The organism is Pleomorphomonas oryzae DSM 16300, assembly GCF_000422965.1.
GTDB classification, from domain to species: Bacteria; Pseudomonadota; Alphaproteobacteria; order Rhizobiales; family Pleomorphomonadaceae; genus Pleomorphomonas; species Pleomorphomonas oryzae.
In genome coordinates, this window is the sequence record NZ_AUHB01000007.1 from 113,942 (window position 1) to 227,212 (window position 113,271).

General features: G+C 64.1%; 106 protein-coding genes, 1 tRNA gene and 1 riboswitch (2 of these 108 only partly in view). Of the genes, 58 read left to right on the plus strand and 49 right to left on the minus strand.

Annotated elements, in window-relative coordinates; all coding sequences use genetic code 11:
- From pstB to G522_RS26755, 5 genes are all read right to left on the minus strand, one after another.
- Positions 1-87 carry the 5' portion of a phosphate ABC transporter ATP-binding protein PstB gene (gene pstB / locus G522_RS0113355; protein ID WP_026791479.1) on the minus strand. The gene continues 732 nt to the left of window position 1, outside the view, so 87 of the gene's 819 nt are visible here — the first part of the coding sequence; it begins with the start codon at positions 85-87; the stop codon falls past the left edge of the window.
- A 19-nt stretch (positions 88-106) separates the two neighbouring features.
- Entirely contained in the window at positions 107-1,444 is a 1,338-nt protein-coding gene (pstA, locus tag G522_RS0113360; RefSeq protein ID WP_026791480.1) for a phosphate ABC transporter permease PstA, read from the minus strand.
- Positions 1,441-2,898 (minus strand): phosphate ABC transporter permease subunit PstC, encoded by a 1,458-nt coding sequence (gene pstC / locus G522_RS0113365; RefSeq protein ID WP_026791481.1) that lies wholly within the window; start codon positions 2,896-2,898, stop codon positions 1,441-1,443. Before pstC ends, pstA begins: the two co-directional genes overlap by 4 nt.
- Before the next feature lie 86 nt (positions 2,899-2,984).
- Entirely contained in the window at positions 2,985-4,019 is a 1,035-nt protein-coding gene (locus tag G522_RS0113370) for a substrate-binding domain-containing protein (RefSeq protein ID WP_026791482.1), read from the minus strand.
- Between the two features lie 163 nt (positions 4,020-4,182).
- Positions 4,183-5,565 (minus strand): ATP-binding protein, encoded by a 1,383-nt coding sequence (locus G522_RS26755; protein ID WP_051228606.1) that lies wholly within the window; start codon positions 5,563-5,565, stop codon positions 4,183-4,185.
- Positions 5,566-5,691: 126 nt separating this feature from the next.
- On the opposite strand from G522_RS26755, the gene ppk2 reads away from it, so the two are divergent.
- On the plus strand, positions 5,692-6,678 hold the full coding sequence (ppk2, locus tag G522_RS0113380) for a polyphosphate kinase 2 (protein WP_245586653.1): 987 nt from the start codon (positions 5,692-5,694) through the stop codon (positions 6,676-6,678).
- Between the two features lie 95 nt (positions 6,679-6,773).
- Here ppk2 and G522_RS0113385 read toward each other — a convergent pair whose 3' ends face one another.
- Positions 6,774-8,147, minus strand: coding sequence for a glutamine synthetase family protein (locus G522_RS0113385; protein ID WP_026791484.1), 1,374 nt, complete (start codon positions 8,145-8,147; stop codon positions 6,774-6,776).
- A 167-nt stretch (positions 8,148-8,314) separates the two neighbouring features.
- On the opposite strand from G522_RS0113385, the gene G522_RS26760 reads away from it, so the two are divergent.
- Positions 8,315-9,484: an alpha/beta hydrolase gene (locus G522_RS26760; protein WP_036839248.1), complete on the plus strand. Its 1,170-nt coding sequence runs from the start codon at positions 8,315-8,317 to the stop codon at positions 9,482-9,484.
- Between the two features lie 14 nt (positions 9,485-9,498).
- Here the strand turns inward: G522_RS26760 and G522_RS0113395 are convergent, their stop codons facing one another.
- From G522_RS0113395 to G522_RS0113410, 4 genes are read right to left on the minus strand one after another with little or no spacing between them, the layout of a single operon-like run.
- Positions 9,499-9,852: a helix-turn-helix domain-containing protein gene (locus G522_RS0113395; protein WP_026791485.1), complete on the minus strand. Its 354-nt coding sequence runs from the start codon at positions 9,850-9,852 to the stop codon at positions 9,499-9,501.
- A 1-nt stretch (position 9,853) separates the two neighbouring features.
- Positions 9,854-10,414, minus strand: a complete 561-nt coding sequence (locus G522_RS30050; protein WP_026791486.1) for a Smr/MutS family protein — start codon at positions 10,412-10,414, stop codon at positions 9,854-9,856.
- A 3-nt stretch (positions 10,415-10,417) separates the two neighbouring features.
- Positions 10,418-11,512 carry a murein transglycosylase A gene (gene mltA, locus G522_RS0113405; protein ID WP_026791487.1) on the minus strand — a complete coding sequence of 365 codons (1,095 nt, stop codon included), beginning with the start codon at positions 11,510-11,512 and terminating at the stop codon, positions 10,418-10,420.
- A 7-nt stretch (positions 11,513-11,519) separates the two neighbouring features.
- Positions 11,520-12,221: a Tim44/TimA family putative adaptor protein gene (locus G522_RS0113410; protein ID WP_026791488.1), complete on the minus strand. Its 702-nt coding sequence runs from the start codon at positions 12,219-12,221 to the stop codon at positions 11,520-11,522.
- Positions 12,222-12,463: 242 nt separating this feature from the next.
- Between G522_RS0113410 and G522_RS26765 the strand changes: the two genes are divergently transcribed.
- Positions 12,464-12,970 (plus strand): FxsA family protein, encoded by a 507-nt coding sequence (locus G522_RS26765; protein ID WP_051228608.1) that lies wholly within the window; start codon positions 12,464-12,466, stop codon positions 12,968-12,970.
- A 131-nt stretch (positions 12,971-13,101) separates the two neighbouring features.
- Complete coding sequence (gene secB, locus G522_RS0113420) at positions 13,102-13,590, plus strand: protein-export chaperone SecB (RefSeq protein ID WP_026791489.1); 489 nt, start codon at positions 13,102-13,104, stop codon at positions 13,588-13,590.
- A 61-nt stretch (positions 13,591-13,651) separates the two neighbouring features.
- On the opposite strand, the gene G522_RS0113425 is transcribed toward secB, so the two are convergent.
- Complete coding sequence (locus G522_RS0113425; protein ID WP_026791490.1) at positions 13,652-14,422, minus strand: carbon-nitrogen hydrolase family protein; 771 nt, start codon at positions 14,420-14,422, stop codon at positions 13,652-13,654.
- A gap of 198 nt (positions 14,423-14,620) precedes the next feature.
- Here G522_RS0113425 and G522_RS0113430 point away from each other — a divergent pair, with 198 nt between their 5' ends.
- Entirely contained in the window at positions 14,621-15,949 is a 1,329-nt protein-coding gene (locus tag G522_RS0113430; protein ID WP_026791491.1) for an NAD(P)/FAD-dependent oxidoreductase, read from the plus strand.
- A gap of 8 nt (positions 15,950-15,957) precedes the next feature.
- Here the strand turns inward: G522_RS0113430 and hemW are convergent, their stop codons facing one another.
- Genes hemW through rph form a run of 3 tightly spaced genes read right to left on the minus strand, consistent with a single transcriptional unit; the run spans position 15,958 to position 18,564 of the window.
- Positions 15,958-17,160 (minus strand): radical SAM family heme chaperone HemW, encoded by a 1,203-nt coding sequence (hemW, locus tag G522_RS0113435; RefSeq protein WP_051228625.1) that lies wholly within the window; start codon positions 17,158-17,160, stop codon positions 15,958-15,960.
- A gap of 4 nt (positions 17,161-17,164) precedes the next feature.
- Positions 17,165-17,830: a non-canonical purine NTP pyrophosphatase gene (locus G522_RS0113440; protein WP_026791493.1), complete on the minus strand. Its 666-nt coding sequence runs from the start codon at positions 17,828-17,830 to the stop codon at positions 17,165-17,167.
- A gap of 11 nt (positions 17,831-17,841) precedes the next feature.
- Positions 17,842-18,564, minus strand: coding sequence for a ribonuclease PH (rph, locus tag G522_RS0113445; RefSeq protein ID WP_026791494.1), 723 nt, complete (start codon positions 18,562-18,564; stop codon positions 17,842-17,844).
- Between the two features lie 334 nt (positions 18,565-18,898).
- On the opposite strand from rph, the gene G522_RS26770 reads away from it, so the two are divergent.
- Together G522_RS26770 and G522_RS0113455 are read left to right on the plus strand one after the other, a co-directional pair.
- Entirely contained in the window at positions 18,899-19,834 is a 936-nt protein-coding gene (locus G522_RS26770; RefSeq protein WP_156886932.1) for a class I SAM-dependent methyltransferase, read from the plus strand.
- A 3-nt stretch (positions 19,835-19,837) separates the two neighbouring features.
- The gene (locus G522_RS0113455; RefSeq protein ID WP_026791495.1) at positions 19,838-20,662 is read left to right on the plus strand and encodes a TrmH family RNA methyltransferase; all 825 of its coding nucleotides are present in this window, start codon (positions 19,838-19,840) and stop codon (positions 20,660-20,662) included.
- Positions 20,663-20,701: 39 nt separating this feature from the next.
- Here G522_RS0113455 and G522_RS0113460 read toward each other — a convergent pair whose 3' ends face one another.
- The 4 genes from G522_RS0113460 to G522_RS0113475 form a co-directional block, all read right to left on the minus strand.
- The gene (locus tag G522_RS0113460) at positions 20,702-20,977 is read right to left on the minus strand and encodes a YegP family protein (protein ID WP_342663900.1); all 276 of its coding nucleotides are present in this window, start codon (positions 20,975-20,977) and stop codon (positions 20,702-20,704) included.
- A gap of 395 nt (positions 20,978-21,372) precedes the next feature.
- Entirely contained in the window at positions 21,373-21,888 is a 516-nt protein-coding gene (locus tag G522_RS0113465) for a GNAT family N-acetyltransferase (RefSeq protein ID WP_026791497.1), read from the minus strand.
- Between the two features lies 1 nt (position 21,889).
- Positions 21,890-22,456, minus strand: coding sequence for a helix-turn-helix domain-containing protein (locus G522_RS0113470; RefSeq protein WP_026791498.1), 567 nt, complete (start codon positions 22,454-22,456; stop codon positions 21,890-21,892).
- Between the two features lie 87 nt (positions 22,457-22,543).
- Positions 22,544-23,899, minus strand: a complete 1,356-nt coding sequence (locus G522_RS0113475; RefSeq protein ID WP_026791499.1) for an MFS transporter — start codon at positions 23,897-23,899, stop codon at positions 22,544-22,546.
- Positions 23,900-24,308: 409 nt separating this feature from the next.
- On the opposite strand from G522_RS0113475, the gene G522_RS0113480 reads away from it, so the two are divergent.
- Positions 24,309-25,844, plus strand: a complete 1,536-nt coding sequence (locus G522_RS0113480) for a YifB family Mg chelatase-like AAA ATPase (RefSeq protein ID WP_026791500.1) — start codon at positions 24,309-24,311, stop codon at positions 25,842-25,844.
- Between the two features lie 212 nt (positions 25,845-26,056).
- A complete protein-coding gene (locus G522_RS26775; RefSeq protein ID WP_051228610.1) occupies positions 26,057-28,516 on the plus strand; it encodes an ATP-binding protein in 2,460 nt (819 codons plus the stop codon).
- Between the two features lie 81 nt (positions 28,517-28,597).
- On the opposite strand, the gene G522_RS0113490 is transcribed toward G522_RS26775, so the two are convergent.
- The 3 genes from G522_RS0113490 to G522_RS0113500 all read right to left on the minus strand — a co-directional run bounded on the left by G522_RS0113490 (position 28,598) and on the right by G522_RS0113500 (position 32,292).
- Complete coding sequence (locus G522_RS0113490) at positions 28,598-29,566, minus strand: ABC transporter permease (protein ID WP_026791501.1); 969 nt, start codon at positions 29,564-29,566, stop codon at positions 28,598-28,600.
- Positions 29,567-29,593: 27 nt separating this feature from the next.
- Entirely contained in the window at positions 29,594-31,126 is a 1,533-nt protein-coding gene (locus G522_RS0113495; protein ID WP_026791502.1) for a sugar ABC transporter ATP-binding protein, read from the minus strand.
- Between the two features lie 179 nt (positions 31,127-31,305).
- Entirely contained in the window at positions 31,306-32,292 is a 987-nt protein-coding gene (locus tag G522_RS0113500) for an ABC transporter substrate-binding protein (protein ID WP_026791503.1), read from the minus strand.
- Between the two features lie 789 nt (positions 32,293-33,081).
- Between G522_RS0113500 and G522_RS0113505 the strand changes: the two genes are divergently transcribed.
- Positions 33,082-33,993: a GntR family transcriptional regulator gene (locus G522_RS0113505; RefSeq protein ID WP_026791504.1), complete on the plus strand. Its 912-nt coding sequence runs from the start codon at positions 33,082-33,084 to the stop codon at positions 33,991-33,993.
- On the opposite strand, the gene G522_RS0113510 is transcribed toward G522_RS0113505, so the two are convergent.
- Positions 33,987-34,829 carry a fumarylacetoacetate hydrolase family protein gene (locus G522_RS0113510; protein WP_026791505.1) on the minus strand — a complete coding sequence of 281 codons (843 nt, stop codon included), beginning with the start codon at positions 34,827-34,829 and terminating at the stop codon, positions 33,987-33,989. The two genes, G522_RS0113505 and G522_RS0113510, sit on opposite strands and share 7 nt — an antisense overlap.
- A 185-nt stretch (positions 34,830-35,014) precedes the next feature.
- Between G522_RS0113510 and G522_RS0113515 the strand changes: the two genes are divergently transcribed.
- A complete protein-coding gene (locus G522_RS0113515; RefSeq protein WP_026791506.1) occupies positions 35,015-35,872 on the plus strand; it encodes an amidohydrolase family protein in 858 nt (285 codons plus the stop codon).
- 49 nt (positions 35,873-35,921) lie between these two features.
- Entirely contained in the window at positions 35,922-36,284 is a 363-nt protein-coding gene (locus G522_RS0113520) for a cupin domain-containing protein (RefSeq protein WP_036839254.1), read from the plus strand.
- A 145-nt stretch (positions 36,285-36,429) separates the two neighbouring features.
- Here G522_RS0113520 and G522_RS30635 read toward each other — a convergent pair whose 3' ends face one another.
- Complete coding sequence (locus G522_RS30635; protein WP_026791508.1) at positions 36,430-37,200, minus strand: cold-shock protein; 771 nt, start codon at positions 37,198-37,200, stop codon at positions 36,430-36,432.
- A gap of 537 nt (positions 37,201-37,737) precedes the next feature.
- Between G522_RS30635 and G522_RS0113530 the strand changes: the two genes are divergently transcribed.
- Both G522_RS0113530 and G522_RS0113535 read left to right on the plus strand, forming a co-directional pair.
- Entirely contained in the window at positions 37,738-38,121 is a 384-nt protein-coding gene (locus G522_RS0113530) for a DUF2852 domain-containing protein (RefSeq protein WP_245586663.1), read from the plus strand.
- 189 nt (positions 38,122-38,310) lie between these two features.
- Positions 38,311-38,976 carry a M48 family metallopeptidase gene (locus G522_RS0113535; RefSeq protein WP_245586654.1) on the plus strand — a complete coding sequence of 222 codons (666 nt, stop codon included), beginning with the start codon at positions 38,311-38,313 and terminating at the stop codon, positions 38,974-38,976.
- Between the two features lie 15 nt (positions 38,977-38,991).
- On the opposite strand, the gene G522_RS26780 is transcribed toward G522_RS0113535, so the two are convergent.
- Positions 38,992-41,220: a transglycosylase domain-containing protein gene (locus G522_RS26780; protein WP_245586655.1), complete on the minus strand. Its 2,229-nt coding sequence runs from the start codon at positions 41,218-41,220 to the stop codon at positions 38,992-38,994.
- A gap of 133 nt (positions 41,221-41,353) precedes the next feature.
- Positions 41,354-41,557, plus strand: a riboswitch (cobalamin riboswitch).
- Between the two features lie 90 nt (positions 41,558-41,647).
- Between G522_RS26780 and G522_RS0113545 the strand changes: the two genes are divergently transcribed.
- From G522_RS0113545 to cobJ, 7 genes are read left to right on the plus strand one after another with little or no spacing between them, the layout of a single operon-like run.
- Positions 41,648-42,013 (plus strand): DUF1636 family protein, encoded by a 366-nt coding sequence (locus G522_RS0113545; RefSeq protein ID WP_026791511.1) that lies wholly within the window; start codon positions 41,648-41,650, stop codon positions 42,011-42,013.
- Positions 42,010-43,038, plus strand: a complete 1,029-nt coding sequence (gene cobW / locus G522_RS0113550) for a cobalamin biosynthesis protein CobW (protein ID WP_026791512.1) — start codon at positions 42,010-42,012, stop codon at positions 43,036-43,038. Before G522_RS0113545 ends, cobW begins: the two co-directional genes overlap by 4 nt.
- A gap of 24 nt (positions 43,039-43,062) precedes the next feature.
- Positions 43,063-46,389, plus strand: a complete 3,327-nt coding sequence (cobN, locus tag G522_RS0113555; protein ID WP_026791513.1) for a cobaltochelatase subunit CobN — start codon at positions 43,063-43,065, stop codon at positions 46,387-46,389.
- Entirely contained in the window at positions 46,386-47,606 is a 1,221-nt protein-coding gene (gene cobG / locus G522_RS0113560; RefSeq protein ID WP_026791514.1) for a precorrin-3B synthase, read from the plus strand. The genes cobN and cobG overlap by 4 nt, the downstream gene beginning before the upstream one ends.
- The gene (locus G522_RS0113565) at positions 47,603-48,229 is read left to right on the plus strand and encodes a precorrin-8X methylmutase (RefSeq protein WP_026791515.1); all 627 of its coding nucleotides are present in this window, start codon (positions 47,603-47,605) and stop codon (positions 48,227-48,229) included. The genes cobG and G522_RS0113565 overlap by 4 nt, the downstream gene beginning before the upstream one ends.
- Entirely contained in the window at positions 48,226-48,957 is a 732-nt protein-coding gene (locus G522_RS0113570; RefSeq protein ID WP_026791516.1) for a precorrin-2 C(20)-methyltransferase, read from the plus strand. The genes G522_RS0113565 and G522_RS0113570 overlap by 4 nt, the downstream gene beginning before the upstream one ends.
- The gene (cobJ, locus tag G522_RS0113575) at positions 48,954-49,721 is read left to right on the plus strand and encodes a precorrin-3B C(17)-methyltransferase (protein WP_026791517.1); all 768 of its coding nucleotides are present in this window, start codon (positions 48,954-48,956) and stop codon (positions 49,719-49,721) included. The genes G522_RS0113570 and cobJ overlap by 4 nt, the downstream gene beginning before the upstream one ends.
- Here the strand turns inward: cobJ and G522_RS0113580 are convergent.
- Positions 49,697-50,476 carry a cobalt-precorrin-6A reductase gene (locus G522_RS0113580; protein ID WP_245586656.1) on the minus strand — a complete coding sequence of 260 codons (780 nt, stop codon included), beginning with the start codon at positions 50,474-50,476 and terminating at the stop codon, positions 49,697-49,699. The genes cobJ and G522_RS0113580 overlap by 25 nt on opposite strands.
- Between G522_RS0113580 and cbiE the strand changes: the two genes are divergently transcribed.
- Genes cbiE through cobM form a run of 3 tightly spaced genes read left to right on the plus strand, consistent with a single transcriptional unit; the run spans position 50,475 to position 52,851 of the window.
- Positions 50,475-51,695 (plus strand): precorrin-6y C5,15-methyltransferase (decarboxylating) subunit CbiE, encoded by a 1,221-nt coding sequence (gene cbiE, locus G522_RS0113585; protein ID WP_026791519.1) that lies wholly within the window; start codon positions 50,475-50,477, stop codon positions 51,693-51,695. The two genes, G522_RS0113580 and cbiE, sit on opposite strands and share 2 nt — an antisense overlap.
- A complete protein-coding gene (locus G522_RS0113590) occupies positions 51,692-52,072 on the plus strand; it encodes a cobalamin biosynthesis protein (RefSeq protein ID WP_026791520.1) in 381 nt (126 codons plus the stop codon). Before cbiE ends, G522_RS0113590 begins: the two co-directional genes overlap by 4 nt.
- Complete coding sequence (cobM, locus tag G522_RS0113595; RefSeq protein WP_026791521.1) at positions 52,069-52,851, plus strand: precorrin-4 C(11)-methyltransferase; 783 nt, start codon at positions 52,069-52,071, stop codon at positions 52,849-52,851. Before G522_RS0113590 ends, cobM begins: the two co-directional genes overlap by 4 nt.
- Before the next feature lie 69 nt (positions 52,852-52,920).
- On the opposite strand, the gene G522_RS0113600 is transcribed toward cobM, so the two are convergent.
- Entirely contained in the window at positions 52,921-54,036 is a 1,116-nt protein-coding gene (locus tag G522_RS0113600) for a cobalt-precorrin-5B (C(1))-methyltransferase (protein ID WP_026791522.1), read from the minus strand.
- 74 nt (positions 54,037-54,110) lie between these two features.
- On the opposite strand from G522_RS0113600, the gene G522_RS0113605 reads away from it, so the two are divergent.
- The gene (locus G522_RS0113605) at positions 54,111-55,424 is read left to right on the plus strand and encodes a cobyrinic acid a,c-diamide synthase CobB (RefSeq protein ID WP_026791523.1); all 1,314 of its coding nucleotides are present in this window, start codon (positions 54,111-54,113) and stop codon (positions 55,422-55,424) included.
- Between the two features lie 3 nt (positions 55,425-55,427).
- Here the strand turns inward: G522_RS0113605 and G522_RS0113610 are convergent, their stop codons facing one another.
- Complete coding sequence (locus tag G522_RS0113610; RefSeq protein WP_036839258.1) at positions 55,428-56,006, minus strand: NADPH-dependent FMN reductase; 579 nt, start codon at positions 56,004-56,006, stop codon at positions 55,428-55,430.
- Positions 56,003-56,671 (minus strand): peptide-methionine (S)-S-oxide reductase MsrA, encoded by a 669-nt coding sequence (gene msrA / locus G522_RS0113615; RefSeq protein ID WP_026791525.1) that lies wholly within the window; start codon positions 56,669-56,671, stop codon positions 56,003-56,005. The genes G522_RS0113610 and msrA overlap by 4 nt, the downstream gene beginning before the upstream one ends.
- A 143-nt stretch (positions 56,672-56,814) precedes the next feature.
- Between msrA and G522_RS0113620 the strand changes: the two genes are divergently transcribed.
- Positions 56,815-57,513, plus strand: a complete 699-nt coding sequence (locus G522_RS0113620) for a Crp/Fnr family transcriptional regulator (RefSeq protein WP_026791526.1) — start codon at positions 56,815-56,817, stop codon at positions 57,511-57,513.
- Positions 57,514-57,516: 3 nt separating this feature from the next.
- On the opposite strand, the gene ubiB is transcribed toward G522_RS0113620, so the two are convergent.
- On the minus strand, positions 57,517-59,049 hold the full coding sequence (gene ubiB / locus G522_RS0113625; protein ID WP_036839260.1) for a 2-polyprenylphenol 6-hydroxylase: 1,533 nt from the start codon (positions 59,047-59,049) through the stop codon (positions 57,517-57,519).
- 140 nt (positions 59,050-59,189) lie between these two features.
- Entirely contained in the window at positions 59,190-59,945 is a 756-nt protein-coding gene (gene ubiE / locus G522_RS0113630; protein WP_026791528.1) for a bifunctional demethylmenaquinone methyltransferase/2-methoxy-6-polyprenyl-1,4-benzoquinol methylase UbiE, read from the minus strand.
- Between the two features lie 118 nt (positions 59,946-60,063).
- On the opposite strand from ubiE, the gene mutM reads away from it, so the two are divergent.
- The 7 genes from mutM to gyrB all read left to right on the plus strand — a co-directional run bounded on the left by mutM (position 60,064) and on the right by gyrB (position 69,358).
- Positions 60,064-60,933 (plus strand): bifunctional DNA-formamidopyrimidine glycosylase/DNA-(apurinic or apyrimidinic site) lyase, encoded by an 870-nt coding sequence (gene mutM, locus G522_RS0113635; protein ID WP_026791529.1) that lies wholly within the window; start codon positions 60,064-60,066, stop codon positions 60,931-60,933.
- A 165-nt stretch (positions 60,934-61,098) separates the two neighbouring features.
- A complete protein-coding gene (rpsT, locus tag G522_RS0113640; protein WP_026791530.1) occupies positions 61,099-61,365 on the plus strand; it encodes a 30S ribosomal protein S20 in 267 nt (88 codons plus the stop codon).
- A gap of 665 nt (positions 61,366-62,030) precedes the next feature.
- The gene (locus G522_RS0113645; protein ID WP_245586657.1) at positions 62,031-62,435 is read left to right on the plus strand and encodes a rhodanese-like domain-containing protein; all 405 of its coding nucleotides are present in this window, start codon (positions 62,031-62,033) and stop codon (positions 62,433-62,435) included.
- Between the two features lie 331 nt (positions 62,436-62,766).
- Positions 62,767-64,230, plus strand: coding sequence for a chromosomal replication initiator protein DnaA (gene dnaA / locus G522_RS26785; RefSeq protein WP_051228612.1), 1,464 nt, complete (start codon positions 62,767-62,769; stop codon positions 64,228-64,230).
- A 216-nt stretch (positions 64,231-64,446) separates the two neighbouring features.
- Entirely contained in the window at positions 64,447-65,565 is a 1,119-nt protein-coding gene (gene dnaN / locus G522_RS0113655) for a DNA polymerase III subunit beta (protein WP_026791532.1), read from the plus strand.
- A 20-nt stretch (positions 65,566-65,585) separates the two neighbouring features.
- Complete coding sequence (recF, locus tag G522_RS26790; RefSeq protein WP_051228627.1) at positions 65,586-66,734, plus strand: DNA replication/repair protein RecF; 1,149 nt, start codon at positions 65,586-65,588, stop codon at positions 66,732-66,734.
- A gap of 194 nt (positions 66,735-66,928) precedes the next feature.
- Entirely contained in the window at positions 66,929-69,358 is a 2,430-nt protein-coding gene (gene gyrB, locus G522_RS0113665; protein ID WP_026791533.1) for a DNA topoisomerase (ATP-hydrolyzing) subunit B, read from the plus strand.
- 104 nt (positions 69,359-69,462) lie between these two features.
- Here the strand turns inward: gyrB and G522_RS0113670 are convergent, their stop codons facing one another.
- Entirely contained in the window at positions 69,463-70,260 is a 798-nt protein-coding gene (locus tag G522_RS0113670) for a DUF429 domain-containing protein (RefSeq protein ID WP_026791534.1), read from the minus strand.
- Complete coding sequence (locus tag G522_RS30285) at positions 70,241-70,573, minus strand: hypothetical protein (RefSeq protein WP_036839264.1); 333 nt, start codon at positions 70,571-70,573, stop codon at positions 70,241-70,243. Before G522_RS30285 ends, G522_RS0113670 begins: the two co-directional genes overlap by 20 nt.
- Positions 70,574-70,784: 211 nt before the next feature.
- Here G522_RS30285 and G522_RS30290 point away from each other — a divergent pair, with 211 nt between their 5' ends.
- The 9 genes from G522_RS30290 (at position 70,785) to lpdA (ending at position 82,394) form a co-directional block, all read left to right on the plus strand.
- A complete protein-coding gene (locus G522_RS30290) occupies positions 70,785-71,297 on the plus strand; it encodes a protease inhibitor Inh/omp19 family protein (protein ID WP_051228613.1) in 513 nt (170 codons plus the stop codon).
- Between the two features lie 8 nt (positions 71,298-71,305).
- The gene (gene zapE / locus G522_RS26805; protein ID WP_036839266.1) at positions 71,306-72,454 is read left to right on the plus strand and encodes a cell division protein ZapE; all 1,149 of its coding nucleotides are present in this window, start codon (positions 71,306-71,308) and stop codon (positions 72,452-72,454) included.
- Positions 72,455-72,624: 170 nt separating this feature from the next.
- Positions 72,625-73,587, plus strand: a complete 963-nt coding sequence (gene mdh / locus G522_RS0113690; RefSeq protein ID WP_026791535.1) for a malate dehydrogenase — start codon at positions 72,625-72,627, stop codon at positions 73,585-73,587.
- Between the two features lie 120 nt (positions 73,588-73,707).
- A complete protein-coding gene (sucC, locus tag G522_RS0113695) occupies positions 73,708-74,904 on the plus strand; it encodes an ADP-forming succinate--CoA ligase subunit beta (protein WP_026791536.1) in 1,197 nt (398 codons plus the stop codon).
- A 4-nt stretch (positions 74,905-74,908) separates the two neighbouring features.
- Positions 74,909-75,823, plus strand: coding sequence for a succinate--CoA ligase subunit alpha (gene sucD, locus G522_RS0113700; protein WP_026791537.1), 915 nt, complete (start codon positions 74,909-74,911; stop codon positions 75,821-75,823).
- Positions 75,824-75,942: 119 nt separating this feature from the next.
- On the plus strand, positions 75,943-78,912 hold the full coding sequence (locus G522_RS0113705; RefSeq protein WP_026791538.1) for a 2-oxoglutarate dehydrogenase E1 component: 2,970 nt from the start codon (positions 75,943-75,945) through the stop codon (positions 78,910-78,912).
- Between the two features lie 61 nt (positions 78,913-78,973).
- The gene (gene odhB / locus G522_RS0113710; protein ID WP_026791539.1) at positions 78,974-80,209 is read left to right on the plus strand and encodes a 2-oxoglutarate dehydrogenase complex dihydrolipoyllysine-residue succinyltransferase; all 1,236 of its coding nucleotides are present in this window, start codon (positions 78,974-78,976) and stop codon (positions 80,207-80,209) included.
- Between the two features lie 110 nt (positions 80,210-80,319).
- On the plus strand, positions 80,320-80,955 hold the full coding sequence (locus G522_RS0113715; protein WP_026791540.1) for a LysE family transporter: 636 nt from the start codon (positions 80,320-80,322) through the stop codon (positions 80,953-80,955).
- Positions 80,956-81,005: 50 nt separating this feature from the next.
- Positions 81,006-82,394 carry a dihydrolipoyl dehydrogenase gene (gene lpdA / locus G522_RS0113720; RefSeq protein ID WP_026791541.1) on the plus strand — a complete coding sequence of 463 codons (1,389 nt, stop codon included), beginning with the start codon at positions 81,006-81,008 and terminating at the stop codon, positions 82,392-82,394.
- Positions 82,395-82,491: 97 nt separating this feature from the next.
- Here lpdA and G522_RS0113725 read toward each other — a convergent pair whose 3' ends face one another.
- Positions 82,492-83,412 (minus strand): DMT family transporter, encoded by a 921-nt coding sequence (locus G522_RS0113725; RefSeq protein WP_084633169.1) that lies wholly within the window; start codon positions 83,410-83,412, stop codon positions 82,492-82,494.
- A 99-nt stretch (positions 83,413-83,511) separates the two neighbouring features.
- Entirely contained in the window at positions 83,512-84,456 is a 945-nt protein-coding gene (locus G522_RS0113730; RefSeq protein ID WP_026791543.1) for a tyrosine recombinase XerC, read from the minus strand.
- Positions 84,457-84,611: 155 nt separating this feature from the next.
- On the opposite strand from G522_RS0113730, the gene G522_RS26810 reads away from it, so the two are divergent.
- Positions 84,612-84,974 (plus strand): hypothetical protein, encoded by a 363-nt coding sequence (locus G522_RS26810; RefSeq protein WP_156886934.1) that lies wholly within the window; start codon positions 84,612-84,614, stop codon positions 84,972-84,974.
- 15 nt (positions 84,975-84,989) lie between these two features.
- On the opposite strand, the gene G522_RS29000 is transcribed toward G522_RS26810, so the two are convergent.
- The 3 genes from G522_RS29000 to G522_RS0113750 form a co-directional block, all read right to left on the minus strand.
- Complete coding sequence (locus tag G522_RS29000) at positions 84,990-86,477, minus strand: glucosamine inositolphosphorylceramide transferase family protein (protein ID WP_051228614.1); 1,488 nt, start codon at positions 86,475-86,477, stop codon at positions 84,990-84,992.
- On the minus strand, positions 86,446-87,582 hold the full coding sequence (locus G522_RS26820) for a LacI family DNA-binding transcriptional regulator (RefSeq protein WP_051228615.1): 1,137 nt from the start codon (positions 87,580-87,582) through the stop codon (positions 86,446-86,448). The genes G522_RS29000 and G522_RS26820 overlap by 32 nt, the downstream gene beginning before the upstream one ends.
- A 262-nt stretch (positions 87,583-87,844) precedes the next feature.
- Positions 87,845-88,309, minus strand: a complete 465-nt coding sequence (locus tag G522_RS0113750; protein WP_026791544.1) for an L-2-amino-thiazoline-4-carboxylic acid hydrolase — start codon at positions 88,307-88,309, stop codon at positions 87,845-87,847.
- Between the two features lie 243 nt (positions 88,310-88,552).
- Between G522_RS0113750 and accD the strand changes: the two genes are divergently transcribed.
- Positions 88,553-89,428 carry an acetyl-CoA carboxylase, carboxyltransferase subunit beta gene (accD, locus tag G522_RS26825; RefSeq protein WP_036839272.1) on the plus strand — a complete coding sequence of 292 codons (876 nt, stop codon included), beginning with the start codon at positions 88,553-88,555 and terminating at the stop codon, positions 89,426-89,428.
- 92 nt (positions 89,429-89,520) lie between these two features.
- The gene (locus tag G522_RS0113760; protein ID WP_026791545.1) at positions 89,521-90,843 is read left to right on the plus strand and encodes a bifunctional folylpolyglutamate synthase/dihydrofolate synthase; all 1,323 of its coding nucleotides are present in this window, start codon (positions 89,521-89,523) and stop codon (positions 90,841-90,843) included.
- Here the strand turns inward: G522_RS0113760 and G522_RS0113765 are convergent, their stop codons facing one another.
- Positions 90,844-91,512 carry a sulfate transporter family protein gene (locus G522_RS0113765; protein ID WP_026791546.1) on the minus strand — a complete coding sequence of 223 codons (669 nt, stop codon included), beginning with the start codon at positions 91,510-91,512 and terminating at the stop codon, positions 90,844-90,846.
- A 114-nt stretch (positions 91,513-91,626) separates the two neighbouring features.
- On the opposite strand from G522_RS0113765, the gene G522_RS0113770 reads away from it, so the two are divergent.
- Positions 91,627-92,631: an adenosine kinase gene (locus tag G522_RS0113770; RefSeq protein ID WP_026791547.1), complete on the plus strand. Its 1,005-nt coding sequence runs from the start codon at positions 91,627-91,629 to the stop codon at positions 92,629-92,631.
- A gap of 120 nt (positions 92,632-92,751) precedes the next feature.
- Here the strand turns inward: G522_RS0113770 and G522_RS0113775 are convergent, their stop codons facing one another.
- A complete protein-coding gene (locus tag G522_RS0113775; protein WP_026791548.1) occupies positions 92,752-93,738 on the minus strand; it encodes a 2-hydroxyacid dehydrogenase in 987 nt (328 codons plus the stop codon).
- A 216-nt stretch (positions 93,739-93,954) separates the two neighbouring features.
- On the opposite strand from G522_RS0113775, the gene G522_RS0113780 reads away from it, so the two are divergent.
- Positions 93,955-94,473 (plus strand): SH3 domain-containing protein, encoded by a 519-nt coding sequence (locus G522_RS0113780; protein ID WP_026791549.1) that lies wholly within the window; start codon positions 93,955-93,957, stop codon positions 94,471-94,473.
- 4 nt (positions 94,474-94,477) lie between these two features.
- On the opposite strand, the gene gshB is transcribed toward G522_RS0113780, so the two are convergent.
- The 4 genes from gshB to G522_RS0113800 form a co-directional block, all read right to left on the minus strand.
- On the minus strand, positions 94,478-95,416 hold the full coding sequence (gene gshB, locus G522_RS0113785) for a glutathione synthase (RefSeq protein WP_026791550.1): 939 nt from the start codon (positions 95,414-95,416) through the stop codon (positions 94,478-94,480).
- Positions 95,417-95,491: 75 nt separating this feature from the next.
- Positions 95,492-95,848 carry a YraN family protein gene (locus tag G522_RS0113790; RefSeq protein ID WP_026791551.1) on the minus strand — a complete coding sequence of 119 codons (357 nt, stop codon included), beginning with the start codon at positions 95,846-95,848 and terminating at the stop codon, positions 95,492-95,494.
- On the minus strand, positions 95,845-96,771 hold the full coding sequence (gene rsmI, locus G522_RS0113795) for a 16S rRNA (cytidine(1402)-2'-O)-methyltransferase (RefSeq protein ID WP_026791552.1): 927 nt from the start codon (positions 96,769-96,771) through the stop codon (positions 95,845-95,847). The genes G522_RS0113790 and rsmI overlap by 4 nt, the downstream gene beginning before the upstream one ends.
- Positions 96,768-97,073, minus strand: a complete 306-nt coding sequence (locus G522_RS0113800; RefSeq protein WP_026791553.1) for a Dabb family protein — start codon at positions 97,071-97,073, stop codon at positions 96,768-96,770. The genes rsmI and G522_RS0113800 overlap by 4 nt, the downstream gene beginning before the upstream one ends.
- 186 nt (positions 97,074-97,259) lie before the next feature.
- On the opposite strand from G522_RS0113800, the gene G522_RS0113805 reads away from it, so the two are divergent.
- From G522_RS0113805 to trpA, 4 genes are all read left to right on the plus strand, one after another.
- Entirely contained in the window at positions 97,260-98,516 is a 1,257-nt protein-coding gene (locus G522_RS0113805) for a penicillin-binding protein activator (RefSeq protein WP_051228616.1), read from the plus strand.
- Between the two features lie 65 nt (positions 98,517-98,581).
- The gene (locus G522_RS0113810) at positions 98,582-99,238 is read left to right on the plus strand and encodes a phosphoribosylanthranilate isomerase (protein WP_026791555.1); all 657 of its coding nucleotides are present in this window, start codon (positions 98,582-98,584) and stop codon (positions 99,236-99,238) included.
- Positions 99,235-100,455 (plus strand): tryptophan synthase subunit beta, encoded by a 1,221-nt coding sequence (gene trpB, locus G522_RS0113815; protein ID WP_026791556.1) that lies wholly within the window; start codon positions 99,235-99,237, stop codon positions 100,453-100,455. Before G522_RS0113810 ends, trpB begins: the two co-directional genes overlap by 4 nt.
- A complete protein-coding gene (trpA, locus tag G522_RS0113820) occupies positions 100,452-101,288 on the plus strand; it encodes a tryptophan synthase subunit alpha (RefSeq protein WP_026791557.1) in 837 nt (278 codons plus the stop codon). Before trpB ends, trpA begins: the two co-directional genes overlap by 4 nt.
- A 46-nt stretch (positions 101,289-101,334) precedes the next feature.
- Here the strand turns inward: trpA and G522_RS0113825 are convergent, their stop codons facing one another.
- The 3 genes from G522_RS0113825 to G522_RS0113835 all read right to left on the minus strand — a co-directional run bounded on the left by G522_RS0113825 (position 101,335) and on the right by G522_RS0113835 (position 103,353).
- Positions 101,335-102,393 (minus strand): FUSC family protein, encoded by a 1,059-nt coding sequence (locus G522_RS0113825; RefSeq protein ID WP_026791558.1) that lies wholly within the window; start codon positions 102,391-102,393, stop codon positions 101,335-101,337.
- 230 nt (positions 102,394-102,623) lie between these two features.
- A tRNA-Ala gene (locus tag G522_RS0113830) sits at positions 102,624-102,699 on the minus strand.
- Between the two features lie 273 nt (positions 102,700-102,972).
- Positions 102,973-103,353, minus strand: coding sequence for a TIGR02300 family protein (locus tag G522_RS0113835; protein ID WP_026791559.1), 381 nt, complete (start codon positions 103,351-103,353; stop codon positions 102,973-102,975).
- Positions 103,354-103,690: 337 nt separating this feature from the next.
- Here G522_RS0113835 and aroA point away from each other — a divergent pair, with 337 nt between their 5' ends.
- The 7 genes from aroA (at position 103,691) to G522_RS26835 (ending at position 110,247) form a co-directional block, all read left to right on the plus strand.
- Positions 103,691-105,043 carry a 3-phosphoshikimate 1-carboxyvinyltransferase gene (gene aroA, locus G522_RS0113840; protein WP_026791560.1) on the plus strand — a complete coding sequence of 451 codons (1,353 nt, stop codon included), beginning with the start codon at positions 103,691-103,693 and terminating at the stop codon, positions 105,041-105,043.
- Positions 105,036-105,701 carry a (d)CMP kinase gene (gene cmk / locus G522_RS0113845; protein WP_245586658.1) on the plus strand — a complete coding sequence of 222 codons (666 nt, stop codon included), beginning with the start codon at positions 105,036-105,038 and terminating at the stop codon, positions 105,699-105,701. The genes aroA and cmk overlap by 8 nt, the downstream gene beginning before the upstream one ends.
- Positions 105,702-105,957: 256 nt before the next feature.
- Complete coding sequence (rpsA, locus tag G522_RS0113850) at positions 105,958-107,652, plus strand: 30S ribosomal protein S1 (RefSeq protein WP_026791562.1); 1,695 nt, start codon at positions 105,958-105,960, stop codon at positions 107,650-107,652.
- 410 nt (positions 107,653-108,062) lie between these two features.
- Complete coding sequence (sppA, locus tag G522_RS0113855; RefSeq protein WP_026791563.1) at positions 108,063-109,001, plus strand: signal peptide peptidase SppA; 939 nt, start codon at positions 108,063-108,065, stop codon at positions 108,999-109,001.
- Positions 109,002-109,058: 57 nt separating this feature from the next.
- Entirely contained in the window at positions 109,059-109,349 is a 291-nt protein-coding gene (locus G522_RS0113860) for an integration host factor subunit beta (protein ID WP_026791564.1), read from the plus strand.
- Between the two features lie 26 nt (positions 109,350-109,375).
- Complete coding sequence (locus tag G522_RS26830; protein WP_036839276.1) at positions 109,376-109,714, plus strand: LapA family protein; 339 nt, start codon at positions 109,376-109,378, stop codon at positions 109,712-109,714.
- 50 nt (positions 109,715-109,764) lie between these two features.
- Entirely contained in the window at positions 109,765-110,247 is a 483-nt protein-coding gene (locus G522_RS26835; RefSeq protein ID WP_051228617.1) for an NUDIX hydrolase, read from the plus strand.
- A gap of 21 nt (positions 110,248-110,268) precedes the next feature.
- Here G522_RS26835 and G522_RS0113875 read toward each other — a convergent pair whose 3' ends face one another.
- The 3 genes in view from G522_RS0113875 to G522_RS0113885 are tightly spaced (at most 14 nt apart) and all read right to left on the minus strand, a layout consistent with a single transcriptional unit that may run on beyond the window.
- Positions 110,269-111,258 carry an Hsp33 family molecular chaperone gene (locus tag G522_RS0113875; RefSeq protein WP_026791565.1) on the minus strand — a complete coding sequence of 330 codons (990 nt, stop codon included), beginning with the start codon at positions 111,256-111,258 and terminating at the stop codon, positions 110,269-110,271.
- The gene (gene argF / locus G522_RS0113880) at positions 111,258-112,193 is read right to left on the minus strand and encodes an ornithine carbamoyltransferase (RefSeq protein ID WP_026791566.1); all 936 of its coding nucleotides are present in this window, start codon (positions 112,191-112,193) and stop codon (positions 111,258-111,260) included. The genes G522_RS0113875 and argF overlap by 1 nt, the downstream gene beginning before the upstream one ends.
- 14 nt (positions 112,194-112,207) lie before the next feature.
- Positions 112,208-113,271 carry the 3' portion of an aspartate aminotransferase family protein gene (locus G522_RS0113885; RefSeq protein WP_026791567.1) on the minus strand. Its footprint extends 160 nt past the window's final position, so only the last 1,064 of its 1,224 coding nucleotides appear in the window; its start codon lies beyond the right edge, outside the window; it ends in the stop codon at positions 112,208-112,210.

Here is a 113,271-nt window from a genome sequence, read left to right on the forward strand (position 1 = left end):
GTTGGCCGTATGGATCTTGGTCGGCCGGCTGGCCGGATCCGGTGTGCGGACGGTCTCGAAAGGCGTCACGGATTGAACTGCGGACATGCGAAACTCCGAGGAACGGTTACCAGCGGCGCTCAAAGGCACGGCGGAGAATGATGGCGATACTGTTCATGGCGAGCAGGAAGACGAGCAGGATGATGATCGCCGCCGAGGTACGCTCGGTGAACGCCCGCTCTGGCTCGGTCGCCCACATGTAGATCTGGGTGGGCAGCGCCGTTGCCGGATCGAAAGGCGTCGCCGGATATTCGACGATGAAGGCCTTCATGCCGATCATCAGAAGAGGTGCGGTTTCACCGAGCGCATGGGCGAGACCGATGATGGTGCCCGTCAGCACGCCCGGCATGGCCAGCGGCAGCACGTGATGGAAAACGGTCTGCATCTTCGAGGCGCCGATGCCGAGACCGGCCTCGCGGATCGATGGCGGCACTGCTTTTAGCGCGGCCCGCGTGGTGATGATGATGGTCGGCAAAGTGGTGAGTGTCAGCACCAACCCGCCGACAAGGCTCGCCGAACGCGGCAGGTGGGCAAAGTTGATGAACACCGCAAGACCGAGAAGGCCGTAGACGATTGATGGCACGGCCGCCAAATTGTTGATGTTGACCTCGATCAGGTCGGTCCAACGATTCTTGGGAGCGAATTCCTCAAGATAGATCGATCCCGCGACGCCGAGCGGCAGCGAAAGCACCAGCACCACCAGCATCATGTAGAGCGAGCCGACGAGCGCCACCCCGACGCCGGCCATCTCCGGGCGCGTCGAGGCACCGTTGGTGAACAGACCGGTGTTGAAAGCCAGATGCAGGGAACCTTCCTGTTTCAGCTTATCGATGAGAACAATATGCTTGTCCTTGATAAGGCGCTGGCTTTCGGGAACATCGGCTCGGATTGTACCCTTGATGAAGGCGTCGACATCGCCGGTGGCGTAGAAATCGACGGTTCTCTTCGTGCCGATCAGCGACGGATCGTTGGCGATCATCGACCTCAGCATCGGCGCCGACCCCTTGGACAGAAGGTCGAGCGCATCGTAAAGGCCGTCCTCGTCGTTGGGATCGATTTCCAGGGTCTTCTGAAGCGATGCCGCGATCAAATCGTCGAAGCGGAAGGCATTGCCCGACATGACGGCGGCAGCCGAACGATCGCCATCAGGCGCGACGATGGCTGGGTCGAAATCCACCATCATCGTAATGCGCGTCTGCAGGAACGCCGTGTAGCCCTTGCTGACGATCGAGCCGAACAGCACGAGGAGGAAGCAGATGGCGATGGTAACCGCTGCCAGGCCGTAGGCACGGAAGCGGCGTTCTGCAGCATAGCGGCGGCGGAGGCCGATATCGGCCTTGGAAAGGGCCCGGACTTCAGGGTTGCCGAGCCGCGAAGCGGGGAGGCGGGACGCGGTTTCGGTCATTCATACTGCTCCCGATACTTACGGACGATGGTCAGCGCCAGAACGTTGAGGCCGAGCGTGATGACGAACAGTGTGATGCCCAGAGCGAAGGCGACCAGAGTCTGGGGACTGGTGAACTCGAGGTCACCGGTCAGCTGATTGACGATCTTCACGGTGATGGTGGTCATTTCCGCGAAGGGATTGAGCGACGCGTTGGCCGCGACACCGGCAGCCAGCACGACGATCATCGTCTCGCCGATGGCACGCGACATGGCGAGCAGAACCGCGCCGACCACGCCCGGCAGCGCTGCCGGCAGGATAACCTGACGCATCGTCTCCGAGCGCGTGGCACCAAGCGCCAGCGAACCATCACGGAGCGAGCGGGGAACGGCAGTAAAGATGTCATCCGAGAGCGAGGAGACATAGGGGATGATCATGATGCCCATCACCAGACCGGCGGTGATCACATTGTTGCCGGAGTTACCCAGGCCGAGCGGCACGGCGACGAAATCGCGGACAAGCGGACCGACGGTGGTCAGAGCAAAGAATCCGTAGACGATGGTCGGAATGCCGGCCAGGATTTCGATCAGCGGCTTGGCCACAGAACGCACCCGGGAGGTCGCGTATTCTGCCATGTAGACGGCGGAGAAAAGACCAATCGGCACCGCCACTAGCATGGCAAAGAAGGAAATGTAGATCGTGCCCCAGAACAGCGGCAGGAAGCCGAACTGACCGCTCTCCGACGAACCGGCCGCTGCAAAGCGCGGATCCCATACGGTGCCGAAATAAAAGCTGATCGGCGACACCATCGAGAAGAATTGCAGGGCTTGGAACAGCAAGCTGAGAACAATGCCGATGGTGGTGAGGATGGCCACCGAAGAGGCCCCGATCAGCAACGCTAGAATGGTGTTCTCGACGAGATTGCGAGCCCTGAGCCTCGGCTTGATCCGCACGAAGGCGAAAATCAGCCCAAAGGCGAGAGCCGCGACAACGGCGATATCGACCGCAGTATCGAGACCATCGGCGACGAGGTTAAGCGCGCTGGCCGCGATCAGCTGATAAGGCTTGACGTCCTCACCGAGCGGCAACCCATGGCGAGCGAACACCGAACGCGCCGTCACGACGCCGATCCGAATATTCTCGAGCTCCTCGGCACTTGCGAGCTTCAGACCCGCCGCCACCTGTTCCACGCCGGAAACTTCAAGCGACAGCTGGGTGGGATTGGCGAGTACCTGCTCGGGCAGATTGGCGCGCACCGTGTGCTCGACCAGAAGCGGCTTGGCGATGGAGAGAGCGACGAGGATGAGAAGCGCCGGCAGGGCCGTCCAGATCAGGACATAGGCGCCGTAGTAGCCCGGCCGGGCCGCAAGCGTGCTGCGGCCTTTTCCCGAAAGGACGACTGATTTCCAGTGTCCCAGTACGAAGCCGAAAAAGGAAAGACCCGCGATTAGCGCGAGTAGCCAGAGCGGACCCATGCGGCCTCCGATATTTGCCACCCGTCGTGGCGGCAGAAGAGGGAAGGGCCTCCGGTCAGAGGCCCTTCCTGTCGTCAATCACTCGATCAAAGGGTCTTGCCGGCCTGGAAGTCGGCGAGCACCTTCTGACGCTCGGCCTTCGGCGCCGGCACGAGGCCCTTGGCGACGGCCGGCGAACGCGGACCGATCATCTGGTCGGCGAGGAAGAACTCGACATAGTCCTTGAGGCCCGGAACGACGCCGAGGTGCGCCTTCTTCACGTAGAAGAACAGCGGACGCGACACCGGATAATCGCCCTTGGCGATGGTGTCGACCGTCGGGGCAATGCCGGAGACGGTGCCGACCTTCAGCTTGTCCTTGTTGTTCTGGTAGAAATCGAGGCCGAACACGCCGATGCCGGTCTTGTTCGAGTCGATGCGAGCGAGCGTCTCGTTATACTCGCCGTCGATGTCGACAGCCTTGCCGTCCTTGCGAACCTTGACGCAGGCCTTCTCAGCGTCGGCCTTGGCGAGACCGGAGGCAACGAAGGCGTCATAGGCCTTGCTGTCCTTGCAGCCGGCGAGCAGCAGCTTCTGCTCGAACACTTCGCGCGTACCGTGCTTTTCGCCCGGGATGTAGGCGGCAATTTCCCAATCGGGGAAGCCGGCCTTGACGTCGGACCACTTGGCGTTGGGATTGTCGACGAGCTGGCCGTCCTTCAGCACCTTGGCGCCGATGGCATTGAACCAGTCGGCCGGCACGAAGGCGAAGTCCGGACCCTTGATGTCGGAGGCGAAGACGATGCCATCGTAGCCGATGCGGATTTCCTGCACCTCGGTCACGCCGGCCGCCTTGCAAGCGTCGAGTTCTTCGGCCTTGATCGGGCGGGAAGCGTCGGCGATATCGATGGTGTCATCGCCAACGCCCTTGCAGAACTCCTTGAGGCCGGCACCAGTGCCGCCGCCCTCGACGATCGGAGCCTTGAAGTTCGGGTTGGCTTCACCAAAAGCCTCGGCGACGATGGTCGCATAGGGCAGAACGGTGGAGGAGCCGGCGATGTGAATCTGCTCGGCAGCGAAGGCGGCCGTACCGGTCACGGAAAGGCCGAGCACGAAGGCGCTGGCGGCGGTGGAGAATTTCACGGGAGCACTCCTAACTTTAGGATCGTGACGGTCGGAGCTCTTGAAGCCCGCTGGCTGTCTCTTACCCGTCACAGCCGCGGACCCTAGCGGCCTGACGCTACCCTTCTATGACGGATTGCCCACAAAATTATGACAGTATAATATATTGATATTAAAATAGAAATTATGCCTGCAAGCGTTCGGAGGTCGCGACTTCCGCCTCCTTTGTCACATCGGCGTTCGTGAGAGACGGACGGCGGGGTAGCCAGACGTTGACGGTGGTACCAACGCCCACTTCCGACCGGATGATAAGGCGCCCCTGGTGACGGTTGACGATATGCTTGACGATGGCGAGCCCAAGGCCGGTTCCGCGCTGCTCGCGACTCCGCGCCGCATCGACGCGATAGAAGCGCTCGGTCAGGCGCGGCAGATGTTCGGCCGCAATGCCGGGACCGTCGTCGATCACGCTGATCCGGAAGCCCTGGCGTCCATCGTCACCGACCTCATCGGTGAGACTGAGCGTGATATGGCCGCCGTCGCGGCCGTATTTCACGGCATTCTCAATGAGATTGGCAAATACCTGCGTCAGTTCGTCCCGATCACCGGCGATGGAGGCCATCGGAAGATCTTCCCCCATCGCGACGACCGCCTGCCGCGTCGCGGCGACGGGCGTCAGCATATCGACGACGGCCGGCAGTATCTCCGCGAGATCGACGGCTTCGGTCGGGCGAACATGCGCCTTCATTTCGAGCCGGGAGAGCGACATCAGATCATCAATCAACCGGCTCATGCGCCTAGCCTGCTCAAGCATGATGGTCAGGAAGCGCTCGCGATTGGCCTCATCTCGCCGGGCCGGCCCCAGCAGCGTTTCGATGAACCCGGTGAGCGAGGCGAGCGGCGTCCTGAGTTCATGACTGGCATTGGCGATGAAATCGGTCCGCATGCGGTCAAGCCGAATGGCCTCGCTCTCGTCACGAAAGCGCAGCAGCACAAAATCCGGCCGCCGCCGCGGTTCGGGGCGTGGCAAACGCAAGGGCGAGCAACGTGCGACAAAGTGCCGTTCGCTGGCGCCGCGCTCCACAAAGCGCACCGGTGGTAGGCTTTCGCCATTTCCGGCGCGCTGGACTGCGTCAAGGATTTCCGGGATACGCAACCGAAAGGCAAGCGGATCCCCCATCCGTGCCGGGCCGAATTCGGCGGCAGCGGCAGCATTCTGATAACGTAGCGTACCCTCGGCGTCGGTAATGAAGGCCGGTTCCTCCATGCCGTCGAGCAACAGCTTCATGCCGGTATCCGGCCAGCGTTTGGCAGGAAGCCGATCGGCCGTTTTAGGCGTCGCAATCTTTCCGCCGGTCGGTAGGGCAAAGAAGACGGCGGCGGCGGTGGCGAGGAACCCCAACAGCGCCACGGCCGGTGAAAGATCCGCGGCAAACAACATGACCGCCCAGAAGATGGCCGTGGCAACGAAGACCGTTTGCAGGCGTCCCTCGGCGATCGCTTCGCCCAGGCGTCCCCTTGCCTCCCGCAACGTGTCGTTGTTTTCCGGTCTGTCCGGCGTCGGGCTCATTGTGTTCATCTGTCCTTAAGCGAAGACGCAGATTCTGTCATATTGATAAACGTCTTTTATGACGCTTGTAGCGCGGTTCGCCGCGCCTGCACCGACCGCAGGCAAGCGGATTCTGGGGGAAAGCCGATGGGAAAGAAAGACAAATCGACGAACGACATGACGCGTCGCTTCGTGTCGAGCGTCGAGCTGATTGCCGCCCGCGAAGGTGCCGCCGTGTTGGCGACACAGGCGCCTGATGCGCCGCCGATCACCCTCGGCAAGCTCACTTTCGATCTCGATAATCCTTATCTCCCGGAGGAGATCGAGATGGAGGCTCTCGGCTCCGGTGGCTACCCCTACAAGGAGAGCCTCAAGGACAAGGCTTATCTCGAAGAGTTGCGGGTCCTGCAGATCGAACTGGTGAAGTTGCAGAAGTGGGCCAACGACACCGGTCAGCGCATCGTCTTGCTGCTGGAAGGGCGTGATGCCGCCGGCAAGGGCGGCACCATCGCCACCTTCCTGGAATACATGAACCCGCGCTCAGCCCGCCACGTGGCGTTGACCAAACCGTCAGACGTCGAACGGGGCCAGTGGTATTTCCAGCGCTACGCCAAGGAGTTGCCAACCCGCGGCGAAATCGTCTTCTTTGACCGGTCCTGGTACAACCGAGCCGTCGTCGAGCCGGTGATGGGTTTCTGCACCCCCGAAGAGGCGACGCTCTTCCTTGAGGAAGTGCCGCATTTCGAGCGTATGCTGATCCACGACGGCATCGTGCTGATCAAGATCTGGCTCGACATCGGCCGTGAGATGCAGCTGAAGCGCTTCCATGACCGCCGTCACGATCCCCTGCGCATCTGGAAGCTGTCGCCGGTCGATCTCAAGGCGCTCGCCATGTGGGATGAATATACCGCTGCCCGCGATCGCATGCTGAAAGCCAGCCATTCCGATCTCAGCCCTTGGGTCGTGGTTCGCTCCAACGACAAGAAGCGGGCTCGCCTCAACGCGATCCGCTACCTCTTGTCGCAGATCGACTATGATCGCAAGAATCTGGCGGCTATCGGCGAGATTGACGACAAGATCCTCGGCAAGGGCCCGAAGTTTCTGAAGGTCAAGGACGACAAAAAGAAGGACTGAGGTGGCCTTGCGTCAGGCTGCCCAAAGCCGCGCTACCCATCACGCAAGAATTCTCGGCTGCCGATGAAGCCGAGAATTCTCCAAGGCGAGCGGCATCAAGCCAGCCTCAGATACCAGTGAATGTCGCGGTCGCTGATCTCCGCGAAGAAGCGGTCGCATTCCGCTTCCTTGATGGTGAGGTAGATGTCGGTGAAGCGCGCGCCGAGCCGTCGCTTCAGGAAATCGGAAGCCCGCGCCGCCCTGAGGGCTTCCGGCCAGAAACGCGGTAGCGACGGTGCCACTTGCGCGTAACCATTGCCGACGATCGGCTCCGATGGCTCGCGTTTTCCCTCGATCCCCTCCAGCATACCGGCAATAACCGTGGCGAGCGCGATATACGGATTGGCATCGGCGCCGGCAACGCGTTGCTCAAGATGCCGCGTCTGTGGCGGACCGCCGGTGACTCGGATGGGGACCGAGCGATTGTCGACCGACCAGGCCGGGCCGAGCGGCGCGTAGGAGTTTGGCTTGAAACGCCTGAAGCTGTTGGCGTTGGGCGCAAAGATCGCCATGCTCTCGGCCATGGTGGCCTCAAGGCCGGCAATGGCGTGGCGGAGAAGCGCGTTGCCTTCGGGCTCGCTACCGGCGAACAGGTTATTGCCCGCTTCATCGCAGAGACTGACGTGGAAGTGGGCACCGGAGCCGGCAAACTCGGCATAAGGCTTGGCCATGAAGGTGGCGACAAAGCCGTGGCGTTCGGCAACCGCCTTGACGAGACGCTTCCAGACAATGGCATCATCAGCGGCGCGAAGAGCGTCGTCGCGGTGTTCCAGCACGATCTCGAACTGGCCGGGCGAGTATTCCGAAATCAGCGTCCGGGCCGGCAGACCCGCTGCGTCGGCAGCGGCATACACGGCCTCCAGGAAGCCGGAAAAATCTGAGAGATCCTGCACGAGATAGGCCTGAAGATCGACCTGACGGAAGCCATTGGGCGCCATGGGCGGCGTTAGCCTGCCCTCGGCTGCCGCTCGGCCATCGAGGAGATAGAACTCCAGCTCGACGGCGGCGACTGGCCGCAAGCCGAGAGCTAGAGCCGCCTCGACGACGCGGACGAGCGCATGGCGTGGGTCGCTGGCCGAACCCGATCCGTCGCCCTCGAAGGACGTCATGATGAATTGGGCAGTTGGCGTCTGTCGCCAGGATGAACGAACGAGTGTGCCGGCAACCGGCCGGCACATGCGGTCCGCGTCGCCTTGCTCCCAGAGGAGACCTGTCTCCTCAACGTCGGCCCCCTTGATATCAAGCGACAATACCGAGCAGGGCAGCGGTCTTCCGACGCGGTAGGCACCGAGGAGCTCGGACCGGCGCAGCAGCTTGCCTCGCTGCACCCCCGAGCAATCGGTCAGAAAACACTCGAACTGGACGACGTCGGGATTGGCGGCGAGGAAGGCCTCGGCCTCCGCGACATCGGCGATCTTGACGGCGAACATAGATAACGGTCCCGGCATGTCGGCGCCCGGTACGAACCCTAGGCGGTGGAATGGAAATCCTCGCTGTCATGACATTTTGCGCCTGCCGTTGTCCAGCGAAGCTAGCTTGGGGTTGGCCTCGGTACTCTCGCTCGGATAGAAGAGACTGTCATCTTTGCCAGGTCGCCATGCGTTTCCGTTTTATCCTTGTCCCGGTCGTCGTCTTTCTCGCCGCCTGTGCCGGGTCCCGTCCCGATGGCGGCGCGCTGGAAGTGACGGCAGTGACGGCGCCGGGAGCCACCGAGCACGAGCTATTGGTGGCCGCCACGCGCGAACGAGTAAAGACGGGGCCGGCGATGTTCAACGGCGAGCGGACAAGCGGGCTCGACTTTGCCGATCTATCGATTTCGGTGCCGCCAAGCCATCATTCCGGCGACATCGAGTGGCCGTCGCCGCTGCCCGGCGATCCGAAGACGGAGTTCGTGGCGCGCTCCCTCGCCTATATCGATGGTGCCGAAGCCTTCAAGAAGCGCCTTACCCAAAGAGTAGCCGCGTTGCCAAAGGGACGGCGTTCGGTGGCGGTGATCGTCCACGGCTTCAACAATGATTTCGACGAGGCGGTTTTCCGCTCCACGCAGATCGTCCACGACACCGGCTTTGACGGTGTGCCGGTGCTGTTCACCTGGGCATCGCGCGGCTCGGTGTTCGATTACGTTTACGATCGCGACAGTGCCACCATCGCCCGTGATGGTCTGGAAGAATTGCTGCGGGTCGCCTCCGAGAGCGGCGTCGAAGACCTCTATGTGTTTGCCCATTCCATGGGAACCTGGGCGACGATCGAAGCGTTGCGCCAGGCCAAGATCGGGGGACATGGCGATTTCAACGGCAAGCTCCGCACGGTGGTGCTGGCCGCCCCCGATATCGACGTCGATGTTTTCAAGTCGGAAATGCGGGTGATTGGTCGGCCGAAATATCCCTTTGTGCTGTTTTCATCCTCCGATGATCAGGCGCTTTGGATGTCCGGTCTGATCGCCGGCGAAAAGCCGCGCCTCGGCGCCTATACCGAAGATGTCAAAGCGATCGCCGACCTCGGCGTCATCGTGATCGATCTCTCCGCTACCGAAGCCAACGATTCGCTCGCCCACAACAAGTTCGCCGTCGTGTTGCCCGACTTCGTGAACCGGCTCGGCGACCGCCTGAAACACGGCGATCGGCTGGCAGCCGCGCACGGTAGCCTTTCGGAGACGGCTCGCGGATTGACCGGATCGTTTGGCAGCCTGGTCGGGAATACGGCCGGTGCGGTGGTAACCCTGCCCGCCTATCTGCTGACGCTGCCGGCCCGGGCGGCGGCGCGCTGATTACCTGGCGCGTGTCAGCGCTTGCCGACGAGGTCGATCAGCCGGTCGAGTGTTCCGTCGTCAAAGCTGCGAATACGTTCGGCAAGACGATTGGCAAGCTCGGTAGCCTTGGGTGACAGCCCCTCGGTGTCGATGACGATACGCGGGTGCGACAGGTCGGCCAGCCGCTCGAGCTCCTCGGCCTCGTCCCAGATGATGTTGAGATGGCCGATGATCCGCTGCAGGAGATCCCAGGTTGGACGGCCGCGTCGACCGTGCTCCAGCGCCGACAGATAGGCCGGCGAAACGCCGATCGCCGCTGCCATCGACTTCAGCGTCATGCCACGCGCCTCGCGGATCTCTCGCAAACGAGCGCCGAACGGGGTCATGCTACTTCCTCTTGCGGATGCGTATATAGAGCGCTCCGCTCCCGCCATGCACCGGTCCGGCATCCTCATAGCCGAGCACGACGCGCCGAAATTCCGGCAGGCTCAGCCAAAGTGGCACGACACGCTTCAGCACGCCACGCTCATGATCGTGCAGGCTTTGGAAATCGCCTCCCAGTCGTCCCTTGCCGGTAATGACCAAGACCACTTTCCAACCCATGCTCTGCGCATGGGACAGAAAGCCCGACAGCCGGGCATGCGCTTCGTCCTGCCGGTAGCCGTGTAGATCCAGCCGTCCGTCGATGGCCGTGCGGCCGCGATTGACCGCCTGGCGCTCGCGTTTGCCGAAGGGATGCAGCTTGGGCAGGGCAGGCTTGGTGGCCTGAGAGGGCACAACAGCCGGCGGCAGATGAACGAGAGGCCGCTCTGGCTCGGGCTCGGCGGCGGCAATTGCCGCTGGAGGCGCCACCATCTTTTCCGGACGAAGCGGCGTGACGCTTTTCCGCACCGCCCGCCAGAGTTCTTCCTCCTCGGGGGCGAGTGGCCGGCCTTTGCGGCGGGACATCGGTCAGTCCTCCCGCGGCACGAGCAGGGTGAAGCGGGCGGGATCGCGGACCCGCGCGGCCAGCGCGAAGGCAGCGTCCCCCGAGCCGAAGAAGATGTCGCCACGCGCCGGTCCGACAATGGCCGAGCCGGTATCCTGGGCTACCATCAGATGGTTGAAGGGGCCGGCCGTGAGATCGGCTTCGACGAACACCGGGGCATGGAAGGTGATGAGCGATCGATCGACGGCAAGCGATCGTCCGGGCGTCAGCGGAACGCCGGCCGCCGCAATCGGTCCAAGGGCGGGGTCATTCACCGGCGCTTCGCGGAAGAAGATGTAGGAGCGGTTGCGGGCGAGCGCCGCCCGCCGTTCCTGCGGGGCGAGGCCTTCCAGCCAGGCTCGAAGCGCGTCAGCCGTGGCTTCCGCCGGGCTGGTTACGACGCCGCGTTCGACCATCAGACGCGCCACCGAATAATAAGGGTGGCCGCTTTTGGCCGCGAAGGTAACCCGCATCAGCCGGCCATCCGGCAGTTGGAGCCGGGCCGCACCCTGCACGTGAATGAAAAAGGCCTCGACCTGGCTCTTCACATAAGCGATCGGCCGCGCCCGTCCATCGAGGGCGCCGGCCATGATCGCGCCCCGTTCGGGACAAGCGGCGAGGCGTCCCTGCCCGTCTTCAAAAGCCCAGGTCAACGCCGGATCGAGGTTGCGTCGGTCGTCATGGTCGCGGATCTCGCGCAGGCCATCGGGCGGCGCGAGGAGGGGCACCGGGAAGGCGAGCGATGGCTGAAGGCGTGCCTCCACCTCCGGCTCGAAAAAGCCGGTGACGAAACCCGTCCCGGAAACCGGCTCGATGCGGAACGGCCTGAAATGCGCTTCGAAGAAGGCACGGGCGGCAGCGGGGACGACATTGTCGCCAAGCGCGACTGCCAGTTTTCCCTGGCGGGCCAGAGCTGCGCCATCCGGCCCGAGCGTTTTGGAAGTCGGAATTTTCTCGATGAGCCGAGCTGCCGAATGACGAAAGGCTGCAAAGGCGGCAGCGTGATCGTCCTCGGCCCATCCCGGAAGGTCAGTGAAGGCGATTGGAACAAGGTGGGCGGAAGGAAGGGAGTCGGCCAAGATGCTGTCAGCCCCCGGCATCCGTGGCGACCAGTTTCCAGTTGGGATCCGATGACCTGACTTCGCGGGCGAATGTCCAGACGTCGGTCACCTCGGCCACTTTCTGGGGATCCCCCTCGACCACCGAACCATCGCGGCCGCGGGTTACCGAGATCAGCTGCGAGGAAAAGCGCACCGTCACCTGTGCCATCACACCCTCGATCCCGGCGTCGACCACATCCGCCTTGTCGATGCCGACGAAGGTGAAGTCTATTTTCTCGCCGCGCCCCTCGCGCTCGGCGATCACGCCGGAAAAGCCATCGAAGACTTCGCGCGACAACAGTGGCTTCAGGGTCGCCCGGTCGCCGGCAGCAAAAGCCGAGACGATCATTTCATAAGCGGCGCGGGCGCCGCCCATGAAGCCGTCGAAGTCGAAGTTGCGGTCGGCCGAGGCGACCGCTTTGAGACCGGTGTTGGCATTGCCGGCAGGGACCGCCTCGTCGATGCGGGCGAGAGCCGCCTCGCGCGGATCGATCCGGCCTTCGCGTGGCAGGGTCACCACGTTGTCACCGGCCGGTGGCGGTTCGATTTCCGCCTTGCGGCCGGCGAACGGATCGAACGGTGGCTTCTCGTTGCCGGTGCGGGTGCCGAGGACGCTTCGGAGACGCCAGAAAATGACAACGGCGATCACGAGGAAGATGAGGCTGGTGAGATCGAGGAAGGCGTTCATCCGAGCATCGTTTCCCTCAGTTGGCGCCACCAGGGCGGTGGCATCTCGTATTGGTCGTCTGCCTATGTAGGCGACCACGGCGGCAAGGGAAAGACGGACAAGCGGCGAATCTGGAGTGATTTCGCTGCCACGGCCGCCGCTTGCCCCCGCCGGCGCTGCGACCATATGGGGGCGATGGCTACCTTGCGCCCGGCTGGCCGGCCGGCGCATCATGCCAAACACGCCATCGAACCGGAACCGCCATGCGCCTTTCGCCCTACCTGCCCTTTCTTCTCATCGCTTGGCCGATTGCCGAGATCGCGACTCTCATCTGGGTTGGAGGCCATCTCGGCGTCATCAATACGGTTGGCCTTGTGTTGCTCGCAGCTTTCGGCGGTCTGGCGTTGTTCCGCTACATCGGCTTTGGCCTGCTGCGTCGGGTGCAGACCGAACTTTCCGCCGGTCGTATGCCGACCGGCACCCTGCTGGAAGGCCTGATCGTCCTGATCGCCGGTGTGTTGCTGATTCTGCCGGGCTTTCTGTCCGACGTGCTCGCCCTCCTTCTGCTGTTCGCTCCGGTACGGCGGCTGATCATTGCGGCGATTGCCGCGCGCCTCACCGTATCGACCGCTTCGTCCGGCAGGCGTCCGTCCACAGATGGTGTCGTCGACCTCGATGACGATGAATGGGAACGGCGAAACGACGGCGATTCCCCATGGTCGGATCGGCGGCCGATCCTTCCGCCCGACCGCGACGGCGATCGGTCTTGATCTCACTCGCCAAGCCTGATAGCGCTCGGACCCGCGGAAAAATCGGGAAACGGCCTGTGTTGCCGGTTCCACCAAAACATAGGGTCACCCTTGCGGGCGGTGTCGCCCCGGCTGGCCGGAGGAGTTCGAGAATGAGTTCGGTTCAGCCCGAGAATGGCGCCGCTGAAGCCCAGCCGTCGATGAGCGTCGTCGCCCAGTATGTCAAGGATCTGTCCTTCGAAAACCCGAAGGCGCCTGACAGCTTGCGGGCTCGTGAAGCTTCGCCGCAGATTTCCATTGGCGTCAACGTCAACTCGCGCCAGCGTAGCCAGAGCGAGTATGAGATCGATCTGCACCTCGAAGCCAAGGCGGCGATCGGCGAGGAAGTGTTCTTCAACGTCGAGCTGACCTACGGTGGTCTCGTCACCGTGCAGAACGTGCCGGCCCAGCATCTGCACCCCTTCGTCAACATCGAAGGCCCGCGCCTGCTGTTCCCCTTCGCGCGCCAGATCATCGCTGACGCCGTCATCCGCGGCGGCTTCCCGCCGCTGTTGATCGATCCGATCGATTTCGTCGCTCTTTATCAGCAGTATCTCGCCCGCCTGCAGCAGATGCAGCAGCAGCAGGGCGCCGCCAACTGAGGCGGACGCTTCGACAGGTAGCAACGGCGCGTCTCTGCAAGGAGGCGCGCCGTTTGTCTTTTCAGGCCTTGAGATCGGAAAGATAGGTGTTCTCGGCGCGAGAGCGGGCATAGGCTTCCGGCGCGATTTCCGCGAAAAGCAACGCCTCGCTCCGGTCGTGGGGCGCGGCGAGAATGGCGCCGTTGGGCGCAGCGATGCGGGAAAGACCCGCATAGGCAAAGTCACCGTTCCAGCCGCAGTTGTCGACATAGGCCACGAAGATCTGGTTTTCGAAGGCGCGCACCGCAATCATATGGGCCGCGATGAAGTCAGCCGACCCGCCAACCGGCAAGGCCGTCGGGACCAGCACCGCGTCGGCGCCCGCCTGAGCGAGGCGGCGGACATTCTCGGGAAATTCCACGTCGTAGCAGATGAGGAGGCCGAGGCTCAGTCCCTGATGGCGGACGAGCACGACCGACGGTGGCGCTGCGCGGAACCAGCGCTTCTCGTAGGGGCCATAGAGGTGGCTCTTGCGATAGACCGCCCGGCTGTCGCCGGAAACGAAGAGAGCGCTGTTGTAGATTGCGTCGCCATCGCGTTCGGCAAAGCCGGTGACAATACCCAGGGAGTGGCGGTGAGCGATCGCCGCGACAGCATCGACAAGCGGACCATCGGCCCGCTCCGCGAGCAGCGGCAGGTCGGGGCCGGCGCCATAGCCGACGAGGCAAAGCTCCGGCGTCACCAGAAGATGAGCGCCTTTTGCCGCGGCGTCCGAGGCCGCCCGATCCAGCCGGTCGAGGTTGGCAGCGACGTCGGACGGGCGGGACTGCATCTGCAAGGCAGCGAGAAGCATCGGCGGCTCCACAATGATGTGCCCGCGAGGCATACAGGCCAGAGGCCCCTCGCTCAAGCGGCCCCCGTCGTGTAGCAAAAAATGCCCCAATTATAGGCGCGCTTCGGAAGCTGACGGACTGGATCGGCTGAAGTTTTGGCTTAAAACGATAGCCACGCAGCCGGAAGAAGAGCCGGCGTCTTCCGGGGAGTTTGTGAGATGGGTCCGCAGGTCGATCCCGTTGCGTCCGATATTGCCATGCCAGCGGAAGCCGATGTCGTCATTATCGGCGGCGGTATCATTGGCACCAGTTCGGCGCTTTATCTGGCCGAGCGGGGCCTCAAGGTGGTGCTGCTCGAAAAGGGCCATGTTGGCGGTGAACAGTCGAGCCGCAATTGGGGCTGGGTTCGTCAGGCCGATCGCGATCCCCGAGAGTTCGACCTCATCCGTGAAGCGTTGCGCCTCTGGCGAGAGATGGGCGCTCATGGCGTTGGCAACACCGGGTTCCGGGAAACCGGTATCTTCTTCGCGGCCCGCAAGTCAGGCGATGTCGACGGCTACCGCGCTTGGGTCAAGGCAGCGGCCGATCACGGCATCGGCGCCGAAGTGATCGAGGGTGACGCGGTTCGAGCCGTCATGAAGGACGATCTCTCGCCGCCGCCGGCTGGTCTCTGGTGCCCCAGCGACGGCTGCGCCGAACCGCAGAAGGCGGCGCCGGCCATTGCGCTTGCCGCCCGGGCCAAGGGCGCCGTCATCGTCACCGACTGTGCGGTGCGCGGCCTCGAAACGGCTGTCGGCGAAATCGTGTCGGTGGTTACCGAGCGCGGCGCCATCAAGACGAAGCGCGTGGTGCTGGCCGCCGGTGCCTGGTCACGCCGTTTCCTGAAGGATCTGGGCGTCACGTTGCCACAGCTCAAGATGCGTTCGACGGTGTCGCGCACCAATCCAGTGTCCGGCGGTCCCGATGCCGGCATCTGGGACGATGTCATCGGTATCCGCAAACGCGCCGACGGCGGTCTCACGGTGGCAAACGGCGTTGCCAATGTCGCCGATCTCACACCCGACCATGTCCGCTTTACGCTGGACTTCCTGCCGGCGCTCTTGGCCGACTGGCAACACGTATCGCTTTCTTTCGGTTCACGTTTCTTCCGTGAGATCGACGACTGGCCGACAAAGCCGCTCGACAAGACGTCTCCTTACGAGAGGACGCGTGTCCTCGATCCGAAGCCGGATGTCCGCTTCCTGCGTCGGACCATGACCGAGCTGAAGCGGCGCTTTCCATCCTTCCAGGACACGCGCATCGTCCAGGCCTGGGCCGGCTACATCGACGTGACGCCGGACGTGGTTCCGGTGATCTCGGAGGTGGATAGCCTTTCCGGCCTCGTCGTTGCCACCGGCTTCTCCGGCCACGGCTTCGGCATCGGGCCTGGCGCGGGCTGGCTGGTGGCCGATCTCGTTACGGGAACGACGCCCTTTGTCGACCCGACGCATTTCCGCCTGTCGCGTTTCTCCGACGGATCGAAGCCGAAACCGGCATCAAGGCTCTGAACTCAGCTTCAGGCGGCGAGATCGGCAACCACGGCGTCGAGCACGAAGGCACCAGCTGGCGTGGTGCGGATGCGGCCATCGGGCAGCACCTCCACCATGCCGTGAGTGACGAGGTCGGAAATTCGCGCCGGATCGAAACGTCGGCCGGAGAGCCGCTGGTAGCGGGCGGCGTCGATGCCTTCGACCAGGCGAAGGCCCATCAGCAGCATTTCGTCGCCGGCCGTCTCGCCGAAGATTTCCTCGGTTTCGATCACGCCGTTGCCAGTCTCGCCTACCCGCTTCATCCAGGCTTCGGGATTGCGCTCGGCAATGGTGGCCAGGCGACCGCGATCGTCGCCATTGACGATACGGCCGTGGGCGCCCGGTCCAAGGCCGATATATTCGCCATAGCGCCAGTAGAGCAGGTTGTGCCGGCTCTCGCCGCCTGGTGTTGCGTGGTTGGAGATCTCATAGGCCAGCAGACCGGCCGCACCAGCAATAGTCTGCGTCAGCTCGTAGAGATCGGCAGCGGCGTCGGCATCGGGCACCACCAGCTTGCCGGCAGCGTAGAGCTTCTCGAAGGCGGTGTCCGGTTCGATGGTGAGCTGGTAGAGCGACAGATGATCGGCGGCAAAGCCTATGGCCCGTCGCAGCTCGGCCTCCCAGGCTTCCAGGCTCTGATCGGGACGGGCATAGATGAGATCGAAGGACAGGCGCGGAAACGTTTCGCGGGCCAGCTCGAGCGCCCGGAGCGCCTCATCGACGTTATGCAGCCGGCCGAGGAATTTGAGATCGGCATCGTTCAGCGCCTGCACGCCGAGCGACAGGCGATTGACGCCAGCCGCCCGATAGCCGCGGAAGCGTTCGGCTTCCACCGACGACGGGTTGGCTTCCAGCGTGATTTCGGCATCGGCCGACACCTGCCAATGATGGCCGATCAGATCGAGAAGGCGACCAACGCTCTCCGGCTTCATCAGCGACGGCGTGCCGCCGCCCAGGAACACCGACGTCACCGTGCGGTTCGGAGTCAGGCGGGCATGGGCGGCAATCTCCTGCTCCATGGCCGTGAGATAGCCGGCCTCGTCGATGCCCTTGGGACGGACGTGGCTGTTGAAGTCGCAATAGGGACACTTGCGGGCACAGAAGGGCCAATGGATGTAGACGCCGAAACCGATGTCCGGCGTGCCTTCAGCCGTTGCTTCCACGCCCGAAAGAAGATCCCGCTCGTTCATCGGCTCACCCACGCGGTCCGAAACCAATCGGGAAAGCACCCTCGACCAGCAGCTTCAGCGACCGAGAACGGTGTGACAGCGGCCCCGGTGCGCCCCAGATCGAGCCATGCTTTTCAGCCTCGGTCATTTCGCCGAAGGTCCTGGTTTCGCCGTCCGGCATGAAAACGGGATCATAGCCATGGCCGAAATCGCCCGAGCGCGGCGGCCAGACCAGCGTACCGTCGCGCTGGCCGAGATATTCCTGGGTGTGTCCGTCCGGCCAGGCAAGGCAGAGAAGCGATACGAAGGTTCCCCGTCGTTTGTCTGGCGTCGTCGCGCCGGCCTTGTAGAGCTCTTCCTCGACGAGGCGCATGGCCATCGACCAGTCGCGGTTCGGACCCGCCCAGTCGGCGGTGTAGACGCCCGGGCGCCCGTCGAGAGCTTCGACGCACAGGCCGGAATCATCGGCAAGCGCCACCTCGCCAGCCGCGCGAGCGGCGGCCAGCGCCTTGATACGAGCGTTTTCGACGAAGGTCTGGCCGTCTTCGACCGGCACCGGCAGGCCGAGATCGCCGGCCGAGACGAGCTCGATGGAAAGACCGCCCAGCAGGAAATAGAATTCCCGGAGCTTGCCATTGTTATGGGTCGCGACGATGAGACGCTTGCCGTCGATGCGGCGCTGTTCGGTCATATCAAGCCCTTTCAGGACGCGATGGCCGCTTTCTGCAGCTCGATCAGCTTGGCAATACCGCCCTTGGCGAGGCCAAGCAGCTGCTGCAGCTCGGCTTCCGAGAACGGAGCGCCTTCGGCGGTACCCTGGATCTCGACGAGGCCGCCGGAGCCGGTGATCACGAAATTGGCGTCGGTCTCGGCCGAGGAATCCTCGATATAGTCGAGATCGAGCACCGGCACACCATCGGAAATGCCGCAGGAGATGGCGGCGACATGGTCGCGCAGCACCTTGGCGTTGGCGGGCACCAGATTACGCCGGCGCATCCACTCGATGGCATCGTAGAGCGCCACAAAGGCGCCGGTGATCGAGGCGGTGCGGGTGCCGCCATCGGCCTGGATGACGTCGCAGTCGATGACGATCTGCCGCTCGCCGAGGGCGATCAGGTCGACGACGGCGCGCAACGAGCGGCCGATCAGCCGCTGGATTTCCTGGGTGCGGCCCGATTGCTTGCCGGCCGCCGCCTCGCGCTTCATGCGCTCGCCGGTGGCGCGCGGCAGCATGCCGTATTCGGCGGTCACCCAGCCCTTGCCGCCACCCCTCAGCCACGGTGGCACCTTCTCGTCGACCGAGGCGGTGACGAGAACGTGGGTGTCGCCGAATTTCACCAGGCACGAGCCTTCGGCGTGGCGCGACACGCCCCGCTCCAGGCTGACGGGACGCAACTCGTCGGGAGCACGACGGGACGGGCGCATGACTTCTCCATAAATCTCGGATGCCGGGCGGCAGCCCAGCAGAGTGCGCCCTTGTAGCCCTGTCGGGGAAGTCCCGTAAAGGGTGGCGATCAACGAACAGGCGGGAAAGCGCGCTTCAATCCGAGCGGGGGGCGTGTATAAGGGGCCAAAGACCCCTTCTTGCCGGACCTTCACCTTGGCCAAGCTGCCCTCCCCCCCGAAGCCCGCTTTTCGCGCAGGCCGCCCTTCTGCCCGTAAACCTGAGAGATCTGGCGAGACGGGCAAGGCAGAAGCGCGCTCTCACGAACCTCGCGGCCCGGCCCGTCCGTCGGGGGCTGCCACGCTCAAGCGGCCGATGCCGGCTGTGCTCGGTCCGCGTGTGGCGAGCGAAGAGGTGGGAACGCTGCTGGTTACCGAAGGGTGGGACGACTATCGCCTGCTCGACATGGGCGAGGGCGAAAAGCTCGAGCGCTATGGCGCGCTGACCGTCATCCGGCCGGAGCCGCAGGCCATGGGACCGCGTCGGTTGGCGCCATCCGTCTGGGCGGCGGCCGGCGCCGCCTTCACCGGTGATGTCGAGGAAGATGGTCCGGGCCGCTGGCGGACGGAGCCCGGCATCGGCACGGCCTGGGAAATGCGGGTGATGGACCTGCCCGTGGTCTGTCAGCTGACCTCCTTCCGTCATGTCGGCATCTTCGCCGAGCAGATCGCTCACTGGACCTGGATGGCCGAACGCCTCAAGACTCATCGCGGCCCGGAAAAGCCGAAGCTGCTCAATCTCTTCGGCTACACCGGCATCGCCTCGCTGATCGCCGCCCAGGCTGGCGCCGAGGTGACGCATGTCGATGCGTCCAAGAAGTCGGTGGCCTGGGGCCGGGAAAACCAGGCGCTGGCCGGTCTCGACGCCGCGCCGATCCGCTGGATCGTCGATGATGCCGTCAAGTTTGCCGAACGCGAGGTGCGGCGCGGCAAACGCTATGACGGTATCCTGCTCGATCCGCCCCGCTTCGGCCGTGGTCCGGACGGCGAGGTGTGGTCGCTGGAAGCCGACCTGCCCTATCTTCTCGACCTGACGCGTCAGATCCTGGCCCCGGGACCGGCCTTCGCCGTGCTGACGGCCTACGCCATCCGGGCCTCTTTCCTGTCCATCCACGAGATCACTGCCGATCTTCTCGGCCATCGCCCCGGCACGATTGCTTCGGGCGAGCTCGCCGTGCGGGAGACCGGCGATCCCACAAGGCCGGGACGGTTGCTCGCCACCTCGATGTTTTCACGTTTTCTCGGAGCCTGAGCCATGGCCGACAGGGAAAAGGCGCCGGGCGCCGTCCGGCAGATCACCTCGCTGACCAACCCGCTGGTCAAGGATATCCGGGCACTCGCCATGAAGAAGGTGCGCGAGGAAACGGGCCGCTTCATCGGCGAAGGGCTAAAGCTGGTCACCGACGCACTAGAAGAGAACTGGCCGATTGCCGCCATCGCCTATGCGCCGGCGGTGCGCGACCAGCCACATGTCGCCAAGGCTGCCGCCGCCGTGCGGGCGCGCGGTGGCGACGTGCTCGAGATGGGCGAAGCTGTCCTGGCCAAGATCACCCATCGCGACAATCCGCAGATGGTGGTCGGCGTATTCGGCCAGCGATTGAAGCCGCTTGCCGAGGTCAAGGTCGGCGAAGGCGAGGTTTGGGTGGCGCTCGAACAGGTGCGCGATCCCGGCAACCTCGGCACCATCATTCGCACGGTGGATTCAGTGGGCGCCAAGGGCGTCATTCTCATCGGCGAGACCTGCGACCCCTTTTCCTTCGAGACGGTGCGCGCCACCATGGGGTCGCTGTTCCATGTGCCGTTGGCGAAAACCAACCGTGATGCGTTCCTCGCCTGGGCGAAGACGACGGGCATCCGTCTCGTCGGTACCCATCTCAAGGCGACGCACGACTATCGCAAGGTCGAAAGCCGGGCGCCAACGGTGCTGGTGATGGGCAACGAACAGGCCGGCATGACCGAGGAGATGACGGCGGCCTGCGACGTCCGGGTCAAGATCCCGATGGCCGGCCAGGCCGACAGCCTCAATCTGGCAGTGGCGACCGGTGTCATGCTCTATGAACTGCGGCGCGGGTTATTATAAATTCGGGACTCCGTTTGGTAGCGAAGTCCCGAATCTTATTTAGTACGCGGAAGCGAGCTCAGTGGGGAACCAAACAGGGCTACTGTGAGAGCTCTTCATGATCTCAATGCTGCGTTCGCAATCAGATCTCTTCTGATAGCCTTCGCTACTTACGGCGATCGTCTTGGCATTGGATGCCTCGTAAGACCAGCGCCATTCGCCTCTGGCGTCCTTATACATCCAATAGGAGGGGTAAGTGCGTACTGCCATGATCAGCTCCTTGGCTTTATGGCACAATGCCGAGCTTGACCACGGACTCCATTTCTGATTCAACATCAGTGCGTAAAGTCGCGTCCTGCGCCCGGCATCACCGTTGCAGGATTTATCAGAATCGCCGCAATTCCTTGGTCGGGGTGCGGCGATTCTTTTTAGTCAATACTAAGTGAAATCAAAGCGAACTATAGAGTCAAGCCTGTCGCGCCTGTGCGTCAAGATATTGAGGCTATAAGTCGATTATTTTCGTGTTTTTATCTTTTATTATCAATGTATTATTAGTGCTTGTGCATAAGTTGGTTGCAGGAGCGCGCATACGATATGTAGCGGCTCTAACCCTAAGGACGGCGTCGCTTTATGAGCGAATCGAAGAGGTCAAGAACCGGCGCTCTCTTTTTCAATTTAGGCGTTACTTCCATTCTTGGCTACGACCTCAAAAATTGCAAAACATCTTCATATTAAAGCTCCTTGTAATAATAGAGCGTGCCGGTGTAGCCGCCATGCGGCTTCAGCGCGTAGTTGGGAATCTCGCCGGCAAGGCGGAAGCCGCAGCGCTCGTAAAGCGGCCCGGCGCCGCCATCACTCGCCGTGTCCAGCACGATCAACGTCCGTCCCTTGGCGCGGGCGATCTGCTCGGCGGCACCGATCAGCGCCGTGGCAATGCCCCGGCCTCGATAGCTCGGCCGGGTCATCATCTTGGCAAATTCCGCCCGATGCGGCTGGTTGGGCGGGCAGTCAAGAAGCAGCGTCAGCGTACCGACCAGCATCTCGCCGTCAAAGGCACCCAACACAATGCGCTGACCACCGTCGGCAGCGCCAAGCGATCCTCGCCAGAACGAGCGGGCATCGTCCAAGGCGAACGGATGCATGAAGCTGACCGAGCCGCCGCCCGCCACCGTTTCGACGATCAGGGCGGCAAGCGCATCGACGGTAGCAGCATTGAGGCCGAGCGGATGAATGGTGATGTCCGACATGTCAGCTCCTCGTCAGCGCCACCACATAGCGGGCGGGCGCGGCGCTCTCGTTTGAAATGGTGACCTCGGCTGGCGGTCCGAAGCCGAGGCAATCGCCGACCGAAAGCAGATGGCTGCCGTCCGGATCAGTGACGACGAGCTCACCCTCCATCAGCCAAACCACCTGACGAATGAAGGCGTAGGACGCCGCCGGCAGTACGGCGCTTTTCCCGGGCGGCATGGTGACCTCGACGATCTCCAGCGGGTGATCGGGACGGATGAACACCTGCCGCCGTAGGTAGCCGGTATCGGGGTCGCGCCAGACCGACTGATCGGCCGCTCGCACCAGGCGGTCGGCGCCGGCTTCCGCCCGCACCAACAGGCTGGCGAGTGTCAGGTCAAAAGCGGCGGCGAGGCGGACCAATATGCCCGCGGTCGGCGAAGCATCGCCGCGCTCGATCTTGGAAATGGTGGCCTTGCCAACGCCAGAGCGTGCAGCAAGGTCGGCTAGTGACCAGCCGCGTCTCTCCCGCTCAAGGCGGATGCGGGCGGCAAGTCGGGCGCTGGTGTCGTCTTCAAAAGTGCTCATACGTCTCTTATAGGAGACGATAGGCAGGGATGGCAACAAAAAAGCGGCCGCCTAGGCGACCGCTTTCAGGAGGGATTCTAGCTTTGTTCAGGCGTCGATGTCGACGCCGCGGGTCTCCTTGCCGAGAGCGAGCGCCACGAAGGTAAGGCCGGCCATGACCGTCAGGTAGACACCGACCCAGAATGGGCTGCCGGCGCCGTAGGTCCAGAGCGCTACGGCAATGAACGGCGCCACGGCGGCACCGAGAATCGACGAGACATTGTAGGAAATTCCCGAGCCGGTGTAGCGCACGTTGGCCGGAAACAGCTCGGGCAACAGGGCGCCCATCGGGCCGAAGGTCATGCCCATCAGCGTGAAGCCGACGATCAGGAAGGCCATCACGCCAAAGCTGCCGAGCGACAGGATCGGCACCCAGAGAAGACCGAACAGCATGATGGCGGCGGTGACCCACAGCAGCGTGCGCCGGCGGCCCCAACGATCGGCCCAAGGGCCGGACACCATGGTGAAGATGCCGAAGAACACCACGCCGACGATCATCATCATGACGAAGGTGCGGTAGTCGTAGCCGAGGCCCGGCACCGGTGCCGTGGTGGCGGCGCGGCCATAGCTCAGCGAGAAGGTGGTCATCAGATAGAACAGCACGTAGGTCGCCAGCATGTAGAAGGTGCCGAGGATCAGCGCCCGCCAGTGGTGGCGCACGGCATCGGCCATCGGCAGCTTGCGCACCTTGCCGGATTTGACCGTGTTCTCGAAGGCAGCGCTTTCCACCAGGCTGAAGCGCACCCACAGCCCGACGATCACCATGACCGACGAGAACAGGAACGGAATGCGCCAGCCCCAATCGAGGAAGGCGATCGACGGCCGCGTCGGATCATCGGACGGCAGCGCTGCCGAGATGATCAGGAACAGGCCATTGGCGATGATGAAGCCGATTGGCGCGCCGAGCTGCGGGAAGGTGCCGTAGAAGGCGCGCTTCCCGACCGGTGCATTCTCAGTGGCCACCAACGCCGCGCCGCTCCACTCGCCACCGATGGCAAAGCCTTGCGTCAGGCGCATCAACACAAGGAGAAGCGGCGCAAACCAGCCGACTGAGGCGTAGGTCGGCAGGCAGCCGATCAGGAAGGTGGCGATGCCCATGGTCAAGAGGGCAGCGACCAGCGTCACCTTGCGGCCGCGCTTATCGCCGAGATGTCCGAAGAACACCGCGCCGAGTGGCCGGGCAACCATGGCAGCGCCAAAGATGGCGAAAGAGGAAAGCAGCGCCGTAGTGTCGTTGCCGGCCGGAAAGAACAGATGTGGGAACACCAGCACGGCTGCCGTAGCGTAAACGTAGAAGTCGTAGAATTCGACGGTGGTACCGACGAGGCTGGCGAGAATGACGCGGGCGCGCGAGTTGCCGGTGCGGATAGCGCCGGACGAGCCGGCGAGGGTGGTACTGGACATGGCTTTCCGTTCGTCTGTGGCATCCCTCCGAAAGGCAAAACCCTCGGCGACAGCGGATGAAAAACAAGGATACGGAGCAAAAGCCTCCTTTCGGGCCGGTCGGCTTCTGCTCTTCGTGGTGATCCGGCAGAACGCGGAACACGACGCGAAGCGAACCTATTAGCCGAAGGTCGTATTCATGTTAAGCGACGCCAAGCGTTTTCGGAAATTTTGTTGCGCATGGCTGCCATGTTGAGACCGAACCGTTCGTCAATGCCGGTGGTTTTGAAAGAAAGCAGACAATGTCCTCGCGGGCCAGTGTCCAGCTTATAGCTGATGACAAGAACAGACGAGCCCTCTTTGTTCCCTTCTCGTTCTTGACAGACAGGCGGGCATCCGCTTAGGTTGTGTTGGTTCGAGGGGACGAATAATGGTCGCGCACGTCAGGACCGTTTGCTTTCAGGGCGTCGAGGCGACGCCTGTGGATGTTCAGGTCCACATGGGACCGGGTAGGGTCCTGTTCAATATTGTCGGTCTCGGCGACAAGGCTGTCACTGAAAGTCGCGAGCGGGTTCGTGCGGCGTTGGCCGCCTCCGGCCTCGCCTTGCCAGCCAAGCGCATCACCGTCAACCTGGCGCCGGCCGACTTACCCAAAGAGGGCAGCCATTATGATCTGCCCATCGCGCTCGCCATCATGGCCGCCATGGGCGCTCTGCCGGCTGACGCTCTTGCCGACTGTATCGTGCTCGGCGAGCTTTCCCTCGACGGGACCATCGCGCCGGTGGCCGGCGTGCTACCCGCCGCGATCGCCGCCAACGCCGAGGGGCTGGGCTTGATGTGTCCGCGTTCGTCCGGCCCCGAGGCGGCGTGGGCTGATGGCGAAATGCCGATTCTCGCACCGATCAGCCTGATCGCCGTCGTCAATCACTTCAAAGGTACGCAGGTATTGTCGCGGCCCGAGCCGAAGGTGGCCGACGCCAGCGCATCGTTGCCAGATCTTGCTGACGTCAAGGGTCAGGAAAGTGCCCGTCGAGCCCTCGAAGTTGCCGCCGCTGGTGGTCATAACCTTTTGATGATTGGTCCGCCGGGGTCTGGCAAGTCGATGCTGGCGAGCCGCCTGCCCTCCATCTTGCCGGCATTGACGCCGCAGGAACTGCTCGAAATCTCGATGATCGCCTCGATCGCCGGCACGCTGGCCGATGGGCGGCTGTCCGACCGCCGGCCGTTCCGCGCGCCGCACCATTCGGCCTCGATGGCCGCGCTGGTGGGCGGTGGCGTGCGGGCAAAGCCGGGCGAGATCTCGCTGGCCCATCGCGGCGTGCTGTTTCTCGATGAGTTGCCTGAATTCAACCCGGCGGTGCTCGACAGCCTGCGCCAGCCGCTGGAAACCGGCGACGTGGTGATCGCCCGCGCCAACAACCGCGTCACCTATCCGGCCCGCTTCCAGCTGATTGCCGCCATGAATCCCTGCCGCTGCGGCCTCGCCGGCACGCCGGGTCATACCTGCCGGCGCGGTCCGGCCTGTGCCGCCGAATATCAGGAACGCATCTCCGGCCCACTCCTTGATCGCTTCGATCTCACAGTCGAAGTGCCGGCGGTGTCGGCATCCGATCTGATCGGTGCCCGTCGAAGCGGTGAACCGTCGTCGGCGGTCGCCGCCCGGGTCGCGGCGGCGCGGGCGGTCCAGTCCGAACGCTACGCCTCGCTCGGACTCGGCACGTCGGTCACCAACGCTACGGCGCCGGCGGCGGTGATCGACGGCGTAGCCGAGCCTGACAACGCTGGCCTGGCGTTGTTGCGGCAGGCCGCCGAACGGTTGTCCCTGTCGGCGCGCGGCTATCATCGGGTGCTGAAGGTAGCCCGCACACTGGCCGATCTCGATGGTTCGGAGGATGTCGGCCGCCTGCATATCGGCGAGGCGCTCGCCTATCGCACCGGACCCGACCGTCGGGCGCGAGCCGCGTGATGGACGGCTGATAAATAGGTCGGATCGGCAGCACAAATGGGCCTAGTTGACAGCCCGGCGTTGTATCTCGCGCCGGAAATCTCACAATTTCACCGGACCATCAACTGATTGGCAACCTTGCCGGCCTAGCCTTCTCGTGCCCTGTCGAGATCGGCGGAGCCGGTGCCGTCCTCTCAGGAGCGCCGCATGACCGCGCCGCACCCGGGACGGATATGACCGGCCAACAGCACACTTCGCCCGAGGATACCTCGTCGCCGCGTCTGTTTTTCGGACGGCTGAGCCTGCCGCGCGCGCGTTGGCGCCGCCTGCTGTTCGTGACCGCCGCGGGGCTGGCGCTCACCGCCGCCGCCATAACAGTCCTTTGGTCGCTTTTCGCTTCGCCGCTGCTGCTCGCCGCCATCGGGGTTCTTGCCATTGGTGGCGGGTTGTTCGAAGCCGGCCGTCGTTCGGCACGGCGCGATCTTGGCCGTCTCTACGATGCCGCAGTGGGTTCCGTTGACGAGGGCGACGCCGTCGGCGATCTGGTCATCCGCCGCGATGCGGCCGGCCGGATCATGTCGACCAATACGGCGACGACGGCCCGGCTCGGCCAGCCCCCGGGCGCTTTCATCGGTCTCGACTTTTCCACTTTCGCCGCCGATCTCGCCGCCGGCGAGCTGTTCGCCGCCTCAGATGTGGTCGCGCATGACGCTCGACAGCTGCGTGCCGATCCTTGGCAGCAACTACGCCGCCGCCTGACGGCGCTCGCCGCATTGTCAGGCCATGGCGTCGGACGACAGGGCCCCAGCCATTTGTCCGGCGATATCTCGATTGAAACGGTCGATGGTCCCCGCTGGTTTTCCTTTTCGGAAACACCGATCGTCGAGGATGGCAGGGTGATGGGGACCCGTACGCTCGGTCGCGATATCACCGAGCGCAAGGCGATCGAGGCGGCGCTTGAGAAGACCCGCGATGAGGCGGAGGCGGCAAGCGCTGCCAAGAGCCGCTTCCTCGCCGTGGTCAGTCACGAAATCCGGACGCCGCTCAACGGCATCCTCGGCATGACCGCTCTGATGCAGAAGACGTCGCTGTCGGCCGAGCAACGCACCTACGCGCGTGCCATCGAAACATCCGGTGAAGCACTGCTCACGCTGATTGAAGACCTTCTGGATTTCTCCAAGATCGAGGCCGGCCGGCTGAGCTTGCAGCCCGAGCCAACCTCGCTCGCTACCATCGTCGAGGACCTCGTCGAACTGATGGCGCCACGCGCCGAAATGAAGGGCATTGAGCTGGCAGCCTATATCGATCCGCGGCTGGACCGGCTTGTTCTGGCCGACCCGATCCGGGTCCGGCAGGTGCTTTTCAACCTGGCTGGCAATGGCATCAAGTTCACGGCCGAGGGTGGCGTCGCTATCGAATTGCAGATGATGGACGAGGGGGAGGGCGCGGTCGGCGTGTCCTTCCTGGTGCGCGACACGGGTATCGGAATTGCCGAAGCCGACCAGCAGCGCATCTTCGGCGAGTTCGAACAAGCCGATCCCGGTCCGGCTCGCGCCCATGGCGGCACCGGCCTTGGCCTTGCCATCGCCCGCGAGCTGACCCGGCTGATGGGCAGCGATATTCGTCTGGTGTCGGCGCCCGGTGAGGGCGCAAGCTTCAGCTTCACGCTGCGCTTCCCCCTGGCCGAGGCGAGCGCGCCCGTGGGTGCCGCAACCTTGCCAACGACTGCCCCCATGAAAGTGCCTGATGACAACGAGGGGCAGCTTTCGGGCGGTGCCGTCGGCGCTCGTGCCGCCCTGGCGCTCCTGGCAGCCAGCTTTGCAACCAAAGATCATCCGACGGAGCCAACTGCGGCTGAGCCGGCCGATCGCCGCTTCGCCGGCCGCCGCATCCTTGTCGTCTCGCATGCCCTTATTGAAGGGCCGTTCCTGATCCGTAGGCTATTCGATGCCGGTGCCGACGTGACGCTGGCCACGCAGAAGGACATCGAACAGGAGGTTGTGGGGTCCTGGCAGCCGGATGCCGTTCTCATCGATGCGGCCGCCGGCGATCCGCTCGCCGTGATCGAGCGTATCCGCGCCTTCTCGGCGACGCCGGTCGGTGTGCTGATCACCGCGGCCGAGCGGCCGATGCTGCCCGAACTGCAGGCCGCCGGCTATGGTGCCTATCTGGTCAAGCCTGTCAGGGCTCGCTCTCTTTCCGCCGTTATCGATACGCTGCTCGGCCATGGCCAGTTTGCGGCCGCCGCCGAGCCGGTGCTCACGGAGCCGACAGCGCCAGCCCATCGGCTTTCAGTCCTGCTCTGCGATGACAATGAGATCAATCTTCTACTCGGCCGTGCCCTGGTCGAGCGAGCCGGCCACGCCGTCACGCTTGGGACCGACGGTCAAAAGGCACTGACCGCTACCGCTGCCATGCTCTCCTCCGGCGGCAGCTTCGACGTGGTGCTGATGGATCTGCACATGCCGGAGATGGATGGAATTGAGGCGGCGCGTCGCATGCGGGCGATGATCGCCGACCGCGGCGGCCATCAGCCGGTCATTGCTGCGCTGACCGCCGACGCGCTTCCCGAAACGAAGGCCCGCTGCGAAGAGGGCCTGTTCGACGCCTGGCTGTCAAAGCCGTTGAGGCCGGCCGATCTTGAGGCGCTGCTGGAGGCGAGTGCCAGAGGCGACGTCGCCCACGCTTCCTGAGAGATCGATCGTAGAAATGAAAAAGGGAGGCGGGACCGTCGGGTCTCGCCTCCCTTTTTTGTTCGCACTTGCGGCCCGGTGTTATCCGCGACGGCGGCGCAACTGGTCGAAGTAGACGATCAGGATGATCAGCAAACCGGTGATGATGCGCTGCCAGAACGAGTTGACGTTCAGGAGATTGGCGCCGTTGTTGATTGTCGCGAGAATGAAGGCGCCGATCAGCGGACCGTGCACCGAACCGATCGCGCCGAACAGCGAGGTGCCGCCGATCACCGATGATGCAATCGCCTGCAGCTCCCAGCCGTCGGCCTGCATCGCGTTGCCGACGCCGATACGAGCGGCGAGCAGCAGGCCGACGAAGGCCGCGCAGGTCGAGGACAGCGTATAGGCAAGGTAGACGGTCAGCTTGACGTTGACGCCGGAGAGGCGAGCCGCCTCCATGTTGGAGCCGACGGCGAAGATATAGCGACCATAACGGCTGTGATGGAGGAAGATGTAGGCCGGTATGCCGACCAGGATCACCATCCAGAATAAGTTTGGCAGCCCCACGAAGTCGTTGCGCGAGAATTCCGTGAAAGTGTCGTTGACGATGTTGATGGTGGCGCCGTTGGTAACCAGCAGACCGATGCCGCGCAGCGAGGTCAGCGTTGCCAACGTGATGATGAAGGGTGGCAGCCCCATCTGTACAATGCCGAAGCCATGAAACATGCCGATGGCGACGCCGACGGCCAGCGTGACGATGATCGTCGTCGTGATCGAAAAGTCGTGGGTCAACAGCCAGGCAGCGATAACGGTACAGAAGCCGACCACCGCGCCAACCGAAAGGTCGATGCCCGTTGTAATGATGACGAAGGTCTCGCCGACGGCCAGGATGGCGATCATCGAACCCTGACGCATCAGGTTCATGATATTGGCTTCGGTCAAAAAGCTCTTGGTCGTCAGGCTGAGGACGATGCACATGGCAAGTAGAAGCCCGATCAGCGTCAGGCCAAACAACCAGTTAGCGTTGCTTTTGCGGACGACCGTCGCCGTCTTGGTATCCGTGGACATGAATTTCCCCCCGTGAACGTTCCTCGTTCACACACCGATCGCTTCGGACAGAATTTCCTCATGGCTCGCCGTATGATAGGCGTGCCGGGCGATATCCTCGCCACGACGGAAGACATGCAGCTCGTCGGCGAGCTCGTAGACTTCCGGCAGGTAGGACGAAATCAGAATGATGCCGGCCCCTTCGGCAAGCAGACGGGCGAGCAGGCGATAGATCTCCGCCTTGGTACCGACATCGACGCCAACGGTCGGTTCATCGAAGATGAACAGCCGAGCGCCGTGGTTGAGCCACTTGCCGATGACGATCTTCTGCTGGTTGCCGCCCGACAGCGACGATACCAACGCCCCACGACCGGATGTCTTGACCTGAAGGTCGGCGATCTGCCGATCCGCTCTCTGACGGTCGGCCGAGAACGGCACCAGACCGGCCATGGTGATATGGGAAAAGATCGGCAGGTTGAGATTGAAGCCGACAGGCAAATTGATGCAAAGACCTTGATCGCGACGGCTTTCCGGAGCGAGCGCAATGCCAAGGTCCATCGCCTGGCGTTCGGAGCGGATGTCCACTTCCTTGCCCTGCCAGAAAATGCTGCCCCCGGTTTTGCGTTGGCGACCGAACAGCGACATCACGAATTCCGAACGCCCGGCGCCAATCAACCCGTAGAGACCAACGATCTGGCCGGCGCGGACACTGAGCGACACGTCGTGAAAGCCCGGTCCGCTGAGGTTCTTCGCCTCGAGCAGCATCTCGCCAGCCTGGAAGAACTCCTTGTGATAGATCTGCTCCAGCGAGCGGTTGATCATCAGCGAGATCAGCTCGGTTTCGTTGGTTTCGGAGGTCACGCGGGTGCCCACCAGCGTGCCGTCGCGCAGGATGGATACCCGGTCCGACAGCTCGAAGACTTCCTCGAGGCGGTGGCTGATGTAGACGATGGTCACGCCACGCTCTTTGAGGCGACCGATCAGTGCAAACAGTTGCGCCGCTTCGGTGCGGGTGAGGTAGGCGGTCGGTTCATCGAAGATCAAGAAGCGGGTACCGCGGATGGCGGCGCGGGCGGTGGCGATCAGCTGCTGCTGGCCGATGGTGAGGTCGCCGAGCAGGACATGCGCCGGAAGCTGGAAGCCGAGATCATCGAGGATAGCCTGCGCCCTGCGGGTCATCTCGCCCTTGCGGAGGAGGCCAAAGTTAACGTCTTCATCGCCGAGGAACATATTGGCGGCGACCGTCAGGTGACGGCAGAGCACCACTTCCTGATGGACGGCATTGATGCCAAATTCGATGGCTTCGTGGGGTGTGGCGAGCCCTACCGGCTGGCCTTCCCAGAAAACCTCGCCTGAAGTGCGCGTTATCACGCCGGTCAGGAGCTTGATGAGCGTCGATTTGCCTGCACCGTTCTCGCCGACGATGGCGTGAATTTCACCTCGGGCAAAGCTGAGATCGGCGGGTTTCAGCGCGTGGGTGGCACCGTAGCGCTTCTCAAGGCCGCGCAGTTCGAGAATGGGAACGCTGGCGGCGGCGACGGCCGCTTCGGCCATCTGCCCGTGGAGATTGGTTTCGATCATGATCGACCCGCCTCAATTGGAAATGCAAGGCATGCACCGCCGCGGTTCCCGGCCGAGCCGGCAACACTGGCGCGGGCCACGGCCTGGCTCGCATGAGAAGGTGCCGGACATGAAGTCCGGCACAGCGTCTCCAAACATCCGGAGACTCCATTCGGGGTCTCCGGACGCCGGAGCTTTGCTTACTTCACTTTCGGATACAGCAGTTCCTGGGCGCGCGGCTCATTCATATTGGCCGTGGTCACCAAGTTGGCACCGGTGTCGACGAAGGCTTCCACCTTCTCCTTCTTGACGGCGGCGAGCGCCGTCTTGATGCCGTCGTAACCCATGCGATACGGGTCCTGCACGACCAGCGCGTCGATCACGCCGTCCTTCAGGAAGCCGACCAGCTTGTCGTCGTTGTCGAAACCGATCAACCCGACCTTGTCGCCGAGCTTGTTCTCGGCGATCGCCTGACCAGCACCCTGGGCGGCGATCAGGTTGGAGGCAAACACGCCCTTGAGGTTGGGATTGGCGGTCAGAAGGTCGGTCATGATGTTGAGGGCGGTGGTCGCCTGACCGTCGCCGACCTTGTCGGCTACCAGCTTGAGACCGGGATACTTGGCGGCCAGTTCTTCCTTGAAGCCCTTGGCGCGCTGCTCCAGCGAGCCGGCGCCGGGCAGGTTGGTGATGAGAGCAACGTCGCCCTCCACCTTGCCGCCATTGGCGGCGCCGATCGCAGCGGCAAGACCATCGGCGGCAATGCGGCCGCCCTGGACGTTGTCGGTGGTCAAGAACGAAGTGAAGGCCTTGGAGTCGGCGGCCGAGTCGATACCGATAACCGGCACGGACTTGGCGGCTTCATCGATTGGCTTGCCGAGCGCTTTGAATTCGGTCGGCGCTATGACGAGAGCGTTGGCACCCGAAGAAACGGCATTTTCAATGATCGAGATCTGGCCGTTGATGTCGGCTTCGGACTGAGCGCCGAGCTCAGGCACGTTCACGCCAAGATCGGCGCCAGCCTTGCGGGCACCGGCCAGCACGATCTGCCAATAGAAGGAGGTGGTGTCCTTGACGATAATCGGAATCGTGTAGTCTTCCGCCTGGGCGGCAACCGGCGCGACGGCCGACAGCGCGACGGCGCCAGCCAATGCAACAAGCGTGCGACGTGTAATGCCAACTGCTTTCATGGTGCGATCCTCCCGAGATCAACGTCGCTTCGAAAAATACCGATCCAAGCTCCTCAGCCTTCGGTCTTTATCGATAAAAAACAGCGACGGATGACAATTATCCGAAACTCCTCACCGGCGCAAGGCCCGCAGACATGGGGCTACCGACCCTTTGGTCGACATTGCCTGCATTCCTAACCTCACCGGTAAACCAAGCAGGACCAGAGCTTCTTACATCATTTCATGTAAAAACGAAACGAACTTGTTCCACCATCTAGACCATCTTCCGTATTTTCCAATTCTCAGAACATTTCATATCGTTTCAATATGAACCAAACGATTATTTATCAATATGTTATCGATCGACATCGACTTTGGTCCAATATGACGTCTAGAACGTTTATTCTCCAAATGGTTTGAAAGAGGTTGTAGATTTCATTCTGACGGCTCATTGCCGATGTCCGCTATATCTGGAATGCTGTCATTCGAGGATGTTGAGTCGATGAAATGGCAGATGAACAGGCCGAAAGCACCGCGCCTGACCCAGGATAAAGCTCCTCTCCCTTTCCCGTAGGTGACTGCAAAAGATCAATTTCGTTTCATGTTCTTTGTCGATAATGTGCAGGCCTCTATGCGACCCCGAACCAGGGCAGTGTCCCAAGGGCCGGGCTCGAGCGCCGGTCTTTGCGGCGAATCGGCCTGGAAACTTATGGCCTTCCTGCGGGCGGAGACATGAAGCAAGCGATGAGGCGGACAATATAAGTCCGCCCGGGCTTCGCTCTTCGGAGCGCAGCCAAAAAAGAGGTGAACATGCCGAAGCAGAATACCGTCTTCAAAGACGCTTATAACAGGTGCTTACGGTTGCTGGTGGTGGGCGAGAGTCTGCCCTCCGAGCCGGAGCTCTGCACCCTGCTCGGTGTGTCCCGGACGACGGTTCGCTCCATCCTTTCGCAAATGGTCGAAGCTGGACTCATCGAATGGAACAAGCGCTCCAAGGCCGTGCAGCGACCGCCGGCCAAGACCGACTTTTTCCCAGAGCATGAAACCAATCCCCTGTCGGAGGTGATCGAGCGCACCTTCATGAAGCGCATCCTGATGGGAGGCGCCGAACCGGGCTTGCAGATCAATGAGTTGGAGCTTGCTCGCGAAATAGGTGTCGGTACGACCTCCGTGCGCGAGTTTCTGATCCGCTTCAGCCGCTTCGGCCTCATCGAGAAGCGTCCGAACAGTCACTGGGTGCTGAAGGGGTTCACCCGGCAGTTTGCCGAAGAACTGATCGACGTCCGCGAGATGTTTGAACTGAAATCGGCTGCCGCCTTCGTTAACCTGCCGACTGACGATCCCGCCTGGACCGAACTGGAGGTCCTGCGCCGTGCCCACGTCGAGGTGCTGGCCGACATAGACAGTCGTTATCTGGAGTTTTCCGAGCTCGACGACCGCCTGCACCGGCTGATCCAGCAAGCGTCCGGCAACCGCTTCATCGTCGATTTCTACGATATCATCGCCATCGTCTTCCACTATCACTACCAATGGAACAAGTCGAACGCCCGCGAGCGCAATGGCAAGGCGATCCTTGAACATCTGGACTATATCGAAGCATTGAAGACGCGCCGGCCGGAAGCCGTCGAGGCCGCCTGCCGGCTTCATCTTCTATCGGCGCGCATGTCGCTGATGCAGTCGCTGCCGCCTGCCGCCTTGGCGGCGGCCGAGGTCGTTCAATAGGCAGCCACCTTCTGACGCTGCTCGCCGAGCCCTTCCACGGAGAGACGCAAGACGTCGCCGACCTTCAGGAACTCAGGCGGTTTGCGGCCCATGCCGACGCCCGGTGGCGTGCCGGTGGTAATGACGTCGCCCGGATCGAGCTGCACGAAACGCGACACGTAAGATACCAAAGTCCGAACGCCGAACACCATGGTGGCGGTGTTGCCGCGCTGGCGTGGTGCACCGTTGAGATCAAGCTCCATGGCAAGCGCCTGGACGTCGGCAATCTCGTCCGGCGTGACCAGCCAGGGACCGAGCGGACCGAAGGTCGGGGCGCTCTTGCCCTTCAGCCACTGGCCCGTACCCTCCATCTGGAAGGCGCGCTCGGAGACGTCATTGCACAGCACGAAGCCGGCGATGTGGTTGAAGGCGTTGGCCTCTTCTACCTGCCACGCGGTTTCGCCAATGACGATCGCAAGCTCCACCTCCCAGTCAAGCTTGGTGGCACCCGGCGGGATCAGGATGTTGTCATGTGGGCCGACGATGCAGTTGGGCGCCTTGCTGAACAACAGCGGCTCGCGCGGCACCGTGCCGCCCGTTTCCGCGGCGTGGTCGGCGTAGTTCATGCCCACCGCGATGAAATTGCGCGTACCGGCTACCGGCGCGCCGAGACGCGTCCCTTCCGGCACCAGGGGCAGGCTTTCCGGATCGATGGCGGCGAGAGCTGCCAGCGAGGCCTTCGACAGCGCGGCGCCCGAGAAATCGGCGACATGAGCCGAAAGATCGCGGTAACGGCCGGCGGAGTCGACGACGCCGGGCTTTTCGGCGCCGACAGCGCCGTGGCGAATGAACTTCATGAGGATCATCCTGAAAACAAGCGGTTCTCGCTTCTAGCGCAGGACGTCGCCGCCGGGAAGGCGGCAAGCTGCCGATCGCCATGCCGATTGGCGGCGCTTGCAACCTTCGTCGGGCTCCTGAGCCCGCTTTTTTCCTTTACTGTCCCGGCGTAACCGACCGCCATCCTTTGTCTGCCGAGGCCCCAATGAGCGTTCCGACGCGCCTGATCGATACGCATCTGCATCTCATCTACCGCGATCAGTTGACCTACACCTGGCTGGGCAGCGAACCGACGCTGTCCCGGCAAGATTGGACCTACGAGCTTTATGGCGCCGAAGCGCATCCGCTCGGCATCACCGACTGCCTTCACATGGAAGTCGACGTTGCCGAAGCCGACTTCGATCGCGAGACCGAGTTCGTTCGCGGTCTTGCTGAAAACCCCGCTCGCCATATTCGCGCCGCCATCGCCAACGCACGGCCGGAAAATGTCAGCTTCGCCGCAGAGGTCGATCGCGCCCGCGCCGACCCTTTCGTTCGCGGTTTTCGCCGGATTCTGCACGTGGTGCCAGACGCTGTTTCGCGATCGCGCACCTTCAAGGAAAACGTCAGCCGCCTCGCCGGCACCGGCCTCACCTTCGACATCTGCGTTCGTCCCGACCAACTCGGAATTGCTGCTGAACTCGTCGATGCCTGTCCAGGCGTCGCCTTCGTGCTGGATCACTGCGGTGGTGGTTCGGCGTCGCGGCCGGAACTGTTTACGGCCTGGAAAGCCGCCCTTGGTGAGCTTGCCCGCCGGCCGGGCATCGTGGCGAAGGTATCCGGCGTCATTGGCACGGTCGGCGAGGGCTGGACGTTGAGCGACCTTAGGCCCGTGGTGGAAACTACCATCGAGGCCTTCGGCTGGGATCGCGTGGTCTGGGGAAGCGACTGGCCATGGTCAGCTCAACGGGCCACGCTCAGCGACTGGATCGAAGCCACCCACCGTCTAGTCGAAGGGGCAAGTGAGACGGAACGGGAGAAGCTGTTCTACCGTAATGCCGCCCGCGTCTACGGGATCCGCTGACGCTCGCACGCGATCTGGTGTAGCTTTGGGCAGAAGGGGGAGGTTCGCCATGGACGACGATGTGCTTTTCCTCGGCTTCGATCTCACGGCCGTTGAGCCGGAGGATGGCGGTCCCGACCCCGATCGGATCATCAAAGGCAATCCGCGGAGCCGGACCTGGCTGGTCGAAGAGCGTGATGCCGAAAAGCTTTATTCAGGCGTTTGGGAGTCAACCCCCGGTGCCTGGCGCGTCGTTTATGACGAATGGGAGTTTTGTTCCATCCTCTCCGGCATATCCATCATACATGAGGACGGCAAGGAAGCACCCCATGTGCTCAGAGCCGGCGACAGCTTCATTCTGCGGCCGGGCTTCTCAGGCATCTGGGAGGTGGTTGAAACGACGCGCAAGCTTTTCGTGGTGCGCATGCCGTAAACCCGATTTCCGAGGGGATAGCCTGAAATTTTGCCGGCTTCACCTGCGAAGCGGATGGACGCATGGAACGGCGCCTTGCGCACCAAAAGCTTACGGGCGGCGACACAGGATGTCGCCGCCCGCAACTGTAAAAGCCGTGCTGGGATCAGTCGAGAAGACTGATCTCGACCGCCTCACGCCCCTTCGGGGTTTCGACGATCTTCATGGCGACGCGCTGCCCATCGGTCAGCGGCCCCATGCCGGCCGACTGCAGAACGGAGATGTGGACGAACACGTCCTTGCCACCGTCCTCGCCGGCCACGAAGCCGAAGCCCTTCTCAGGGTTGAACCACTTGACGGTACCGTCGAGCGGGATCGCCTGGGAGGTATCGACCGACCGACGCGGCGGGCGCGGGGCACCGAAACCACCGCCGCCGAAGCCACCACGGTCACCACCGAAGCCGCCGCGATCACCGCCGAAGCCACCACGGTCGCCACCGAAGCCGCCCGAGCGCGGACCACGATCACCACCACCGAAGCCACCGGGACGCGGGCCACGCGGTGCCTGCGGCGTCGCGGTCGATTCATCGACCTCGAGCACCTTGACAACCTGCTTGCCCTTGGCGCCCTGGGCCACCTGGACCTTCAGCGTCGCACCCGGCGGTACGCTGTCGCGTCCCAGAGACTGCAGCTGGCCGATATGCAAGAAGGCATCGCCCGAACCGTCAGTCAGCGCGGTAAAGCCGAAACCCTTCTCTGGGTTGAACCAGGATACCGTCGCCTCGACCACCGGGCCGGTCGGCGGGGCGCTGTCATACGGCGACGGGCCGCCGAAACTGCGCGCCGGCCGCTCGGGACGAGCGTCGAACGACGGCATTATGTCGTCATCAAATCCGCCACGCCGCCGCGGCGGGCGGAAATCCTTACCCTTACCCATTCTGTCTTCTCATCTCCGCCAAAACATAGCCCCAGATCGATGCCCGCGGAGAGCTGCACCGAACCAGCTTGTTCAAAAGAGCTATTCCACCGCCGAATTCGTCTTTTACCCGGCACATCGCACCATCGCCTTGGCAATGATACGCCAGACCGCCCGCACTTCAGAACCGCTCCACCCCTAGTCATACCACAGATGTTAGCGTTTTTGCTGCTTGAAAATCGCGCCGATGGGCGTTCGGCGGGTCACTTTTTGCGTTTTTTTACGTGCTTGACGCACCGTGTGCGCCGACCAAAGGCGAGGATGACCACGAATCGCCAATAGTAGCGATGCCCTCAGAACCGAGCTCACGAAGGATGGCTCGCCATCGACTGGTCGAATCGTTCCGTGTGCGGCGGTGCCTTTTCCGCAAGGTCAGAACGGTTCCAGGGTCCGCTTCAAAAAAGTCCTCGTTCACCCTTGAAGGCGGCTTTGACCGAGACCACTTCGTTATCGTTGTTCGGAACGCTCCGAAAGGGAAGAAAAATGAGAAGCTGCGTGATGAGGCCCGGCTTTCATCCGCTATCTATTGCGGCGATGATCGTCGGTTTCGTGATCTTCTGGCCAGTCGGCCTGGCAGTACTTGCCTATATACTTTGGGGGGATCGCATGCGCGCCCGCTGGAACGACCTTCGCCCCGATCTCGAGCGTGCCGCCCGTCGGGCCGGCTTCGAGCGTGGCGGTTTCCATAACTACCGAGCCGGCTCGACCGGCAACACGGCCTTCGACGCCTACCGCGAAGCGGAGTTGAAGCGCCTGGAAGAGGAGCGCGCTGCCCTCGATCGCATGCGCGACGAGTTCGACGAATTTCTCGCCAACCTGCGTCGTGCCAAGGACCAGGAAGAGTTCGATCGCTTCAAGGCGGGCCGCAACCCGGCTGTATGACGCACGTCTGATCCGGATCCCTCCACGACCGGCAGACCGACAGGCCCTCGCGCCGACCAGGCGCGGGGGCTTTTTCATGGATGCCGTCGCCCTTACACTTCGACAATGCCGATTCGTCTCCCTTTCCTTCAATCGCCCGAAAAGAAGCGTTCGGCGCCCGCGAGCTTTCCGATTCTCGCTGGCGAACGCATGGTCGACGTTACGGTGCGGCGGAACGCGCGTGCCCGCCGCTACACGCTACGGCTCGACCGGCGCGGTGATGGCGCGATCGTCACGATCCCGCGTCGCGGAACGCTGATGGAAGCCAAGGCCTTCGTGGCTCGCCATGCCGACTGGATTGCCGAACGGCTGACCGCTCGACCTGACTTGCCAGAAGTGCCGACTGCCGTCCCGATCCGCGGTGTCGTTCATCAAGTCCTCTCCACAGGCTCGCCGCGCGGCGGGATCCGCATAGTCGCGCTTGACGCTGGTCCGGCGATCGAGATTCCCGGCGAGGCGCCGCATGTTCGCCGTCGCCTCACCGATCACCTGAAAAAAGAGGCGCGGGCCGATCTTGTCGCAGCCGTGGCGCGGCACGCCGAAGCGCTCGGTGTCCGACCCACGGCAATCCGCCTTAAGGACACGACCTCGCGCTGGGGGTCGGCATCGGCGCGGGGCGTGCTCGCCTTCTCCTGGCGCCTCGTCATGGTGCCGCCCTTCGTTCTCGACTATGTCGCTGCCCACGAAGTGGCCCATCTCAAGGAAATGAACCACTCCGATCGCTTTTGGGCGATCTGCGAAAGACTTTGCCCAGCCACGGACGCAGCCAAGGCTTGGCTGAAAAAGAATGGGGCCGGCTTGCACCGGCTGCCCTAACGATCTGAGACCAGTTCAGTTTCCAAACAGTCGCTGCAACAGGCCCTTTTCCTCGGGACTCGGCTGAGTGACGGGCACGTTGAGCGGCGGGTTGGGCTGGGCGTTCGGCAGTTGCGGGCCTTGCATCGGCAATCCGTCTGTTTGGGCGAATGTAACGCCGACATTGGTCGGCGGTGGCACCAGCTCGACGCCCGGCAGTGGCCGCACCGGCAGCTCGCGGGTGGCCTCCGTCATGAAGCGGTTCCAGAGCAGAGCGGTCAGCGCGCCGCCAGTGGCTTTCTTGGTCGGCGTGTTGTCGTCATTGCCGAGCCACACACCGGCTGTAAGACCGTTGGTATAACCAATGAACCAGGCGTCGCGGAAATCCTGGCTGGTGCCGGTCTTGCCGGCCACCGGACGGTCTGACAGGAGCGCCTTTTGTCCGGTGCCGTCGGTGACGACCGCTGACAGCATGCGGTTCATGGTGCCGACCGCTACGTCGGATACCACCCGCCCCGGGCCGTCGCCCTGGCGGTGGAACAGCACCTTGCCGTCCTTGGTGCGAATATCCTCGACGAGATAGGGAATGATGCCCCAGCCGCCATTGGCGAACGGCACATAGGCGGCGGTGATCTCGAGCGGCGTCACCTCGCCGGTGCCGAGGGCGATTGACGGATTGTCGTGAAGCTGGCTGACGATGCCGACGCGGCGGGCGGTCTGCACGACATTCTCGGGCCCAAGCGTGGCGGTGAGGCGGGCGGCCACCGTGTTGAGCGAACGGGCCAGCGCCGTCGTCAGCGTCACCGGACCGAGATACTCGTTTTCATAGTTCTTCGGTGACCAGCCGTTGATGGAGACCGGTTCGTCGACCACGATGGAATCGGGCGTGAAGCCATGTTCGATGGCGGTGAGATAGACGAAGGGTTTGAAAGCCGAGCCTGGCTGGCGCCGGGCCTCGATGGCACGATCGAATTGGCTGGCCGCATAATCCTTGCCACCGACCAGTGCCTTGACGGCACCGTCGTTATCGACGGCCACCAGCGCGCCTTGGCTGGCTTTGTATTTGACGCCCTCCTTGTCGAGCGTCGTCCTGACGGCAGTCTCCGCCGCTGCCTGCATGTGAGCGTCGATGGTGGTGGTCACGACGATGTCGGTGCGATAGCGCGCAACGTAGCCGGGCAGCAGGTCCATCACCCAGTCGGCAACATAATTGGCAGCCGACCCGCTCTTGGCCGGCGAGGACGGTGCACCCACCGCGGTCGCCCGCGCCGCTTGGTCGCGGCTGACGTAGCCTTCGTCGACCATGGCGGCGAGCACCACTTTGGCTCGCGCGGCGGCCAGCTCCGGTGAGTTGGTCGGCGCGTAGCGCGACGGCGCCTTGAGAAGACCGGCAATGGTGGCGGCCTCGGCCAGATTGACGTCGCGGGCCGACTTGCCGAAATAACGCTGCGCCGCCGCGTCGACGCCATAGGCGCCGGCGCCGAGATAGACTCGATTGAGATACATCTCCAGGATCTGCTGCTTGGAGAAGCGCCACTCCAGCCAGAGGGCGAGCACCGCCTCCTGCAGCTTGCGCTCCAGCGTACGGTCGGGCTGCAGGAACAGGTTTTTGGCGAGCTGCTGGGTCAGCGTCGAACCACCTTGCACCACCGTGTGGGCAAAAAGATTAGTGACCAGCGCGCGGGAAAGGCCAATCGGATCGACACCGAAGTGATGATAGAAGCGCCGATCTTCAATGGCCACCACAGCCTCGGGCAGGAAGGGCGACATCTCCGACAGCCGCACTTCCTCACCGCCGGTATCGCCGCGATTGGCGATGATGGTACCGGAGGCATCGACGATCTCGACATTGGGCGGCCTCGGCGGCACTTTCCAGTCGTCGATCTGCGGCATCGTGGCGACGGTGTAACCGATGACGCTGCCAACGCCGATCAGGCCCCAGACGCAAAGCACGATGCCCCAGTAAACCAAGCGGCCGAACAACCCCATTCCCGATCGCCGGCCCCGTTTCGCTTTGCGCTTGGGGGACTTGCGGCGGCGCGGCTGCGGTTCGGCCATCTCCGCCTCCTCGCCCTCATAGTCTTCGTCGTCAAAGCGGGGCTCGATCCGCTCGGATCGCGATGATCGACCGCTGTGGGAGTTGGGCAGGCTTTTGGGCGGCGTGAAGCGGTCGCCGTCACGAGCGGAAAAATCGCCCTCGCGGGACGGCGCCTCAAACGTCGGCTCGGCCCGCTCGCGTCGGATATTCCGTTTGTCGCCCCGCATTGTCCGCCGCAACTCCTTCGGTGTGGGCCACGTCGCCCATGGAGCATCCGATTCACCCTAAATGAGGCGGTTTAAGGGGGCGTAAAGGATAACCTCATTTGCCGCTCGGTTGACTTTGGCTCGCAACAAGCCGCAAATGGCCGGGCGCGACGGTCCCTCCTCCCGGAGGAGGGCGAAAGAGGGAACGCGGAATCGGGATCATCCCGAAAGCCGCGGCTGCCCCCGCAACTGTGAGCGGCGAGCCGGATGCTCAGCGTGCCACTGGTCGAATGACCGGGAAGGCCGTGTCCGGCGGTGAACCGCGAGCCAGGAGACCTGCCGCCGCGCATGTGTGTCAGGACCGCCGGTGGGGCGGGAAAGGACTTATCATGGCGCTTGCTTCGGCGGCTTTTGGCCGTCGCATATTGACGTTTTCAGAGTGCCGGTCATGACCGCGCACCCCGTCACACTGCACGTTTGTCTCGCCTGTCGCGCTGCCGATGACGACGACATCAGCCGGGCTGGCGCTCGTCTCCATGCCTTTCTCGCCGACCGGCTCGAAGGACGCGGCGACATCCGGCTTTCCGGCGTCGATTGCCTGTCGGTCTGCAAACGGCCTGTTACCGTCGCCTTCGCTGCCCCCGACAAATGGACCTATGTCGCCGCCGACGCCGCCGATCCCGACGAGGTAATTGCCGCCGCCGAACTCTACGCCGAAAGCGACGATGGCCGCGTGCCCTGGCGCGAGCGGCCGCCGCTTTTGAAATCGGGCCTTGTCGCCCGCATCCCGCCACAGCCGGAGACCCGCCGATGAACGCCCAGCCGAAAATTCCCGTTACCATCGTCACCGGCTTTCTCGGGTCCGGCAAGACGACGCTGATCCGCCATGTCATCGAAAGGGCCGGTGGCCGCCGCCTCGCACTCATCGTCAATGAATTCGGCGACGTCGGCGTCGATGGCGATATTCTGAAGTCCTGTGGCGCCGACGATTGCCCGGAAGACGCCATTGTCGAACTCGCCAATGGCTGCCTCTGCTGCACCGTTGCCGACGACTTCCTGCCGGCCATTGAAGCGCTGACCAAGGGGGACCGTCGGCCCGACCACATCATCGTCGAAACGTCCGGCCTTGCGCTGCCCAAGCCGCTGATCAAGGCCTTCGACTGGCCAGATGTGCGTGCTCGTCTCACCGTCGACGGCGTCATTGCCGTCGTCGACGCTGCCGCCGTGGCGGCCGGCCGTTTTGCCGACGATCCCGAGGCCGTGCTCGCCCAGCGGCAGGATGACCCTTCGGTCGACCACGATAACCCGTTGGAAGAGGTCTACGAGGACCAGTTGCTCGCTGCCGATCTCGTGGTTCTCAACAAGGCCGATCTGCTGTCTTCCGACGAACTGGCTCGTGTTTCCGAAGATATCGCCGCCTCGCTGCCGAAGGCGGTGCGCGTGGTGGCGACGTCCGAAGGCGAGATCGCGCCGGACATTCTGCTCGGCCTTGCCGCCGCCGCCGAAGACGATCTGGCGAGCCGGCCAAGCCATCACGACGGCCTCGGCGAGCACGACCATGATGACTTCTCGACCTTTGCCGTCGAGATCGGCGCCGTTAGCGATCCGGACAGTCTGATCGCCCGGCTGAAAGCGGTGGCCGAGGCGCATGACGTTCTGCGCATCAAGGGCTTTGTCGAGATTGCCGGCAAGCCGATGCGCCTGTTGGTGCAAGGCGTCGGTGGCCGCTTCCGCCACGCGTTCGACCGCCCCTGGCCGGCCGGCCCGCGCCGTAGCGCCTTGGTCGTGATCGGCGAAAAGGACATCGACGAGGCGGCCGTCCGCGCCGCCCTCGCCTGATCTCACGCCGGAGGAGGGCGCGCCTTGCATATTCTGGCCGAACAGATTCGCTCGCTTGACGACAGTGTCGCGGCGGTCGACCTCGGCCAGACCCCGGCTGAGATCGTGGTCCTGTCCCTTTCCGACAGCGACCTCGGCCTCGTCGCCGCCGTGCACGGCCGGCTCGGCCCCGATGCGCCGAGCCTTCGCCTCGCCTCGCTCGCTGCGTTGCGCCATCCCTATTCCGTCGATATCTACCTTGAAAAGGTCGTGTCTAAGGCCCGCTTCGTGTTGGTGCGGCTTTTGGGCGGCGCCGATTACTGGCGCTATGGTGTCGATGAACTCTGCATGCTGGCGCGCTCAAAGGGTATCCAGCTCGCGATGATCCCTGGTGACGATCGGCCCGATCAACGCCTTGTCGAGGCGGCGACGCTGCCGGCGAGCGACCTCGACCTTCTCGAACGCTGGTTCAGCTACGGTGGTCCCGACAATATCGCCGCCGCGCTCGCCTTCATTGCCGCCCGCTTGGGGCGCGACGCCGTCTGGGCCGAGCCGACGCCGCAGCCGGCCTTCGGCCTGTTTCCCCGACTTGGGATGCTTGGCGACAGGCGCGTGCTCGTCGTCGGGTATCGGGCGCTGGTCAATGCCGGCGATGCCGCTCCAATCGAAGCGATAGCCGAGGCGCTGGCGACCGCCGGTTTCGCGGTGCAGCCGGTTTGGGTCACCTCGCTCAAGGATCCAGACGCTGCCAACCCGATGATTGAGACCGTCTCCGCCTTCAAGCCGGATGTCATCGTAAACTGCACCGCCTTCTCGGCTCGCCGCGACGATGGCACGACGCTGCTCGACGTTGCCGATGTGCCGGTCATCCAGGCGCCTCTTTCGACCCTGTCGCGCGAGGCCTGGGCGGCCTCGTCGCGCGGCCTATCGGCCACCGATCTTGCCATGAGCGTCGTCCTGCCGGAGGTCGACGGCCGGCTCGACGGGCCGGTGATCAGCTTCAAGGCGCCGGCCGACCGTGCCGACGCCTTGGAATACACGCCGATCCGTCACCGGCCGGACGACAGTGGCATTGCTCGTCTCGTGTGCCTCGTGGAGGGGTGGATACGGCTGAGGCGGACGCGGCGCGCCGACCGCCGCGTTGGGCTGGTGCTTTCCAACTATTCCGGCAAGGGGGGGCGAACCGCCTATGCCGTCGGTCTCGACGGGCCGGCCTCGCTGATTGCCATTGCCGACGACCTTCGCGCCGCCGGCTATGATGTCGGGTTGCTTCCGGATGAGAAGGCGCTGATCTCAGCGTTGGAAGACGGAAAAGCCATCCTCGACATCCCGCTTGCCGATTATCGTTGCTGGTTTTCCCGTCTGCCGGAGACATTGCGCGCCTCGATGCTGGCCACCTGGGGCGATCCGGAGAGTGATCCATCGGTGCGCGAGGATGCTTTCCGCCTGGCGGCGGTCGTTGCCGGCAACCTCGCCATTGCCGTCCAACCCGATCGCGGCCGGCCGGAGAGCCGGGCCGCCGATCACCACGATCCCAACCTTCCGCCGCGCCACGCCTACGCCGCCTTCTATCTCTGGCTCCGGCATGGCTTCGATGCCCACGCCATGATCCATCTCGGCACCCACGGCACGCTCGAGTGGCTGCCAGGCAAGGCGGCGGGGCTTTCGGACGACTGCGCGCCGGTGGCGCTGACGGACGGTCTGCCAGTCGTCTACCCGTTCATCGTCAACAATCCCGGCGAGGCGGCCCAGGCCAAGCGCCGCATCGCCGCCGTCACGCTTGGTCATCTGACCCCACCGCTGACCCGCGCCGGTGCCCATGGCGATATCGCCGAGATCGAGATGCTGGTCGATGAATTTGCCAACGCGCAGGCGCTCGATCTGCGGCGGGCCAAGCATCTTGCCGCCGTGCTGATCGACAAGGCGGAGGCCGCCGGCATTGCCGAGGCAGCCGGCCTTTCCGCCGATCTCGATCCCGCCGACAAGCTGGCACGCCTCGACGCCTGGATCTGCGACGTCAAGGACATGCGCATCGCCGACGGCCTGCATGTGTTCGGCCGCCCACCGGACGAAACCCGCGTTGCCGCTCACCTGGAGGCGCTCGGCGGTGATATTTCGGCCGCTGGCGCCTTTCTCGCCTCAGCCGACACCGAACGCGAGGGGCTGCTGGCCGCTCTCGATGGCCGGCGTGTCGCGCCGGGGCCTTCCGGCGCACCGGGGCCAAGGCGGCTCGACGTATTGCCCACCGGGCGCAACCTCTATGCGATCGACCCGCGTGCCGTGCCGACGCGTACCGCCATGGAAATCGGAGCCCGCACCGCCGAGGAGGTCGTTGCGCGCTACGCCGAAGACCACGGCGAGTGGCCGAAATCCATCGTACTCGACGTCTGGGCCTCGGCGTCGATGCGCACCGGCGGCGACGATATCGCTCAAGCCCTGGCACTCATGGGCGTGCGGCCAACCTGGGACGCCGCCTCCGGCCGCGTTTCCGGCTTCACGGTGCTCGCGCCCGCCCGCCTCGGCCGGCCGCGCGTCGACGTTACCTTGCGCGTCTCCGGCCTCTTCCGCGACGTCTTCCCTGGGCAGATCGCCCTGTTCGACCAGGCGGTGAAGGCAGTAGCGGCACTCGACGAGGATGGGGAAACCAATCCGCTCGCCGCAAGGCGCGAGCCAGCGCCATCTCGCATCTACGGCGCCGCCCCCGGCGCTTTCGGCAGCGGCCTCGGCGAGATGACGCCCGATGATCTCTCCGCCGACCGAAGCGCACTCGCCGATGCCTATCTCGCCGCCTCCGGCCATGCTTACACGGGTGAGGGAGATGCGGCTGACGCCGAGGGCTTTGCGGCACGCGTTGCCGCTGCCGACGCTTTCGTTCACGTGCAGGATCTCGACGGCCAGGATCTCCTATCCAACGATGCCTTTGCCGCCCATGAGGGTGGTTTTGCGGCAGCGTCAGAATCGCTCGGTAGCCGGGCAGCGCTTTATCATGTCGATACCACCGACGACGCGCCGAAGGCCCGCAGCCTCAGTGAGGAAATCGGCCGTGTCATCCATGGTCGCGCCGCCAATCCGCGCTGGATTGCCGGACAGATGCGTCATGGCCACCGTGGCGCCGCCGAAATCTGCGAGGCGGTGGCCAATCTCTGCGCCTTTGCGACGCTGTCGGATGCCGTCGACTTCAGGCATTTCGACCGGCTGTTCGATGCCACTTTCGGCGACGACCACGTGCGTGACTTCCTGATCGATGCCAATCCGGCCGCCGTTCGTGATGCCCTTCTGCGCCTCAGGAAGGTGATTGATCGTGGCGCCTGGGCGCTGCGGCGCAATTCGGTGGCCGCCCGCCTTGCCGAGACGGAGGCCCGCCTCGGATGAACGCCTCCCTCGTTCGCGGCTGGTGTCCCGGCGCGCGCCGCCCCATGCAGAGCGGCGATGGCTTGATTCTGCGCCTTCGAATTACCGGGGGCCGCCTTGCCTGCGAGACGGCGCGCGCCATTGCCGCCGTGGCCAAGCGCTACGGCAACGGTGAGCTCGATCTCGGTCGGCGGGGCGGTCTGCAGCTCCGAGGAATTCGCGACGACGATTTCGCTGCTGTCGAGGCCGAACTCACAGAACTCGGCCTTCTCGATGTCGACGCTGGCGCTGAGGCAGTACGCAACGTGGTCGCCTCGCCTCTCTCGGATTTCGATGAGACCGCCGAGGGCGATGCCTTCATGCTGGCCAAGCAACTGGAAGCGGCGCTCGTCTCTGACACCTCTCTCCGCGCATTGCCCGGCAAGTTCGGATACTCGGTCGACGATGGCGGTTGTTTCGGCCTCACGGAGGTACCGGCCGACGTGCGCCTGCGACTTGTGAATGACGGCGTGTCAGTCTCGCTCGATGGTGATATCCAGGCGATAAAGATTCAGCCCGAGGAGGCGGTGGCCGTTGCCCTCCGCCTCGCGCACGCCTTTCTCGATCTCGCATCGCGCATCGATCCGCCGCCGCGCCGCATGGCAGCGCTGGTTGCTCAGATCGGCGCTGAAACCATTTTCGCCGCTTCCGGGCTTGTATCGGAACGTGTTGTACCGGTTCGTCGTCCTCGTGCTGTCCAACTGATCGGCGCCTTCCCCGGCCACGTCGGTGTCGGCCTGTCCTTCGGTCGACTCGACGCCGGCCAGCTTCATCTTCTCGCCGATCTCGCCCCGTCCGATCTGCGGCTGACCCCCTTCCGCGCCGTCCTACTGCCCGGCCTTCCGGCCGATCTCCTGCCGCGCCTTGCCGAAGCCGGCTTCGTCACTTCACCCGATGATCCGATTCTCGCCGTCGCTGCCTGCCCCGGTGCGCCCGCCTGCGGTTCGGCCAGCATCGAGACGCGCGGTCTCGCTCGCCGTCTGGCAGCGCTAAGACCCAACGACCACGGCATCTGGCTGCATGTTTCGGGCTGCGAAAAGGGCTGCGCCAGTTCCGCCACCCATGCCGTCACCTTGGTCGGTCGTGACGGCGGCCTCGACCTCGTGCTAGACGGCAGGCCAACCGATCCACCTCATCGCACGGGCGTGTCGCCCGAGGCGGTCGAGGCGCTTTTCCGTTCCGGGACATTTGAAAAATGAGCCACGACTACATCCGCGACGGCGCGGAAATCTACCGCCGCTCCTTCGCCATCATCCGGGCGGAAGCCGATCTCGCCCGCTTTGCTCCGGAAGAGGAAAAGGTCGCCGTCCGTGTCATCCATGCCGCCGGCATGGTGGAGGTGGCCGCCGACCTCGCCTTCGGTCCCGGCGCCGTGGCGGCGGCGAAGGCGGCGCTCGAAGCGGGCGCGCCGGTGATCTGCGATTCCCGCATGGTGGCCAACGGCATCACCCGCGCTCGCCTGCCGGCCAGCAACGATGTGATCTGCACGCTCGACGACCCGAGCGTTCCGACACTGGCGCTCGCCATCGGCAACACGCGCACGGCGGCAGCCATGATGCTCTGGGGCGATCGCCTCAAGGGCGCGGTCGTCGCCATCGGCAATGCGCCGACCGCTCTCTTCCATCTTTTTGAGATGCTCGACGCCGGCGCTCCCCGGCCGGCGGCGGTGATCGGCATGCCGGTCGGTTTCGTCGGCGCCGCCGAGTCCAAGGAAGCGCTGATGGCGGATAGTCGGGTGCCCTATATCGTGGTGCGCGGACGCAAAGGCGGATCGGCCATGGCCGCCGCCACCGTCAACGCGTTGGCGAGCGATCGCGAATGATCAATCCCGGCACGCTTCATGGTGTTGGCGTCGGTCCCGGCGATCCCGAACTGGTCACCGTCAAGGCAGCGAGGCTGATCGGTTCGGCGCCCGTTCTGGCCTATTTTGCCAAGAAAGGCCGGCGCGGCCATGCCCGCACCATCGTTGACACCTATGTTCGGCCGGGCACTGAGGAGCTGCCGCTTCACTATCCGCTCACCACCGAGATGAGCTTTGCCGATCCGCTCTACGTCCGCGAGGTCGGCGGCTTCTACGCCGAGGCGGCCGAGGCGCTGGCGACGCATCTTGCCGCTGGCCGCGACGTGGTGCTGATCGCCGAGGGGGACCCGCTATTCTACGGCTCCTTCATGCACCTCTACATACGCCTGAAGGACCGCTTCCCCGTCAGAATCACACCGGGCGTCACCGGTTTCTCCGGCTGCGCCTCGGCGGCCGGCCTGCCGATGACCTGGGGCGACGACGTCCTGGCCGTACTACCGGGCACACTCGGCGAGGACGACCTTACCGAGCGCCTCGCAGGCGCCGACGCGGCGGTGATCATGAAGCTCGGCACCAATTTCCCGAAGGTCAGGCGGGCGATCGCCCGAGCCGGCCTTGCCCAGCGCGCCATCTATATCGAGCGCGGTTCGATGGAGGGGGAAGTCGTGTTGCCGCTCAACGACAAGACGGACGATGCGTCGCCCTATTTTTCGCTGATTCTGATCGGCGGCGAGGGGCGGCGGCCATGAATGAGACGGGCGAGATTCTGGTGGTCGGCCTCGGCCCCGGCCCGGACCGTTGGCGGACGCCGGAGGTGGAGGCCGCGCTTGAGCGGGCGACCGACCTCGTCGGCTACGAACCCTATCTCGCCCGTTGTCCCGAACGCCCTGGCCAGGCGCGCCACGGCAGCGACAATCGCGTCGAACTCGAACGGGCGCGCTTGGCTATCGATCTTGCCCGCGCCGGTCGTATTGTCGCCGTCGTCTCCGGTGGTGATCCCGGCGTTTTCGCCATGGCGGCGGCCGTCGTCGAGGCAGTGGAGGCCGATGAGGCCGCCCGCGACCTGTCCGTAACGATAATGCCCGGCGTATCTGCGATGCAGGCTGCCGCCGCCCGGCTCGGCGCGCCGCTCGGCCACGATTTCTGCGCCATCTCGCTGTCCGACAATCTCAAGCCGTGGGCGCTCGTCGAGAAACGACTAAGAGCCGCCGCCGATGGCGACTTCGTCATTGCCCTCTACAATCCCGCCTCGAAAGCGCGGCCGACCCGCATCTTCGAAGCTTTCGATCTCCTGAGGAGCTTGAAAGCTGGTTCGACGCCGGTTGCCTTTGCCCGCGCCGTCGGCCGACCGGACGAGCGAATCGTCGTAACGACGCTTGCCGAGGCCGATCCATCCATCGTCGACATGGCGACGATGGTGATTATCGGCTCTTCGGAAAGCCGATTGATCGACCGGCCGGGCGGACTGCCGTGGATTCTCAGCCCGCGTCAGGCGAGGGGAGGGGCGGCATGAACGAGCCGCGCCTCAATGTCCGCCATCACGTCGTCGAGCTCGTGATAGGTGGTGACGGTGACCGGTTCGGGCGGCGCCACCATGATCACCGGCAGGCCCAGGCGTCGAGCGGCCGCCACCTTGCCATAGGTGGCATCGCCGCCGGCATTCTTGGTGACCATGATTTCCACCCGCTCGGCCTGCATCAGCCGGGCCTGCGATTCCTCGTCGAACGGCCCGCGCTCCAGCAGCAATCGATAATCCGGCAGGTTCAGCTCATGCGGCGGGTCGATGGACCGGACGATATAGTGGTGCTGCGGCGCCGCCTCGAAGGCGGAAAGGCCGAGCCGGCCGACGGTCAGGAAGACGCACTTCGGCTCGGGTCCGAGCGCCGCGCAGGCCGTGTCGAGGTCGGGTACCTCCAGCCAGTTATCGCCCGGCACCGGCTTCCAAGGTTCACGCGTGTAGCGAATGAGCGGCACGCCGGTCATCTCGCTGGCCGCCATGGCATTGGCCGAGATGCGGGCGGCGAAGGGATGGGTAGCGTCGATCAGAAGATCGATCTGCTGGTCGCGCAAAAAGGCGGCAAGGCCTTCGATGCCACCAAAGCCGCCGACACGGGTGTTGAGCGCCTGCGCCGCCGGCTCATGGGTGCGGCCGGCCAGCGACAGCAGCGCCCAGATGTCCTGGCGCTTTTGCAGCCGTTCGGAGAGGCGCGAGGCCTCGGTCGTTCCACCCAGGACGAGAATGCGCATCGGTCTAGCGGAGTCCCCCATGGCTGAAACCTCCCTTTCACCCTGGCTGACGATCGTCGGCCTCGGAGAGGACGGTCTCGACGGCCTCTCTCCTGCGGCAGTTTCGGCCATCGCACAAGCGGGTTTCATCGTAGGCGGCCGTCGCCACCTTGATCTGATCAAGGCCAATCCCACGATCTCCATGGCTTGGCCGTCGCCGCTTAAAGACGCTTTTCCGGCGATTCTTGCCCGGCGTGGCAGCCCGGTGGCGGTGCTGGCCTCCGGCGACCCCTTCTTCTATGGAGTCGGTTCGCTCCTCGCTGAAATCGTCGATCCCCGGGAAATGGCGGTCCTGCCGGCACCCTCCGCCTTTGCGCTGGCTGCTGCCAGGCTCGGCTGGCCGGGGCAGGATGTCGTCCGCGTCAGCCTGCACGGCAGGGCGCTCGAACGGGTGCTGCCGCACGTCCAGCCGGGGGCTCGACTGCTCGCGCTGTCCTGGGATGACACGACACCGGCACGGCTTGCGGAGCTTTTGACGACGCGTGGCCTCGGCAAGAGCCGCCTCACCGTGCTCGAAGCGATGGGTGGTCTCCGGGAACGTCGTCGCTCGGCTTTCGCAGACACATTCGATCTCGAAAACATCGATCCGCTCAACCTCATCGCGGTCGAGGTGGAGGGTAAATCGGACGCCCGGGTCATTCCCTTCACACCCGGTCTCCCCGACGATTGGTTCGAGCACGACGGCCAAATCTCCAAGCGCGAGGTCAGGGCACTTACCGTCGCCGCGCTCAGGCCGACCCGCGGCGAAACACTCTGGGACGTTGGTGCCGGCTCCGGGTCGGTTGCCATCGAATGGATGCTCTCAGATCCCTCGCTCCGAGCTTTTGCCATCGAGGAAAATCCGACGCGGGCCGCCCGCATAACCCGCAACGCCCTCAGCTTTGGCGTACCCGATCTGCAAGTGATCGAAAGGAAGGCGCCTGCCGGCCTCGATAGCCTTCCGGATCCCGACGCAATTTTCGTTGGTGGCGGCTCGGGCGATCCCGGGGTGGTGGAGACTTGTCTCGGTCGGCTCAAATCCGGGGGTCGGCTGGTCATCAACGCCGTAACGGTGGAAACGACGGCCGAGGTCTTCGCGCTGCAGGCCCGGTTGGGTGGCGATCTGACACAGATCGCCATCTCACGGCTCGATCATATCGGCGGCTTCCATGCGCTCCGGCCGGCCCTGCCGGTTGTCCAGTGGACCTGGGTGAAGCCGTGAGCGGCCGCCTGGCCATCGGCGTCGGGTGTCGCAAGGGCGCTTCTGCCGAGGCGATCATTCGGCTTGTCGAGGCGACGGCCGCCGGTCTCACACCCGTGGTCGGCCTTTTCACGATCGAGGACAAACGCGGCGAAGCAGGTTTGAACGAGGCGGCCGAAAGCCTTGGCTTGCCGCTCGTCTTTCTTTCACGCGGCGCGCTCGCTGCCGTGGTCGATCGCATAGTCACGCCGTCGCCGCTCGCGCTCGCCCGCTTCGGCGTGCCATCGGTGGCGGAAGCCGCCGCGCTCGCCGCTTTCGCGGGCCACGCCCGCCTGATCATTCCGCGCCGCGCCGAGGAGGGAGTCACCGTTGCGGTGGCCGAGGAGATTCTAGAATGACCGTGCATTTCATTGGCGCCGGCCCCGGCGCCCCCGATCTCCTGACTCTGCGCGGTCGCGACCTGATCGCCGCCTGTCCCGTTTGCCTCTATGCGGGCTCGCTGATCCCGCCGGCCATTCTCTCCCATTGCCCCGAGGGTGCTCGCATCGTCGATACGGCGCCGTTGTCGCTGGAAGAGATCGAGGCGGAGTACCTTCGAGCCCAGCGGGACGGCCATGACGTGGCCCGGCTTCATTCCGGCGATCTTTCGGTCTGGAGCGCTCTCGGCGAGCAGATTCGCCTGTTGGAAAAACACGGCATCGCCTACACGGTGACGCCCGGCGTGCCGGCCTTCGCAGCGGCCGCGGCGGCGCTCGGCCGCGAGCTGACATTGCCGGAAGTCGGCCAGTCCCTGGTACTGACCCGCACGTCCGGCCGCGCCTCCGCCATGCCTGAAAAGGAAAAGCTCGCCGCCTTCGCCGCCACCGGCGCTACGCTCGCGCTGCATCTCTCTATCCACGTCATTGACCGTATCGTCGCGGAACTCATCCCCTATTATGGGGCGGATTGCCCGGTCGCCGTCGTCTATCGGGCGAGCTGGCCGGACGAGCGGATCGTCAAGGGAACATTGGCCACCATTCTCGGCGAGTTCCAGAGCGCGCCGGTGGAACGGACAGCGTTGATCCTGGTGGGATGGGTGCTCGGCGCCGAAAATTTTCGGGCAAGCGCTCTTTATTCGGCGGACTACCAGCGCCGTTTCCGCGGGCGTGAGTCTCGGGCGGGAGAGGGCGAAGACTAGTGGTTCGACCGAGACATTTGCATCCGCCTGATACGAGCTTCGGAGCAAATGTCTCGGTCATAGGAACCACTAGACTTTCCGGAAGCCAGTGCTGGCAAGCAATCCGCCGCTCCGATCGAACAATATGACCTCCAGCTCGATGCCATGGCCGGCGATCAGCGCGGCGGCGGTCGCAAGACCGCGCTCGGCAACCGCTTCGGCAATGGGAATGCCGGCGGCACGGCAGAGCGTGAGCGCTTCCAGGGCGGTGTTGGCGCTGCCGATGGTCCGAGCGAGCTCATCGCTGCCGCCAAGATCGGTGACAATCGCTGAGAGCGCCGCAAGGTCGACCGATCCGCGCTTGGAATGAAGATCGAGAAGGCCCTGGCCAAGCTTCACTCCCTTGGCAAAACCGAGCGCCAGCGTCACGCGGGGCACAGGCGCTTTCTTGAGATATTTCAGCGTGCCGCCGACAAAGTCGCCCATGTCGATCAATTGGACATCGTCGAGATCGTAAAGGGCTTTTGCTGCCTGCTCGGAGGTGTTGCCGGTCGCGGCGGAGACATGGGTAAAGCCGGAGGCACGCGCCACGTCGATGCCGCGCTGGATGGAGGCGATCCAGGCGGCACAGGAGAAGGGTATGACGATGCCGGTGGTGCCGAGAATGGAGAGACCACCGAGAATGCCAAGACGGCCATTGAGCGTCCGCTCCGCGAGCTTTTCGCCGTTCTCGACCGAGATCTCCACCTCGATATCGTCAGGGCCGCCGATGGCAGTACGCGCCTCGTCGAGCGTGCGAGCGATCATGGCGCGCGGCACCGGATTGATTGCCGGCTCGCCGACGGCGAGCGGCAGGCCGGGACGGGTGACGGTGCCGACACCAGCACCGGCCCGGAAGACCAGGCCTGCGCCGATTGCCGCCGGTCGAACCGTCGCCAGAATGAGCGCGCCGTGAGTCACATCGGGATCGTCGCCGGCGTCCTTGACTACGCCGGCCCGCGCCCAGCCGTCGCCGGAGGCTGTGCTCGCCAGTACGAAAGCCGGCGTCTGGCCTCCCGGCAATGTGACCGTGACCGGATCGGGGAAATGGCCGCTGACCAGGCCCTCGAAGGCGGCACGCGTCGCTGCGGTGGCGCAGCTGCCGGTGGTCCAGCCGCGCCTCAAATGCGGCGTGCCGCCGTCCGCTTCCTTGTCTGTGTCCACCATCGATCCGCCTGATCCTTTCGGGCGACAAGGTCGGCGCTGTCTGCTATCGGGTCAAGGGGAAAGGTGAGGCGGCAATGAAGGGCTTTCTGATCGCATCGGTGCGTTCCGGCGCTGGCAAGACGACCGTGTCGCTCGGGCTGATGGCGGCGCTCGCCCGGCGGGGTATGAAGGTCGCGCCGGCCAAATGCGGGCCCGACTACATCGATCCGGCCTTCCACGCGGCAGCCGCCGGCCGGCCGGGCGTCAATCTCGATAGTTGGGCGATGACGCCGGCGCAGGTGGCCGGCCTTGCCGCGCGTCAGGCTGAGGATGCCGATCTGCTGGTGGCCGAGGGATTGATGGGCCTCTTCGACGGCGTCGGCCATCAGGCTGGCCGTACCGGATCATCGGCCGATATTGCCGCGGCGCTCGGCCTCAAGGTCCTGCTGGTCCTCGACGTAACGGGGCAATCGACCTCGGCTGCTGCCGTGGCGCTCGGTGCCAAGCTTCTCGATCCACGACTGACGATTCTCGGCGTCGTTCTCAATCGCGTCGGTTCAGAGCGGCACCGCCGGCTGTGCAGCGAGGCGATTGAAGCACTCGGTCTTCCGGTGCTTGGCGCGCTGCCGCGCAATACGGCGGTCGAGCTACCGGAACGGCATCTCGGCCTCGTCCAGGCCGAGGAGATGGGCGATCTCCGCCGCCGGCTCGACGCGCTTGCCGATTTCGTCGGACAGCATGTCGACATCAACAGGCTGATCGAGCTGTGTAACGACGTGCCCGTGTCGATGGGAGCTACCGCCGCAGAGCCATTGCCGCCGCCGGGTCAGCGCATCGCCTTGGCGCGCGATGCCGCCTTCAGCTTCGTCTACCCGCATCATCTCGCCGCTTGGCGGGCAGCCGGCGCGGAGATCCTGCCTTTCTCGCCGCTGGCCGGTGAACCACCTGACCCCACAGCCGATGTCTGCTGGCTGCCGGGCGGCTATCCCGAACTTCACGCTGGCACCCTCGCGGCGGCAGACCATTTCCTCAGCGGGCTCAGGATGTTCGCTGCGGAAAGGCCGGTGCATGGCGAGTGCGGCGGCTATATGGTGCTTGGGGCAGGGCTGGTCGATGCCGGCGGCACCCGCCACGCCATGGCTGGGCTGTTGGGCCTCGAAACCAGTTACGAAAAGCGCCGCCTCCATCTCGGTTACCGTCGGGCCAGGCTGCTCTCAGACGGACCGCTCGGCCCGGCTGGTGCCGTGCTCTCGGGCCATGAATTCCACTACGCCTCGATTCTGGCGACTGGCAATGACGCGCCGCTCGCCGAAGTCGCCGATGCTCATGGCGGTGCACCGGCGCCGGATGGGTCGCGGCGCGGCTTGGTGACAGGCAGCTTCTTTCATGTAATCGCGCGGATGGACTAAAGGTCAGCTGAAGCGCCCTGCCTCGACAAGCAGCGCGGCGACAACCCGCTCAAGCTGAGCTGCTGCCTTGTCATTGGCAAGGTTGCCGCGCTCATCAAAGGCCTTCTCGGCATAAGGAATCGCCACCTGTTGGGTGAGCACCCGGGCTCCAAGGGCATTTTCGAGAATTTGCCGAAGGTGCATCAGCGAGCGGATGCCGGCAAAGTGGCCTGACGAAGCAGCACCGATGGCGAAGACGCGGCCCGTCCAAAGGCTGCGGTAACGGTCGTCGCGGATGCGGCTCAACCAGTCGATGGTGTTCTTCAAGAGCGGCGTCACCGACTGGTTATATTCCGGCGAGGCGATGAACACGCCATCCGACGCCAGCATGAGCTCTGCGAGCTTCAGCGCCGACTCCGGCACACCGCGCGCGCCCTCGAGATCGCCGTCATAAAGCGGCAGCGGATAATCGGCGAACGACAGAAACCGTACGTCGGCGTCGCGCAAGGCGAGTTCCCGCGCCATGAGCGCCGCAAGGCGGCCGTTGGAACTGCCGCCACGCGTCGAGCCGGACAGCACCAATAAGGCTGGCTGTCCTCTCAAGATAGCGCTCCAGCCCCGGGCATGGGACAGCTGACGCCGGTGCCACCGAGGCCGCAGTAGCCGTTGGGATTCTTGGCGAGATACTGCTGGTGGTAGGGCTCGGCAAAATAATAAGGTCCGGCCGCCTCGACCGTCGTGGTGATCGCTGCCGGCCGTCCCGCTTTGATGAGGGCTTGGCTGTAGGCCTCGCGGGCTGCCTCGCCCACGGCGCGCTGCGCTTCGTCATGCACGAAGATCACCGAGCGATATTGGGTACCGACATCATTGCCCTGGCGCATGCCCTGCGTCGGGTCATGACTTTCGAAGAACAGCCGCACCAGATCGCCATAAGAGATCGCATTCGGGTCGAACACTACCTCCACCGCTTCGGCATGGCCGGTGCGGCCCGAGCAGACCTCCTCATAGGTCGGGTTCTCGGTCAAACCACCAGTGTAGCCGACCGATGTCAGATAGACGCCGGGCAGGCGCCAGAACAAGCGCTCGGCGCCCCAGAAGCACCCGAGCGCAAAGGTGGCAACGGCATACCCTGCCGGTACCGGGCCTTTCAGCGGCCGTCCGTTGACGAAATGGGTTTCGGCGGTGGCAATCGGCTCGGCGCGACCCGGCAGTGCCGTTTCGGGCGTTGGCAGGACGGCTGGCTTTCGGAACGTCTCGAAAAAGGCCATGGCTTTTCCTTGTCTCCCCGTCGCGGTCCTGCCCCCAGAACCGGCCTACCAAGATGGGACGGCCGCTAACGCTTTGCAAGACAGGCTGGCTGGCGCTCGGTGACGGCTTTGCTATAACGGTCCGCGAGAGGAGACCTTCACCTATGGCGTCCCGCAAGCTCGACCGTTCGCTGATCCGCGGCTTCGATCTGTTTCGTGACATGACGGAAGAGAATCTCGATGCCGTGCTGGCCACGGTCCAGGTCAGAACCGTCGAGCCAGGCGAACCGGTATTCAGCCAGGGCGCGCCGGCCGACGAATTTTTCCTTCTGCTGCACGGCCATCTCAAGGTACTTCAGATTACCCCGGCCGGCGAGCAGGTGGTGGTGCGTCACGTGTTGCCGGGCGAGGTGTTCGGCATCGCCAAGGCGATCCGCCGCACCGACTATCCGGCGACCGCTGAGGCGGTGACCGAAAGCATCGTTCTCGCTTGGATGTCCTCGCAGTGGCAGGATTTCGTGGTGCTCAATCCGGTCCTCGCCTTCAATGCCCTCGAGGCGGTGGGCGAGCGTTTGCAGGAAGCGCATACGCGCATTCGCGAGCTGTCGACCGAAGAAGTGGAGCGCCGCGTCGCCCATGCACTCCTACGCCTGGTGCAGCGAGCCGGTCGGAAGGAGCAGGACGGCAGCATTCTCATCGACTTCCCGCTCACCCGGCAGGATATCGCCGAGATGACGGGCACCACGCTGCACACGGTCAGCCGGCTGCTCAGCGCCTGGGAAGGGCAGGGGGTTGTCCGGAGCGCCCGTCGCCGTATCGCCGTGACCGACGAGAACCGACTTGCCGCGCTGGCGCGCGGCTAATTCTCAGAGCCAGCCGAGGCTGGATGCGGCGATCGCCGCGAGCGACAGCGCGCCGACCCAGAGCGGCAGGGCGATGGAGCGACGGCGACGCCGGCTCTCGTCGGCCGCTTCGGTTCGGGCGGCGATCGTCTCGATGGCATCGAACAGCCGCGGCAGGCGCGGAGCGAGGGCGAGAAAATCGCCGGCTGCCGATACCGCCGTCTCGATACGGCCGAGCGGACCGAGGTTGCGCGTAATCCAGGCGCTCACCACGGGCTCGGAAACTTTCCACATATCGAGCTCGGGATCGAGGCTGCGGGCAACGCCCTCGACCACCACCATGGTTTTTTGCAGCAGGATGAGCTCGGGCCGTGTCTGCATGGCGAAGAGCTCGGTGGTCTCGAACAGCTGGTTGAGCAGCCGCGACATGGCGATTTCCGAGGCCGGTACACCATGCAGCGGCTCGCCCACCGCGCGAAGCGCCTGCGCGAAGGTTTCGAGTTCCTGCTCGGGCGGCACATAGCCCGCCTCGAAATGCACCTCGGCGACGCGGCGATAATTGCGGGTAATGAAGCCGTGCAGGATCTCGGCAAGGAAGCGGCGTTCGCGCGGACCGAGCCGGCCGACGATGCCGAAGTCAACGGCAACGATCCGTCCTGCAGCGTCCACGAACAGGTTGCCCTGGTGCATGTCAGCGTGGAAGAAGCCGTCGCGCAGCGCGTGCCTCAGAAAGGATTGCAGCAGCGTGGCAGCGAGCTTGGGCAGATCGTGGCCGGCGGCGCGGATGGCGGCAACGTCGGACAGCTTGATGCCGTCGACCCATTCCATGGTGAGCACCGAACGGCTGGTACGCCGCCAGTCGACGGCCGGGACGCAGAAATCCGCGTCATTGGCCGTGTTCTGGCCCATCTCGGAGAGCGCAGAGGCTTCGAGGCGTAAATCCATCTCGAGCGTCAGCGAGCGGGCGAGCGTGTCGACGATGGCGACTGGCCGAAGGCGGCGGACGCGCGGCACGAGCCGCTCGATCAGCCGGGCGGCCAGGTAGAAGCCGGCGAGATCAGAGGCGATCCGCCGGTCAATGCCGGGGCGTAGCACCTTGACGGCCACCTCGCGGCGAAGGCCGTCCCGGTTGGTCACCGCGGCCTTGTGCACCTGGGCGATCGAGGCGGCGGCGATGGGCGCGCCGAGCTCAGGAAACAGGCGGTCCGCATCCTGGCCGAAACTGTCACCGATGACCGCCCGGGCGCCCGAAAGGCCGAAGTCCGGCATGGCGTCCTGCAATTCGGCGAGATCGGCGGCGAGCGCGGCGCCCACCACGTCCGGCCGCGTGGACAGAAATTGCCCGAGCTTGACGTAGGACGGGCCAAGACGGGAGAAGGCGATGGACAGTCGCTCAGCCCGACTGGCAGAGCCACGCCGGCGAATCGCCCCGGCAATGAGCAATGCGCCGGATACGGCGAATGGACGTGGCTCGGGCAGCGGCAGCGCGTTGATCACCCCCTCGCGGGCGAGCACCCAGGCGGCGCGGACGAGGCGGGCGAGATCGACGGGGAGCATCAGGCTGTTTCCTCGATAGCGTCATGGCGTGAGGCGCGCCTCACGCCATTCCGTTCGTGACTGTTTCACCCATCAAGCGGCATGAACCAGTGGCGATGTTTTTCAACGAGTGGATGCGTCGGCATCTTCGCGGGTTGGTTTCAGATCTTGACACCGACGTGAAGCGCCACGACGCCGAGCGTCATGTTGGTATAGCTGACGCGAGAGAAGCCAGCCGCCTCGATCATCGCCTTGAAGCGTTCCTGATCGGGAAAGCGACGGATCGATTCGACGAGGTAGCGATAGCTGTCCTCATCCTTGGCGACTATGCGCCCGATCTTCGGCACCAGATGGAAGGAATAGAGATCGTAGACCTTGTCGGCAACCGGCGCGTCGACGTGGGAGAATTCGAGGCAGAGGAAACGGCCGCCCGGCTTCAGCACGCGGAAGGCTTCCGACAGCGCCTTGTCGATCTTTGGCACGTTGCGGATGCCGAAGGCAATCGTATAGGCGTCGAAGCTGGCATCCGCCCAAGGCAGCTCCTCGGCATTGGCTTCGACAAACTCCAGCTTGTCGAAGCCGCGCTTCTGGGCACGCTCGCGGCCGACTTCGAGCATCGAGGAATTGATGTCGGCGACGGTGATGTCGGCAGTGCGGTTCGAGCGCTCGGCAATGCGGAAGGCGATGTCGCCGGTTCCGCCGGCCATGTCGAGCACCTTGAACGGCCGCCGCCCGGAACGCGGCGGAGCAAGGCGGGAGACCATAACGTCCTTCCAGAGCCGGTGCAGGCCGCCCGACATCAAGTCATTCATCAGGTCGTAGCGGCCAGCCACCGAGTGAAAGACGCTGTCGACGAGGCCCTGCTTTTCGCTCGCGTTAACCTCGCGAAAGCCGAAGGAAGTGCTGTTGTCCGTCATCGTCCGTCCCGTCCTGCCATGAGCCTTGCGCCATCGGCGCGACCGCGACCATAGCCGAAGAGAACGGCCGGCGCTATGTTGGCCGCAACCTGCGCCGCCATGAGGAGACGATCCGCGTATGCCTGAACTGCCGGAAGTAGAGACGGTGCGCCGCGGCCTTCAGCCGGTGCTGGAAGGTGCCACCCTTGAAAGCGTTAGGCTGGCGCGATCAGCGCTTCGCTATCCCTTCCCGGAGCGCTTTGCCGAGCGCTTGTCGGGGCGGCGCGTCCTTGGCATCGGCCGTCGCTCGAAATATCTTCTCTGGGATATAGAGGGCGGGGAGACATTGCTCGCCCACCTCGGCATGTCCGGTTCCTTCAGAATCGAGGTTGCCGAAGGCGCTGCCGGCGTTGTGCCAGGCGCTTTCGCGCTTGCCCGCTCGCGCGACCCACGTCACGACCACGTCCGTTTCGAACTCCAGGGTGGGACGACCGTCGTCTATAATGACCCGAGGCGCTTCGGTTTCATGGATCTGTTTCCGCGTTCTGAGATGGAGCGGCATCCACGCCTTGCCGGGCTTGGCGTCGAGCCAACCTCCAATCGCTTCTCGGCTGACACGCTGGCCGTTCTGGCCGACCGGCGAACCCCGTTGAAGGCAGCGCTTCTCGATCAGGGGATCGTCACCGGCCTCGGCAATATCTATGTTTGCGAGGCGCTTTGGCGCGCAGAGCTCGATCCGCGCCGGCCGGCCTCCGCACTCGCCGATCCCACGGTGGCTGAAAGGCTCGCTTCAGCAATCCGCGCGGTCATCGCCGAGGCGATCGAGGCCGGTGGCTCGACCTTGCGCGATCATATGCGGACCGACGGCACGCTCGGTTATTTTCAGCATCGCTTCGCGGTCTATGATCGCGAGGGCGAGCCCTGCCAGCGACCGGGCTGCGGCGGAACGGTGACGCGGATCAGGCAGGCGGGGCGCTCGACTTTCTTTTGTCCGTCTTGTCAGCGCTGATGGCGTTGACGGCAGCCCTTCCAACGTCTATAAGCCCGCCCCAAGGACGGTGGCCGATGGTCGTCGGCCGCCTGAGAGTTTTACGTCGTCCGTGTGGCCGGGTTCGGCAGCCGCGGCGGCTCAACAACAAATCCCGGAGCTGCCGGGAGAGAGAAAGGCTTCAGAATGGCCAATACGTCGTCGGCCAAGAAGGCGACCCGCAAGATCGCGGCCCGTACCGAAGTGAACAAGACACGCCGCAGCCGTATGCGGTCCTTCGTGCGCAAGTTCGAGGAAGCTGTGGCTTCCGGCGACAAGACGGCCGCCGCCGAGGCCTTCAAGGCCGTCGAGCCGGAGATCATGCGGGCTGCTACCAAGGGTATCGTTCACAAGAACACGGCCTCGCGCAAGGTGTCGCGTCTGGCTGCCCGCCTGAAGTCTATCAGCGCTTGATATTCGACCTCTGACAGCGTTGGGACGACTCTCATTGGGTCGAGACATGTTCATTAGGGCCTGGCTTTTAGCCAGGCCCTTTTTGCTTTTCCGGCTCGCATGGTCTGGTCTAGGACACCGATGGGCTCAGGACTCGGCTGTCAGATTTTTTTGTTATATAACAAGTAGTTAGAAATACGTCGGTTTCAGGCGGCGAAGATTCGTCGGCGACGGAAACGAAAATGCGGCTAATGAATGCCGGGGCGGCTCGCGTACGACCAAATAGGGTTTGGCCGTATCAGGGCGCGCAAATCTTTGAATCCCCTAGGGTTCGCCTATCGTCCTTCGGGGGGCGCCCGCTCCGGTAAAAACCGGGTTAACGACATAGGAAGATTCGGCTCTTGCTCCCCCCCTAGGCCCTGTGTATGGTCAGCCCAGTTGAACCGAGCGAGCCAAGCACTCGCTTACGAAAGTAAACTAAAGCAGGGGGCTAGCCGTCGGTAATTCTTTAGGTGCGATGGCCGAGGCAAGTAGCCAACTCACTCCAGGAAAGGCAAGTCGGCAATACATGCGCATTTTGCGCATGGATTTGTTTTGCCTTTTCTCGGTGGTCGATTTGAGGTAGCGGGGCGATCTTGGGTACGGGATCATTCAACGAAGATCCAGGCTATGCGGGAGACGTCGGTGTGCGCGAAACTTGGGAAGCGCTTGCCGCTGATCCCTCTGCCGTGCTGATCGATGTCCGGACGGTGGCGGAATGGAACTTCGTGGGGCTTCCTGACCTTGGAAGTGTTGGCAAGCGGGTGCTGCTCGTCGAGTGGCAGCGCTTTCCGGACATGGCCGTCAACCCGGCCTTCGCCGACGAGCTTGGGGAGGCTCTTGCCGACCTCGGAGCTGGTCCGGACGCTCCGCTGTATTTTATCTGCCGGTCGGGAGCGCGCAGTCGATCTGCGGCGACCGTGGCAACGGCCGGCGGCTTTACGCGGGCATTTAATGTGGCAGGCGGTTTCGAGGGGGCACTCGGTCCGGATCGGCACAGAGGCTGTGTCGATGGCTGGAAGGCGAGTGGTCTGCCCTGGATCCAGAGTTGAACCGATGCGTTGGACGGGGCGGCCAGACGGCCGGCAAAGTGCGCGCAGATCGGGAGACCTGTCACACTGATCACAATCCAAGGTCCGGAAGCCGCAGCTCCGGCAAGTGACAGGCTCCCGCCTGTCATGCGTGTTAATGTCGGCTTTGTGCCGACATAATCTAGTGGGTGCCTTCCCATGGGCAGGTGCTCTCTTCCCGTTGCCGTTTGCGGCGGGCAGACAAGAAGGCCGATCCGGGCATAGCGTCCGGCCGGTCATGAAGAGCGCTCCTGGCGGAAGCGCCTTCGAGTGAAAGATGCGTGAGTAGACTTTTTTGAATGGAGGCCGAGATATGTTGGAAGCGGAAGCCTGCGGCGTCGCCGGAGCGGCAGTTAGTCATGCCGATGCGTGGGCGCGCGTTCGTGGCCGCCTCAAAGCCGATCTTGGCGAAGAGGTGTTCTCCTGCTGGTTTGCCGGCATGAATGTCGAGCAGATCGAGGGCGGCACTGTTTGGCTCTCGGTGCCGAGCCGTTTCCTGAAGACCTGGATCTCCACGCACTATCGCGACAAGCTCGCCGCCCTCTGGCAGGCTGAGGGGCCGGCCTACCGTAAGGTTGAAGTATCGGTGCGCACGGCCATGCGGGCCAAGGTCGAGGCTCCGGCCCGTTTCTCGGCACCGGAAGCCGCCCGTCAAGCCAATGCGCCAGCGGCACGCGTCGTCACTCCGATCCGTCCTGCCGCCGATGCCGCCTCCGCCCGACTATTCGACGACATCTCCTCGCCGCTCGACCCGCGCTACACCTTTGACAATTTCGTCGAGGGGGCTTCCAACCGTCTGGCGCTGGCCGCCGCTCGCCAGGTGGCCGATGGTTCGGCCTCCGCCGTCAAGTTCAATCCGCTCTACATCCATTCCTCGGTCGGCCAGGGCAAGACGCATCTCCTGCAGGCGCTTACCCATCACCTCAAGGCTGAACATCCGGAAATGCGGGTGCTCTATCTGACCGCCGAACATTTCATGTACCGCTTCGTGCAGTCGCTGCAGACCCAGTCGGCCATCGCTTTCAAGGAAGCGCTCCGGACCATCGACCTTCTGGTGATCGACGACATGCAGTTCCTGCACGGCAAGCAGATCCAGCAGGAATTCTGTCACACGGTGAATACGCTGATCGACGGCGCCCGGCAGGTGATCGTTGCCGCCGATCGTCCCCCGGTCGAGCTGGAAACCATGGACGAGCGCGTCCGTTCGCGCCTGTCCGGCGGCCTGTTGATAGAGATCGGCGCTCCCGATGCGGCTTTGCGTCGGTCGATTATCGAGCGCCGTATCGCTCTCACGACGCAGCACATGCCCGGCTTCTCCGTTCCCGATGATGTCATCGACTTCATCGTCCGCAACGTCACCACATCGGGGCGCGATCTTGAGGGCGCTGTGACGCGCCTTGCCGGTCACAACCAGCTGACCGGCCTGACGCTGTCGCTCACCATGGCCGAGACGACGCTGAAGGACCTCATTCGGGTGACCGACACGCGCCGCGTCAAGATCGAGGACATCCAGCGGGTCGTTTCCAAGCACTACAACGTCTCCAAGCAGGATCTCCTGTCGTCGCGCCGCACCCGTTCGATCGTTTGGCCGCGCCAGATTGCCATGTATCTGGCCAAGTCTCTGACGCTGCGATCCTTGCCGGAAATCGGCCGGCGTTTCGGCGGCCGCGACCACACCACCGTTCTGCACGCCGTTCGCAAGGTCGAAGAGTTGCTCGGATCCGATGAGGCGCTGACGCAGGAGATCGAAGTCCTGAAGCGCATGCTCGAGGCCTGATCTCAAACCGGAAACGAAAAACGCCAGCGAAAACCCGTTCCGTTAACGGCATGCTGGCTTGCGGAAATCGGCAGTTGCCGTAATGTGCTTTTCCCCGTGGTCGCCGCCTTGGCAGCGACGGGGAGAAATGCCTTAGGCGCCAGATTTTCCGGAGGCCGCGCCGGCCGCGTCCAGTGTGACCGATCCGCGCGGCAGCCATGACAGACGGGTTTTTCCATGCGCGTTACGCTGGAGCGGTCGCACCTCCTCGCCTCCCTTACCCACGTCCATCGCGTCGTCGAGCGTCGGAACACCATTCCGATTCTCTCCAACGTGTTGCTTCGGACCGACGACGGTCAGCTCAAGCTGAAGGCAACCGATCTCGATCTCGAGGCGCAGGAGACGGTGCCGGCGATGGTCGAGCGCCCCGGTGCCACCACGGTGCCAGCGCATATGTTCTATGACATCGTGCGCAAGCTGCCCGAGGGGTCACAAGTCTCCCTCGAAGGGTCGGCCGATGGCGCCACGCTGTCCATTTCCTCCGGCCGCTCGCGCTTCTCGCTGCAGATGCTGCCGGAGAGCGACTTCCCCGATATAACGGTCGGCGAGCTCAGCCATTCATTCACGCTGGAAGCCGGCGATCTCAAGCGTCTGATCGACCGAACGCAATTCGCCATCTCCAATGAGGAGATCCGTTACTATCTGAACGGCATCTTCCTGCACACCGTCGATGGTCCGGACGGCGCGTTGTTCCGCGCCGTCGCGACCGATGGCCATCGTCTTGCCCGCGCCGACATCGCCGCGCCAAAGGGCTCTGAGGGCATGCCCGGCATCATCGTCCCCCGCAAGACGGTGGGCGAGATCCAGCGCCTCATCGAAGACCCGAAGGCCGAACTCAAGGTCGAGCTGTCGGATGCCAAGATTCGCCTGACCGTTGGCAACGTGGTGCTGACCTCCAAGCTGATCGACGGCACCTTCCCCGATTACGGCAGGGTGATCCCGCAGGGCAACGACAAGGAACTTCGGGTCGACAAAGCCGAGTTTGCCGAGGCCGTCGACCGCGTTTCCACCATCTCGTCCGAGCGGGGACGGGCGGTAAAGCTGGCGCTCGGCGAAGGGCGCATGATGCTCACCGTCGTCAACCCGGATTCGGGCACGGCCACTGAGGAAGTGATGGTCGACTACGGCGACACGCCGCTGGAGATCGGCTTCAACGCCCGCTATCTCCTGGATATTGCCAGCCAGCTCACCTCAGAAACCGCCGTGTTCCACCTTGCCGATTCTGGTTCGCCAACGCTGATCCAGGATGCCGGTGATGACGCCACGCTCTATGTGCTGATGCCGATGCGGGTGTGATCGGCCACCGCTGGACTGACATGACAGACTTCCGTCCAGAGGCGAAGGTGCGCGTGAGCCACCTTCGCCTCAGCGATTTCCGCAACCATGCCGACCTCGCGCTCGATTTTTCGGGCCGGTCGGTGGTGCTTGTCGGGCAGAACGGCGTCGGCAAGACCAATGTCCTCGAGGCGCTGTCCTTGCTTGCCCCCGGGCGCGGCTTCCGCCGGGCGACGCTTGCCGAAATGGCCCGGCTCGGTACAGGTGGCTTTTCCGTGCTGGCCGAAGTCGAGGGCGCTTTCGGAGCGGTGCGGATTGGGACCGGATCGGTTCCCGGCGAACCGGGGCGGCGGGTTCTTGTCGATGGCGAGCCGCAGAAGGGCAGCGAGCGCCTGTCCGATCACTTGCGCCTTATCTGGCTCATTCCGGCCATGGACGGCCTCTTCATAGGGTCGGCGGGCGATCGCCGCCGCTTTCTCGACCGTTTGGTGCTGGCCGTCGATCCGGCGCATGGCCGGCGCGTTTCGGCCTATGAACAGGCCGTCGCTTCGCGCAACCGCTTGCTGGAGACGCGAGACGCCGACATGGCCTGGCTCGATGCGATCGAAACCGAGATCGCCACCACCGGCGTTGCCGTCGCCGCCGCCCGCCGCGAGACGGTCCATTGCCTCACTCGACTTATCGAAACGCGCCCGGACGGCGACGGAGCTTTTCCCCGCGCCACCGTTCAACTGGCCGGCGATGTCGATACGGCACTTGATGAAGCGCCGGCCGCCGACGTCGAGGATTGGCTGAGAGCCGATCTCAGGGCCGGTCGTTCGCGCGACCGGGCGGCCGGGCGAACGCTCGTCGGGGCCCATCGCTCCGACCTTTCGGTGCGCCACGCCGAAAAGAACATGCCTGCCTCGGCCTCCTCCACCGGCGAGCAGAAGGCGCTGCTCACCGGTCTGGTGCTGGCCCAGGCGGCGCTCGTCACCGAACTGACGGGCAGTCCGCCCGTCCTGCTACTCGATGAAGTGGCCGCCCACCTCGACGCTCGTCGGCGAAGGGCACTGGTCGATCTCATCGCGGCGCTCGGTGTCCAAGCCTTCATGACCGGCACCGATGCCGCCCCCTTCGAGGGCTTTTCCGGCGAGGCGGAAATCATTGTGATTCCGGATGTTCCTGCCCCGAATTCCGGGGAATTCTGAGATTGATTCGCCGCATTTCCACCCGATTGCGGGGCCATGGTACGGCCGCTCTTGGCCCACGGGGATAAATCCCCAGCAAGCCCATTGAAATATAACGCTTTTCGGCCTGTTGCCGAGGATGGTTGAAGCAGCTCCCGCCAGCCTCTAAAAGAAAATTAGGCGGGATGATCCCGAGACGAGAAACGAAGGCCTCCATGACCGACACCACAGCCTACGACCCCGACGATTACGGCGCCGAATCCATCAAGGTGCTGAAGGGGCTCGACGCGGTGCGCAAGCGCCCCGGCATGTACATCGGTGACACCGACGATGGTTCGGGCCTGCACCACATGGTCTATGAGGTGGTGGACAACGCCATCGACGAGGCGCTGGCCGGCCACGCCGACTTTGTGAAGGTCCGCCTCAATGCCGATGGCTCTTGTACGGTGCGCGACAATGGTCGTGGCATCCCCACCGACATTCACAAGGAAGAGGGCGTGTCGGCGGCCGAGGTCATCATGACCCAGCTGCACGCCGGCGGAAAGTTCGACCAGAATTCCTACAAGGTGTCGGGCGGCCTGCATGGCGTCGGCGTGTCAGTGGTCAATGCGCTGTCGGTCTGGCTGAAGCTCAAGGTTTGGCGGCACGACCAGGTGCACGAGATGAGCTTTTCGAACGGCGTGGCGGATGCTCCGCTCGCTGTGACGGGCACCTCCGTGGGCGAAAAGGGCACCGAAGTGACCTTCATGCCCAGCCACGAGACGTTCAAGGGCGTCACCGATTTCGACTTTGCAACGTTGGAGCGCCGGCTGCGCGAACTGGCGTTCCTGAATTCCGGCGTCCGCATCCTTCTTGAGGATCATCGCGGGGTTGAGCCACGCATTGAGGAGCTGCACTATGAGGGCGGGCTCGAAGCCTTCGTGCGCTATCTCGACCGCTCGAAGAAACCGGCACTGTCGAAGCCGATCATGGTATCGACCGAGAAGGACGGTATCACCGTCGAAGTCGCTCTGTGGTGGAACGACAGCTACCACGAGAACGTGCTCTGCTTCACCAACAACATCCCGCAGCGCGACGGCGGTACCCATCTCGCCGGCTTTCGTGGCGCGCTGACCCGCCAGGTGACCGGCTATGCCGAAACCTCCGGCATCTCCAAGCGCGAGAAGGTGACACTGACCGGCGACGACTGCCGCGAGGGGCTGACCTGCGTCTTGTCGGTGAAGGTGCCCGATCCGAAGTTCTCCAGCCAGACCAAGGACAAGCTCGTGTCGTCGGAGGTTCGCCCGGTGGTCGAGGGCGCTCTCAACGATGCCTTTTCCACTTGGTTTGAGGAACATCCGGCAGAGGCACGCGTCGTGGTCGGCAAGGTGGTCGAGGCCGCCGCGGCCCGCGAGGCGGCCCGCAAGGCCCGCGAGCTGACGCGCCGCAAGGGCGCGCTCGACATGGCTTCGCTTCCCGGCAAGCTTGCCGAGTGCCAGGATCGCGACCCGGCCAACACCGAATTGTTCCTCGTCGAGGGCGACTCGGCCGGTGGTTCCGCCAAGCAGGGTCGCAACCGCGAATTCCAGGCGGTGCTGCCGCTTCGCGGCAAGATCCTCAATGTGGAGCGGGCACGCTTCGACAAGATGCTGTCGTCGGCCGAGATCGGCACCTTGATTACCGCGCTCGGTACCTCGATCGGCGCCGACGAGTTCAATGCCGACAAGCTGCGTTACCACAAGATCATCATCATGACGGACGCCGACGTCGACGGCGCCCACATTCGTACGCTGCTGCTCACCTTCTTCTTCCGGCAGATGCCGGCGCTGATCGAGCGTGGTCACATCTACATCGCCCAGCCGCCACTCTATAAGGTGACGCGCGGCAAGTCCGAGCAGTATCTGAAGGACGAGCGGGCGCTGGAAGACTTCCTGGTGACGCAGGGTCTCGATGAGGCGGTGCTGAAGCTCGCCGATGGCGAAGCGCTGGCAGGACAGGATCTTCGGGCCATCGTCGACCGAGCGCGTATCGTCCGGAACCTCATTGACGGGCTGCATCACCGCTACAGCCATGACGTCGTCGAACAGGCGGCGATTGCCGGGGCTCTCGACGCTCGCCTCCTGGAAAACCACGCGGCGGCGCAAAACGCGGCTGACAGCGTGGCAGCCCGCCTCGATATCATCGCCGATGAGTTCGAGAAGGGGTGGACGGGCGAGGCGATGCCGGACGGAAGCCTTGCCTTCCACCGCGTTGTGCGGGGCGTCACCGAGACCAGCATCATCGATACGGCATTGCTGTCGTCAGCCGACGCGCGCAAGCTCACCGGCCATCGCGAACATCTGGCGGCTATCTATGGCGCGTCGGCCGTGCTCCGACGTCGTGACAACGAGACCGCCGTGCGCGGGCCGCGCACGCTGCTGGACGCTGTCTACGCCGCCGGCCGCAAGGGCATTGCCATGCAGCGCTACAAGGGCCTTGGCGAGATGAATGCCGAACAGCTCTGGGAGACGACGCTCGATCCCAACGCCCGTTCGCTGCTGCGCGTGCAGGTGAACGAGGCGGTCGAGGCCGACGACATCTTCGAGCGGCTGATGGGCGACGAGGTGGAGCCTCGCCGCGAGTTCATCCAGGCCAACGCGCTGTCGGTCGCCAATCTCGACGTCTGAGTCTCCTCTCTACCGGTTCGATGTGCCGGACCGGTAGAGAGCCTGCCAAATCCACGCTCCAAGCCGTCATGGGCGCCCGGCCGTCAATCCGTCGGACGAAGCGCTTACAGGTCGCCTGCGTTCATTGGCACCCATACCGCCGATCCCGCATCGCCAAAGGCACGCGCCCGGCCGTCGAGCGCCATAGCGCCGGCATACGCCGCGACGACAGCGTCGAGACGATCTTCGAACGCCTTGAGGCTCCGGCCGCGCGTATCGGCCGGTGGCAGGGTGAGGAGGTCGGAACTTCCCGCCAGCACGCCGTCAAGGGCGGTGATGACGATTCTCCATACCTCGTAAAGGCGGCGCCGCCTCTCGACGAGCGGCAGGCCTGGCCAGTAACGCCCAGTGCGGCCGATCTTGTATGCAAGACGCATTGCTGCGCCGGTAAGCTCGATCAGCGCTGGGTGCGGATAGATCTCAATGCGGCAGGGCGGCCGAATATCGAGCGTCGCCAGCGGATAGCCCGCCCCAGCAAGCCCGGATTCCAGTGCGCGCCCGACAGCTCCGGGACGGTCGACGGTTGGCGAATGGGTACCGGCGCCGCGGCCTGAATAGGCTCGGTTGACCGCGTTGTCAGCAGCCCGCCTCGCCGAAATGGGCGTATCCATCATCGGCATGTCCACGGCGACGAGGTCGGGAGTTCGGCCGGCCAGACAACTGGCTGCGGCAACCAGCGCGGACGGGCTCGATGAACCCGTTTCGCCCCCCGAAAGGGCAATGAATTCTTCGAACGAGGCGGCAACGGCGGTGAGCTGCCAAACGCCCGACGTTTTCACCGCCAATGCCACGCCGCTCGGGTTGGCCGCCGTCCAGGCAGCATCAATGCCGAGCACGGCCTTGTCAGGTGGGGAAACCGGCATGACGTCTCGCCGGACGAGGCGACCGGCGAGCGCCGGCAAGCATCAGGAATATGCCGATGATGCCGGCGACGGCGAGCGTCGGCCAAGCGAGCACTGCCGTGCCCCACTCGGCCCATCCCGCCTCGCCGATGAGCGGCTTCAGCACGGCTTCGATGCGATCCGCAAAATCCGGAGCTATGAGCGCCAAGCTTCCCGAAAGCGGCGTCATCACCACCCTGTCGGCGGCAATCGAAGAGATACCATCGGAAATGAGAGCCACCACGCCGATGGCAAACAGCCCCAGTCCAAGCACACGCGCTACAAAGGACAACATACGATGTGCCCCCCACCTGAACACGAGGAACATCTTGCGGCCATCGCGTCTTCCGTGCAACGTCGACAAAGAGCATTTTGTCGCGATTTTTAAGTTTCTTCAGCCTTCGGTTCCCCTCCGGGAACGAGGCGGCTATCATTCGAAGCTACGCCTAGAGAGAATCACGCCGAGAGCCACGGCGTGCTCTCTTCGCCCTCTGGGAGCCCTCCTGATGCGCATCATTGCCACCGCCTCCGTTGTTTCCGTCCTCGCGCTCGCCGCCTGTAGCAGCTATGCACCGCCGCCGCCGCGCATCGCTCCGCTGGCGCCGCAACCGGTCAACCCGGTGGCGAGCCAAGCGTTGCCGGCACCGGTGATGACGCAACCGACGACCGACATGGCCATGGGTCAGCCGACGGGCCCGGCAATCGCTCCCGCCAACCCGGGCGTTGCCGCGGATGTGCGCAAGGCCGATCTGATCGGCGGCTGGACGCTCGCCTCGGCCGGCGAGACGTGTCAGCTCTCCATGAATCTTACCACCTGGAGTGGCGGCTTCCGCGCCTCGACGCGCGGCTGCGTATCCGACGAGCTGAAGGCGATCGGCGCCTGGGACGTCGCCGGCAAGGAAATTCTGCTGAAGGACGCTTCCGGGTCGGTCGTCGCCCGCCTCTATGCCGCGGCTCCCAATCGGTATTCCGGCCAGACCGACGTCAGCAAACGCGGCGTGCAGTTCTTCCGCAGCTGATAACCGGCATGACGGCTGAGGCTACGGCCGGCGAGGTCGCCCTCTGGTTCGACGGCGAGATCGCCGCCGGCCGGCTCACGGCTGATGCCGCCCAGCGGCAGGCGGCCGTGGCTTTCGATCGGCTGCTCAAAAGGCTCGCCGCCCCACGTGCGCGCCGCCGTCTCCTCGGTCTCATACCCGTGGGGTCCGTTCCGGCGGCGCGCGGCCTTTACCTCTGGGGTGGCGTCGGTCGCGGCAAGACATTGCTGATGGACCGCTTCTATGCGGCGGCGCCGATCGAAAAGAAACGGCGACAGCATTTCCACGCTTTCATGGGCGACATGCACGAGGCCATTGCTGCGGCGCGCCGGGCCATGGCGGCCGGCGATCCGCGCGACCCCGTTGAAATCGTGGCGCGATCGCTCGCCGATGAGATACGGCTTCTCTGCTTCGACGAGTTTTCGGTGACCGACATTGCCGACGCCATGCTGCTCGGCCGCCTGTTCGGGCGCCTGTTCGACCTCGGTTTGACTCTGGTCGCCACGTCCAATGTCGCGCCCGATCGCCTTTATTGGAACGGCCTCAACAGGGCGAGCTTCCTGCCTTTCATCGGTCTTCTGAAGGAAAGTTGCGAGATCTTGCATCTCAAGGACGGTGCCGACCATCGGTTGGAAGGACTCACGGCGGCTGAGGTTTATCTCTCCCCGCTTGGTCCAGCCACCGATGCTGCCGCCGAGCGTCTATGGGCCTCCCTTTCGGGCGATGGCGAGGAAGCCTGCGACCTTCGCGTCAAGGGGCGCACCGTTCATGTGGCGCGTGCCGCCGGTCGGCGTGCTCGCTTCACCTTCGCAGAGCTCTGCGACCAGCCGCTTGGAGCTGCCGACTACCGAGCAATTGCCCGCCATTTCGACCTTCTGATGGTGACGGGCGTGCCTCGTCTTGCCGCCGGCGAGCGCAACCGGGCGAAACGCTTCATTACGCTGATCGACGTTCTCTATGACGCGGGGCGCGGACTGGTGCTGACGGCCGATGGCGAGCCGGCCGAACTCTATTACGCAACAGAGGGCAACGAGGCCTTCGAGTTCGCCCGGACCGCGTCGCGGCTTATCGAGATGCGGACGGAGGCTTGGCTGCATCGCGCCGCCGATCCATCCCGTTCGCAATCATCGACCACATGACGCACGCGTCACCTACCACATGAAGAAGTGACCTCACAAAGCAGTACCGTCTTCGTGAAAAGTTGACTTTCCCCGATAGTCTCGCTTGCACGCGACTCGCGATCATTGTAATTCCATGCCGATCGATTTCGATCTAACTAACCTTTACGTAAAGGGAAAGGTAATAATCAATGGCGCGGAAAAAGATCGCTCTCGTTGGTGCTGGCCAGATCGGCGGCACGTTGGCCCTCCTGGCCGGTCAGAAGGAACTCGGCGATGTCGTCCTGTTCGACATCATGGACGGCGTGCCTCAGGGCAAGGCCCTGGATCTCGCGGAAACCGCCCCGGTCGAAGGCTTCAACGCCAAGCTTTCCGGCACCAACAGCTATGAAGCGCTCGAAGGCGCAGACGTGGTGATCGTCACCGCCGGCGTGCCGCGCAAGCCCGGCATGAGCCGCGACGACCTCCTCGGCATCAACCTCAAGGTCATGGAACAGGTCGGCGCCGGCATTGCCAAGTATGCCCCGAAGGCCTTCGTGATCTGCATCACCAATCCGCTCGACGCCATGGTCTGGGCGCTGCAGAAGTTCTCCGGTCTGCCGGCCCATATGGTCGTCGGCATGGCCGGCGTGCTCGACTCGGCTCGCTTCCGCTATTTCCTGTCGGATGAGTTCGGCGTTTCGGTCGAAGATGTTCATGCCATGACCCTCGGTGGCCACGGCGACGACATGGTTCCGCTGATCCGCTATTCGACGGTCGGCGGCGTGCCGCTTCCCGAGCTGGTGAAGATGGGCTGGACCACCCAGGAGAAGCTGGACGCCATCGTCGACCGCACCCGCAAGGGCGGCGGCGAGATCGTCGCTCTCCTGAAGACCGGTTCGGCCTTCTACGCTCCGGCCGCTTCCGCCATTTCCATGGCCGAGTCCTACCTCAAGGACAAGAAGCGCATCCTGCCGGTGGCTGCCTGCCTCAAGGGCGAGTTCGGCGTCACCGGCACCTATGTCGGCGTGCCCGCCATGATTGGCGCCGGTGGTGTCGAGAAGATCGTCGATCTCGAGCTTTCGTCCGAGGAAAAGGCCGGCTTCGAGAAGTCGGTGGCCTCGGTCAAGGGTCTGATCGAAGCCTGCAAGACCATCGCTCCGGCGCTGGCCTGATCGTTTGAAAACATGGGCCGGGCCGCCAAACGGCGACCCGGCCTTTTCGTCTCTAGCGAATCCATCCGCATTTTCACTCAGTCCGCCTCTCTTCCCCACTCCCAAGCCAAGGACTTCCGGATGAACATCCACGAATACCAGGCAAAGGCCCTGCTCAAGGGGTTCGGCGCGCCTGTCGCCGCTGGTGTGCCCGTCTTTTCTCCCGACGAGGCTGAGGCGGCTGCCCGGTCGCTCCCTGGCCCGCTCTGGGTCGTGAAAAGTCAGATCCATGCCGGTGGTCGCGGCAAGGGACGGTTCAAGGAAGCCTCCGCTGGTGACAAGGGTGGCGTTCGCCTTGCCCGTTCGGTGGATGAGGTCGCGTCATTCGCACGCGAGATGCTGGGCGCGACGCTTGTCACCAAGCAGACCGGTCCGGCCGGCAAGCAGGTGAACCGCCTCTATATCGAGGATGGCGCCGACATTGCCCGCGAGCTCTACTGTTCGTTACTGGTCGATCGCGCGGTTGGACGCGTCGCCTTCGTGGTGTCCACCGAGGGCGGCATGGACATCGAGACGGTCGCTCACGATACGCCGGAAAAGATCGTCACCGTCGCGATCGACCCGGAAGCGGGCGTCAGCGCCGCTGATGTGGCGGCCATCGTGTCCGCCCTAAAGCTGGACGGTGCCGCGGCAAAGGATGCCGAAACCCTGTTCCCGCTCCTCTATAAGGCCTTCGTCGACAAGGACATGAGCCTTCTCGAGATCAACCCGTTGATCGTGCTGAAAGACGGTCACCTGCGCGTTCTCGACGCCAAGGTGTCCTTCGATGGCAACGCGCTGTTCCGTCATCCGGATGTCGAGGCGCTGCGCGACCTCACCGAGGAGGATGCGAAGGAAATCGAGGCGCACAAGCACGACCTCGCCTATGTGGCGCTCTCCGGCAATATCGGCTGCATGGTCAACGGCGCCGGACTTGCGATGGCCACTATGGACATCATCAAGCTCTACGGCGCCGAACCGGCCAACTTCCTCGATGTCGGCGGCGGCGCTTCCCGCGAGAAAGTGACGGCGGCCTTCAAGATCATTACGGCCGATCCCGCCGTGAAAGGCATCCTGATCAACATCTTCGGCGGCATCATGAAGTGCGACGTCATCGCCGAGGGCGTCATCGCCGCCGTGCGCGAGGTCGGTCTTCAAGTGCCCCTGGTCGTCCGCCTCGAGGGCACCAACGTCGCCCTCGGCAAGAAGATCATCGCCGAAAGCGGTCTCGACGTCATTGCCGCCGATGATCTCGACGACGCTGCCCGCAAGATTGTCGCCGCCGTAAAGGGAGCCTGACGCGATGTCCATTCTCGTCAACAAGGACACCAAGGTCATCGTTCAGGGCCTGACCGGCAAGACCGGTACGTTCCACACCGAGCAGGCGCTCGGTTACCACGGCACCCAGATGGTGGCCGGCGTCACGCCCGGCAAGGGCGGCTCCACCTGGGAGGGCACACTGCCCGACGGCTCGAAGGCAACGCTGCCGGTGTTCGACACCGTCGCCGAAGCGCGCGAGAAGACCGGCGCCAACGCCTCCGTTGTCTATGTGCCGCCCAAGGCCGCCGGCGTGTCGATCATCGAGGCGATCGATGCCGAGATGCCGCTGATCGTCACCATCACCGAAGGCATTCCGGTGCTCGACATGGTGAAGGTGAAGGCCCGGCTCGACCGTTCCAAGTCGCGTCTGCTGGGTCCCAACTGCCCCGGCGTGCTGACCCCCGGCGAATGCAAGATCGGCATCATGCCCGGCTCCATCTTCCGCCGGGGCTCGGTCGGCATTGTATCGCGGTCGGGAACCCTCACCTATGAGGCGGTGTTCCAGACTACGAACGAAGGTCTCGGCCAGACCACCGCCGTCGGTATTGGCGGTGATCCGGTGAAGGGCACCGAGTTCATCGACGTGCTGGAACTGTTCCTGGCCGATCCCGAGACGAAGTCGATTGTCATGATCGGTGAAATCGGTGGCTCGGCCGAGGAGGCGGCGGCGCAGTTCCTCAAGGATGAGGCCAGGCGTGGCCGCGCGAAGCCGATGGTCGGCTTCATCGCCGGTCGCACGGCGCCGCCCGGCCGCACCATGGGTCACGCCGGTGCGGTGATTTCCGGCGGCAAAGGTGGCGCCGAGGACAAGATCGCCGCCATGGAAGCGGCTGGCATTGTCGTATCGCCGTCGCCGGCCCAGCTTGGCAGGACGCTCGCCGAGCGCTTGAAGGCCTAAAGCGGACAACAAAGGCCAAGCATTCGCCCGAATGCGGTTGCTTGGTCATCGATACCCACGGCGAAGCGATCCTGCTATCGCCGGAACGCGAGGACGGAGCGGACGGCTCCGAAACGCACATGGCACGGCAGAACGATAACGACGCTTTCGCCGGGACCTCGTTCCTCTATGGCGGCAACGCCACCTATATCGAGGCGCTCGAGGCCCGCTACCTCGCCGATCCCTCTTCGGTCGACCCTGAGTGGCGGGAGTTCTTCGACGCCCTCTCCGAGCCGGCGACGGCACGTAGCGCGCGCGGCGCCAGCTGGACCCGGCCCGACTGGCCGCCCAAGATCAACGGCGAGCTGGTCTCCGCTCTCGATGGCAACTGGCCCGAGGCCAGCAAGATCCTCGAGAAGAAGATCGAGGCGAAAGCGCAGCCGGCCGGCATCAGTGCCGAGGAGCTTCGGCAGGCGACGCTCGATTCGGTGCGCGCCATCATGATGATCCGCGCCTATCGCATGCGTGGCCATCTTCACGCCGATCTCGATCCGATCGGCGTTGCCAAGAAGCTCGACCACGAGGAACTGCATCCGACGAGCTACGGCTTTACGGAAGCCGACATGGACCGGCCGATCTTCATCGATCACGTCCTCGGTCTCGAATACGCCACCGTGCGGCAGATGATCGACATTCTGAAGCGCACCTACTGCGGCACCATCGGCTACGAGTTCATGCATATCTCCTCACCCGAGGAGAAGGCCTGGATTCAGGAGCGCATCGAGGGGCCGGACAAGCAGATCGAATTCACCGACAATGGCAAGAAGGCCATTCTCAACAAGCTGGTGGAGGCCGAGGGCTTCGAGAAGTTCCTCGACGTCAAGTACACCGGCACCAAGCGTTTCGGTCTCGATGGCGGCGAGAGCCTGATCCCGGCGCTCGAGCAGATCATCAAGCGGGGTGGCAACCTCGGCGTGAAAGAGATCGTGCTCGGCATGCCGCACCGTGGCCGTCTCAACGTGCTGACGCAAGTGATGGCCAAGCCGCACCGGGCGCTGTTCCACGAGTTCAAGGGCGGCTCCTACGCCCCCGACGACGTCGAAGGCTCGGGCGACGTCAAGTACCACCTCGGTGCCTCTTCGGACCGCGAGTTCGATGGCAACAAGGTGCACCTCAGCCTGACACCCAACCCGTCGCACCTCGAAATCGTCAATCCGGTGGTTCTCGGCAAGGTGCGCGCCAAGCAGGACGTTTCCGCCACCGTCTGGGAAGGCGACATCATTCCGCTGCGCGAGCGCGTCAAGGTGCTGCCGCTGCTGCTGCATGGCGACGCGGCCTTTGCCGGCCAGGGCGTCATCGCGGAGTGCTTCGGTCTCAGCCAGCTGCGCGGCCATCGCGTCGGCGGCTCGATCCACTTCATCGTCAACAACCAGATCGGCTTCACCACCAACCCGCACTTCTCGCGCTCGTCGCCCTATCCGTCCGACGTCGCCAAGATGGTCGAGGCGCCGATCCTGCACGTCAACGGCGACGATCCGGAAGCCGTGGTCTATGCCGCCAAGGTGGCCATCGACTATCGGCAGAAGTTCCACAAGCCGGTGGTCATCGACATGATCTGCTATCGCCGCTTCGGCCATAACGAAGGCGACGAGCCGGGCTTCACCCAGCCGATCATGTATTCCAAGATCCGCGGCCATGCGACGACACTGCAGATCTACGCCAAGAAGCTGATCGACGAGGGTACGGTCACCCAGGACGAAGTCATCGGCATGCAGGCTGCCTTCCGCCAGAAGCTCGATCAGGAATACGAGGCTGGTCAGGCCTATAAGCCCAACAAGGCCGATTGGCTGGATGGCGCCTGGGCTGGGCTCAAGGTCGCCGACAGCTTCGACGAACAGCGGCGCGGTCAGTCCGGCGTCAACATCGAGACGCTCAAGGAAATCGGCCTCAAGATCAATACGGTGCCGCCGACCTTCAACGTCCACCGCACCGTCCAGCGCTTCCTCGATGCCCGCAAGAAGGCGATCGAGACTGGCGAGGGCATCGATTGGGCGCTGGGCGAAGCTTTGGCCTTCGGCTCGCTCGCCCTTGGCGGCCACAAGATCCGCCTTTCCGGCCAGGACTGTGAGCGCGGCACCTTCAGCCAGCGTCACAGCGTGCTCTACGATCAGGAGACGGAGGCGCGCTACATCCCGCTCGCCAACCTGTCTCCGGAGCAGGCACCTTTCGAGGTCATCAATTCGATGCTGTCGGAAGAGGCGGTGCTCGGCTTCGAATATGGCTACTCGCTGGCCCGCCCCAACGCGCTCACCCTTTGGGAGGCGCAGTTCGGCGACTTCGCCAACGGCGCGCAGGTGGTGTTCGACCAGTTTATCTCCGGTGGTGAACGCAAGTGGCTCAGGATGTCCGGCCTCGTCTGCCTGCTGCCGCACGGTTATGAGGGCCAGGGGCCGGAGCATTCGTCCGCCCGTCTCGAACGCTGGCTGCAGCTCTGTGCCGAAGACAACATGCAGGTCGCCAACTGCACGACGCCGGCCAACTACTTCCATATCCTCAGGCGCCAGCTGACCCGCGATTTTCGCAAGCCGCTGATCCTGATGACGCCGAAGTCGCTGCTCCGCCACAAGCGGGCGGTGTCGAAACTCGCAAACATGGGGGCGGAAACATCGTTCCACCGCCTGCTCTGGGATCATGCCGAGTCCGACCCCGATACGGTGACCGTGCGCCTGAAGCCCGACGCGGACATTCGCCGGGTCGTGCTGTGCAGCGGCAAGGTCTACTACGACCTGCTCGAGGAGCGCGAGAAGCGCGGCATCGACGACATTTACCTCCTGCGCGTCGAGCAGCTCTATCCGTTCCCGGCCAAGGCGCTGGTCAACGAACTCAGCCGCTTCCCGAACGCCGAGCATGTCTGGTGCCAGGAAGAGCCCAAGAACATGGGCGCCTGGACTTTCATCGACCCCTATCTCGAATGGGTCTTGAAACAGATCGGCGCCAAGGTTCCGCGTGCCCGCTATGCCGGCCGCGCGCCGTCAGCCGCCACCGCCACTGGCCTGATGTCCAAACATCTGGCCCAACTCGCCGCTTTCCTCGACGAGGCACTCGGCTGACCGGCTTTCGAGGCGGCCACTCGGCCGCCTCCATTCCTTTCGCATCTGGAGAGAAGCTCAAATGGGCAACGACATCCGCGTCCCGACGCTCGGCGAATCGGTCACAGAAGCGACCATCGGCCGCTGGTTCAAGAAAATCGGCGATGCCGTTAAGGCCGACGAGCCGCTGGTCGAGCTGGAGACCGACAAGGTGACCATCGAGGTGCCTGCGCCGGTCGACGGTACGCTGTCTGAAATACTGGTCGAAGCCGGCGAGACCGTCGGGGTCGGCGCTATCCTGGGTTCGCTTGGCGCGGCGTCGGCAGGCGCGCAGCCTTCGAAGGTGGCCGAGCCGATCAAGCCCGCCAAAGCGGTCGAGCCTGCTGCTCCGGTCAAGGCGGCTGAGCCCGCCAAGGCCGCCGCGCCGGCATCGGTGCCGCCGTCACCGGCCGCTGCCCGCGTCATGGCCGAAACCGGCACCAGTGTGGAGAGCGGCTCGGGCAAGCGTGGCCAAGTGCTGAAGGAAGACGTGCTGGCGGCCGTCGCCGCCGTTCGCACCGCCGCTCCGGCTCCCGCCGCGCCGTCGGCGCCCCGTGCGCCGGTGGCCGCCGATGATGCCAGCCGCGAAGAGCGGGTCCGGATGAGCAAGCTCCGTCAGACCATCGCCCGTCGCCTGAAGGAAGCGCAGAACGCTGCCGCCATGCTCACCACCTTCAACGAGGTGGACATGACCGGTGTGATGGCGCTCCGGGCGTCCTACAAGGATCTTTTCGAGAAGAAGCACGGCGTCAAACTCGGCTTCATGGGCTTCTTCGTGAAGGCTGTGGTGCAGGCGCTGAAGGAGATTCCGGCCGTCAATGCCGAGATCGACGGCGAAGACCTCGTCTACAAGAATTACTATCACGTTGGCGTCGCCGTCGGCACCGACAAGGGCCTCGTCGTACCGGTTGTGCGCGATGCCGATCAGCTTTCCATTGCCGGCATCGAGAAGAAGATCGGCGAATATGGCAAGCGCGCCCGCGATGGCCTCCTGCGCATCGAGGAGATGCAGGGTGGCACCTTCACCATCTCCAACGGCGGCGTCTACGGTTCGCTGATGTCGACCCCGATCCTCAACGCACCGCAGTCGGGCATCCTGGGTATGCACAAGATCCAGGAGCGACCGATGGTGGTGGGCGGTAAGATCGAGATCCGGCCGATGATGTATCTGGCCCTGTCCTACGATCATCGCGTCATCGATGGCAAGGAAGCCGTGACCTTCCTTGTCCGGGTCAAGGAGAACCTCGAGGAGCCACAGCGGCTCGTTCTAGACCTCTGACATCCATCGCCTCTGCGTTCAGCCCCTTCCCTCAGTTGGAGGGAGGGGGCTGACGCGCTATCTTGCCCCCCCGCTGACGAGAGCGGTCGCGACAACCGAAAGGAAGCCGGATGTCCCCTTATCTTGGCGAACTTGCCAGCCTCATGGCGGTTTTCTCCTTCGCCATCGTGGCGCCCGGGGCCGACACTGCCATGGTGATGCGGCAGAGCCTGGTGCATGGCAGGCGAGCCGGCATTCTCACCGCTTTCGGCGTCGGCACGTCGCTGCTGTTTCACCTGACCTATACGATTCTGGGCCTGGGCCTGATCGTCTCGCAGTCCCTGCTGCTGTTCTCGGCGATCAAGTGGGCGGGTGCCGCCTATCTGATCTATATGGGGGTGATGGCGCTGAGAGCGCCCGCGCCGGTGTTGCCCGAAACCGAAACCAGCGCCCCGGCGACGCCCATGAGTGATCGTCGGGCGTTTGGTCTCGGCTTTGTAACCAACGCCCTCAATCCCAAGCCGATCCTGTTTTTCCTGTCGCTTTTCTCAGTCCTCGTCAGCCACCAGACGCCGGCGCTCGTCAAAGGAGCCTATGGCCTGGTCATGGCGAGCTGCCTCATTCTCTGGTTCTCGGCGGTGTCCTGTTTTCTGACCATGCCCAAGGTGAGGAGCGCCTTTTCGCGCGCTGGCGTATGGATCAACCGCGTGACTGGCGCCGTCTTCATCGCTTTTGGCGTCCGTCTCGCCCTTTCGCGGGCCGAGTGATCCACGACGCATAACTGAACACGCCGCTGCGGCCTCAAAGGAGTGCTTCCATGTCCTTCGATCTCGTTGTCATCGGTACCGGTCCCGGCGGCTATGTGGCAGCCATCCGCGCCGCCCAGCTCGGCATGAGCGTCGCCGTCGTCGAAAAGCGGGCAACCCATGGCGGCACCTGTCTCAATATTGGCTGCATCCCCTCCAAGGCCCTGTTGCACGCCTCCGAAATGTTCCATGAGGCTGGCCATGTGTTCGCCAAGCTGGGCGTCAAGATCGCCGCACCCGAGCTCGATCTGCCGGCGATGATGGGCCACAAGGACGCCACCGTCAAAAGCAACGTCCAGGGCATCGACTTCCTGTTCAAGAAGAACAAGATAACTGTCCATCGCGGCACGGGGCGCATCGTCGCGACCGGCAAGGTGGAGGTCACCTCAGACGGCGGCGACAAAGCGGTCATCGAAGCGAAGAACATCCTGATCGCCACCGGCTCGGATGTGGCCGGCCTGCCCGGCATCACCATCGATGAGAAGACGGTGGTGTCCTCGACCGGCGCGCTGTTGCTCGAAAAGGTGCCCGAGCATCTGGTGGTGATTGGCGCCGGTGTCATCGGTCTCGAGCTCGGCTCGGTATGGCAGCGGCTGGGCGCGCGCGTCACGGTCATCGAATATCTCGACCGCATCCTGCCGGGACTCGATGGCGAGGTTGCCAAGGCTTTCCAGAGGCTCCTCGAACGGCAGGGCTTCACCTTCAAGCTCGGTCGTAAGGTGACCGGTGTAGACGGTGGCAAGGTGAGCTTCGAACCCGCGGCCGGCGGTGAAGCAGAAACGGATACCGCCGACGTCGTGCTCGTGGCGGTGGGCCGCAGGCCCTACACGGACGGTCTGGGTCTTGCCGAGGTCGGCGTGAAGCTTGACGGCAAGGGCCGCGTCGAGATCGACGGCCATTACGCGACAAGCGTGCCGGGCATCTACGCCATCGGCGATGTGGTCACCGGACCGATGCTGGCCCATAAGGCCGAGGATGAGGGCATGGCGGTTGCCGAGCTGCTGGCCGGCAAGGCAGGCCACGTCAACTACGACGTCATTCCTGCGGTGGTCTATACCTCTCCCGAGGTCGCTGCCGTTGGCCGTACCGAGGAAGATCTCAAGGCGGCCGGTGTACCCTACAAGGTCGGCAAGTTCAGCTTCCTCGCCAATGGACGCGCCAAGTCGATCCTCAAGACGGACGGTTTTGTAAAGATTTTGGCGCACGCCGAAACCGACCGGGTGCTTGGCGTCCACATCATTGGGCCCGGTGCTGGCGAAGCCATTGCCGAGGCGGCGGTGCTGATGGAGTTCTCCGGTTCGGCCGAGGATCTCGCCCGGACCTGCCATGCCCATCCGACATTGTCGGAAGCTGTGAAGGAGGCGGCGCTCGCCGTCGACAAGCGGGCGATCCACGCCTAAGGCGCCGGACCGAAAAGTGGCCCCGCTTTTCGAAGAATCCGATGCACAAGCAAAAGATGGGAGCGGTGGCCCATTGGGCCTTCGCCGCTTCCAGGAATTAGCGGCGGCGCCGGTCGGCAATTGTGAACAGGCCGACGCCGCCCACCACCAGCGCTGTTCCCAAAAGGTCAACGCCGCGAAGCGGTTCGCCGAGAATCAACACGGCGAGAAACAGCGTCACCACCGGCGACAGCGTGCCGATGGTGGAATTGGCTGCCGCCGAAATGCGCGATAGCGCCGCACTCATCAGAAAACTCGGCAACACCGTTGCGCCGATCGCCAGCGTTACCGCCAGCGCAAAAGCCCTGCCGGACACCAGGAGTGCCGATAGCGGGTGTGTGGCGAAAAACTGCAAGAGTACCACAACCGCCGCGCCGGTCATGGCGACGGAGGTGAAGAGTGGCGCGCCCAGGATGGCGATGCTGCCGCCCGCCAGCAGTTGGTAGAGCGCAAAGGAAACGGCGGCGCCCAGCACCCAAAGAGTGCCAACGACAATGTCGCTGCCGTCTGTCTCAAAATCGGCAAGAAAAACCACGGCGAGGCCGAGATAGGCGATGCCGAAGGCCATCAGCGACTTCCATCGCAGCGGCATGTGGAACAGCAGGGCACCGAGCAGCAGCACGAACAGCGGATAGGTGAAGAGGATCAACCGCTCGAATTGCGGCGTCAGGGTCTCCAAGCCTTTGAAATCGGCATAGGACGAGAACCAGTAGCCGATCATCCCGATCAGCAGCGCTTTGCCGTAAGCGGGCATCGGAGCCGCCTTCTGGCGGTCTCGAGCGTAAGCGATAAAGCCAACGGCGATATAGATCGGTACGGAAAGCCCCATCCGTAGCGCCAGCAGCGTCAGCGTGTCGACGCCCTCGGCAAAGGCGAGCTTGATCAGAATGCCTTTGGAGGCAAACAGCACCGCGCCGAGAGCGGCGAATCCGTAGCCGAGCCAGTTTGGGCCGGCTTGAGAAGCAGATGAAGCGTTCAAGAGAATGCGGCCCGAAAGGGCTCCCGTCAGATGGGATGGGACGCAAGCCTTAAGCCATCCGATGGAGCAAAGAAAGCCGACTGCCGAGCGATTCTGACCTCAGGCGCGCGGATGCGCGCCCTTCCAGGCAGCCACCAGCCTCTCGGCATCGACCGAGGTGTAGACCTGAGTCGTCGACAGGTTAGCGTGGCCAAGCAGCTCCTGAATGGTACGGAGGTCACCACCCGAGCCAAGAAGATGCGTGGCAAATGAATGCCGGAGCGCATGGGGTGTTGCCGTCTCGGGGAGACCCAGGGCGCCGCGCAGCCGCTGCAGAGCGAGCTGAACGATACGGGGCGACAGCGGCCCGCCTTTCACGCCGCGAAAAAGCGGCTCCTCAGGTGCGAGGCGGAACGGCGCGAGGCGAACATAGGCAGCGACCGCCCGCCCCACCGCCGGCAGCACGGGCACCAGCCGCGTCTTGCCGCCCTTGCCGGTCACGCGAAGAGCGCCACCCACCTCCGGAGGAGCCTCGGCGGCAGTCAAAGCAAGCGCTTCGGAAATGCGCAGACCGGCACCATAGAGTAGCGCCAGCACGGCGCCATCGCGAGCAGCTACCCAGGGCTCGTCCGCGAGAGTTCCAGCATCGGAAACGACTGATAATGCGTCGGCGACGCCGAGCGGTCTTGGCAGGCGGCGCGGCGCCTTGGGCGCTCCAACAGCGGCGATGGCGGCGCTGCTCGCCTCTCCGCGCTTTTCGAGAAAGCGAATCAGCGAACGGACACCCGAGAGGCTGCGGGCAAGGCTCGGTGCCGCGAGACCGTCGCGTCGGCGCCGCGCCAGGAAGGCCCGATAATCTGCTGGCGACAGCCGGCCGAGGTCGGCAACGGTTGGCGGGGCACCGAGGTGTCCGGTCAGGAAGCGGACGAAGTCGTCGACGTCGCGGCTGTAGGCCTCCCCGGTTCGCGGACTGAGGCGGCGAAGATCGGCCAACCAGCGCCGCCACTCGGCGACGGCATCGGCGAGATCGGACGCCATGATGATGAGAAGGGTGGGTTCTGTCATCGGCTACGCTTTCAGGACTGAACTATCGGCTGAAAAGCTGAATGGCCGATGAACGCCGGACTCATGGTTGGTTCAAGGGAAGCGGCGTAGACATATGTTCAAGATGGCCCGGCGGTAGAAAGCCGATGGCCTCGGGCTCCAAGGAGGTCCGTGTCATGCTTCACAGGCGTCTTCTCACCACTCTCACTGCCTCTCTCGTGGTGGCGTTGGTCGCCGCTGCGGGCCTTGCCGGCAGCGCATCCAGCGCCGCCGCCGATGGCTTCTATTTTGGTTATAACGATGGTCCGCGCATGCCGCCACCGCCGCCGCGTTGGGGCTGGGGACCGCCGCCGCCGCCTCATTGGGGAGGCCCTGGTTGGGGGCGGCCGGGCTGGGGCGCGCCGGGTTACGGTTACGGTCCGCCACCGATGTGCCGGCCGCGCTGGGTCGAGAGGCCCGTTGTCGATCCCTGGGGGCGTGTCATTCGCTACGAGCGATTCCAGACCATGGACTGTGGTCCGCGCCATCGGCGCTGGTAACTATCGCGGCTGACATCACGGGGTGACGACGACCGCCTCGCCATCGGCAATCACGTCGATCACCTCAAAGCCGCCGCCTCGATTGTAAGTGTGGAGGCCCGAAAGCGGCGGTGCCGGTCGCAGCGCCATGAGTGTTGTCTCGGCGTAGCCCCCGGCATCGAGCCGGTCAACGCGGGCAAAGCCAAGGCCGGCACCATAGCCGCCGGCACTATCCTGGAAGGGCCGGATCATCGTCGTCCCCACCGGGAACATGCGTCCAGCCGGTCTTGCCGAGGCGACGTCCACCTTGGCCGGGCCGGCGAACAATGGTGCCCATGCTCCAGTCAGCCGCTCGGCCGTAAATATGGCGAGGCCGTCCCAGCTCGAGCCCCAGTTCGGACGCACGGTGCCAAACAGATAACGTCGGTCATCTCTCTGAAAAAGCGTGGCGTCGCCCAGATCGATGTTGTCGATCAGCACCGCCACCTGCTCCCAGCGGTCGGGGAATTCAATGGCCCGCCACAGCTGGACCTGACGTCGGCCGGACGTCTCGGGGATCATGTAAAGAGCCCCGTCCTCTTCAAAGACGAAGGGATAGGACAGGTGGCAGTCCGTCTCGATAATCGGCCGTGGTGTGCCGACAGGGCCGTCAGTGCCGAATTCCACCGCCGAGATCACGCCCTTTTCAGTGGCAAAGGGAAATTCTTCCAGCAGCAGGACGGTGCGGCCCATGCGCCGAACCACGAAGGGGTCGGCGTAAAAGCGTTGGCCGTCATCGGCGAGTCGGCGCCATGGTCGGCCGGTAATCGTCGGTAGGGCCCCATCTCCGGTTTCGTCGGTCCGCCACGCGATCGCCCAGTTGGGCGGGGTGCGCACCAGACGCTCCAGGCGAGCGGCGAGGGAACGCGCGAAGGCAGCCGCCGCGAAGAGAGCCGGCTGGCCCGGACGGTGCGGCGATGGATCGGCTTCCACGCGCGGTAGCGTCAGGTCGCGGAGCGCGGCGCCACCTGCCAACTGGCTGGCGGCCAGCGTCAGCATTTCAATCGCTCGGCTGGCAGCGATCGTCATGCCCGAGCCAAGCTGCCGCCGGTCCTCGACGGCAACATGCCAACGGCCGACCAGGCGCTGTTGGCCATCCACCACGGCAATCAGATCGACGAAGGGTTCCTCGCCGGCCATGATGGCGTCGGCGGCACCGGCGATGACGCCAAATCCTCCCACGGTAATCAGCAGCCGATCACCGGTCGTCTCCGTCGAGGCGGCAAGATCGATGACAAGATCGGCATCCGTGGCGTCCATCGGCAGATTGAGCGCGTCGGGTGAGATTCGGTCGAGCGGTTTGCTGCGCGGCCGGCGGAAGGCGAGAGCTTCGAAGGCAAGACAAAGATCGAGAAGGCCGGCCGGTGGTGGACCGGTCACCGGGATAATGGCGCCGCTGGCTCCCGTGGCGGTCAGCACGCCAACGATCGCCTCCGCTTGCCAACGCCGGAGATCAGTGAAATCGATCAGAAACGAGACGCGCATGCGGCCCTCCCCCGCCGAGGCTGACATGACGATATCGCCTCCCCCGTGGCCGCGCCGCGCTGCCCCCGTCCCGCGAGGTAAGCTGGCCGGGCGGTGGCCCGACGGTGGCGCCGGCGATCAATTCGGCGCCAAACTCCACCAGGATGCAGGAGCGCGCCGGCTTGGGCACCATCAATCGTGACTCGATGATTGCCAGAGCCGATCTGGCAAGATCTTCGTAGCCGACATTGACCGTCGCAAGATCGGCCGGACGGGCTTCCCGAACGCCGTCGCAACCGATCACCGATATGTCGGCCGGCACCTTGAGCCCGGCTGCCGACAATGCTCTGAGCGCGCCTTCCGCCAGCGGATCGGAAAGACAAAAAAATGCGGTTGCGCCATTAAGGCCGAGGGTTTCGCCGAGCCGCAGGGCGACGGCAGCCTCGCCTGCTTCAACATTGTCCTCAGTCGCGACAATGGCCCCCGCAGCCGTGAGACCCAAGGCATCGATGGTATCGAGAAAGCCGGCGCGCCGGGCTGCCAGATGGTCACGGCCGGCCGTACCCAGCATCAGAATGCGCTTGTGCCCTGCTGCCACAAGATGTCGCACGGCGATGCCGGCAGCAAAAGCATTGGCTGGCACCACGGCATCGGCCCGGCGCAGTTGTTCCTCGCCATTCATGATCACCAATGACAGACCGACTTTGACGAGCTCACCGAGATCGAGTTTATTCCCGCTGCTTATCACAATGACGCCGTTGGCCTTTTCTGAGCTGGCAATCTCTTCGACGTCATGTGCGTCGACGCCGTCGCCTTCGGAAATGGACGCGACGATCTTCAGCGACCGGCGCTCGCATTCCCGCTTAAGGCCTTGATAAAGAGCACGGTTACGGAAGGCAGCATCACCCGTGGTCGTGAAGCCGCGGTCGAAGGCCACAACCACTCGCTCCATGGTGGCAATAGTCGCCTTGGCCCGCCGTTGGTCGAGATAGCCAAGCTCGCGCGCCACGGCCAGCACGCGGTCACGCACCTCGCGGCTGATCGAGGCGGTTCCATTCAGGACATGCGACACGGTGCTGACGGCAACGCCCGCTTCCCTGGCGATATCGCGAACCCCGACTTTCATCGCACTCTTTCCGTGCCGCCCGCGTGGCATCGGACGGGCGATCCAAAACTAAAAAAACAAAGCCGACAAAGGCCGGCGACGGCCTCTGTAACCGGACATTTTTGTAACTTTCGTTTCTGACTTTCTTTCATCAACCGATTTGGTCGGCGGATGCAAGACCAGCAGTGGCCGATGGTTGCAAATTCAGCAAACGGCTGTTTTCGAGGTAAACGCCTTGATGCAAATCACTCCGATCGACCTAATCTGCGGCGGACGGTTAGCGCTACGCCTTATCGAGACGATAGCGGAAATTGCAGCGCCGGCCCCCCTCCATGATGGTTTCGGTGCGCTCGAGACGCATGGCCGGATTATATCCTTCGCAGAAGGCGGCATCGCGGTTGCACGAGAGCAGCGCGCCGATCTCGGAAAGCCCCATCTCCTTGTAGGTCTCGGCATACCGGCAGCGGGTGACGTCGTAGGAGAAGCGGTCTGGGCCGACCTCTTTCACCTCGATCGTCAATGCATCCTCGGCCGTCCAGGCCGGCAAAATGGCCTCGAAATCGGTGAAGTCAGGCATATGGCCGAGGTCGGCGCGGCATTTTTCGCCATGGGCAACCGCCGCTTTGCGAATGGCTGCGTCGACGGCCTCACGGGCCGGCCCTTCTCCGAAGCGGGTAACCAGCTCTCGATAGAGATGGCCGACGATCTCCGCCTCTATGCGACGGCGTTCAATGATGGGCATCGGCATGGCTGTCTCCTGGTGCGAACCGAGGCTAACCCGAGCGGCGTTCACGGAAAAGGGGCTTTTCCCGGCGGGCGCGGCTCTTTCGCAGACCTGATGCCCAAGGCAAAACGACTTTGGTCCTCGGGAAGGCTGTGTTATGAGAGCCTCGACGAAGGACCGGCGGCGCCCGAAGTATGGCTGCGGCCGGTTCCGCGCCGGAAACGGCATGGCCGGCCGGCGTTCCGCGAGCAAAGGTCGAAACTCCCCGTGAACTGGATCAACAACGTCGTCCGCCCGAAAATCCGTTCCCTCTGGTCCGCCAAGCGCGACGTGCCGGAGAACCTCTGGGTGAAATGCCCGGAGACCGGCGAGATGGTTTTCCACCGCGACCTCGAAGCCAACCAGTGGGTGATCCCCAACTCCGGCTATCACATGCGCATGCCGCCGAAAGAGCGCTTCGTGCAGCTGTTCGACGGCGGCGACTACGAGGCAATCTCGACGCCAGCTGTCGCACAGGATCCCCTCAAGTTCCGCGATGAGAAGCGCTACGTCGACCGGCTGCGGGACTCTCGCGCCAAGACCGGCAATGACGATGCCATTCTGGTTGGTGCTGGGCGGGTCGAGGGTAACGCCGTGGTCGCCGCCGTGCAGGACTTCGACTTCATGGGCGGCTCGCTCGGTACTGCCGCCGGCGAGGCGATCATTCGCGGCGTCGAAGAGGCAATAGCTCGGTCGGCCGCCTTCGTCATGTTCACGGCGTCCGGCGGTGCCCGCATGCAGGAGGGCATCCTGTCGCTGATGCAGATGCCGCGCACCACGGTGGCAGTCGAAATGCTGCGGGAAGCGGGCCTGCCCTATATCGTCGTACTGACCAACCCGACGCTGGGCGGCGTGACCGCCTCCTATGCCATGCTGGGCGACGTCCACATCGCCGAGCCGGGTGCGCTGATCGGTTTCGCCGGCCCGCGCGTCATCGAGCAGACCATCCGTGAGAAGCTGCCGGAGGGTTTTCAGCGCTCCGAATATCTTCATGAGCACGGCATGGTCGACCTGGTGGTGCATCGCCACCAGATGCGCGCCACCATCGGCCGCCTCGTCCGTCTGCTGACCCACGCCAAGGGTACCGCGCTCATTCCGGCCTGACGGGCAGCAGCCCCGGCTTTGCGATTCCCGCGCCGCCGTCATGGCGGCGTGTTCCTTTTTTTGGGCGACCTTGCCCGTATCCGGACTTTGCCATGGAAACGCCGCTCGACATCATCGACCGCCTTGGCGCGCGCTGGCCGAAAGGTTTCGATCTTTCGCTCGGCCGCATCCGTCGGCTGCTCGGCGCGCTCGGCCATCCGGAGCAGCGCTTGCCGCCGGTCTTTCATGTCGCCGGTACCAACGGCAAGGGATCAACGGTGGCTTTCCTGCGCGCTATCCTGGAGGCCGAAGGCCTCCGGATCCACGCCGATACCTCGCCGCATCTCGTCCGCTACAACGAACGTTTTCGCCTCGCCGACGGGCCGGGCGCATCGAGTTTCGTCGATGACGACACGCTGGCCGACGCGCTCTCCCGCACCGAAAAAGCCAATGGGGATGAGGCGATCACTCTTTTCGAGCTGTTGACCGCCGCCGGCTTTCTGCTGTTTGCCGAACGGCCGGCCGATGCCCTGTTGCTCGAGGTCGGTCTCGGTGGCCGATTCGATTCCACCAATGTCATCGACCAACCGGCCGTGTCGGTGATCACCTCGATCTCCCTCGATCATCAGGCCTATCTCGGCGACACCGTTGAGAAGATCGCCTTCGAGAAGGCCGGGATCATCAAAGCTGGCGCGCCGGTGGTTTTGTCGCCCAATCCGGACGGCGTCGTCGCCGTGATTGAAAGGGTGGCGGCCGAGGTGCGGGCCGGACTGCTGATGATCGGGGGCCAGGATTGGACCGCCTTCGAAGAGCACGGGCGCCTGGTGTTCCAAGACGTCGACGGCCTTCTCGATTTGCCGCGACCACGTCTTCCCGGCGGCCATCAGATCAGCAATGCCGGCACCGCAATCGCCGCTGTTCGCGCAGCGGGCTTCCGCGTCGGGCACGACGCCTTCGAGCGTGGCATGGAGCGCGTCGAATGGCCGGCGCGACTGCAGCGCCTGACGACCGGCACCATCGTCGATGCCGCCCCCGAGGGATCGGAGATTTGGCTTGACGGCGGTCACAATCCGGGCGCCGGCGAGGTGATTGCCTCGGCCATGGCCGATCTCGAGGAGCGCGTCGCCCGGCCATTGGTGCTGGTCGCCGGCATGCTCGTTACCAAGGATCCGGTCGGCTTCTTCGAGGCGTTCGCGGGCCTCGCTCGCCGCGTCTATACAGTTCCCATTCGCGGATCTGATGCGGCGCGCGAGCCGCAGGCGCTGGCTGCTGATGCGCGTGGCGCCGGCGTCACCGCCATGGCCACCGCCAGCGTGACCGCCGCGCTATCTCATCTCCGCGAGACGTGGTCGGGACCGGCGCCACGCATTCTGATCTGCGGCTCGCTTTATCTGGCCGGCGAGGTGTTGGCCGACAACGGCACGCCGCCGGTCTGATCAGGCTCGCTCCTGCCGCTCGGCGAGCTTCACGATGTGCACCATGAGCGCCGTTGCATAAAGCGGTGTCAGCACGTTGGCGATGGGCACGGCGAGCAGGAGGGCGATGGTCAGCCCGCCCAGCATCACCTTGCCGGAATGGGCGCTCCGCAACGCTCGTGCTGCCAGCGGCGGACGAAAGCGCATGGCCACCTGCTCGAAATATTCCCGCCCCAGGAGATAGGCGTTGACGACGAGGAAGATCGGCACGTTGATGCCGGGCAGGAACAGCAGCGGCAGCATGGCGATATTGACCAGCACCACGAAAGCGGTGAAGCGCAACGCCTGAACGAGGCCGGTCATCAATGGCTGTGAAATGCCCGGTCGGTCGGCAGGATAACGTGTTCGTTCGACCACTTCCGCCACCTCGTCGGCATAAAGGCCGGCGAACAGAGCCGTCACCGGCGCGACCAGGAAGCCAAGTCCGACGAACAGAAGAATGCCCACCAGCCACTCGACGGCGGTTCGCCAGCCATCCGGCAGGGCAGCCGAGAAATGGTCGGCCAACGCCCAAGTGCCGATCCAGAGCACGGCGAGCAGGGCGAGGGTCAGGCCGATCGACTTCAAAAGCACGGCCCGAAAGGGTGGTGTCGGTATGTCGCGCAGAGCGGTGAATACAGCATTCAACATTCTTCGGCTTCTCCTTCAAATGCCGTATTCGCGCGGCTTGCCGGTCAGTTAGGAATGGTCTAGGCCAAATGGAAGAGATGTCCGCGTCGATCTCGGACCCAGGAGACGTTTCATATGAGCCTCGACTTCGATGTGCTGACCATCGGCAACGCCATCGTCGATATTCTTTCTCCCGCTGAGGAAGACATGTTGGTGGAGCTGGGCGTCACCAAGAGCATGATGCGGTTGATCGACGCGGAGGAGGCAGGACGTATCTATGACATGATGGGGCCGGCGGTCGAGGCGTCCGGCGGTTCGGCGGCCAACACGGCAGCTGGCGTTGCCTCATTCGGTGGTCGCGCCGCCTATATCGGCAAGGTGGCAACCGACGCCTTCGGCGAAGTGTTCACCCACGACATTCGTTCTCAAGGGGTGCATTTCGAGACGCGGCCGCTTTTTGACGGTGCCCCCACAGCTCGCTGCATGATTCTGATCACGCCCGACAGCGAGCGGACCATGAATACCTATCTCGGCGCCTGCCACCATCTGACGGTGGACGATATCGACGAAAAGACGGTTGCTGCCGCTCGTTATACCTATCTCGAAGGCTTCCTGTGGGATCCGCCGGAGGCCAAGAAAGCCTTCCGCAAGGCTGCGGCCATTGCGCATGCCCACGGCCGCCTCGCTTCGATCACCCTGTCGGACAGCTTCTGTGTCGACCGTTTCCGCGCCGAGTTTCTCGAACTGATGCGCTCCGGCACGGTCGACCTGGTGTTTGCCAACAAGGAAGAGGCCAAGGCGCTTTACGAGACGCATGATCTCGACACGGCTGTCGCCTGCCTCCGGCGCGACTGCAAGGCGGCGGCGGTGACGCTGGGTGGCGAAGGCGCACTGGCCTTTGATGGTGACGAGCTGGTATCGGCGCCGGCATCGGAGGTGGACGAACTGGTCGATATGACCGGCGCGGGCGACCAGTTTGCCGCTGGCTTCCTCTACGCCCGTTCGCGTGGCCTCACGCTTGCCGAGGCGACGCGGCTCGGCTGTCTCGCTGGCGGTGAATGCGTCGGTCACATCGGACCACGCCCGGCGGTCAACCTCGCCCAACTCGCTCGTGATGCGGGCCTGAAGCTGCCAGCCTGAGATCAACCTTTCCAACGTCGACATTAAGCTGAAGCCGCGTTAGCGGCTTCCGGCGCCAATTGGCGCCGCGCGAAGCGAAAAGCCAAGGGCCGGAGGCCCGCCGGCGATTGAGGCTGAAAATCACAACATCGACGGCAGCACGCGGTCGGGCAGGTGATGCTCGTCCATGAAGGCGCGGATGTTGACAATCACCTTCTCGCCCATCTCGATGCGGCTCTCGATGGTTGCCGAACCCATATGCGGCAGCAACAACGCGCGGCCACATTTGACCAGCTTCGGGCTGATCGACGGTTCCTGTTCGTAGACGTCAAGGCCGGCACCGGCCAGCTCGCCGGCCACCAGCATGCGCGTCAAGGCCGCTTCGTCGACGATTTCGCCACGGGCGGTGTTGATCAGGTAGGCATCCGGCCGCATCAACTTCAGTCGCCGTGCCGACAGGAGATGGTAGGTCGCCGGCGTGTGCGGGCAATGGACGGTGACGATGTCCATGCGGTTCAGCATCTGGTCGAGGCTTTCGCACCAGGTGGCGGCAAGCTTGTCCTCGGTCTCGGTCGGCAGGCGGTGCCGGTTATGGTAGAAGACCGACAGGCCGAAGGCGCTGGCGCGGCGGGCGACGGCCTGGCCGATCCGTCCCATGCCGACGATGCCGAGCTTCTTACCACGCAGACGGTTGCCAAGCATGCCGGTCGGCGACCAGCCTTGCCACTCGCCGGCCTGAAGCGCCCGCATGCCATCGGCCATACGACGCGGCACGGCGAGGATCAGCGCCATGGTCATGTCGGCGGTGTCCTCGGTGAGCACGCCCGGCGTGTTGGTTACGGCAATGCCGCGTTCCGTCGCCTTGATGACGTCGATGTTGTCGACGCCATTGCCGAAATTGGCAATCAGTTTCAGGCCCGGACCGGCCTGGGCGATGACACCGCTATCGACACGGTCGGTCACGGTGGGCACCAGCACATCGGCGATGCGACTTGCCTCGACCAGCTCGGCTTGGCTCATCGGCCGATCGGCCGAATTGAGGCGGACGTCGAACAGCTCCTGCATGCGCGCTTCGACGATGTCGGGCAGCTTACGCGTCACCACCACCAGAGGCTTTTTGCCAGCCATATTGCGTTTCGTCCTTCCTCAAGATCGCCGACGGGCGGCGATCTGTGGCAACAAGTGTCGGCCAGCCGCTTACGGGCGTCAATCCGGTGGAGGTCCGATCTCCGATCATTCCTTACGCGACGGCGTTGACGCGACGTTAACTTTGACCGGCAACCATGAGAGCTGGAGCTGCTTTTGAGAGCGGCGCGTGTTTTCGGTACGGAAGGTGGGGCGACGATGAGGGCGGCGAGGCTACGGGCGGCGGCGATTCTGGCCGCGGGGCTGCTGCTCGCGAGTCCCTCGCTGGCTCAGAATGTAACCGTCGGCAGTTCCGGCCTGCCGGTGCCGCGCTTCGTCAGCCTGAAATCAGATTCCGTCAACGTTCGTCAGGGGCCGTCGCGCGATCAGGCCATCGTTTGGCGCTACGTGCGTGCCGGCATGCCGGTGGAGATCACCCAGGAATTTGAGAACTGGCGGCGTATCCGCGACTTCGAGGGCGGCGAGGGATGGGTGTTCCATTCGCTCCTGTCGGGAACGCGCACGGCGATCGTCGCGCCTTGGGCTGCCGATAAGACACTGATCGATCTGCATGCCAGTCCCAACGACACTAGCCGCGTCACCGCCCGTGTCGAGCCGAAGGTTCAGGCACCGGTCGAAAAATGCGACGGCACCTGGTGTCGGCTCGACGGCAAGGGCTTTTCCGGCTGGATTGCCCAGGGGTCACTCTGGGGCGTCTATCCGGACGAGAAATTCTGATCTTTCAGAAGTGGGTTTCGATGGCATCCCATATCAGGGCTGCGACATCGGGACCGCCGAACCGCTTGATGGCGCGGATACCGGTCGGTGACGTCACGTTGATTTCAGTCAGCTTGTCGCCGATCACGTCGATACCGACGAAGATCAGGCCACGATCCTTGAGCTCCGGTCCGATCGCCTCGCAGATCTCGAGATCGCGCTTGCTGACCTCCGTATTGGCCGCTGCGCCGCCCCGCACCATGTTGGAACGGAGATCGCCCTCGGCCGGCACGCGGTTGACGAGGCCGGCAAATTTGCCGTCGACGAGGATGATGCGCTTGTCGCCGGCCCGGACGGCCGGCAGGTAGCGCTGGGCGATGAAGGGATCGCGCGACTGCGTCAGGAACAGTTCGAGGAAGGCACTGAAATTGTCGTCGTCGGGTTTCACGTGGTAAACGCCCTGGCCGCCGGCCCCGTAAAGCGGCTTCAGCACGATGTCGCCGAACTCGGCTCGGAAGGCTTTGATCTCGTCAGGGTCGCGCGTGATGATCGTCTCCGGCATCAGCTCCGGATAGTCCATCACCAACAGCTTTTCCGGCGCGTCACGCACCTCGGCCGGGTCGTTGACCACCAATGTCGAGGGATGGATGCGCTCGAGCATGTAGGTGGTGGAGAGATAGGCCATGTCGAAGGGCGGATCCTGCCGGAGCAGCACCACGTCGAGCGTCGAAAGGTCGGTCTTTTCCGGCGAGCCCAGTGTGAAATGATTACTGGGCTCGTCGCGCACCGCCACCGGCTCGATCGCCGCGGTCACCCGGCCTGAGCGCAGGGTCAGCTTGTCGGGCGTATAGTGGAACAGGCTGTGGCCACGTTTCTGCGCCTCCAGCATCAGCGCGAAGGTGGAGTCGCCGGCGAGGCGGATCGAGGCGATATGGTCCATCTGGACGGCGACGGAAAGGCTCATGGCAACAACTCGTCTTCGGGAAGGGACGCCGCCGTTTATGGGCGGCTTCCGGCTGCCGCGCAACGGGAAAGCACTTCACGAAAAAGCGTTCTCAATATGGTACGGCCAGCGGCGCGGGCGAACCACCACGAGATCGAAGCGCAGCGTAAAGTCCGAAAACTGCGGATGCCGGGCCAGATAAAGATCAGCCGCGGCCTCGATGCGGCGGTAGCCTTCGGCGGCAATTGCTTCCAGGCCAGCTTCTAAGGTTGGCCGCGCCTTCACTTCGACGAAAGCCAGCACATGGCCGCGTCGCGCCACGATGTCGATTTCACCAAGCGACGTCCGGTAACGGGTCGCCAGCACGCGGTAGCCCTTGAAGCGCAGCATCCAGGCGGCAAGCCCTTCGGCCACCAAACCACGGGCATGCCCGGCCCGGCGGTCGGCAGTCATTCCACTTCACCGCCGCCGGCATCGATGATCGCCTTGAGCTTCAGGGCCAACGCATAGACATCCTTGCGCGGCCGACCCGTAGCCTTTGCTACCTCGGCGGCTGCCTGGCCTGTCCCCTTGGTTTCAAGCGCGGCCAAAAGCAAGGCCTCGAGATCGGCATCGGCTGACTGCTCGCCTAAGGGAGCGCCGACCACCAGCACGATCTCGCCGCGTGGCGGGTCCGCTTCGGCGCCGACCGCCAACTCGGCCAGAGAGCCGCGCCGCACCTCCTCGAAGCGCTTGGTCAGTTCGCGACAGAGCGCTGCCGGGCGATCGCGGCCCAGAACTTCGGCCATGTCGGCAAGTGTTTCCGCTGCCCGATGCGGTGATTCGTAGACGACAAGCGTCGCCGGCACGGCGCGAAACTCACCGAGGCGATTGCGGCGGGCACCGGCCTTGTGCGGCAGAAAGCCCAGGAACAGGAATGTATCGGTAGGCAGGCCGGCAGCCACCAGCGCCGATAAGATGGCCGAGGCGCCCGGGATGGGAAAGACTCGAATGCCTTCGGCAAGCGCCTCTTCCACCAACTTGTAGCCGGGATCGGAGATCAAAGGCGTACCGGCATCGGAGACCAGCGCGAGGCGCATGCCGCCTCGCAGCATGGCCAGCAGGCGCGGCCGCTCGCGAGCGGCGTTATGCTCGTGATAGATGGCGAGCGGCTTTCGGATGCCATAACGGTCGAGCAGGACGGCGGTAACGCGGCTATCTTCGCAAATGATGAGGTCGGCGCCACCCAACACATCGAGCGCCCTGAGCGAAATGTCCGAAAGGTTGCCGATCGGTGTCGCCACCGGGTAAAGACCCGGCTCGATCGGCTTGCCGGCGAAGGCTGTGCCGTCAATGGCATAGCCGGTTGTGATGGCCTTGCCGCCCGCCTCGGTCATGATGACTGCTGATCCTCCCTCGCCGCGATGTCGGCGGCCATGCGCAGATCACGGATCGGCCGTACGGCAGCGATCGATGCTTCGTAGCTCGGGTGGGCCTTGAAGGCTTCGAGAGCGGCGACGTCGGTGAATTCGCCGTAAACGACGAAGTCGACGTCGTTGCCGAGGCTATCGAGCTTCAGGTTTTCGCCGACTTCCAGACGCAGGGCATGCGGATTGGCTTCGAGCAGACGGAGACCTTCGAGCACCTGCTGGCGATGAGCGGCTGAACGGACGGAGAAGTAGACGATGTGCCTGATCATGGAATTCCCTTGGTCGGCGCCCCAAGCCGTAGTTTCTAGCTCCCAAAACCACACTTCGGCGGGAAAATCGAGCCACCCAGACCGATTCCTGGCCTCTCCACCGGTAAATGGTACGTAAGGAGTTGCATCTACGGCCGTTTATCATTGAAATGGGACCAGATGCTTTTGCGGCGGAAGGTTAAGACGATGATCCGTGAGGATGGCAGGGTTGCGAACGGCGCGGCCGATACGGCCGTGTCCGCCGAGATGGATGACCCGCGCATGAAGGCGGCCGGGCTGAGCCGGCGACTGGCTTTGCTCCTGATGGGCGGCGCGGCAGTTGCCGCCTGTTCGCCGATGAGCAGGTCGAGCGGTGGCGATACGCTCCTGCCTCCTCCGACCACCGGGCCGGCTGTGTCGGGTGAAGTGCTGGGCACGGGCACGGTGCGTGTGGCGCTTCTCCTGCCGAAAACGGCGCCTGGCAATGGCGCCGCACTGGCAACTGCCATGCAGAATGCCGCATCGCTCGGCCTCAGCGACTTTTCCGGCAACGACCTGACCGTCATGGTCAAGGACACGCGCGGCACCTCCGAGGGCGCCGCCGAAGCGGCGCGGCAGGCAATTTCCGAAGGGGCCGAGTTGATTCTCGGCCCGGTCTTTGCCGCCGAAGTGGCTGGTGTCGGCCCGGTGGCGCGCGCTGCCAACATACCGGTCATTGCCTTCTCCTCCGATCCTTCGGTTGCGGCGGCTGGCGTCTATATCCTGGGCTTTCTCGTCGACGGGCAGGTGCGCCGCGTCGTTGCCGAAGCGGCAAAGTCCGGCCGCAAGTCGATCGCCGCCATCATGTCGCAGAGCGCCTTTGGCAATCTCGCCGAAGCGTCGCTGCGTCAAGAAGCGGGCCGCTATGGCATGCGGGTTGTCGCTGTCGAGCGATACCCAGCTGGCGGGGAGGCGCAGGCGGTCGCGGCCATCGCCGCCGTTGGCACGCAGATCGATTGCATTCTGCTGCCCGAAGGTGTCGGTGTGGCGACGACCATCGCCCGGTCGCTACGGTCGGCCGGCGTCGATCTCGCTCGTATCAAGTTGCTCGGCACCGGTGTCTGGAACGACCCGGCCGTTTACAACGATCCCTCGCTTGTCGGCGGATGGTTCCCGTCGCCGGAAGTGTCCGGCTTCTCCACCTTCGCCAGCCACTATCGCTCGGCATATGGCAGCGAGCCGCCACTCACCGCCTCCCTCGCCTATGATGCGGTGGTGCTGGCAGCGGGCCTTGCCAAGACGGCCGGAGCCCAGCGCTTCCAGCTGTCGGTCATCACCAACCCAGAGGGGTTCCTGTCGGCGGTCAATGGCCTGTTCCGCTTCAATGCGGTTGGCACCAACGATCGCGGTCTTGCCGTCTACGAGGTGACGGGCTCGACACCGTCGCTGGTTTCCGCCGCTCCGCGCGCCTTCACCGGCGCCTGACGACTGGCATTCTCTACCGATCGGAACAGCGGCTGTGGCCGCCGTTGCCGTCAGGCTGTGACATGATGTCCCCATTCCTGGTCAAGATCTGCGGTCTCTCCACGTCGGAAAGCCTGGAATGGGCGCTTTCCGCCGGCGCCGATCTTGTCGGCTTCGTTTACTTTCAGAAGAGCCCACGCCATCTTTCGGCAGAAGCGGCCGCCCTTCTGGCCCGCCAGGTGAAGGGACGGGCAAAGACGGTGGTCTTGACGGTCGACGCCACCGACGACCTTCTCGACCATCTGATGGCAACGATTGCTCCGGATTTCGTTCAGTTGCACGGTCGCGAGAGTCCCGACCGGGTTGCCGAGGTGCGGCGGCGGGTTGGCCGGCCGGTCATCAAGGCACTGGGCATTGGCACTGCCGAGGACGTTGCGACCGCTCGTTCCTATTCCGGCGTTGCCGATCTTCTTCTCTTCGATGCCAAGCCACCCAAGGATTCCAGCCGACCCGGCGGACTGGGTGTCACCTTCGACTGGTCGTTGCTTGAAGGGGCATCGTCGCCCTTCTTGCTTTCCGGCGGGCTTGACCCTACCAACGTCTATGACGCGGTCCGGCAGGTGCGGCCTTCGGGGGTCGACGTGTCTTCCGGCGTCGAGAGTGCACCAGGCCAGAAGGACGAGGCCCGCATTCGCGCCTTCGTGGCAGCGGCGCGGGCGGCGAGTGAAGAGGGGCAACGATGAGCGAGGCGACGCCGAATTCCTTCCGGACCGGACCGGACGAGCGCGGCCATTTCGGCATTTTCGGCGGCCGTTACGTTGCCGAGACTCTGATGCCGCTGATCCTCGAGCTCGACAAGGCTTATGAGGCCGCCAAGGCCGACCCGGCCTTCCACGCCGAGCTCAAGGGGTTGAACGCCACCTATACCGGCCGTCCGAGTCCGCTCTATTTCGCTGAGCGGCTGTCCGCCCATCTCGGCGGCGCCAAGATTTATCTGAAGCGCGAAGAGCTCAATCACACCGGCAGCCACAAGATCAACAACTGCCTTGGGCAGATCTTGCTCGCCCGCCGCATGGGCAAGACTCGGATCATCGCCGAGACCGGTGCCGGCCAGCACGGCGTCGCCTCGGCCACCGTCTGCGCCCGCTTCGGTTATCCGTGCGAAGTCTACATGGGCGCCACCGATGTCGAGCGGCAGAAGCCCAACGTCTTCCGCATGCAGCTGCTGGGCGCTGAGGTGCATCCCGTCACCGCCGGCAACGGCACGCTGAAGGACGCCATGAACGAGGCGTTGCGCGACTGGGTAACCAACGTCGAGACCACCTATTACATGATCGGCACAGCGGCTGGCCCGCATCCCTATCCGGCCATGGTGCGCGATTTCCAGTCGGTGATCGGCAACGAGACGCGCGAGCAGATCCTTGCCGTCGAAGGTCGCCTGCCCGACCTCATCATCGCAGCCGTCGGCGGCGGCTCCAATGCCATCGGCATTTTTCATCCCTTCCTGGACGATCCTGACGTTCGCATCGTCGGCGTCGAGGCGGGTGGCCATGGCATGAACGTCTACAACGGTCATGCTGCGTCGCTGAACGGCGGCAAGCCGGGCGTGCTGCACGGCAACCGCACCTATCTCCTTCAGGACGACGACGGTCAGATCCTTGAAGGGCATTCGATCTCGGCCGGTCTCGACTATCCCGGCATCGGCCCTGAGCATTCCTGGCTGAACGACACCGGGCGCGTCACCTACGTGCCCGCCACCGACCAGGAGGCGCTCGACGCCTTCCAGACCCTTACCAAGGTCGAGGGCATCATCCCGGCGCTGGAAAGCGCCCATGCCGTCGCCGAGGCGATCAAGCGCGCGCCGACAATGGGCAAGGAAGAAATCATCGTCGTCAACCTGTCCGGCCGCGGCGACAAGGACGTCTTCACCGTCGGCAAGATCCTGGGAGTCGATCTGTGAGTTCCCTTCCCGTCACCCGTATCGACGCCCGCGTCGCGAAGCTGAAAGCCGAGGGACGAGCGGCGCTGGTCACCTTCGTCACCGCCGGCGATCCCGACACGGACACCTCGCTAGCCATCCTGAAGGCGCTGCCGGGCGCTGGTGCCGACATCATCGAGTTCGGCATGCCCTTCTCTGATCCCATGGCTGAAGGGCCACCGATCCAGGCCGCCGACATCCGCGCGCTCGCTGCCGGCCAGACCATGGTGAAAACGCTGGAGCAGGTGCGAGCCTTCCGCGCCGGCGATAACGAAACACCGATCGTGCTGATGGGCTACTACAACCCCATCTACATTTACGGCGTCGAGCGCTTCGTTTCCGACGCCAAGGCAGCCGGCGTCGACGGGCTGATCGTCGTTGACCTGCCGCCGGAAGAGGACGAGGAACTGTGCCTGCCGGCGATCCGGGCCGGCATCAGCTTCATCCGCCTGGCAACGCCAACGTCGGATGACAAGCGCCTGCCGGTGCTGCTGAGGAATTCCTCCGGCTTCGTCTATTACGTCTCGGTGCTGGGCGTCACCGGCGTCAAGTCGGCCGCGGCCGGCGACGTTGCCACGGCCGTGTCCCGTATCAAGGCGCATACGCCGCTGCCGGTCATGGTCGGCTTCGGCGTCAAGACCGGCGAGCAGGCGGCAGCCATTGCCGCACATGCAGACGGCGTGGTGGTCGGCTCGGCGCTGGTCAACGCGGTGCGCGATACGCTCGTGGATGGCAAGGCGACCGCCTCCACCGTCAAGGCCGTTACGAATCTTGTCGCCGATCTGGCAGCCGGCGTACGGCGCGGGCGCAAATGATCAGGTGAGGAGCAGCGAAGTCTGCTCCTCTTCTAGCAAGGAAGATCTAGGCTTTCGGAAGCTGTCCGAGACGGTCCGGTTCGGTCGTAGCTGGCCGCCGGTGCGGCAGCGGTGCCGACACGAGAAGGGCGGCGAGGCCACCGATGACTGTCGCGAGCAGCCGGTGCTCGGCGTTGCCGATGGCATCGCCCTGGCCGAGCGACACGAGAAAGACAACCGTTATGGTGACTGCGGCGGAGAAAACCTCGTAGCTCGCCTTTTGCACCGAGTAGGTAAAGGCGACGACGACAATGGCGCTGATCGTCAGACCGAGGTGTCCGATGGCAAAGCCTCCGGCCCACAGCGAGGCCAGCAGGCAGCCGCCCGCCGTACCCAGCAGTCGCGACCATCCACGCGCCCGGGTGTCGTGAAGGCCGGGCTTCAGGACGATGAGGGCGGTGATCGGCGCCCAATAGTCAAAGGCAAGACCGATCCCGCTGGCAACCGATAGGCTGAGCAGCACCGCCAACGCTGCGCGGATCGCATGCGCAACGGCCAGTGATTGCTGGAAGTCTCGGCGCGCCATCGTCAGCGGCAGGCGTCGGAGCGGCGTCGGAAGGAGGGCGGCGATCGCCGCCACCGTGGCGATTTCCACCATTCCGCCGGCCGTCATGGCAAGCGCGCGCTCCCCGGCGGCTTCCAGCCCACCAGGGAAATATCCGGCCATCATGAAGGCGATCACGACCTGCAGCGTCACCCACCAGAAATCTTCATTGGACAGGGCGAACACGGCACAGAGCGCCGCCAGACCGGCCGAGACGATTGCCAAGATTGGAAACCAGGCTCCCGCAACGGTGCCCAGGGCTCCTGCCAGCGCCATTCCAGTCATGGCAGCGGCCATCGCTCCCCATCGCTGTCCGAGGAGGTCGCGAGATAGGCCGAATCCCACCGAAAAGGCCGCGCCGGCGGCGATGGCCGCATGAAGCGGATCGGTGATGAGCCGTCCGGCAAGCAGGACGATCGCGACGCCCGGAATCCCGACCAGCCCGAGCCGCCAGTGAAACGGGCGGATCAGCCCGAAGAGCTTTTCGGGTTGGCCTGTGAGGAGGGAAGGGTCCGTTCGCATAGTTCGGCTCAGTGCTATGATGCGTCGCATAAGGCGATACTGGACTGAGCCGCATTGGTTCCGCGCTTTCCGCCATCGACTGCTATGGCAGCGTCACCGGGGCCGATGTTCGGGAGAGATGCGCTTCCGAAGCCAAAAAAACGAGAGGCCTCTCTGGAGCCTGCCTAACGCAGACAAAGCCGAATGGGTAAATTCCCAATTCTCTTCGCTGCAATGCTCTAGAGAAATTTTGGTGGAGCTAAGCGGGATCGAACCGCTGACCTCCTGCATGCCATGCAGGCGCTCTCCCAGCTGAGCTATAGCCCCATCGGTGTCGTTTCCGGTTTCGGAAGAAGCCATCATGCTTTCGCTTTCAGGCGTCGCCGGTGTGGGTGCCGGCTCGACGAGGCGGGATATACTCAGCATTCCCTCGCCGATCAAGAGGTTTTTCAGGCTGGGACGATTTTTCCGTCATCTTTTTGAAGAATTGGCGGATTTCCGAGAAATTTTAAGGGGTTGTCGCCAGGCGCGATGCGTCGTCCTCAGAAAAGAAAGGCCGGCTGAGAGCCGGCCTCGATCGTTTCTGGATGGAGGTAGAGCTCAGTGCTCTTCCTCGTCGCCGACGTCGCCGATCAGATCGGACATGTCGCCGCCATCCTCGTCCTCTTCCTCGAGGAACACGTCATCTTCCGGCGTCTCGTCCTCGATCTCGGGATCCTCGATATCGGGCACGTCATCGCCGTCGGCATCCTCGGCGTCCTCAAGGCTGACGAACTCTGGAGTGAGCGCGCCGACCTCGACGACCTCCTCCTCGGCGTCCTCTTCGTCGTCAATCGCAGTTGCCGGCCGCGCCCGTGCGGCTAGTCCGGCGTCGAACTGGGTGCCGCATTTCGGGCAGAGAATCGGAGAGCGATTGAGGTCATAATACTTCGCGCCACAGTTGGGGCAAAGACGCTTCAGCCCAAGTTCAGGTTTCGCCACAGTCGGCCTCGCGTTTGTCTAGGGAATCGGGCAGGCACATATAGGCAAACTGGGGGCTCTGTCAAAGGTGAATTGGTGGGACGGCCAGCCGATCCGGACACGCGCCGGTCGTTGCCAGCCATGTGGGGCAAGTGACGTGGCCCTTTGGCTGTGCTAGAGCGGCCCAGCACCGGCGGCAATCTGTCGCGGGCAAAGATGTCGTGCCGGAGAGTCGTTGGGAAAATGGCTACCGGTATTCCGTTGCGGGTTGCTCATGCCGTCGCGGCAGTGTGAAATCCGTCAGTGTTGAGCGGATGCGCCAGCATCTTCGTCAAGTTCGTATCAGGTGTCCTGCTCCATGGCTTCTCACGCGACCGTCCGTCCGCTGACATCCATCAAGTCTGGCCCGCTTCGGGGGCACGTTCGGGTTCCCGGCGACAAGTCGATCTCGCATCGCGCGCTGATGCTCGGCGCGCTTTCGGTCGGCGAGACGGTCATCACCGGCCTCCTCGAAGCCGAAGACGTGATGAATACGGCGGCGGCCATGCGCGTCTTCGGTGCCACGGTCGTCCGTGACGACGCCGGCGTCTGGCGAGTGCACGGTCTCGGCGTCGGCGGTCTTCTCGAGCCGGCTGGCATTGTCGATTTCGGAAATGCCGGCACCGGCGTGCGCCTCACCATGGGTCTGGCCGCCGCCCAGCCGATCGCGGTCACTTTCACCGGCGACGCCTCCCTGATCAAACGGCCGATGGGCCGGGTGCTGGAGCCGCTTTCGGAAATGGGCGTCGAAGTGATTGCTCGCTCCGGCGGTCGCCTGCCGCTCACCATGCGTGGCCCGCGCCTGCCGCTGCCGATCACCTACCGCCTGCCGGTGCCTTCGGCGCAGGTCAAATCGGCGGTGCTGCTGGCCGGGCTCGGCACGCCCGGCATCACCACGGTGATCGAACCGGTGTTCACTCGCGATCACACCGAGCGCATGCTGAAAGGCTTCGGCGCCGACATCGAAATTTCCGACGAACCGGGCGGTGGGCGCCGCATCGCTCTGGCCGGCCGGCCAGAGCTGAAGCCGCAGACGATCGATGTACCGTCCGACCCGTCGTCGGCCGCCTTCCCGATCGTGGCGGCCACGCTGGTCGAAGGTTCGGACATCACCGTCGAAGGCGTGCTGATGAATCCGGCTCGTATCGGTCTCATTGATACGCTGCTCGAAATGGGAGCCGATATCGAAATCATCGCCGAGCGGACGACCGGCGGAGAGCGTCTCGCCGACCTCCGGGTGCGCCACGCCGAACTCAAGGGCGTTACGGTACCGGCCGAGCGGGCACCGTCGATGATCGACGAGTACCCGATCCTGGCCGTTGCCGCCGCGGCCGCTAGCGGCGAGACGCGGATGCCCGGCATCGGCGAGATGCGGGTGAAGGAATCCGATCGTCTGGCGGCGGTTACCGCCGGCCTCAAGGTGAACGGCGTCGATTGTTCCGAAGGCCCCGACTGGCTCGCAGTGCGCGGCGGCAGGATCACCGGCGGCGGACGGGTGGTCACTCACCTCGACCACCGCATCGCCATGAGCTTCCTGGTCCTCGGCATGGTAGCCGGTAACCCGGTGAGCGTCGACGACGCGTCGATGATCGCCACCTCCTTCCCGACCTTCGAGGCACTGATGACCGGCCTCGGCGCCTCCTTCGAGGCCGCGGAGGCGGCCGATGCCTGAGATGACGGATGTAGTGCTTAAAAGGCCGCTTCTTATCGCCATCGATGGTCCGGCAGCTGCCGGCAAGGGCACGCTGGCTCAGGGGCTCGCCACCCGGCTTCAGTTGCCATATCTCGATACCGGGCTTCTCTATCGGGCCATCGGCAAGCTGATGCAGATTGCCGGGCTTGACCTCGATGATGCCCAGGCGGCAACCGCCGTCGCCGAGAAGCTGACGCCGGCCGATCTTCAGCGGGCTGACCTTCGCGGGCGCGAGGCCGGTGAGCTTGCCTCTCGTGTCGCCGTTCATTCGGGGGTGCGCGCCGCCCTCATCGCGTTCCAGCGCGATTTCGCCCACGGACCGCATGGCGCCGTGCTCGACGGCCGCGACATCGGCACCGTCATCTGCCCCGACGCCGACGTGAAGCTCTACGTCACGGCGAGCGCCGAGGTGCGCGCCCGCCGCCGCACCGACGAGCTGCTCGCCAAGGGCAGGTCGGTCGATTACCAGGCTATTCTCTCCGAAGTGAAAGCCCGCGACGCCCGTGACAGCGGTCGCGTCGAGGCGCCTCTCCGGCCAGCCGACGACGCGACCGTCATCGATACGTCGGCTCTCGGACCGGCTGAGGTGCTGATGACGGCGCTGTCCATCGTCGAAAACTGGCAGAAGAGGCACTAGGGCTCAGAGATCGGCATAAAAACGCGCGAAATTCCGCCTTTTTGTGCCTTGATGCGAGCCGCAACCTCCGCTATAGAAGCCCGACTTTCGGGTGGAGCCACCGGCCCCGCCCGTGAAGCCGTTCATCCTCGTCCGTTCGGTCGAAGTCGCGTCGGCACCCGCCTTTGGCGTGGGTCAGGTGGTTCACCGGATCGGAGGGACGGGGCAACTCTTACCCGCCGACGCCGCCGGCATTGCCGGCACTCCAGGAGTTTCAATGTCTCAACTCAATCCCACCCGTGAGGACTTCGCCGCACTGCTCGCCGAGAGCCTTACCGCTTCGGACGTGGCCGAGGGCACCGTCGTCAAGGGCACCATCGTCGCCATCGAGAAGGACCTCGCCGTCATCGACGTCGGCCTGAAGGTCGAGGGGCGCGTGCCGCTCAAGGAATTTGGCGCCCGGGCTCGCGACGGCGAGCTGAAGGTCGGCGATACGGTGGAAGTTTACCTGGAGCGCGTCGAGAATGCGCTCGGTGAAGCGGTTCTGTCGCGCGACAAGGCTCGCCGCGAAGAGAGCTGGGTCCGTCTCGAGGTCGCCTTCGAGAAGAACGAGAAGGTGGTCGGCCAGATCTCCAACCAGGTCAAGGGTGGCTTCACCGTCGATCTCGACGGCGCCATGGCCTTCCTGCCGCGCTCGCAGGTCGACATCCGCCCGGTGCGCGACGTTGCCCCGCTGATGCACACGCCGCAGCCCTTCCAGATCCTGAAGATGGACAAGCGTCGCGGCAACATCGTCGTGTCGCGTCGTGTCGTCCTCGAAGAGACCCGCGCCGAGCAGCGCTCCGAGCTGGTGTCGAGCCTCGAGGAAGGCCAGATCGTCGACGGTGTCGTCAAGAACATCACCGATTACGGTGCGTTCGTTGACCTCGGCGGCATCGACGGCCTGCTGCACGTCACCGACATTGCCTGGCGCCGCATCAACCACCCGTCCGAGGTGTTGTCGATCGGCCAGCAGGTCAAGGTGCAGATCGTCCGCGTCAATCAGGAGACGCACCGCATCAGCCTCGGCATGAAGCAGCTCGAGAACGATCCTTGGGATGCCATCGAGGCCAAGTACCCGGTTGGTGCCAAGTTCTCCGGCCGCGTCACCAACATCACCGACTACGGCGCCTTCGTGGAGCTGGAGCCGGGTATCGAGGGCCTGATCCACGTCTCGGAAATGAGCTGGACCAAGAAGAACGTCCACCCCGGCAAGATCGTCTCGACCAGCCAGGAAGTGGAAGTCATGGTTCTCGAGGTGGATTCGGTCAAGCGCCGCATCTCTCTCGGCCTCAAGCAGACGCTGCAGAACCCCTGGGAAGCCTTCGTCGAGAAGTATCCCGTCGGTTCGGTGGTCGAAGGCGAAGTCAAGAACAAGACCGAGTTCGGTCTGTTCATCGGCCTCGACGGCGATGTGGACGGTATGGTCCATCTCTCCGACCTCGACTGGAACCGTCCGGGCGAGCAGGTCATCGAAGAGTTCGGCAAGGGTGACGTCGTCAAGGCCGTCGTCCTCGATGTTGACGTCGAGAAGGAGCGCATCAGCCTCGGCATGAAGCAGCTCGGCGGCGACCCGATGGAATCGGCTGGCGAGATCCGCCGCAACTCCGTGGTCACCTGTGAGGTGATCGAGGTCAAGGAAGCCGGTCTGGAAGTGCGGATCGTCGACACCGACATCACCGCCTTCATCCGTCGTGGCGACTTGGCTCGCGACCGCAACGACCAGCGTGCCGAGCGCTTCGCCGTCGGCGAGAAGTTCGATGCTCGCGTGACCCAGTTCGACAAGAAGACCCGCAAGGTCGGCCTGTCGATCAAGGCCCTGGAGATCTTCGAAGAGAAGGAAGCCGTCGCTCAGTTCGGCTCTTCCGACTCGGGCGCTTCGCTCGGCGACATCCTCGGTGCTGCCCTCAAGGCCCGCCAGGACGGCGAGTGAGAGCTGACGTAAAACGTCGTTCTCCGACAATCAGAAAGGCCCGCCCCGCGCGGGCCTTTTTTCTGGCTACGAATTATTACCACTGCGCCCAAGGTATCCTTGACGAACGCAAGCATTGGGACAATATTAGTAACTGTCCACTCGATAAGAGTCCGGACGTCAAGACGGGCCTCAACCTTCGAGGCTTGCCGACCTGAAACGATGCTTGGCATCGCAAGGTCATAAATGAGGGCGTCGCTGAACACGACGCCCTTTTTCTTTTTTTCACCATGATTGAAGTCGATTAGACTTGGCACCACCTTTCGGTGGCACCGTCTGGGCTGCGGACGCGGGCCGCCAGTTTGTCTTGCCGACTGGTCGTCGGGCTGTTACCTCAGGTCCATCGGAACCGGCAAGCGGGGAAGTGCCTCATGACCCTTGAAGCGGATGCCATTGTCGGGCGGCGGCGTTTGCGGCGCCGGCTCTATTTCTGGCGGGGTATTACCCTCTTGCTCGCCATCGGGCTGGTGGTGGCCGTTGGGCTTTATGTCGGTGGCGACATGTCCAATAAAAATGCGCCCCACATCGCCCGCGTGACCGTCTCCGGCATGATCCTTTCCGACACCGCGCAGCGGAAGATGCTGAAGGACATCGCCTCCTCCGACGCCGTCAAGGCGGTGATCGTCGCCATCGACAGCCCTGGCGGCACCACCGTCGGCGGCGAGGAACTTTACGACGGCCTGCGCAGCCTTGCCGGCAAGAAGCCGGTGGTGGCCACCATGGGAACGCTCGCCACCTCCGCCGGCTACATGACGGCAATCGCCACCGATCGGATTTTCGCCGAACGGACGTCCATCACCGGCTCGATCGGCGTGCTGTTCCAGTACGGCAACGTCGGCGCGCTGATGCAGAACATCGGCGTCGAGGTGAAGACGATCAAATCGGCACCGCTCAAGGCCGAACCATCGCCCTTCACCTATCCGGAGCAACCGGGTGCTGCCGCCATGATCCAGCGGCTGGTTGATGACACCTACGCCTGGTTCGTCGATATTGTCGCCGAACGGCGCAGTCTTGCTCGGCCTGATGCGCTGAAACTGGCCGACGGCTCCATCTACTCCGGCCGACAGGCGCTCGACCTCAAGCTCGTCGATGAGATCGGCGGCGAGGACGCGGCGATTGCCTGGCTCGCGAGTGCCAAGGGCGTTGACAAGGATCTCAAGGTGATCGATTGGGCTCCTGAGCGGCCCTATGCCGGCTTCGGGATCGCCGACCGGGCTATGGCGGCGGCTGGCCGACTGATCGGCATCGATCTTTCGGCCTGGAACAGCGAAGGTCGGCTTGACGGCCTCGTGTCAGTTTGGCACCCTTAAGGCTCGACCCTTCAATGACTTTTTTCATTCGCTCAGCCGGCAGGGAGCTTTCCGCCCATGATCAAGTCTGAACTGGTTGCGCGTATCGCGGCGCAAAATCCGCACCTCTACCAGCGCGATATCGAGAACATCGTCAACACCATTCTCGGCACCGTCGTCGATGCCATGAAGAGTGGCGATCGCGTGGAGCTTCGGGGCTTCGGCGCTTTCTCGGTCAAGAGCCGGCCGGCTCGCACCGGGCGCAATCCCCGTACCGGCGAGAAGGTGCCGGTTTCCGAGAAATACGTGCCCTTCTTCAAGACGGGCAAGGAAATGCGTGAGCGCCTCAACGACGGCAAGGTGAGTTGACGTTCGGCCGGCAGGAGTGACGCCCCGTGAAGACCTTTCTGCGGATCGTCGTCCTCGGCCCGCTGGCCATCGTTGTGGTGGCGCTCGCCGTCGTCAACAATCAGACTGTGACGCTGGTGCTCGACCCATTCAACCCGTCGGCGCCGTTCTTTTCGCTTAGGGTGCCGCTCTACGCGGTGTTCTTTGCCACGCTGGCGCTCGGCGTGCTGATCGGCGGCGTCGGTTCCTGGTTCGGGCAGGGGCACGTGCGTCGCGCTGCCCGGCAAAGCCGTCGTGAGGCGGATCGTCTCAAGGCTGAGGTCGAGCGCCATCGCGCCGGTGACCGGCCTGACACACTCAGTATAGACGGCCCGAATGCCGCCTGACCTGACGGGTGGCTTAAGCCTTGGCGCGGTTGGCCAGAGGGATAGGTTTCGTGATCACCTGCAGGTTTGAGGGCGGCCACGAAGCGGCGTTGCGGCACGTGGTCACGGACAACATCGTCCTGCGCGGCAGCGAGGTGTTGCTGGTCAGGCGGAGCCGGCATTTGATCGAAGGCGGCAAGTGGGCTCTGGTTGGAGGCTTCGTCGAGCGCGATGAGACGCTGCCGCAAGCCGCCGTGCGCGAGATTCTCGAAGAGACCGGCTATCAGGTGACGGACCTCACTTTGCTGCGGGTCATCGACCGTCCGGACCGACCGGGTGAAGATCGCCAGAACATCAGCTTCGTGCACTTCTGCACTGCCGGCGAAAAGGTTGGCGCAGCCGACGATGAAAGCGAAGAGCAGCGCTGGTTCCCGCTTGACGATCTGCCGCCGACTCTCGAGATCGCTTTCGATCATTCCGAGAGCCTGGAGATTTTCACCGCCTATCGCCGCGAGCCGTTTGGCCTGCCGCTTTATAGAAGCTGGCAGCGCTGAAGCCCGGCAGAGGGGCCCGCTTCATGCCTCGTCTGTCTCGAATTCCTGCGGATCGAAGTCATAGTGCGTCGAGCAGAATTCGCACGTCACGCCGATGCGGCCATTCTCGACCATGTCGACCCGTTCGGCCGGCGAGAACGAGGCGATCATCGCCCTGACGCTGTCGCGTGAACAACGGCAACGCTCAACGAGCGGCCGCGGTTCGAACACGCGGACGCCGCGTTCATGGAACAGCCGATAGAGAAGCGTTTCGGCGCTGACCGCGGGATCGATGAGTTCGGCATCCTCAACCGTGCCGGCAAGACTCTGCGCCTCCACCCAGGCATCGTCTTCTTCAACGCTCGTTGAGGCGCCTTCGGGAGCATCACCGGGATGCAGATCGCGTTGGCCAACGCGCTCGGAAGATTCCGGCAGGAACTGGAGGAACAGACCGCCCGCCCGCCAGGCGCGATGTGGCTCGTGGCCGGGATCGCGCGTCAGCACTTCGGCAACGGCGAGACGGACGCGAGTCGGAATCTGCTCGGACTGCATGAAATAGCCGTGGGCAGCTTCTTCCAGGGAGCGACCATCAAGTTCGACGATGCCCTGGTAACGGCTCATGTGGGCGCCCTGATCGACCGTCATGGCCAGATGGCCACGTCCGAGAAGATCCTCCGGCCGGTCACGCCCTGCCGCGACAGCGGCTGCCACCGCCTCGGCATCGAAGCGGGCGCAGGCACGCAAGGCATCGGGCGCGTCGAAGTCGACCACCAGCATGCTTACCGGACCGTCGGACTGTGTCTGCAGAATGAAGCGGCCCTCGAACTTCATCGAGGTACCGATCAGGGCGGTCAGCGCCACCGCCTCGGCCAGCAGGCGCGAGACGGCGGGCGGATAGTCATGGCGGCCGAGGAGGGTGTCGATCGCCGGTCCGAGCCGCACGACGCGGCCGCGTACGTCGAGGGCTTCGACGGCGAACGGCAGCACGGCATCATCGCCAGCAGGTGTTGAGGGGCGATCGACAGCGCTCATCAGTCCTCCATCGCGCCAAAGCACCAGGCGAGGATGCCCTTGTGGGCGTGCAGACGGTTTTCCGCCTCGTCGAAGACGATCGAGCGCGGCCCGTCCATCACCGACGAGGTCACTTCATCGCCGCGATGAGCCGGCAGGCAGTGCATGAACACGGCATCCTTGTCGGCGGCGGCCATCAGGCGGTCGTTGACCTGATAAGGCGTCAGAAGGTTATGGCGGCGGCGCTCGCCTTCCTCGTCGCCCATCGACACCCAGGTATCGGTGAAGATGGCGTCGGCGCCGTCGACCGCCTCGAACGGGTCGTTGGTCACCTCGATACGCCCGCCATTGGCGCGCGCCCAGTCGATCGGCCCCTGCGACGGCGCGAGCTCCTTGGGTGTGGCGATGCGCATGGTGTAGCCGAAGCGGGCGGCCGCGTGCACCAGCGAGTTCAGCACGTTGTTGCCGTCGCCGGTCCAGGCGAAGGTCTTGCCCTTCACAGAGCCGCGATGCTCCTCGTAGGTCATGATGTCGGCCATCACCTGCGTCGGATGGCTGACCTTGGTCAGACCGTTGATCACCGGAACCGTGGCATATTCTGCCAGTTCATGCAGCGCGTTCACGTCGAGAATGCGGATCATCATGGCATCGACATAGCGCGACATGACACGGGCGGTGTCGGCGATGGTCTCGCCGCGGCCGATTTGCATCTCGGCGCCGGTCAGCATGACGGTTTCGCCGCCGAGCTGACGCATGCCGACGTCGAAGGAGACGCGGGTGCGGGTCGAGGGGCGCTCGAAGATCATCGCCAGCACCTTGCCGGCAAGCGGGCCGACGCCGGGGCGGCAACCATCCACCTTCGACTTAAGGTCCTTGGCGCGCGTCAGAATGGCGCGGAGCTCCTCGCTCGAGAGCTCGGTGAGGTCGAGAAAATGTTTGAGGTTATTGGCGGTCATATCAATCGTCTCGTTCAGGCCGACTTGGCGGCAGCCGCCCCGGGGGCGGAAGATGCGGAAAGGGCAGTGGCGGCAGCATCGATGCGCTTCACGGCTTCGAGGATCTCGTCATCGCTGACGATCAGCGGCGGCAGAAGGCGTACGACGCCGTCGCCAGCCGCGATGGTCAGGAGATGCTGATCGCGAAAAGCCGCGTTCATCTCGGCCACCGGGCGCTTGCACTTGAGGCCGATGAGCAATCCCTCGCCACGCACTTCCTCGAACAAGTCGGGATGGCGATCGACGATGCTGGCCAGCGACTGCTTGAAGCGCAGGCTGGCGGCGCGTACCCGCTCCAGGAAGCCGTCGGCAAGGATCACGTCGAGAACGGCGTTGCCCACCGCCATGGCCAGCGGATTGCCGCCATAGGTGGTACCGTGCACGCCGGCCTTCATCGCAGCCGCCGCTGCCTCGGTGGCAAGGCAGGCGCCGAGCGGGAAACCACCGCCGATGCCCTTGGCCACAGCCATCACGTCCGGCGCGACGCCGGCCCATTCATAGGCAAAGAAACGACCGGTCCGGCCATAGCCGCACTGCACTTCGTCGAAGATCAGCAACAGGCCGTGGTCGTCGCAGATCTGCCGGAGCGCTCTGAGGCTCTCGGGCGGGATGACGCGCACGCCACCTTCGCCCTGGATTGGCTCGACCAGGATGCCGGCGGTCTCCGCCGTCACTGCCGCCTTGACGGCTGCGATGTCGTTGAACGGCACCTGGTCGAAGCCATCGACCTTCGGTCCGAAACCCTCGAGATATTTTTCCTGCCCACCGGCGGCGATGGTCGCCAGCGTCCGGCCATGGAAGGCGCCTTCCATGGTGATGATTCGGAAGCGCTCCGGATGGCCATTCGCCCAGTGATAGCGGCGTACCGTCTTGAAGGCGCACTCCAGCGCTTCGGCACCCGAATTGGTGAAGAAGCAGCGGTCGGCGAAAGTGTTGGCGACGAGGCGTTCGGCCAACCGCTCCTGATCGGGAATGCGGAAGGCGTTGGAGACATGCCAGACCTTCTCGGCCTGCGCCTTCAGCGTCTCAACGAGATGCG

Coding starts and splice junctions, on each gene's coding strand:
- dnaN (WP_026791532.1), top strand. CDS start 64,447: ATGCGCGTTACGCTGGAGCGGTCGCACCTCCTCGCCTCCCTTACCCAC.
- G522_RS30290 (WP_051228613.1), top strand. CDS start 70,785: ATGCGCATCATTGCCACCGCCTCCGTTGTTTCCGTCCTCGCGCTCGCC.
- G522_RS26775 (WP_051228610.1), top strand. CDS start 26,057: ATGACCGGCCAACAGCACACTTCGCCCGAGGATACCTCGTCGCCGCGT.
- G522_RS0113510 (WP_026791505.1), bottom strand. CDS start 34,829: ATGAAGTTCATTCGCCACGGCGCTGTCGGCGCCGAAAAGCCCGGCGTC.
- G522_RS0113480 (WP_026791500.1), top strand. CDS start 24,309: ATGGTCGCGCACGTCAGGACCGTTTGCTTTCAGGGCGTCGAGGCGACG.
- G522_RS0113580 (WP_245586656.1), bottom strand. CDS start 50,476: ATGGGGGACTCCGCTAGACCGATGCGCATTCTCGTCCTGGGTGGAACG.
- G522_RS26760 (WP_036839248.1), top strand. CDS start 8,315: ATGCGTTTCCGTTTTATCCTTGTCCCGGTCGTCGTCTTTCTCGCCGCC.
- sppA (WP_026791563.1), top strand. CDS start 108,063: ATGACCCTTGAAGCGGATGCCATTGTCGGGCGGCGGCGTTTGCGGCGC.
- G522_RS0113780 (WP_026791549.1), top strand. CDS start 93,955: ATGAGGGCGGCGAGGCTACGGGCGGCGGCGATTCTGGCCGCGGGGCTG.
- G522_RS0113500 (WP_026791503.1), bottom strand. CDS start 32,292: ATGAAAGCAGTTGGCATTACACGTCGCACGCTTGTTGCATTGGCTGGC.
- G522_RS0113800 (WP_026791553.1), bottom strand. CDS start 97,073: ATGATCAGGCACATCGTCTACTTCTCCGTCCGTTCAGCCGCTCATCGC.
- G522_RS30635 (WP_026791508.1), bottom strand. CDS start 37,200: ATGGGTAAGGGTAAGGATTTCCGCCCGCCGCGGCGGCGTGGCGGATTT.
- G522_RS0113515 (WP_026791506.1), top strand. CDS start 35,015: ATGAGCGTTCCGACGCGCCTGATCGATACGCATCTGCATCTCATCTAC.
- G522_RS0113440 (WP_026791493.1), bottom strand. CDS start 17,830: ATGACCGAACAGCGCCGCATCGACGGCAAGCGTCTCATCGTCGCGACC.
- G522_RS0113395 (WP_026791485.1), bottom strand. CDS start 9,852: ATGACCCCGTTCGGCGCTCGTTTGCGAGAGATCCGCGAGGCGCGTGGC.
- G522_RS0113860 (WP_026791564.1), top strand. CDS start 109,059: ATGATCAAGTCTGAACTGGTTGCGCGTATCGCGGCGCAAAATCCGCAC.
- G522_RS0113385 (WP_026791484.1), bottom strand. CDS start 8,147: ATGTTCGCCGTCAAGATCGCCGATGTCGCGGAGGCCGAGGCCTTCCTC.
- msrA (WP_026791525.1), bottom strand. CDS start 56,671: ATGGCCTTTTTCGAGACGTTCCGAAAGCCAGCCGTCCTGCCAACGCCC.
- G522_RS0113805 (WP_051228616.1), top strand. CDS start 97,260: ATGATCCGTGAGGATGGCAGGGTTGCGAACGGCGCGGCCGATACGGCC.
- G522_RS0113410 (WP_026791488.1), bottom strand. CDS start 12,221: ATGAACGCCTTCCTCGATCTCACCAGCCTCATCTTCCTCGTGATCGCC.
- G522_RS0113600 (WP_026791522.1), bottom strand. CDS start 54,036: ATGGTGGACACAGACAAGGAAGCGGACGGCGGCACGCCGCATTTGAGG.
- sucD (WP_026791537.1), top strand. CDS start 74,909: ATGTCCATTCTCGTCAACAAGGACACCAAGGTCATCGTTCAGGGCCTG.
- G522_RS26770 (WP_156886932.1), top strand. CDS start 18,899: ATGCCGGCTGTGCTCGGTCCGCGTGTGGCGAGCGAAGAGGTGGGAACG.
- cobW (WP_026791512.1), top strand. CDS start 42,010: ATGAACGCCCAGCCGAAAATTCCCGTTACCATCGTCACCGGCTTTCTC.
- gyrB (WP_026791533.1), top strand. CDS start 66,929: ATGACCGACACCACAGCCTACGACCCCGACGATTACGGCGCCGAATCC.
- G522_RS0113810 (WP_026791555.1), top strand. CDS start 98,582: ATGTCCCCATTCCTGGTCAAGATCTGCGGTCTCTCCACGTCGGAAAGC.
- gshB (WP_026791550.1), bottom strand. CDS start 95,416: ATGAGCCTTTCCGTCGCCGTCCAGATGGACCATATCGCCTCGATCCGC.
- G522_RS0113705 (WP_026791538.1), top strand. CDS start 75,943: ATGGCACGGCAGAACGATAACGACGCTTTCGCCGGGACCTCGTTCCTC.
- G522_RS0113465 (WP_026791497.1), bottom strand. CDS start 21,888: ATGTCGGACATCACCATTCATCCGCTCGGCCTCAATGCTGCTACCGTC.
- rsmI (WP_026791552.1), bottom strand. CDS start 96,771: ATGACCGAGGCGGGCGGCAAGGCCATCACAACCGGCTATGCCATTGAC.
- argF (WP_026791566.1), bottom strand. CDS start 112,193: ATGACCGCCAATAACCTCAAACATTTTCTCGACCTCACCGAGCTCTCG.
- G522_RS0113620 (WP_026791526.1), top strand. CDS start 56,815: ATGGCGTCCCGCAAGCTCGACCGTTCGCTGATCCGCGGCTTCGATCTG.
- cobG (WP_026791514.1), top strand. CDS start 46,386: ATGAACGCCTCCCTCGTTCGCGGCTGGTGTCCCGGCGCGCGCCGCCCC.
- cobM (WP_026791521.1), top strand. CDS start 52,069: ATGACCGTGCATTTCATTGGCGCCGGCCCCGGCGCCCCCGATCTCCTG.
- G522_RS0113535 (WP_245586654.1), top strand. CDS start 38,311: ATGGTCGACGTTACGGTGCGGCGGAACGCGCGTGCCCGCCGCTACACG.
- G522_RS0113825 (WP_026791558.1), bottom strand. CDS start 102,393: ATGCGAACGGACCCTTCCCTCCTCACAGGCCAACCCGAAAAGCTCTTC.
- G522_RS0113490 (WP_026791501.1), bottom strand. CDS start 29,566: ATGTCCACGGATACCAAGACGGCGACGGTCGTCCGCAAAAGCAACGCT.
- cmk (WP_245586658.1), top strand. CDS start 105,036: ATGCCTGAGATGACGGATGTAGTGCTTAAAAGGCCGCTTCTTATCGCC.
- G522_RS26810 (WP_156886934.1), top strand. CDS start 84,612: ATGCTTCACAGGCGTCTTCTCACCACTCTCACTGCCTCTCTCGTGGTG.
- dnaA (WP_051228612.1), top strand. CDS start 62,767: ATGTTGGAAGCGGAAGCCTGCGGCGTCGCCGGAGCGGCAGTTAGTCAT.
- rpsT (WP_026791530.1), top strand. CDS start 61,099: ATGGCCAATACGTCGTCGGCCAAGAAGGCGACCCGCAAGATCGCGGCC.
- G522_RS26765 (WP_051228608.1), top strand. CDS start 12,464: ATGCGCCTTTCGCCCTACCTGCCCTTTCTTCTCATCGCTTGGCCGATT.
- G522_RS0113530 (WP_245586663.1), top strand. CDS start 37,738: ATGAGGCCCGGCTTTCATCCGCTATCTATTGCGGCGATGATCGTCGGT.
- G522_RS29000 (WP_051228614.1), bottom strand. CDS start 86,477: ATGCGCGTCTCGTTTCTGATCGATTTCACTGATCTCCGGCGTTGGCAA.
- G522_RS0113775 (WP_026791548.1), bottom strand. CDS start 93,738: ATGGCTGGCAAAAAGCCTCTGGTGGTGGTGACGCGTAAGCTGCCCGAC.
- rph (WP_026791494.1), bottom strand. CDS start 18,564: ATGCGCCCGTCCCGTCGTGCTCCCGACGAGTTGCGTCCCGTCAGCCTG.
- lpdA (WP_026791541.1), top strand. CDS start 81,006: ATGTCCTTCGATCTCGTTGTCATCGGTACCGGTCCCGGCGGCTATGTG.
- zapE (WP_036839266.1), top strand. CDS start 71,306: ATGACGGCTGAGGCTACGGCCGGCGAGGTCGCCCTCTGGTTCGACGGC.
- G522_RS0113715 (WP_026791540.1), top strand. CDS start 80,320: ATGTCCCCTTATCTTGGCGAACTTGCCAGCCTCATGGCGGTTTTCTCC.
- G522_RS0113495 (WP_026791502.1), bottom strand. CDS start 31,126: ATGATCGAAACCAATCTCCACGGGCAGATGGCCGAAGCGGCCGTCGCC.
- G522_RS0113605 (WP_026791523.1), top strand. CDS start 54,111: ATGAAGGGCTTTCTGATCGCATCGGTGCGTTCCGGCGCTGGCAAGACG.
- cbiE (WP_026791519.1), top strand. CDS start 50,475: ATGGCTGAAACCTCCCTTTCACCCTGGCTGACGATCGTCGGCCTCGGA.
- sucC (WP_026791536.1), top strand. CDS start 73,708: ATGAACATCCACGAATACCAGGCAAAGGCCCTGCTCAAGGGGTTCGGC.
- secB (WP_026791489.1), top strand. CDS start 13,102: ATGAGTTCGGTTCAGCCCGAGAATGGCGCCGCTGAAGCCCAGCCGTCG.
- G522_RS0113505 (WP_026791504.1), top strand. CDS start 33,082: ATGCCGAAGCAGAATACCGTCTTCAAAGACGCTTATAACAGGTGCTTA.
- G522_RS0113520 (WP_036839254.1), top strand. CDS start 35,922: ATGGACGACGATGTGCTTTTCCTCGGCTTCGATCTCACGGCCGTTGAG.
- G522_RS0113750 (WP_026791544.1), bottom strand. CDS start 88,309: ATGCCGATGCCCATCATTGAACGCCGTCGCATAGAGGCGGAGATCGTC.
- G522_RS0113455 (WP_026791495.1), top strand. CDS start 19,838: ATGGCCGACAGGGAAAAGGCGCCGGGCGCCGTCCGGCAGATCACCTCG.
- ppk2 (WP_245586653.1), top strand. CDS start 5,692: ATGGGAAAGAAAGACAAATCGACGAACGACATGACGCGTCGCTTCGTG.
- G522_RS0113570 (WP_026791516.1), top strand. CDS start 48,226: ATGATCAATCCCGGCACGCTTCATGGTGTTGGCGTCGGTCCCGGCGAT.
- G522_RS30050 (WP_026791486.1), bottom strand. CDS start 10,414: ATGTCCCGCCGCAAAGGCCGGCCACTCGCCCCCGAGGAGGAAGAACTC.
- G522_RS0113670 (WP_026791534.1), bottom strand. CDS start 70,260: ATGCCGGTTTCCCCACCTGACAAGGCCGTGCTCGGCATTGATGCTGCC.
- recF (WP_051228627.1), top strand. CDS start 65,586: ATGACAGACTTCCGTCCAGAGGCGAAGGTGCGCGTGAGCCACCTTCGC.
- mdh (WP_026791535.1), top strand. CDS start 72,625: ATGGCGCGGAAAAAGATCGCTCTCGTTGGTGCTGGCCAGATCGGCGGC.
- ubiB (WP_036839260.1), bottom strand. CDS start 59,049: ATGCTCCCCGTCGATCTCGCCCGCCTCGTCCGCGCCGCCTGGGTGCTC.
- ubiE (WP_026791528.1), bottom strand. CDS start 59,945: ATGACGGACAACAGCACTTCCTTCGGCTTTCGCGAGGTTAACGCGAGC.
- G522_RS26755 (WP_051228606.1), bottom strand. CDS start 5,565: ATGAGCCCGACGCCGGACAGACCGGAAAACAACGACACGTTGCGGGAG.
- hemW (WP_051228625.1), bottom strand. CDS start 17,160: ATGAACGAGCGGGATCTTCTTTCGGGCGTGGAAGCAACGGCTGAAGGC.
- mutM (WP_026791529.1), top strand. CDS start 60,064: ATGCCTGAACTGCCGGAAGTAGAGACGGTGCGCCGCGGCCTTCAGCCG.
- G522_RS26820 (WP_051228615.1), bottom strand. CDS start 87,582: ATGAAAGTCGGGGTTCGCGATATCGCCAGGGAAGCGGGCGTTGCCGTC.
- rpsA (WP_026791562.1), top strand. CDS start 105,958: ATGTCTCAACTCAATCCCACCCGTGAGGACTTCGCCGCACTGCTCGCC.
- G522_RS0113470 (WP_026791498.1), bottom strand. CDS start 22,456: ATGAGCACTTTTGAAGACGACACCAGCGCCCGACTTGCCGCCCGCATC.
- G522_RS0113475 (WP_026791499.1), bottom strand. CDS start 23,899: ATGTCCAGTACCACCCTCGCCGGCTCGTCCGGCGCTATCCGCACCGGC.
- G522_RS0113730 (WP_026791543.1), bottom strand. CDS start 84,456: ATGACAGAACCCACCCTTCTCATCATCATGGCGTCCGATCTCGCCGAT.
- G522_RS0113875 (WP_026791565.1), bottom strand. CDS start 111,258: ATGAGCGCTGTCGATCGCCCCTCAACACCTGCTGGCGATGATGCCGTG.
- G522_RS0113765 (WP_026791546.1), bottom strand. CDS start 91,512: ATGTTGAATGCTGTATTCACCGCTCTGCGCGACATACCGACACCACCC.
- pstA (WP_026791480.1), bottom strand. CDS start 1,444: ATGACCGAAACCGCGTCCCGCCTCCCCGCTTCGCGGCTCGGCAACCCT.
- G522_RS0113545 (WP_026791511.1), top strand. CDS start 41,648: ATGACCGCGCACCCCGTCACACTGCACGTTTGTCTCGCCTGTCGCGCT.
- G522_RS0113565 (WP_026791515.1), top strand. CDS start 47,603: ATGAGCCACGACTACATCCGCGACGGCGCGGAAATCTACCGCCGCTCC.
- G522_RS0113770 (WP_026791547.1), top strand. CDS start 91,627: ATGAGCCTCGACTTCGATGTGCTGACCATCGGCAACGCCATCGTCGAT.
- G522_RS0113425 (WP_026791490.1), bottom strand. CDS start 14,422: ATGCTTCTCGCTGCCTTGCAGATGCAGTCCCGCCCGTCCGACGTCGCT.
- G522_RS0113790 (WP_026791551.1), bottom strand. CDS start 95,848: ATGACTGCCGACCGCCGGGCCGGGCATGCCCGTGGTTTGGTGGCCGAA.
- G522_RS0113760 (WP_026791545.1), top strand. CDS start 89,521: ATGGAAACGCCGCTCGACATCATCGACCGCCTTGGCGCGCGCTGGCCG.
- G522_RS30285 (WP_036839264.1), bottom strand. CDS start 70,573: ATGTTGTCCTTTGTAGCGCGTGTGCTTGGACTGGGGCTGTTTGCCATC.
- aroA (WP_026791560.1), top strand. CDS start 103,691: ATGGCTTCTCACGCGACCGTCCGTCCGCTGACATCCATCAAGTCTGGC.
- G522_RS26780 (WP_245586655.1), bottom strand. CDS start 41,220: ATGCGGGGCGACAAACGGAATATCCGACGCGAGCGGGCCGAGCCGACG.
- G522_RS0113460 (WP_342663900.1), bottom strand. CDS start 20,977: ATGTTGAATCAGAAATGGAGTCCGTGGTCAAGCTCGGCATTGTGCCAT.
- G522_RS0113430 (WP_026791491.1), top strand. CDS start 14,621: ATGGGTCCGCAGGTCGATCCCGTTGCGTCCGATATTGCCATGCCAGCG.
- pstC (WP_026791481.1), bottom strand. CDS start 2,898: ATGGGTCCGCTCTGGCTACTCGCGCTAATCGCGGGTCTTTCCTTTTTC.
- odhB (WP_026791539.1), top strand. CDS start 78,974: ATGGGCAACGACATCCGCGTCCCGACGCTCGGCGAATCGGTCACAGAA.
- cobJ (WP_026791517.1), top strand. CDS start 48,954: ATGAATGAGACGGGCGAGATTCTGGTGGTCGGCCTCGGCCCCGGCCCG.
- trpB (WP_026791556.1), top strand. CDS start 99,235: ATGAGCGAGGCGACGCCGAATTCCTTCCGGACCGGACCGGACGAGCGC.